We start from the raw sequence: 84,340 nt of genomic DNA, 5'->3' as shown, positions 1-84,340 counted from the left end.
GTACCCCCGGTGAGCCCGGTCAGCCCGGTCAGCCCAGCACCCCCGATAACAACAAGGGTGGTGGCGACTGGAACATCGGTGGCGGCGGCTACTACGAAGGTGACTTCAACCTCAACGGTCACTACCAAGGTGGCTGGGACTTTGGCGCAACCGTTCCCGGATGGGGCCAGTGGGACAACGGCGGTGACGACTGCTTCCAAGGCGGCGGTAATTTTTTTCAGGTAACTCCTGGGGAAAATAATGCCGTAACGCCCGCACCTAACGGTCACGGCGGTCTTGGTTGGGTAGGCGATAACGCTACTCCTAACACCCCAGGTAATGCTGGAAATACGCCCGCACCTAACGGTCACGGCGGTTTGGGTCAGACTGGCGATACCCCGCAGTCGGTAGCTCCTGACACCACTGGTCAGGGCGGTCTCGGTCAGGTTGGTGGCAACACCACCACCGAAACTGGACAGGCTACCGGAAGCGAAAGCCAGGGTGCACAGTTCGGTCAGCTGAGCGAGAGCTACACTCGCACTTCTGAAGGCGAAATCCTCCAGGAGCAGCAGCGTCATCAAGATCATGGCGGACTGGGCCTGACTGCTGATAACGATTCCGACAACGGTCGGGGTGGTTTGGGTCAGACCGGTGACAACCGGGCTCCCCAGCATCAGGGTACTGTGACCATCAGCAACGATGTCGATATTGACCTCAACGCTGGCGCGGTATCCCGCGGTAGCGAGGCCGTGAACACCAATGCTTCTGAAGATGTTAATGGTGGCGGCGCCGGTCTTGTTGGCAACGGTTCTGAGAATAACAATGGTGGCGGCGCCGGCCTCGTCGGCAATGCTCCCAATGTTAATGGCGGTGGTGCCGGTCTCGTTGGCGATAACGGCAACGGCGGTTCCGCACAGGTGAACGGCGGCGGCAACGCAGCTGTTAACCAGGCCACTCAGGCAGACAACGGTAGCTCCGCGAGCTCCCAGAAGTCAGGAAGCTTGGCACACACCGGTGTCAGTGGCGTTCTGTTCGCCGCTGGGCTGGGTCTGCTCTCCCTGATGACCGGACTTGTGGTTCTGTTGACTCGCCGCAACAAGGCCTAATTAACGACGAATTGTCGTTATAGAGGTTACAAATTCGGGGTGGGTATCTCTCTCATGAGGTATCCACCCCGTTTTTGTGCGTAAAGACGGTTATTGCCTAGATGGGGGCAGTGCACATACAGCTTTCGAAGTGGCGTAGCACGTATGAGAGATGTAGTATTAGAGCTTGATTAGAAAAATTTAGGCATCATTAGAAATACTTCAGGATGCCGTAACGGCGTTTCTTCAGAGGATACGCACATAAGATCTTCCGGCTTAGATATTGAGGGAACACCAGGAGAAAGCTGATGGCTGTGTGACACCCGCATATCTGGGAAGTTTCAGAATAGAGAGAAAACAATGGCACAAACTTCACAACAGTCTTCGTCAGCATCGGATGCGAGTGATGCTGCTGCAGATACTGATCTGAAACGCGGTCTTTCGGCACGTCATATGCAGATGATCGCCATCGGCGGCGCTATCGGCACCGGTCTGTTTGTTGCATCCGGCAAAACTATCTCTACCGCCGGGCCGGGCGGCGCTATCGTTGCTTACGGGCTGATCGGTATTATGGTGCTGTTCCTCATGCAGTCTCTGGGTGAGATGGCAGCGCATCTGCCCGTCCCAGGTTCGTTTCAAACCTACGCAACACGTTACGTTTCATCATCCTTCGGGTTTGCCATGGGGTGGAACTACTGGTTTAACTGGGCAATCACCGTCGCGGCCGAGCTTGTAGCGGTCGGGGAAGTGATGAAGTATTGGCTTCCTGAAACTCCCTCGTGGGTGTGGGCGGGCATCTTCTTAGTTCTCTTGACGGGGCTTAATGCTCTTTCTGCCAAAGCCTACGGTGAAGGCGAATTCTGGCTTGCCACTATTAAGGTGGTCACCGTTATCGTGTTCTTAATTGCGGGAATTGCGATGATCTTCGGGGTTCTCGGAGGCGCATCACCGGGTACTTCAAACTGGACCACGGGCGAAGCTCCTTTTGTAGGCGGGCCCGTCGCTATTTTCGCTATCTTCATGGTCGCCGGGTTCTCTTTCCAGGGTACCGAGATGATCGGTATTGCCGCCGGAGAATCCAAGAACCCCCGTCGCGATGTGCCGCGCGCACTCACCAGCGTATTCTGGCGCATCATGCTGTTCTATATCGGTGCCATGGTGGTTATAGGATTCCTTATTCCTTACACCGATCCGAATCTGCTCACCGCAGCCGAAGGCGATATTAACATTTCTCCCTTCACCCTTATCTTTGAACGCGCTGGTATTGCCTTCGCCGCTGCAGCGATGAACGCCGTGATTCTTACCGCCGTGCTCTCTGCAGGTAACTCGGGCCTCTATGTCTCGGCACGCATGTTGTTCTCACTCGCGCAGGAGGGTAAAGCCCCCAAGATTTTCACGAAGGTCAATAAGGGGGGCGTGCCAATGCCCGCCCTCATGGCAACTTCCGCCGTGGGAGCTATCGGATTTATCGCCTCCGTTATTTCGCCGGATGCGGCCTACCTGTGGCTAGTTAATGTTTCGGGTCTAGCCGGTTTCATTACCTGGGTTGGTATCGCGGTGGCACACTATAGGTTCCGCCGTGCATATATGCGGCAGGGGCATAACCTTAACGACCTTCCCTATACGGCGCCCTTCTTCCCGGTGGGGCCGATTATTGCCTTCATTATGTGTCTGCTGGTGATCGGTGGGCAGAACTACGAGGCGATCCTTGCGGGAGACTGGGTGGGCGTGATGAGCTCATATATAGGCCTGCCGGTCTTTGCGGCAGTTTGGGCTATTCACGCTATCGTAACCCGCGACCGTTTGATTCCGCTGGAACAGGTGGATGTCTCGGGTCTTGAGGTTAAAACGAGCAAGTAATTTCGGCGAACGAATTATCAATAAAAAGACCGCCGGAGGAATATCGTGAGGTATTCCCCGGCGGGTTTTATTGCTATAAAATCACATTTTGATAAAGAGTTTCACGGTAAACTATTATGCGGTAGTACCATTTTTTAACGGTATATATGTTTCAACTCCGTGGGTAAATATAAAGATATAATAAAGTTTGCCCGAAATGCTTTACCTCCGTGTTGTGAGCAGGGTATGTTTGTAAAGACATAGAACGTTCACTATTGTGAACCTTCTCTTATGTACGATATGAAGCTTCCTGACCTTTGGTTCGTGCATTCGTAGGTTTACGATCGGTTAAGCCTCATGTGAGCGCTCTATGAGAATACCCCGTAAGGTATCGTCGGGGATGTATAGATTCGTTTGAAGCACTCACTGTTTTCAGGGGATGTGCCCTCTGGGAAAAAGCACAGACATGAATGCTCAAGCTAGGATAAGACCCCCGTAGCGTGTTTAGGGTAGAGGCACGGCGGGGGTCTAAGCCTGCCCGTGCAGGAATTGATGTGAACGCACTAAAGCTGGGGATTTAGACGTGGCAGTATTTTCTTTTGATGATGAAAATTTTTATATATACTCCACAATAAAATTAGAAAATACTTTCGTCCGGAAAAATATCATATATATAGAGCATGTAGTCATACATCGATAATGTACATATCCTGGCGGGTCACCTATCTTAACGTTAGGTGTACCAGACAGATTCTCCGGCGTAGGATTGGCACTATGGATATAGTTATTAAGCGCATATATGAAGAGCCTTTCCCGGATGACGGATACCGGGTACTCGTTGATAGGCTTTGGCCGCGCGGAGTCTCAAAAGATAAGGCTCATCTTGATGAATGGGCGAAGGACTTAGCTCCTTCGACGGAGGCTCGCCGAGATTTTGGGCATAAACCAGAGAATTTTGAATCCTTCAAACAACGCTATCTGAACGAGCTTGACAGTAATTCAGAGGTGTACCCCGAGCTTGAGCGTATGGTTGCGGGTGCGCAGAAGCTCCAGTCCTCTCGCGTTACGCTTTTGTACGGCGCTAAGAGCCCTACCTGCAACCACGCGGTCATTCTGCGTGATTACCTCATAGACCGGCTGAAGAGCCTCTGAAATTTTGGCTGATACGCGCTGTACATAAGCTACTGTAGAAAGATGGTTGATGAACATTCAGCAATTGATACGGCACAGAGAATTGTGCATGTTTCTGCAGTGGTAATCCGCAATCACGCCGGGCACGTACTGACCGTGCGTAAAGCCGCCTCACATGGGTTTATGATGCCCGGAGGTAAACCCGATGCGGGGGAGAGCCCCTTGTATACGGCGGTGCGTGAGGTTACTGAAGAGCTGGGATTTGCGCCGGATCCTGCCCAGATGGTGTACCTTGGCAAGTTTGACGCCCCCGCCCTGAACGAAAGCGGATTCGTGGTACGTGCCGAAACTTTTGAATATATGCCGCATCCGCAAGAGGAAAAGATACTTGAGCAGCTGAGCCCGCATGCCGAAATTGCTGAATTACGTTGGGTAGACCCCGCAGCGGACTATACCGATCAGGCACCTCTGAACACTGAGTGTATATTCCCGCTTATCTGCAGCATAAGTCCTGGCGAAACGCCATCGGTGCCGCTGTGAATCCGCTGAAAATATGCGCGATATGAGCGATAAGGCTTGCGCTCGGCTGCGCGGAGGCGGTAGGGTGCATAGGGATAAATCACCCGTAAAAATTTTACGTTGACGCACGCGTTCCGCGCACCGTCGCGTGTATGAACGCATCCGATGAAAGAAGCAGAACATGAGAGATAGTTTTAACCTTGCCGTGTATTGCGGCGCTACTATGGGCAATGACCCCGATTTTGCCGCCTGCGCCCGTGAGTTGGGAACCCTATGCGCAAAACGTGGCGTGGGGGTAGTTTATGGAGGCGGCCGCACCGGTCTGATGGGAACCGTCGCGGGCGCGACCCTGGATGCGGGCGGCAAAGTCTACGGCGTGGTCACCCACCAGCTCGTGGAGTGGGAGGGCGTGTACCCCGGGCAGACAACCCTCGATATTGTCGATACCATGCATCAGCGTAAGATCGCCATGATTAATAAGGCCGACGCCTTCGTTGCGATGCCCGGTGGCCCCGGAACCTTGGAAGAATTTTTCGAGGTATTTAGCTGGCAATTCCTCAAGATTCACACGAAGCCTGTGGCGCTCCTGAATGTTAATGGGTACTGGGATAAGCTCGTTGAGGCGATGCAATATATGGCTAGCACTGAGCTTTTGCGCCCTTCATACCTGGAACGTTTGATTGTTGTTGACACTCCCGAAGAGCTTATGAAGGTGCTTGGGAAATAGCCCGGAAGCTCTGGAGAAACCAACTACTTACACGCCCGTGGCCTGAGCGCTGCGGGCGTTTTTGCATCACCCGTCGGTAGGGGGGGGCGTGGACGCGTCTAGTTTTTACCGCGCGCCCTGCTCAGAAGCGAAGAAAGTGGCAGAATATGCACAATAATCCATACGGGCGTGAGCGTCATCATAAGCATATAGAGAACCCGAATCAGGGACTCCATGTGAGGGTCTTCTGAGAGCATGCCCAGATAGACCGTCACTCCCAGTACCACGCCGGTGGAGAGTATCAAATAGAGTAATGCCCACAGCACTTCGGAGCGGCTGGCGTGCCCGCGACCGAGCGTGTAGAAGCGGTAAAACCGCCCCACCGCCTGAAGGAACGAAGCACCTTCTAACGCCTGCGCGGGTTCACGAACAGCGGCTAGCGCCTCCTGCTCATCATCAACGCCGATTTCGCGCAGGGCATCGGGGGTATCCTGGAGAAGAAAAACGGGTTCTTCTTTGTGACGGTGTGTGCGTGCCATACCTCTAGGGTACCCGACGACGTGTAAAGGACAATGATGACAAAGACCCTTCTCATCACCTATTTCGGCCCGTTTCCCGGCGTGAGCGTGAACCCGAGCGGGGTAACAGCGCTACAGGTAGCTGATTTACTCGCCGACGAATCTGCGGTACGGGTTATAACCCGTGAGATTCCGGTGAGCTATGCGGGGTCTTCAGAGGCTTTAGGAGAGATGCTGACCGATATTCGCCCGGATGCGGTGCTCAGCTTGGGTGTGGCAGTCGGACGGGATAAGGTGAGCTTTGAGAGGGTTGCTATCAACCTGGACTCCGCCGATATTGAGGATAATGACGGTGTGGTGCGTGTGGATGAGGCGATCGCCCCGGATGGACGCGAAGCGTATTTTTCGACCCTGCCGGTGCGGGCAAGCTATGAGCGTTTGCGCGGTGTGGGACTGCCGGTTGAGACTTCGTACACCGCCGGAACCTATGTGTGCAACCACGTATTTTATGAGGTACACCGTATTCTGGAACTCCAGGGGCGGCGGATTCCTGCGGGGTTTGTGCATATTCCCGCCACGCAAGTCGATCATGAGCCCTCTGACGCACAGACAACGTTTACTGCGCATGCCGATGCCGGGGGAGTAGAGAGCGACTCGGTGCCGACTCTGCCTGAGGCAGTGGTTGCGCGCATCGTGGCGGAGCTGGTGCGCGACACCCTCAAGGTTATGTAGGCTCATTCATGCCATAGAACTGGGAAGACGAACGAAAGCGGCGGTTAAAACGCGGTGCCCCCGATGAGAGATTCATCGGGGGCACCGCACATATTAGCCTAGGGCACTGCTACTTGCGGTGCTTAAGGTAGTAGTCGATCAGGGATGCGGTCGAAGAATCCTGGCGTGCCAGAACCTCGCGGTCTCCTTCGATAGCAGGCACCAAATCAAGCGCCAACTTCTTGCCGAGTTCGACGCCCCACTGGTCGAAGGAATCGATACCCCATACGATACCCTGCACAAAGGTGATGTGCTCATAGAGGGCAATCAGCTCGCCCAGCACCCGCGGAGTCAGGCGAGAAGCCATAATAGAGGTCGAAGGACGGTTGCCGCTGAAGATACGGGCGTTTACCACATGCTCGGCGGTACCTTCGGCACGTACCTCATCCTCGGTTTTGCCGAAGGCAAGCGCCTGAGTCTGCGCAAAGAAGTTTGCGAGGAAGAGCTCGTGCACATCCTGCTCGCCATCCTTGGTGGGGTGAGCCGGGTTGGCGAAGGCCAGGAAGTCCGCAGGGATAAGGCGGGTGCCCTGGTGGATCAGTTGGTAGAAAGCGTGCTGACCGTTGGTGCCGGGCTCGCCCCAGAAAACCTCGCCCGTGGAGTAGTCCACGAAAGAACCGTCGGCGCGCACGGATTTACCGTTGGACTCCATGGTGAGCTGCTGCAGATAGGCGGGGAAACGGTGCAGATATTGGTCGTAGGGTAGAACCGCGTGGGTTTCGGCACCCAAGAAGTTCACGTACCATACGTTAAGCAAGCCCATGAGTACGGGCACATTCTTTTCAAAGGGCGCGGTGCGGAAGTGCTCGTCCATGGCGTGGAAGCCCGCGAGGAATTCCTCGAAAACCTTCGGACCGAAGACGATGGCTAGCGAGGTGCCGATTGCAGAGTCTACGGAGTAGCGACCGCCTACCCAGTCCCAGAAGCCGAAGGCATTTTCGGGGTCAATGCCGAAGGCAGCAACTTTATCGAGTGCGGTTGAAACGGCGATAAAGTGCTTAGCCACGGCTTCTTCTGCGGTTTTTCCCTGCAGGGCGTTCGCCTCGCCAAGCGCGGTGAGCAGCCAATCGCGTGCCACACGAGCGTTGGTCAGGGTTTCTAGGGTGCCGAAGGTCTTCGAAGCAACGATGAACAGGGTAGTTTCGGGGTCAAGATCAGAAACTTTTTCGGCAACATCGGTCGGGTCGATATTTGAGATGAACCGTGCGGAAATCCCGGCATCGGCGTAAGGCTTAAGCGCCTCGTACACCATCACGGGACCAAGGTCGGAACCGCCAATACCAATATTCACCACGGTCTCGATGCGCTTGCCGCTCACGCCGGTCCACTCGCCCGAACGCACACGATCGGCAAAAGCGTAAATCTTGTTCAGAACGGCGTGAACATCGCTATCGACATCCTGCCCATCAACAACAAGAGCGGGGGAGTAGCCTTTGGGGCGGCGCAGCGCGGTGTGCAGAACCGCGCGGTCCTCGGTCACGTTAATGTGTTCGCCAGTGAACATAGCATCGCGGCGTTCGGCGAGGTTCACCTCTTCGGCGAGTTTGAGCAAAAGCTGCACGGTCTCTTCGGTGACGAGGTTCTTCGAGAGGTCTACGTGCAGGTCTGCGGCATCAAAACTAAATTTCTGGGCGCGGGAAGGATCCTGCTCAAACCAGGCTCGCAGATTCGGAGTGAGCGATACTTTGTGCTGGGTTAGTGCTGACCACGCGCTGGTGGTCGTCGGGTTCGTAATAGTCATGGTTCTTATTTTCTCTCTTTCAACCCGGTGATGTCACCTTCATACAGGCGTTTACCTGAAGGTTTTGCGCGTTCTTGCGCTTTTGGTGACCACAACGTTTGGGTGCGGCGCATAATTCCCGCCAGGCATTATCCAAAGAACTGCACGCGTTGGAGGGGAGCTTTTACGAATCCTCAGGGTGCCCTCAAGGGTTAGCAAACCGTCCTCTAAATGCACACGAAAATATGCATACATTTAGGAGAATACCGGTGGTAGACTGGGGACGTCTTTATAGACCTGCCTCAGTGTATCCGGTAATGCGGGCACGAGCGATGCCGACTTTCGTATAGCGTGCGTGGAAATTCTCGACGGCGCAGCGCATCATGAAAACTCACTCATAACTCACACATTCACTCCAGGATATTGTTTATGCCTATAAACCCGCTGCGGGGAATTCGTGTACCCGCTGCAGAGCATACCCCACCGTATGAATCGTTCCTAGATTCTCGCGGATTCCGCCCCGAAATTCAGGGTTTGCGCGCCTTCGCCGTGCTTCTCGTGGTGCTTTACCACGTGTGGATCGGCAAAGTCTCCGGTGGTGTGGATGTTTTCCTCTTCATCTCGGCTTTCTTGCTTTCGCTCTCGTTCATGCGGAAAATCAACGACGGCAAACCGCTGAACCTGCTGACCTACTGGACTCATGTGTTCGCGCGCCTGTTGCCTGCTGCATCCGTGGTGATTGTGCTGACTCTTGCGGCTTCCTTAGTTATATTGCCAGCGCTGTATTGGAACGCGCGCGCCGTTGATGCCCAGGCCTCGCTGTTTTACTACCAGAACTGGAACTTGGCGAACGGTGCGGTCAATTATTTTGCTCAGGGTATAAGCGATAAATCCCCCTTCCAGCATTTCTGGTCGCTCTCGATTCAGGGACAAATTTTCCTGCTCTGGCCGATACTTTTCGCGGTGGCTGCGTTTCTCGTGCATCGGGTACGCTTCAAGCCCGTACCTGCGGCGGTAACGGTGTTCGGCACTGTATTCATGGCCTCGTTTGCCTTCTCAATCTGGGAGACAAAGCAGATTTCCGCCTACGCATATTTTGATACCCGCACCCGCCTGTGGGAGTTTGCGATTGGTACCCTGCTTGCGGTGATGACGCTGAAATGGAAGCCTCGCCATGTGAGAACCCGCGTGGTAATGGGATGGGTGGGCGCCCTGGGATTAGTCACCTGCGGCGCTGTTTTACCGGTTGAACGAACCTTCCCCGGCTACCTGGCGCTGTGGCCCGTGCTCTCCGGCGCGCTGGTGATGATCGCCGGGCGTACCGACCATAAATTCGCGATCGACCGTCTGCTAGTCTCCACGCCGCTGCAAAGCTTGGGCAATATTTCTTACGCCCTGTACCTAGTGCACTGGCCCTTGCTCGTGCTCTACAGTGCTGCGGTCAATAAACCTCGCGTGAATTTTCTGGAAGGCACGGTGATTATTGCCGTTTCAATCGGTTTGGCATGGGTTTTGAGCACCTATATCGAGAAGCCGCTGCGCAGCCGATGCGGCGTATTTCTTGATAAAACGGTCTCGAAACTGCGCGTGACCACGATTTTTACCCCCACTCTCTGGGTGAATCAGCTCGCCTATGTATTCGTGATTCTGCTGGTGATAGGAGTCCCCGTTCTGAGCGTTCGCACCTGGGCGCAACAGCGCGATATAACCGTGATCCAGAATACTGAAGAGCTAGTGAAAAATGACGGGGCAACATATCCTGGCGCCCGAGCAGTCGGCACGGACCAAATGTCGCGTGTGTCAAAGCCTATTCCGCAGGATATCCCCATCTACGGGATGCTCGCTGACTGGGGAGAGGGATGCCCCGCACCCTTTACCCCCGTGCATGAGTCTCTGAATAAATCCTGCGCCGTCAAACAGAACGGGGACGATTCGGCACCGCTCACCATTGTTGTTGGCAGCTCGCACGCATTACAGATGACGGCTGCGTTCGAGCCTATCGCCCAGCGTACCGGCACCAATCAGATGAACCTTCTAGAGACAGGATGCCCCTACCCATTCGCAGCACCCGAGGGCTACCTCAACGACCGTAAGAAACGCTGCATCGCGTTCTCACAGAACGCCACGGAAGAAATTCTGCGCCTTAAGCCGACGACCGTAGTGATTATCGCAACTACGACCGATACAAGCGCTGATGCCGAGACCGCAGACCCCAACCTCGACGAAACCCTGCGCGTCTTCACCGATGCGGGTATCCAGGTGATCGGTCTGCGCGATAACCCGCGATTTGCTCAAGATATGTATGTGTGTGCGATTAGGGCTCAGGGGGATAAGAGCAGCTGTTCTGAACCCGTTGAGCAGAAATATGGTGATAATCCCGCCGCACCAATTTTCGAGAAATATGCAGACCGTGGAGCCTATCTGCTCGATTTGAAGGATATCTACTGCCCGGACGGTCTATGCCGCTCAGTGATTGGCAACGTATATGTGTACGCGGATACTAACCACCTCACCAAAGCTTTCGAACACACCCTCGCAGAGACAATATATGAGCGCGCACTCGCCGCAGGATGGAAGCCGGAAGGGCGCTCAGGGTCATAACTCTTAGGCCGCCGGGCTCGTAAATAGACCGCAGAAATACGCCCTCGCTTATGCCAGATGAGCGGGGCGATCACGTGCGCAGATTTCGGGCGGATTTTAGGCATATCAGGACGCATAGGCACAGGAGCGAAGACCGCATGCGGTAGAGTGGAAACTATGAGCGTGCAGCAGAATCTTTACCTGGTTATTTCTCGACGTGGAGAAACCCTTATGAACCATGACGGAACCGTTCATTACCTGCCTGAAGCGCCACAAAACACCATCATCGAAACCAGCCTGGACCCTAAATTTAGAAAGCCCTCCGACCGGGAAGGCACCGATTACCATGCAGCCTACCTGGAAGATGAAGAACTGCTCGCGCTCGCAGAAGATCTCTCCTGTGCTGACACGGATGCGCCCATCAACGCATCGCAGAACGGGTTCCGCTTCTACCCCGTGCACGAAGACCCTGCCGGGCGAGCCCGCTACGCCGCCGCCCTTGCCAAGCGCGACTACCTTCTTGAGATGGAGTACTCCGCGTATTCGGGAGATCCCGCCCTGATCGACGGGGAACGCCAGGTGCGACGCACCGCATCCGGCGAGCTCGTATTCCCGCGCATCGAACCGGCGGTTATGGCGCTCGTCCTCAGCCGAGACGGCGAACGGGTACTCTTGGCGAATAATCGGCTCTGGCACGAAAACCGCTTCGCCCTCATCGCCGGGTTCGTGGACCCCGGCGAGAACCTGGAGCAGGCAGTAGCCCGCGAAGTCTATGAAGAAACCGGGTTGCAGGCTCTCAACCTTGACTACCGCATGAGCGATGTGTGGCCCTTCCCGCGCTCGCTCATGATCTGCTACCGGGTGACGGTCGATGACACCCAACCCGTGGAACATCTAGACGGAGAAATCCGGGCCGCACGCTGGTTCACCGCGCCCGAGTTGGCGCAGGCTATCGCCGAATCTGAAGCTATACGCCAGAAACAGGGAGTGCCCAAACTGGAGCTGCCCGGCACGAATGCGGTTGCCCGCCGCATGCTGGACGACTGGCTGCACGAGAAAAATGCCGGGCGCTGAGTCGACGCCGACTAAAACCTGCGCTCAAGACAAACTAGGGCAAGTGGTACACTGGATAGGCAAGCCCGAGACAGAGGCGCGTTTTGGCGCGCCCGCATGAGAACGCTCGGGCATGCAGCACTGATATCCGCGTCGCGTATCTAAGCTCACGCACCTAACGCGGCGTGCCCCTAGTATTCCCTAGATTTAAGCGAGAAAAATTACGCATGTCTGAAAACACCGCTTCGCGCCCTGATTTGCGCAACGTGGCGATCGTGGCTCACGTTGACCACGGCAAAACCACCATCGTGGATGCGATGCTCAAGCAGACCCACGCGTTCTCGGCGCACGCAGACGTCGAAGACCGCGTGATGGACTCCGGCGACCTTGAAAAGGAAAAAGGCATTACCATCCTCGCGAAGAACACCACCGTGTTCTACGATGGACCCTCCGCGAACGGTGAAACCATCACCATTAACGTGATTGATACCCCCGGGCACGCCGACTTCGGCGGCGAAGTCGAACGCGGCTTGTCTATGGTCGATGGCGTGGTGCTGCTCGTGGACGCCTCCGAAGGTCCGCTGCCGCAGACCCGCTTCGTGCTGCGCAAGGCACTCGCCGCGAAGCTGCCCGTCATTTTGGTGGTGAACAAGGTGGACCGCCCGGATGCGCGCATCGACGAGGTCGTCAGCGAAACTATGGACCTGCTGCTCGGCTTGGCATCTGACCTGGCCGAGGAGGTACCCGACCTTGACCTCGACAGTGTGCTCGATGTGCCGGTCGTCTACGCCTCCGGCAAGGCTGGCGCCGCATCGCTGAACCAACCAGCCGACGGTGCCCTGCCCGATAATGACGACTTGGAACCGCTGTTTAAGACCATTATCGAGCACGTACCCGCCCCCACCTACAACCCCGATGAGGTGCTGCAGGCGCACGTGACCAACCTCGACTCTTCGCCGTTCCTGGGTCGTCTGGCGCTCGTGCGTATCTTCAACGGCACCCTCAAGAAAGGGCAGACCGTCGCTTGGGCACGTCAAGACGGCGATATTAAGAACGTGCGTATCTCTGGGCTGTTGGCAACCAAGGCGCTCGAACGTGTTCCCGCCGAAGAAGCAGGCCCCGGCGAAATCGTGGCGGTCGCCGGTATCGAAGACATTACCATTGGTGAAACCCTGACCGACGCCGAAAACCCCAAGCCGCTGCCACTTATTAAGGTGGACGACCCGGCGATCTCCATGACCATCGGCATTAACACCTCTCCGATGGCGGGCCGCGTCAAGGGCGCGAAGGTGACCGCACGCCAGGTCAAGGACCGTCTTGACCGCGAGCTTATCGGTAACGTCTCCATCAAGGTTCTGCCCACCCAGCGCCCGGATGCTTGGGAAGTTCAGGGCCGCGGCGAGCTCGCCCTCGCTATTTTGGTTGAGCAGATGCGCCGCGAAGGCTTCGAACTGACCGTGGGTAAACCGCAGGTAGTCACCAAAACCATCGACGGCAAACTGTACGAACCGATGGAACACATGATTATTGATGTGCCCGAAGAGCATCTGGGTGCCGTAACCCAGCTGATGGCGGCGCGTAAGGGGCGCATGGAGAACATGTCGAACCACGGCACCGGCTGGGTGCGCATGGAATTCGCTGTACCCGCGCGCGGCCTGATCGGCTTCCGCACCCAGTTCCTCACCGAAACCCGCGGCGCCGGTATCTCGTCGTCGTACTCGATCGACCCCGAACCCTGGGCTGGCGATATTGAGTACCGCACCAACGGTTCGATGATCGCCGACCGTGCCGGCGTGGTAACCCCTTACGCCATGATTAACCTGCAGGAACGCGGCACCTTCTTCGTGGAACCGACCTCCGAAGTATACGAGGGCATGGTCGTGGGCATGAACTCCCGTGCGGACGATATGGAAGTGAATATCACCAAGGAAAAGAAGCTGACCAATATGCGCTCCTCCACCGCAGATAGCTTCGAAAACCTGACCCCGCCCAAGAAGCTCACGCTGGAAGAATGCCTCGAATTCGCCCGCGAAGACGAATGTGTGGAGGTCACTCCCGAAGCTATTCGCATCCGCAAGGTTATTCTGGATGCGAACGAGCGCGTGCGTGAATTCCGCCGCCGTGCCCGCGCCAACTAGGGCACACAAGCATAGCTAACCGCCGGGAGCAGTACGGGCGTTTGTCGTCATGACAAGTAACGATAACCGTACCGCTCCCGGTTGTGGTTTAAGATATAGAAGAACTGTTCTTTGACAGAAGGTCACCTGACACTATGCCTGAAACTTCCGCGCCGCAGTACCCCGCCCAAGGGGAACACCTGATGAAAAACGCGAAACGCGACTTGCTACCGAGCGGCTACACGCCCTCCGAGGCAGTGATGTTGTTCGTACACGCGCATCCAGACGACGAGACCACGGCAACAGGCGCAACGATGGCGTACTACGCCAAGAAGGGTGCCAAGGTGTATTTGCTGACCCTCACCCGAGGCGAAATGGGAGAAGTCATTCCGCCGAAGCTGCAGCATCTTGAAGTGGGCAAACCCGGCAACAGTGACAACGGCGAGGCACTGGGGGAGTACCGCACCGTTGAACTCAACAATGCGACGGCAAAGCTGGGTGTGCGCAAGCGTTTCTTCCTGGGCGAGGAACCCGCCACGGCACCGGGCGCGCTCAATATCTACCGTGATTCCGGCATGGCGTGGGGCAAAGACGGCAAACCGGTGGCGAACCCGAAGGCGAGTGAAGATTCCTTAACCGCCCAGCCGATCGCCCCGCAGGCCGAGGCTATTGCTAATGCCATTCGCGATATTAAGCCCGATGTTCTGATTACCTATGACCTCGACGGTGGCTACGGGCACCCCGACCATGTGCGCACGCACCAGGCCGTGCTTGAAGCACTCAAAATCTTGGGCGATAGTAACGACCGCCCCATACTGACCTGGGGTATTGAAGGAGAATTCTCAGAGCAGGATGCGCGCCAACAATGCGCTATCACCGGCTCAGTCGAGGCCAAACGTGAAGCGATGAAAGCCCACGGAACGCAGATTGTAGTCACCGGGGACACCACCTTTGAATTCTCAAACAAGGTAGAGCAGAAAATTTCAGCGGTTGAAACCTACCGCCTGCTCGACGGTAACGCACAGCGCAAAATTCCCGAAACCCCCACGCAGGCAGGCATCGTATCGCTTCTGATAACTTGCATTCTTCTGGGAACCCTCGCAGGTATCGCGGGCTCAATCTACCACGCCTGGGTCATGTATACGGGTGAAACTCCGCTTCCAATCGGGCTCGTGTTCGGCTTCGCCACCGTATTTTTTGCATCACTGTGGGCTTCCCTCGCACTGCGTCGTGGCGGGGCAACGATTATCACCGGCGCCTTTGCATTCCTGGTGATATATGCGCTCGCCTTTATGCGCCCAGATTCGCCCTTCGTGCTGGTAAACCCGGACTACCCGCCGATTGGTTTATACGGCACGCTATGGCTTTTGGGCACGCCCGTTATCTCTCTGCTCGCCTTTTTCGTCTTCATCCGTACCAAAGAAGGAAACGCCTTCTATAACACCCCGCGGCAGGTTCATTTGCGCCATCGCAGGGCTGAAGAGAAAGCGCGCCGAGCTCAAACGCTTAATAATTCTTCGCGCACTGCACCATAAGCTGTGCTAAAGCTAAGGAATGACATAGAGGCGTCATGAAAAATGTTGTGATGAATATAACTTATTGGAGTTTATATTTTAATTTATTGGCTCTGACTAGGGTAAATAATATTTAGTCACAGGAAAGCCTAGCCTAAAAAATACCGGCGAAGGGCTGCATTATGGCTGTCTGCTACGACACGAAAATCTGCTTAAATGCCCCACTCAAGCTAGACTTATACACAGACTTCCACGAGGCATACCCCTCGTGATGACGTGCACCGGACGACGACCCTGCAGGATTACAGGGCAGGCGCACGCTGCTAGGTTTAGAAAGGCACCCATGACTTACGTAATTGCACTGCCCTGTGTAGACGTGAAAGATCGCGCCTGCGTTGAGGAATGCCCCGTTGACTGCATCTACGAGGGTGACCGCACACTGTATATCCACCCCGATGAATGCGTGGACTGCGGAGCCTGCGAACCCGTCTGCCCCGTCGAGGCTATCTACTATGAAGACGACGTGCCCGAAGAATGGTCAGAATATATTACCGCCAACGCCGAATTCTTCGACGACCTCGGCTCACCCGGTGGTGCCGCGAAGATGGGACCAACCGGTAAAGACGTACCCTTCATCGCCGCCCTACCACCGCAGGGGGAGTAGCTGGCGCATTCGGCGCACCCTTACGTTGAAAACTTAAGACAGGTTAAAGCCCCCGAATCTCGCACGCTGGGAACGGGGGCTTTGCCGTACCCTCAGCACTCAAACGCGCGATACAATGACTACGCACGAAAGAACAGCCGGTACTGCCGGTTTACAACGCCGCACAAGGAGAACCATGCGTGCCTACGGTCTAGATCTGCCCGAATACCCCTGGGAAACCCTTATTCCCTACCGCAAACTTGCTGCCGAACATCCGGGTGGAACCATAGACCTCTCCATCGGCACCCCGGTCGATGACACCCCGCAGCTGATTCAGGATGCGCTCACCGCCGCATCCGACGCCCCCGGATACCCGACCACGCACGGAACTGTTGAACTGCGCCAAGCGATCGTGGACTGGTTTGCACGCCGCCGCGGGGTTACCGGGCTAAGCACCGACCAGGTGATGCCCACGGTCGGTTCCAAAGAACTTGTGGCGTGGCTTCCGTTCCTATTGGGATTAGGTACCGACCCTAACACTCAAGAGCGCGATGTGGTGGTGTACCCGCGCGTGGCGTATCCAACCTACGATATGGGCGCGCGCTTCGCCGGCGCGCAGTCCGTGCCCGCAGATTCGCTCGATGAACTGCCTGAAGATGTGCGCAGGCGCGTGCGGTTGGTGTGGGTGAACTCGCCCGCCAACCCGAACGGTGTGGTGCGTGATGTTGCCGAGCTTCGCGAGATTGTGCGGCAGGCACGCGATATCGGTGCTGTGGTAGCCAGCGACGAATGCTATGCGGAACTCGGCTGGGGCGCGTGGGATGAAGCTCGCGGCGGTCAGCGGGTGCCCTCTATTCTTGATCCCCGCGTATGCGACGGCGACTTTACCGGACTTTTCGCCGCATATTCGCTCTCAAAACAGTCGAACCTAGCGGGGTACCGCGCCGCGTTTATTGCGGGTGATGCGCAGCTTATGCCTAACCTCATCAACTCCCGCAAGCACGCCGGGATGATTGTTCCCGCACCCGTGCAGCGTGCGCTGATTGCCGCCTTGGGAGATGAAGCCCATGTGGCGGCGCAGAAAGATAAGTACCGCGTGCGCCGGGAAGAGCTTCTCGCAGCTATTACCGCCGCAGGCGGGCGCGTCGAAAACTCTGAGGCTGGGCTGTATCTGTGGACCACTTTCGGCGAGGATACGTGGGCTTCTATCGAACGTTTGGCTAAGTTGGGAATCGTCGCGGGACCGGGGGTCTTCTACGGTGAAGACGGCGCCGGGTATGTGCGTATCGCGCTGACCGCATCCGATGAGGATATTGCGAAGGCGGCCGAGCGTCTGACGGCGAGCGGGGGATAGGAAATGCCGTATAGAGAATAAAACCACCTGAGAAATAAAGAAGCCCGGAACCTCCAATACAGGAAGTTCCGGGCATCTTCTATACCGGATGCGCACCCCCGATTATTTGCGCTTGCCGGGGAGCAAGAACATCTGGAGGGTGGGCGGATTCGGGTTATCGACCTCGCCGGGAACCAAGTCCACCTTGCGAACTTTCGAGGAAGTACGTGAGGCGAGGAACGAGGATAGCCAGGTTGCCAGCGCCGTGAGCGCGAAGTTCACGATGACGAAGAGCGCCGCCGCCAACAGAAGGGTCTGCAACACGTTGCCGTCACCCGAGCCGATGCGTCGTGCAGATGCCAGCAGCTCGGGGTAGGAAATAATGTACCCGAGCGCAGTGTCCTTGAGGATCACCACGAACTGGCTGAGCATCGAAGGCATCATGGAGTTGAAGGCCTGCGGCATAAGAATCGTGCGGAGGGTCTGACCGGGGGTCAGCCCGATTGCTAGACCCGCCTCGCCCTGGCCGCGCGGCAGCTGTTTGACACCCGAACGCAGCAGCTCTGCAATCACGGATCCGTTATAGAAGGTCAAACCGATTACGACCGCGAGGAACGGCAGCTGTGAGGGGTTAATCCAGCTGAATCGGCTGAGAAACAGCCAGAAGAAAATCATCATCATCAGCACCGGAACGGCACGGAAGAACTCAACTACAATGGTGCCGAACCAGCGAAGCACGCGGTTCTGCGCCAGGCGTGCCATGCCGAAGACAACACCGAAAGCGATAGAGGTAATTACCGAAATACCCGCCGCCTGCAAGGTTGAAACCAGACCGGGCAGGTAGTAGGAACCCCAAGCTTTTGCGGTGAAGAGGTCGGTCCATTTTTCTGCCTCAAGCTGGCCTTTAGCGCCCATCACGCTCAGCACATAGACAGCGAACGCGATAAAAACCAGAATCGCCGCTATATTGAAGACACGGGTGCGAGCCTTCGCACGGGGACCGGGGGCGTCGAAGAGGACAGTGGTGCTTGTGGTTACATCAGAATTAAAGAATTTCATCGCTTCACCGCCAATTTACGTGAGGACCAGGTGGTCAGGATGCCTAAAGGCACCACAATCGCCACGAATCCCAGTGCGAAGATCAGGAAGATCGCTAACACCATGTTCGCATCGAACTCAATCATGGACTTCATCATGCCGGAGGCTTCGGCAACGGATGCTACCGATGCGACCGTCGTGTTCTTCGCCAATGCAATGAGCGTATTACCCAGCGGAGTAATGGAGCCGCGCAACGCCTGCGGAAAAATAATCATGCGCGCAGTATCCATGAAGCCGAGGCCGATGGCACGAGCCGCCTCCGCCTGACCGGTGGGAACCGTGTTCACACCCGAACGGATTGCCTCACACACAAAAGATGCGTGATAGATCGACAGCACGATCACGGCGTACACGAAGAAGTTCGTCTCAAAATCGGTCGAGAACGACAGCTGAAACTGTGTCCACACGCCCAGCAACGCTAGAGTCATCAGAATCGTCAGCGGGGTGTTGCGGAATAAGTGCACATAGATAGTACCCGCCCAGCGCAGCGAGGGGACCGGGCTGATACGCATCAGTGCCAGGATTGCGCCGAGTACGAAAGACCCGATCGCAGCCCAGAACGTTAGCTGAATATTCACCCAGAACGCGCCCAACACATCGTATTTGGCGAAGAGAGCGCCGAGTTGGTCAAAGAATGACATCGTTTTCCTCTCTTCCGTGCCTAAGCGCAGGACGCCGAAGGCTTTGGCGGATTCTTTTCGGTGTTGTAGCTGTAGCCGGTGCCGTCCGTGTGCTTCTTCACCAGGTTCTCCCAGGTGCCGTCTTCTACCATCTCGTTAATAGCCTTATTGATGGCTTCACACTTATCGGTACCCTTGGGCAGGCCAACACCGTACTTCTCAGTGGTGAATGTTTTGCCAACCAGCTTGAGTTTGCCCTTATTTGCCTTGGTCGCGGCAAGACCCGCAAGAATAATATCGTCGGTCGTCACCGCATCTACCACGCCGCCGTTAAGTGCGACCACGCAGTCCGAGTAGCTATTCTGCTTCACCAGGTTCACGTTTTTGGCGTAGGTATCCTGAATCTTTTTGGCGCTGGTCGAACCGGTCACCGAGCATAGGTTCTTTCCGTTCAGGCTATCGGGCCCAGTAATGCTGGTTTCATCGGCGCGCACGAGCAAATCCTGCCCGGCAACGTAGTACGGACCAGCAAAATCAACGCTCTTCTTACGGCTGTCGCTAATGGAATAGGTTGCCAGAATCATATCGACCTGACCGTTGGAAAGCATATTCTCACGGTTAGCACTGGGGGACTCTACGAACTCGATCTGATCTTCCGAGTAGCCGAGCTTACCAGCAATGTAGCGTGCCACATCTACGTCAAAACCGGTGTAATCCTGACCGTCTTGGTAGCCCAAGCCAGGCTGATCGTACTTAATGCCGATGCGAATCTTAGGTTTAGAGTCCGAGGCGCTGGAGCACCCGGTCAGCGTGAAACCGAGGGCAAGCGCAGCTGCTGTACTCGCGGCGAAAAACTTGGTGGCGGCGCGGTTAAAGAATGATTTTTTCATGGCACACCCCCTAGTGGTCGATGATCTTAGAGAGGAAGTCGCGGGCGCGCTCGCTCTTAGGCTTGGTGAAGAATTCATCCGGAGTGGCTTCTTCAACAATCTCACCGTCCGCCAAGAAGACGATGCGGTCGGCGGCCTTACGGGCGAATCCCATCTCGTGGGTTACGACGATCATGGTCATGCCGTCGCGGGCGAGGGAGACCATGGTATCGAGCACTTCGTTCACCATCTCGGGGTCGAGTGCACTGGTGGGCTCGTCAAAAAGCATGACCTTGGGCTTCATAGCGAGAGCGCGGGCGATGGCGACGCGCTGCTGCTGACCGCCCGAAAGCTGGGCTGGCATTTTTTCTGCTTGGGAATCTACCCCGACCTTGGCGAGAAGTTCCATAGCTTCGGCTTCGGCCTGCTCTTTGGAGAGCTTGCGGATGCGGCGTGGGCCTAGCGTCACGTTGTCAAGGATGGTTTTGTGCGCAAAGAGGTTGAAGGACTGGAATACCATACCCACTTCTGCGCGCAGCTTGGCGAGCTCGCGGCCTTCTTTGGGCAGTTCTTTTCCGTCGATATGTATAGAGCCTGAGGAAGTAGTTTCGAGGCGGTTGATGGTTCGGCAGAGGGTTGATTTGCCGGAACCGGAAGGGCCGAGAAGGATAATAACTTCGCCTTTATTGACCGCTAAATTGATGTTCTTGAGCACATGGTTGGTGCCGTAATATTTATTGACCTCGTTGAGCTCTACGAGTGGTTTTTCTGCGGGTGCAGATGCCTGTGTCACGGTAATAACCCTTTCATGTGAGATGCATCTATGACGTGGGTTTCATAAAACGAATGAGATTCTAGCTTACGTCAGGTTTGTAACGGGTATGTAACAGCTGCCGGGTTTTCTGTAAAAATTATTGAAAAATTTATCTTCTGTGCATAGTTATAGTTTTGGTGACTCGAAATAGAAACCATATAAAAGCAATAAATACCATGTAAATATATGAAACTCACGCAATACCGTATGTTGTTTTTATTGTACTTCAGGTGCACTTACGTAGAGTTAAAAATATAAAAGTCGGGTGTCTTATGCATAAGTTTGCATAAGACACCCGACTTAGGAACCTCTCAGCGGGGCAGCTGGCTAGGTGTCGTACCCGTTCGGGTTATTTTTCTGCCAGTTCCAGTGATCGCGCACCATAGTGTCAATATCTCGGGATGCGCTCCACCCCAGATCAGCCAGTGCCGAGGAAGGATCGGCATAGGAAACAGCAACATCGCCGGGGCGGCGTGCCACGATCTTGTAGGGTAGCTCTTTACCGCAGGCTTTCTCGAAGGCATGCAGCACCTCAAGCACCGAGTAGCCGTTCCCGGTACCCAGGTTCCAGGTGTGCAGACCGCCGTGCTCGCTAATGTAATCCAGCGCCTTAAGGTGACCATCGGCAAGATCGACGACGTGAATGTAATCGCGCACACCGGTGCCATCGACGGTGGGGTAGTCGTTGCCGAACACGTTCAGATGCTCGCGGCGGCCGACTGCAACCTGAGCGATAAATGGCACCAAGTTGTTGGGAATACCCGAAGGATCCTCACCGATACGCCCGGATTCATGCGCACCCACGGGGTTGAAGTAGCGCAGCAGAGCGATATTCCAGCGGTCATCGGAAGCCGCCAAGTCTACGAGCATGTCTTCGATATGCTCCTTGGTGCGGCCGTAGCAGGACTGTGCATCCATATTCAGCTTCTCAATGAGCGGCATGGACTCGGGCTCGCCGTACACGGTTGCGGACGATGAGAACACGATAGAACGACACCCTGCGGCATCCATGGCGTAGAGCAAGTTCAGGGTACCGGCGACATTCGTCTGGTAATACCATAGCGGCTTCTCGGCGGATTCACCCACGGCCTTCAACCCCGCGAAGTGGATCACCGCATCCGGGCGGATATTGAGGAAGAGTTTCTTCATACCCTCAAAATCCAGCAGATCAACCTTATGGAACTCGGGTGCCCGACCGGCGAGCTCGGCAACACGCTGCAGGGAAGTTTCGGAAGAATTCGACAGGTTATCCATGACGACAACCTCGTGTCCGGCATTGAGGAGTTCAAGAACGGTGTGGGAACCGATGTAACCGGCGCCACCGGTGACGAGAACCTTCATCATTGTCCTTTCGCGGAAGGCGCGAGGCTTTGCCCGTGCTTCCTCATGGTGTGTGGGTGAGTGTTCACCCCGTGATAACGTCGCTTAATATAGTAGCCCGCCTTGGATGCGCCCGGCGGGTTTTCTGAGACCTGTGCGACTGTGTTGTGTATGTCTTAACGGTATGCTGACCTGGAGGTTTTTCGCGTATTTCACGTTTGAAAACCTTCTGTACCACTTAGCCCTGATCCGCGTGACTTTTGTGAATACTTTTTATACCGAAAAGCCGCCCACCGGTCGAACATATGAGACCAATAGGCGACTTTTCGTGTGAAAAATTTAGGGGAGCGGCATTAGTTCAGGTGCAGCGCATCGTTGAGTTCCACGGTGTTCTTAGCACGCGGCAGAACCTCGATTGCACCCGAGACCGAATTGCGGCGGAACAGCAGGTTTGAGACCCCCGAAAGCTCGGCGGCTTTGACCACGCGCGGTTCCTCGCCCGGAATGAGCACGCTCACGCGCGACCCAGCGGTCACGTACAGACCAGCTTCCACCACACAGTCGTCGCCGAGCGCGATGCCGATACCCGACTCCGCACCCAGCAGGGAACGTTCACCAATCGAGACGCGCTGCGTGCCGCCGCCGGAGAGCGTCCCCATCGTAGAAGCACCGCCGCCCACATCGGAGCCGTCGCCCACCACAACGCCCTGGGAAATACGCCCCTCAACCATCGACGTACCCAAGGTGCCAGCATTGAAATTCACAAAGCCCTCGTGCATGACCGTGGTGCCGGGGCTCAGATGCGCACCCAGACGCAGGCGGTCGCCGTCGCCCACACGCACCCCGGCGGGAACCACATAATCCACCAGGCGCGGGAACTTATCAATATGGCTCACGCTCAGGTGCCCGAGCTTACGAAGCCCCAGCGCAAGTTTCTGAAACTCGCTGGCGAGCACCGGCCCGTGATTCGTCCACGCCACGTTTGCCAGCTTGCCGAACAGTCCGTCCAGATTGATGCTGTTCGGGCGTACCAGCGTATGCGAAAGTAAGTGCAGGCGCAGGTAGGCATCGACTGCATCCTCGGGGGCCTCATCAAGGTTGATGGATGCGGTGCGCACCTCAGTACGGGCGTTACGTTCGGGGTGGTCGGCGACGAGCGCATCCAGCTCATCGGCGAGAGAAAGGTCGGGGGTCTGGGTTAGCGCGGGGGCGGGGAACCAAGCGTCGAGCACGGTCCCAGCCTCATTCCCGGCGGCCACGACATTCACCAGCGCGACGCCGGAAGCATAACGGGATTCGGAAGATAGGTTTTCAGACATGCCCACCATTATAGATGTGCTATCGGGCGCCGTATAGGGAAAACGCGCGGCCTCCCACGGGTTGAAATGCTAGGGTTGAACACGAAGACTGTTGCGCAACTACGGAAGACCCCTTGATGACCATTTCGCTTGATCTGAACGTTTCGATGCCCGAACTCACCCGCACGCTCCTTGATATTTATTCGGTCTCCGGGGAAGAAAAAACTATTGCAGACGCCGTTTATGAATCCCTCAGTGCATATCCGCATCTGCATCTCACCCGCGATGGTGACGCCATGATAGCCCGTACCGAATTTGGACCCCGCAATGGTGAGGAACGTACGCGCATTCTGCTGGCTGGTCACCTGGATACCGTGCCCCTACCCACGGTTGCGGGAGCGCTCGGAACCGTACCCGCACGCATTGTTGAAGATAACGGGGACTGGATTCTCTACGGGCGCGGTGCCACCGATATGAAGGGCGGCGTTGCGGTGCAGCTCAAATTGGCGGCAGAACTGGGTGAGCATGATACCGACTACAACCTCACCTATGTGTTTTACGACCATGAAGAAGTCGCCAGCGAACTTTCCGGCATGGCGCGGCTCATTCGCAACCACGGTGAGCTTCTGACTGACGCTGATTTTGGTGTGCTCTTGGAACCCACCGACGGCACTATTGAGGGCGGATGTAACGGCACGATGCGTTTCTACCTGCGCACCGCCGGGCTCGCGGCGCACTCCGGGCGTGCCTGGAAGGGTGAAAACGCGATCCACAAACTTGCTGGGGCGCTGCGTGTTCTGGAGGAATACGAACCGCAAACCTACGAGGTTGAGGGGCTTGAGTACCGTGAAGGGCTTAATGCCGTGCAGGTTTCCGGGGGAGTCGCCGGGAACGTTATTCCCGATGCTGCCGCCCTGCACATTAACTATCGGTTTGCCCCGAATAAGACCCTGGATGAGGCAAAAGCGCACGTCACTGAGCTTTTCGACGGCTATGAGCTCGACTTCGTAGATCTTTCTCCGGCGGCGCGGCCCGGATTAGATACCCCGCTGGCGGCATCGCTTATCGCGGCTGTCGGGCAGGAACCCAAACCCAAATACGGGTGGACAGACGTGGCACGACTCAGCGAGATCGGTATTCCCGCGGTGAATTTTGGTCCCGGCGATGCGCTCCTCGCTCACACCGACAACGAGCACGTGAGCTTCAGCGCGCTTACCCGCTGCTATACCGATCTGCTTTTTTGGCTGCATACCGAAGTCGACGAAGACTAGCCGATAAACCCCGCACCAATGCAAATACACACATTTTAATATCTGTGCCAGCCGGGTAGGTAGGCTAGACTGAACAGATAGAGTAAATCTATGAGCCGCGATGCGCCGCTTACCCGCTGGATGCGTTATTGTACGCAGGCAACGGCGGTCAGCAGCTACTTTGGGAACGCCTTAAGAAACGTCGTGTTTCCTAGGGCAGGCGTATCTGAGGGCTCATAGGACCCGTGAACCGAACCTGAACCGAAAAGGTATCCCATGAACATCCTGATCACGCTTCTGGCGGTGGTGGTTCTGATCCTCACCCTGCTGGGAACTTTTGGCCTCACCAGCCAGCGACTATACCCCGGCAAGAAGTTAGCGGCCTATATTGCTCGGGATGGACTAGACGTGTTCGCGGATAAAACGGCACCTCGGGAGTCCGTAAGCGACGAAAGTACCTTGACCTCATCACCGGTTCTACCTCAACATTCCCGATGAACAATCCCTCTGATAAAACTCCCCAGCAGCACACCACCGTGCCATCTATTCCCTGGAGCTCAGCGAACAAACCGGCGGCACAGGCTAAACCTGCCAGCGCATCCAGCCGAGATGAGGATAAAAACCCCTCGAAAACCTCTACCCTCAATGCCGATATCACATGGTTGTATATAGCATCGGGGGAGCGTTTGCGCCGCATGGGCGATGCCTTTCTAAGACTTCCCGCTTGGCTGCAAGTCATGCTCGTTTACGCTTTCAGCCGCGTCTGGGGATTCATTATTTTTTCTGTGGTTGGCAACCAACAGCTGCTCGGTCCCTGGGGTCAGCATCTGGGGTACCTTCCCTTCATTAGCACCTGGGATTCCAGCTGGTACGGGCAGATTGCGCAATCCGGGTACCCGAGTAAGCTGCCCTATGATTCCACCGGAGCGGTGGCGCAAAATCCCTGGGCCTTTTACCCGCTATTCCCCCTGATCGCTGGCGGTATTAACCGGATCACAGGGATCGGTTACTATCCGGTAGCGGCTACAGTGGCGCTCTTGGCTGGGTTCGCTGCCGCATGGGTTATCTACCTGCTCTTCACCACGAGCCTGAATATTGTAGGTTACCGAGACCAATCGCATGGCGAAAAGGTATCTGAGACAGCGTCGAGCACCGAAGACCCGAAGGATGTAAAAACCTCACGGCACAATCTTGCGCTCTGGGCGGTTGCGGCAGTAGCATTTCTGCCGGTTGCCCCGGTGCTGCAAGTGCCCTATGCCGAATCCTTAAACCTCGTATTCCTCGTTTGGGTTCTACTGCTGATGATGCGCAAGCAGTATCTGCTCATGATGCCCGTCGCGCTCCTGGCATGCCTGTCCCGCCCGGTTGGAGTACCCTTGGGTGCCACCGCCGGGCTATGGTGGTTCGCCTGCCTAATTACAGAGGCTAAGGCACAGCAGCAGCGCCGTCAGCGCGGCGAAGACCAAGAAAGGTTCGAGAGCGTTTTCTTACGAAGCCTGCCGCAGCTCGGCAGTGCCCTTTTCATCTGCTTCTGCGCGCTCATCTGGCCAATCTATGCCTGGCAAATAACCGGTCGTATTGATGCCTACACCGCCACCGAAACCGCCTGGCGCCAGGGCGATCTTGCACCCGTGGCACCCTGGATTTCTCAGGGTATAGCATACTTCGGGTACTTCACGATCCTCCTTTTCCCGCTCCTGATTGTGGGGTATGCAGCCTTTCTGGCAAGCCCGCTCGTGAAACGGGTTCTCGCAAGTCCTATCATCCTCTGGTGCGCATGTTATGGCGCCTATCTACTGATTTTCCTCAACCCACAGTCTTCAACTTTCCGGCTGCTTTTACCCCTCTTTCCACTCATGCTTCCCATCGTGGCGATATCCTCTTCGCGGGCCTACCGGTGGCTGCTGATTGGGTCCGGGGCCCTTCTGCAGCTTGTCTGGGTGGGCTGGCTGTGGCATTGGAAGCAACTACCGGGCGGCGGGGACTACCCGCCCTAAACCGAACGGTATACCCAGGCGCATCCCGGCGAGAACTTACGGCGGGATGCGCATCACATATAGACGATAAAACCGTGTAGCTCAGTGCGAAACACCTCATAAAAGCCTTCGTGGCAATTCCCGTCGCACTCAAGATGCTGGTACTCTATATCTTGTGTTTGGTATTAGTGGCACTGAGTTCGTCGTCTTAGCCGTTCTCACGTTCTTCGTGATCGGCCCCGAACGCATGCCCGAATACGTGCGCCAAATCAAGGAACTCATCAAAACAGTTCGTCGAATGGCCTTCGACGCCCGAGACGAGTTTAAAGATACGCTGGGGGATGCAACACTCAACGAAATCAACTGGCGTCAGTATGATCCCCGTCAGTATGACCCCCGCGTTATTGTGCGCGAAGCCTTCGCGGAAGACGATGCAGAACGAGCACGTGAAGCTAAAGAACGCTCCGAAGCGAACAAGCCCGCCGCATCAAATCTAAACCGGCTGCCGCGCGGTGCCTACGCTCCCTACGATACGGAAGCGACCTAAACAAGGCTTAGATTCTATGGAAGATCCCCTAGCCCTACGGCAGGGGATTTACTATGTGCGAAGCCCTAGCGACAGTCGCATAGATAAAGCCTTGAGAAACATAAAACTTCAGCAAAAATATCACCTAACTTCCGAGACACCGCACCGCCCAGGAGAATACGCCGATGAGCGAAAGCCTTGATAGCCCCACGTATGGTGAGGCGGAAAAACCACGGGACCCCATTTCGCCGCTAAACCCGCGCAGGGCAGAACGTTTTAATCCCACTCGTTTTACCTTACATACCGGCGGCTTCTCCTTTTTCGACTCCCTCGGTACTTCCGCGACTGCTGCTCTGCGCCGGGTGGCGCATCGTTTTGCTGCGTTACCGGCCTGGGCTCAGGTGCTGAGTATTTGGGCACCCAGCCGCCTATGGAGTTTTATCGTTTTCTGGGTCGTCGGTATGCAGCAGGTTGCCGGTCAGCAGAAAATGGGCGACGGCCATGTGCCCACCCTTCTTGAATATTTGGGGTGGTGGGACGCCGAATGGTACGAACGGATTTACAAGAACGGATACCCCATCCAACTACCCGTATACGATAACGGAGTTGTTGGGCATAATACGTGGGCTTTCCTTCCTGCGCAACCTACTATTGCGGGGTTCATAGCCGATACCACGGGTATTCCTTTTGCCCTCAGTACCGTGATGCTCAGCGTAGTGGTGAGCTTTGCCCTCGCATGGGTCATCTATCTGCTCTTCGTGGGGTGCCTCAACTGGCGTGAGCACGGGGTATTCGAGATTCGTGCGAGCCAGGAATCACCGCATCGTTCCCTGGCACTATGGTCGGTTGCCGCCTATGGTTTTTGCGGGCCAGCGGTTATTTTTGGAACCGGGTATGCGGAGTCTCTGACCATTTTCGCGATCGCCCTATTTATCCTACTTTTGGCATATGACCGGTACCTTTGGGCTATACCGGTGGCCTTCCTCGCCACGCAGTCCCGACCCGTCGGCGTGCCCCTCGGAGCGCTCGCGGGTATGTGGTGGCTGTATTGTGTGACCTCTGAATACCGTGTTCGCCGTGCGGCTGATGGGCCTTCGCCCCTCAGCACCGGGCAGGCCTTGATGAGTGCGTTCGCGGCACGATCCCTGCACCTTATCAGCGCCTTGATCGTGTGTTTCTTCGCGCTGGGGCATGCGCTTCACGCAGCAATTGCGACTGGGCGAATAGACGCTTATCTTGCCACTGAAATAGGCTGGAGCGGGCGTACCGTCGATGATGGGCAGCACTATGTGGTGCAATGGGTTACCAACCTGAATACCTATTTGCCACAGTGGAACATGTGGGCTGTTGCCCTGCTGGTTGCCGTAGGCTTCTTCACCTATTTTTGCTGGATTTTTTCGCGTAGCACCCGCTCTCTGCTGCATCCCGTCATGCTGATCTGGTGTGCTGTCTATATGGTTTATCTGGGTGTCTTTTGGCTTCCGCAGACCTCAACATTCCGTATTCTGCTGCCTCTTTTCCCACTTGCGCTCGTGCTCATGAACTATGGAAAAGACTCAAGGGCGTACCGCTGGCTTTTGGTGTTCTTCGGGCTTGTTTTACAGCTGATATGGGTAGGTTGGCTGTGGCATAGTCACGGTCCGGGGGACTTGAATATACCCTAATACTTTTACCCTCTGAGCGTTCGGGTGGGTGGACCCCGGGATGCTCTTGTCCTAAACCCTGAGGCGTTCGGTTGCGCATAAGTATGCTGGGCATCGAGAATACGAATCTCGACGCCCAGCATACTTATATTTTTGTGAGCTCTTCTGCGAGCTATCCGAGAAACTCTACACGATTAGCGACAGCGGCTTGCCCGCCAGGGAATCCTTGCGGTGCAAGAGCTGTGCAGCAATATTCTTAATTTCTACAGAAGTTGCTGACTCCGGGTGGCCCCACACCACGGGCATACCCTCATCACCGCCGGTACGCAGGGCAACATCAAGCGGAACCGAACCGAGCAGCGGCACCGAATAGTCCAGTGCCTTGGTCAGACGTTTCGCCAGATACTCGCCGCCGCCTGAACCGAACATCTCTAACACAGTACCGTCGGGTAGAGTCATCGCCGCCATATTCTCGATCACGCCCACCACCTTTTGCTGTGTCTGCAGGCTGAGGGTACCGGCACGTTCAGCAACATCCACCGCCGCATGCTGTGGGGTGGAGACCAGAATCAATTCGGCATTAGGAAGCAGCTGTGCCATTGAGATCGCAATATCGCCCGTACCCGGGGGAAGATCAAGCAGCAGAACATCGAGCGCGCCAAAGTGAACGTCAAGAATGAACTGTTCAAGCGCCCGGTGCAGCATCGGCCCGCGCCAGGCGACGGGCTGATTATCCTTGAGAAACATGCCAATTGAAATAACTTTCACAAAACCGCCGGATACTTCAGCCGCCAACTCGTGCCCGCCCACATCGTCGTTACCTCGTGCCGAGGCGGGAACGTCTACGGTCGGAGGAATAATGAGGTCATCCAGTCGGGTGGGGGTATCCGTAATGCCCATGAGCCCCGGGATCGAGAAGCCGTGCACATCCGCGTCGATAATGCCGACGGCAAGACCCCGCGAGGCAAACGCCGCCGCGAGATTGGCAGTCATAGAGGATTTCCCTACGCCTCCCTTACCGGAAACTACCCCGAAGATGCGGGTGAGTGATCCGGGCGCGGTAAAAGGATTGGTGCGTTCGGGCTTGAGCCGGGATTTGAGGGCGCCGCGCTGTTCGGAGTTCATGGCACCAAGCTCAAGCTGCACGCGGTCGATGCCGGTGACGGTGGCAGCCGCCTCGCGCACTTGGGTGTCGATTGTGTTTTTGAGCGGGCAGCCCTCAATGGTCAGCAGAACTTTCACCTGGGCATAGTGCCGCTGCGGGTCGTCTTCTTCGGCGAGAACCCGTGCATATTCCACCATGCCAAGTTCGGTGATAGGACGGCGCAGCTCGGGGTCTTCCACGCGCGCGAGCGCCGCCCAGAGCGCATCCTCCAGGGGATTATCGGGCGCCGGTTCGTTTTCACGGGAACGATCGTGCGGTGTGGCGTTAGGGCTACTCATGGTATCTCCTCAGCGCGTTCATGAGAGGGTGTATATCGTTGCGGTGACGATGCCGCACCGGGCGATAAAAACACCGCCGCTTAGATGGTTGGCTGCGGTGCTACTATCATGCGCGTTTGCGCATTATTTGTCTAGGCTGGTGTTCTGCGAGCTTAAGAGCTTAACCGGGTTGCAGAACACGCTTTAGGATGTGGGTCGTTCGCCTTTATGCGCCGTTGGTGCCTTGGCATCGGTAGAATTTTCGGTATTAGCAGTGTGACTCTCAGCCTCGGTGTTTTCTTCCCCGTCCGCATCTTCAAGTTCTTCGATATCGTCGCCAATATCCTGCAGCTGTTCGGCTTGGCGTTCCTGCTCCTCTTGAATAGATTTCAGCTCTTCCAAAATATCCCGAAGCTCGCTGCGCACGAAATCGCGGGTGGCAACCTCGCGCAGGGCAATGCGCAGCGAAGCGATCTCGCGCGTCAAATACTGTGTCTCCTCAAGGTTTTGCTGATCGCGTTTGCGGTCTTCGGAGGCGACCACGCGGTCGCGGTCATCCTGCCGGTTCTGCGCCAACAGCAGCAGGGGAGCGGCGTAGGATGCCTGCAATGAGAGCATCAGGGTGAGCAGAGTGAAGTTGAGGCTTCGCGGGTCGAACTGCAGCTCTTCGGGGGCGAGTGTATTCCAGCCCAGCCACACGCCACAGAAGACGGTCATCCACAGCAGAAATTGCGGCGTACCCATGTACCGGGCGAATGCCTCAGTCATACGTCCGAAAGCGTCCGGGTTTGGGTTGTATGCAAAAAGCTTGTTCTTGCGCTCTGCCGGGGTGCTCAGTTGCGACTCAGCGCGGTTACCGCTCCTGCTGGTCTCCCGGGTGTCGCGGCTGCGTTCGGCGTATTTCTTTTCGAGACGGTCTTTGAGGATGCGCGCTTTATCGATCCTCGGATTTTCCTCGTGCTTCAGGTTTTCGTTGCGGCGGTTCTGATCAGACAAAGCGTCGCCCTACCTTTCGTACGGGGGTTCCGTCGTCGAATGTGCGCCAGTCTTCAGGCAGGAGCGCATCGAGTACGTCGTCAATCGTGACCGCACCGACCAGTCGGTGAGATTCGTTCACGATGGGGATAATGGTCAAGTCGTAGGCGGCGAGTACGCGCGCTAATTCCGCAAGACTTGCCTGGTCAGAGACCGGTTCGGTGTCTGTGTCGAGAATGTGTCCGATCGATTCGCTCGGCGGCACCCGCAAAAGCTGCTGCATATGCACCAGCCCCAAATATTTGCCGGTCGGCGTTTCGAGGGGCGGCCGGGCCACCAAAACTGCGGCAGCCATCGCGGGCGAGATTTCTTCGGCACGAATATGCGCCAGCGCCTCGGCAACTGTGGCTTCGGGGGAGAGGATAATCGGTACCGGGTTCATGAGCGAACCGGCGGTGCCCTCGTCATATTCGAGCAGGCGGCGCACATCGTCTGCCTCATCCGGTTCCATGAGTTCGAGCAGCTTTTCACGCTGCACGTCGTCGAGCTCAATCAGCAGGTCGGCGGCGTCATCCGGTTCCATCTCTTCAAGAACCTGCGCGGCACGTTCGTCCGCTAAGTAGGAAAGAATTTGTACCTGGTCTTCTTCGGGCAGCTCTTGAAGCACGTCCGCCAGGCGCTCATCCTGCAGCTCCGCCGCGATTTCGACCATGCGTTTATCGTTCATCTCATGGATCGCATCGGCAAGGTCGGCAGGTTTAGAATTTTCGTGGTTCGCCACGAAAGCGGTCGCGGCCTGCGGCTCCAACTCGGTGGAGAGCATCGCCTGATCCCAGTCCACCACCAGGGTTTCTTTGGAGCGGCGGCGCCACCCGCTGGCATTGCTCACGCGGGATACGAAAAGTTCGGTGACCACCCAGTCGCCGTTGCGGCGTTGTTCAATGGCGACATCTTCAATGACGGCATCCCCGCTGCCGTCGAGCAGGCGCACGCGGCGGTCGAAAAGCTCGCCCACCACCAGAGTCTCGGAGTTGCGTTGTTCAAAGCGACGCAGATTTACGAGGCCGGTTGAAATAATTTGTGAGGCGTCGATGCTGCGCACACGAGTCATTGGCATGAAGACACGCTTTTTGCCGAGCACCTCAATAATGATGCCTACAACCACAGGCTCGCTGCCTTTGCGCAGGTGAGCACCAGCCGCCAGCGCCGCGCCAAAACCGCGCTTGAGTACGACCACATCACGCAGGCGACCGAGGCGATCACCGAAGGGGTCGAAGACATCAAGACCGAGCAGGCGGGCGATATAAATTTTGCTGGGGGCGCTGAATTTAGTATTGCTCACTCTATCTAGGGTACGCTGTGAACCCCGAATACGCACTTCACCAGTGCTTTAGGCACGCTACGAGTCATGACCGGTGTGGGCCGCAGACCCTAACCGATGCGCAAAATTTTTCTATGCGTAGGGAACTAAGCCCATCGCAAATATCCCGCCGTCTGCAGGTCCTCTCCCGGTAAAATATAGGGCATGACTCAGATGCCTCCCAATATGCCCCCGTCTTCTTATTTAGCGTCTCGCCTGGCGCAGGCTAACGGACAGCTTATGCCTCAGGGCGAACCCGTGGCAGCCTTTAGCCGCCGTGAAGAAGCCTTTGCCGCTTTTGATGTGCTTGCCGCCGCAAACTACCCCATCACCGCGCTTTACCTGGTGAACGAAGGACTCAAACAGGTCGAATACCCCACCCAGCAGGGGTATGGTCGTCCGCTTCTGGTTGCTCTTATCCAGGGTATTCTTGCGGGCCTGTTCTACTCAGCGTTGGTTTCTACCGCGGGTACAAACTTCTTATCCGCCGCCTCATCCGCCGTGCCGATCGCCGTTGCGGTCTTTGTAGTCTGGAAAATTTTTGAGCTTCGCCGCGGCGGTTCCGGTCGCTATCCGATGCGCGGTGAGGCAGTCCCGGAACGTACCATAGTCTACGCCCTGAGTGATTATTCTTCGGAGGCGCGGCGCATCCTCTCGGCAAACCCGCTGTTCCAGAAGGCGGTAGCTTCAGCATCCTCGGGAACACCGAGTGCAGGTACCGAGCAACCCCGCGTCGCTAGTCCCTACGTCTCTTATACACCAACGCCTGCCGGTGAATCTTCGCAGACCCCGAGCACTCCGTCGACTGTGACGGACCAGCAGGGCGGCTACCCTGAAAACCGCGGAAGTGCCGCTAAGAACCTAAGTCCCGAACACAAACCGGCGGATGCGGGCGGACAACAGGGCAGTGCGGCACAGGAGATTCCGTGGCAAAGCCCAGCCGGTGGGGATTCCCAAGCGTCACAAGCTGCTACATCACAAACTGCCGTGCAGCAAACCCAGCCCAACGACTCTTCTGAGCAGTCTTCGCCCGCCGCCGATGCCCGCGAACGCAAGCCTCAGGCACCAGCAGCACCGCGGTTCGGTCTGCGCATTGACGATCCGGAAGAATATGCCAAAACTATCCGGCAGGCCCCAACTCGTGAGACTCCCAAGCCTAAAGGCGTCAAGGAAGACTAGTTTCCAACGCCACAGAGGCATCTGACACAACGAAAAGTCCCCGCAACCAGTACAGTACTGGCTGCGGGGACTTTCGTCTGCGAAACTAGGAGACTACTGGGCGAGCTTCGCCATCCACGCTTCAATCTCTTCAACCGTGCGGGGCAGTGCCGCCGAGAGGTTCACATTGCCGTCCTCGGTGCACAGCACGTCATCTTCCAAGCGGATACCGATACCGCGGTACTCCTCAGGAACAGACAAATCCTCATCCTTGAAATATAATGCGGGCTCAATCGTGAAGACCATACCCGGCTCCAAAGTTGCGCCGGTGTACAGCTCCGCCTTAGCTTGCGCGCAGTCGTGCACATCCAAACCCAAATGGTGGCTGGTGCCGTGCGGCATCCACCGGCGATGCTGACCACCCTCAACCGTCAAAGAAACCTCAGCCGAAACGGGCAGCAGCCCCCACTCCTCCAGACGATGCGCCAGCACCTCCATCGCGGTATCGTGAATCTCATGGAACTTACGACCCGGCACAGCGACCTTGAACGCCGCATCCGCAGCATCCAGCACCGCGTTATAGACCTTCGCCTGAACCTCGGTGAACTTACCGTTCACCGGGAACGTGCGGGTTACATCGGCGGTGTACAGGGTATCGTCCTCAACACCGGCATCCAGCAGCAGCAGCTTGCCCTCATCCACGGTGCCGTTATTGCGAATCCAGTGCAGAATCGTCGCGTTATTCCCGCACGCCGCAATCGTGTCATAGCCCAGGTCGTTGCCGTCGGTACGTGCCACCGAGAAAAACGCTGTCTCCACCACGCGCTCACCACGATGATGCGCCACCGCCTTCGGAAGCTCACGCACGACCTCCTCGAAGCCTTTCACCGTCATATCAACCGAACGCTGCAGGTTCTCAACCTCGATTTCATCCTTAATCAGGCGGGCCTCAGAGAGCGCCACCGTCAGCTCGGAATCGAGCTTATCGGATTCCTCCAGTGCAACGCCCGTGTTATACCGGGAGGTATCAACCAGTGCATCAATGGAAGGATCAACCTCACGCACTAGTCGGATACGCACCCCGCCCAACGCCTGAGCCCCGGCGTTCTTCGTAATCGCAACTTCAAGCTCCGAAAGGTCCTTCGTCCGCACACCGTAACGCTCCGAAAACTCCTTGAGCGTGGGGCGCGGACCAACCCAGAACTCGCCGTAGCGCGCATCCGCGTAAAACTGCGTGGTGTCACGGCCAGCTAACGGGCGGAAATACAGGGTAACCTCATGGTTCGAGCCGTTATCGCCGGTACCTTCATCTACAGGCTCAAAGACCAGCACGGCGTCAGCCTCATGATCAACACCTAACCCGGTCTGATGTGCAAACGCCGAATGCGGGCGGAAACGGTAATCGCAATCGTTCGAGCGCACCTTCAGTGGTCCCGCAGGCAGAACCAGACGCTCACCCGGGAACTTTTGGGAAATCTTCTTACGACGTTGCGCCGCAAAATCGGCGACGCGTTCGCGGGTATAGCCATCATCAGCAGCGGGCTCCCAATTAGATGCGATGAACTCCTGAAAAGCTGATGCTTTGGGGGTATCGCGGTGATCTGTTGTTGGAGCTCCGGTGCTCTTCTTCGTATTTTCAGTCATAGTTGTATTCTATCCCACGCGCCGCGAGAAATCGCCGGTATACCACCGCTATTTTCCGCAGGAAATCGCCTTGAGTGAGGCGCTATCGCGGGTGGGGCAGACGTGGGGTGCGTTAGAGTTAGAACTATGACCGAACGTTACGATCTGCATATTCACTCTGCAATTTCTGATGGTACTCAGCCGCTCACCGAATTAATTCCGCTTATTCGTAAGGCGGGACTGACAGGATTCGCGCTTACCGACCATGACACCGCGTGCGGATGGTCGCAGGCGGCCGAGCTGGCGGGGGAGTACGGGCTGGATTTTCTGCCCGGTGCCGAGTTTTCGTGCCGTTATACATACCGCGATGAGCATGGGCGAAAGCGTACTAAGAGCGTGCATCTGCTGGCCTACGGGTATGACCCGCAATCCTCCGAGCTGGCGCGGCGGGTTGAGGAAATTCGGCGCTCGCGTGCGGGGCGGGCGCGGCGCATCGTTGAGCTGCTATCCGCCGACTACCCGCTCACCTGGGAGCATGTGCAGGAACAGACGGGTGAAGAGAATGCATCGGTGGGGCGACCCCATATTGCGGATGCGCTGATCGCCGCCGGAATCGTCGCCAGCCGTGAGGAGGCGTTTGGCCGTATTCTTTATGCGGGCTCACCCTACTATGTGCCGCAGGAGAGCATGGATCCGCTGGAGGCGACTCGGTTGGTGCGCGCGGCGGGCGGTGTGCCGGTGGTGGCGCATCCGATGAGTGAAAATCGTGGGCCTGCGTTGCCGCTTGAATACTTGGGGCAGATGGCGGATGCGGGCCTCACCGGGGTCGAGGTCTACCACCGCGAAAACTCTGAACCAAACCGTGCGCGTCTGCTGGAATTTGCGCGCGATCGCGAGCTTTTGGTGACCGGTTCCAGCGACTACCACGGTGCGGGCAAACCAAACCAGCTGGGGGAGAATACCACTGCCCGCGAAACTGTTGAGGCGATCCGCGCCCAGATTCGCGGCTAAAGCTCACAGCCGAACTAAAGTAATCAACATAAGTCGTACACTTTGCCGCATATCGTACGGTTAAACCCTACGAAGACGCAGCAAAGTGTACGACATATGTCGGCTCAGAGCCGCTATGAAGACGCCGCCTTCTCCTTGACCTGCTTCCGTTTCTTCGTCAGCTCTTGGCGTTTGCGGTCTTTACGCAGTTTTTCGCGGGCCTGGATGCGCAGCTCGCGTTCCAAAACATCGGTCGAAGGATGCCGCACAAACTGGCTATGCGCCCCGTCTATAGGCTTCACCCGCTCCCGAATCTTCTCACTCTGTTCTGCCAGTGCGCGCCGTGATGCCGCCGTGAGCGCATCCCGAGAGGTACCCCCGCGAACCCCCACGTGACGATGCGGAGTAAACAGCACCGCCGCACCGCGCGGCACACCGCGGTAGTCGGCAAACGATTCAGCATCCACGTTCAGGCGTTTCGCCATAACCTCAATCGCGGGCGGGTTCTGATCCACACACACAAACCTGCGCCCCAATGCCGCCGCAGCCGCACCGGTGGTACCGGAGCCAGCGAAGAAATCCAGTACCCAGTCACCCGGGCGTGATGAAGCAGCAATCATCCGCTTGAGCAGACCCAGCGGCTTTTGCGTGGGGTACCCGGTCTTTTCCTTACCCGTGGGCGAAACGATCGTATGCCACCACACATCGGTGGGGAGTTTGCCGCGCGCTGCTTTCTCTTCGGTCACCAGACCGGGTGCCATATAGGGTTCGCGGTCTACCGCATCCGCATTGAAGTAGTATTCCTGCGGGTTCTTGACGTACATCAAGATATTGTCGTGTTTAGTGGGCCAGCGCTTTGTCGATTTTGCGCCGTAGTCGTAGGCCCAAATAATCTCGTTGATAAAACAATCGCGCCCAAAAATCATGTCGCACATAACTTTGGCGTAGTGAACTTCACGCCAATCGAGGTGCAGGTAGAGGGTGCCATCCTCTGTGAGCAGACGGTGAGCCTGCCTAATACGCGGCTCTAAGAATGCCCAGTAGTCCTCAAAAGCATCGTGATAACTCGCAAGGGTTTGCAGGGCACTCGTGTAGCTTTTGCCCTGAAATCCGGTACGATTACCGTTGCCTTTACCCTGTTCTTCGCCGTTTGCAGCGGGGGCGGTTTTGAGGGTACGCCGAGTTTGAGTTTTGCCGGTATTAAACGGCGGATCAATGTAGATCACAGTGAACGAGGCACTTGGCAGCTCGCTCAGATACGCCAGATTATCGGCCTGAACCACCAGCGATGAACCATTCGGATCGAAAACTGGAACATCGCCGGTACCCGACCGTTTGGGCACAGATGCATCGGCGGAGGATACTGCTTCGCTCACTCGCTATTTACTCCTCACCCGATGCGGCGTCAGACTTCTTCCGCCCCTTTGTCTTGGCCGTGGTCGAGTCTGCCTTGCCCTTATTCCCGGAACGGCGACGGCTGCGGCGGCGCGACGAGCCTTTAGAATCTGTTTTTTCGACCGAGCCATCCTTGGCAGAGCCGGATTTCTTAGCCGATTTTTTCTCGGCGGATTTCCCTGCGGTTTTCTCGGTGCGCGTCTCAACAGCTTCACCCTCAACGCGTCGGGTACGACGACGCGGTCGGCGTTCACGCTTCGGTGCGGCGTCCTTCGAGGGCGAATCCTCCCCGCGCTTTTCGGACTTTGCCTTGCGGGAACCGCCGCGGGAGCCGCGGGATTTAGAACCGCGCGAACGCGAGCCCCGAGAGGAACGGGAACTGCCCCGCGAAGAGCGCGAGTCGCCATAATCATCAAGGTGCTCTGCATCCAAACCTTCGAGAGTCTGCTCGGAACGCGGCAGGCGGCCCTTGGTTCCCGGCGGAATATCCAGATCGTAGAACAGATGCTCAGAAGAAGAATAAGTTTCCACGGGGTCGGAAACGCCTAGATCGAGCGCATCATTAATGAGGCGCCACCGAGCAATATCCTCCCAATCCACGAAGGTTACGGCGGTACCCTCATGGCCTGCACGACCGGTACGTCCGGTGCGGTGCAGATAGGTTTTCTCGTCTTCGGGCACGCGGTGGTTAATCACATGGGTTACGTCTTCCACATCGATACCGCGAGCCGCAACATCGGTTGCCACCAGAATATCCACCTTGCCGTTGCGGAAAGCACGCAAAGCCTGCTCGCGAGCGCCCTGGTTGAGGTCGCCGTGCAGGGGAGCGGCGGCGAATCCGCGCGCGATAAGCTCATCGGCAACACGCGCGGCATCGCGCTTGGTCTTTGTGAAGATCACGGTGCGTCCGCGTCCATGAGCACGCAGGATGCGGCCGAGCATTTCGTCCTTATCCATATGGTGCACGCGGTAAACCACCTGACGAATCGAGGCCTTGGTCTTGGCGTGATCTTCCGGGTCTGCCGCGCTAATATGCATGGGCTTAGTCATGTATTTGCGCGCCATCGTGATCACCGGGCCAGGCATTGTCGCGGAGAACAGCATAGTCTGGCGGTCAGTGGGCAGGTACCCCATAATTTTTTCGACGGAAGGCAAAAAGCCTAGGTCAAGCATCTCATCGGCCTCATCCAACACCACCGTCCTAACCTGGGTGAGGGTGAGCGCACCATGCTGGTACAGGTCGATCAGGCGCCCGGGAGTGCCGACCACAACTTCCAGCCCCTTGGTGAGCTGCTCAACCTGAGGCTCGTAGGGAACACCGCCGTACAGGGTTGCCACGCGGGCGTTGCGCAGTTTAGAGGCTACCGCTAAATCGTTGCCCACCTGAATTGCAAGTTCGCGGGTGGGTACCAAGATAAGCGCCTGAGGTGCCCCTGGTTTCTGCAGCGAACCCCACTGATCGTCGTCACGGCCCACCACACGTTGAATCGTGGGGAGACCGAACCCGAGGGTTTTACCGGTACCGGTTTTTGCCTGCCCAATAATGTCGTGCCCGGCGAGTGCGACCGGCAGGGTCATTTCCTGAATGGGGAAGGGGCTCACAATGCCCACGGCGGCAAGCGCATCGCTAATATCTTGGCGGACCCCAAAGTCGGCAAAGGACTTGGGGGAAGACTGTGGTGTTGAGGAAGGCTGGGCCTCATCGGTCGTCGCGTTTTGAGCGTCGGTCATCTCATATCTTCCTGCCCTGATCGGGCGGTTTGCGCCGCACCCGTACCTGTGCGTGAGTGTGCACAGGTGTTATGCCGTGTAGCTGCCCGAGTACTGCGGGGAGCAGATGTGTTCACAACGCCGGGCTGGCGCGAGGTGAAGGAAGCCGATCGCGGGAAATTCATGTTCCGAAGCCGAGCTCTTGAAGATGTACCTGCTGTAAAAGAACTCAGGCTCTCGGAAAGACGCGGTGTCTGGTATATCAAGAACGACCGGGCATCCACTTAACCCTTAAATCTTAACCCGTCTTGGCGTCAGATGCACCCTTACAGGTCGATATGTCGAGTATGCGTACTGCCATAGGAATGCGCGAAGCCCGCATTCATACGGCAAAACCGTGAATGCGGGCTTCGTAAAAATTATTGGGTGTACCCCTGCTGTTAGGCGCCGACACCGAACCCAACGCGGCGCTTCTCTTCGGAGCCGAGTTCAACATAACCGATCTGCTCACCGGGTACGAGGGTGGTTGCTCCCTTATCGTCGGTGATCTCAAGGAGGGAACCGTTCGTAATGGCGTCGGCTACCTTGGTGCGGATAGTCTCGACGCTTTCCTTGGTTTCGAGCGTAACTTCGCGGCTAATGTGACGAATGCCAATTTTGATTTCCATGATGACCCTTCAAGCCGTCAGCGGTGTTTTCTTCTGGATTTAGTGTACCGTGCCTGCCAGGCGGATGCCGTAAGGATGCGCGCATGATTCGCCTGTGGCTTAGGGCTGCGGTGGAATAAAGTGCAGCGTGCAGAAGATTATCCCGCACTTAGCGGTCGTCGATGGTGATTCCGTAGAGCGTTTCGAGTGCCGCAATGTAGTCGGAGGTTCGCCCCTGGGTTGCGAGCTGTTTCGCACGTATCGTGGGGGTGTGCAAAAGGGACTTCACCATGCGGCGCATTGCGAGTTCGAGCTGCTCGGTGGCGGCGGTACAACCGAATTGGCTGCGTACCTTATCGAGCTCTTCGTCCAGCACCTCCATAGTATGAGAGCGAAGCGCCACGATTGCCGAATCAATATTGCGGGTCTTTTGCCGTGCAGCAAAGGCCTGAGTCTCAGACTCGACGATGCGCTCGGCGGTAGCGACCGCCTCCTCAGTTTCTTCGGGGGCGGCCAAACGCACGGACTCTAAGGTAATAAGTTCCACTTGCGGCAGATCCGCAATGGCGGGGTCAAAATCTCGGGAGAGCGCCAAGTCGAGGATCGTATGATGACCCGGTGGAATTTCGGCGGGGGAGAGCGGGTCAGATCCGCCCGAGCAGCCAACAATCACATCCGCCTGTTCCATGGCCTGATACGTTTCACCTTTGGGAACTGCCCGAACATCGCGTTTTGCGGCAAACTCTGGGGCGCGGCCCGAACGGGAGTTAACCCAAATGTCTTCGCATCCGCGTTCACGCAGGGCTGCAATAGTAGCGCCCGCGTAGGCACCCGTTCCAAAGACGAGAGCACGGCGGGTTTCCCAGTCTTTCTCGGCGACCGCATCCGCCAAATCCAGGGCGACCGAGACGATGGAACGCCCCTGTGACCCGATAGTGGTGTGTTGCCCAACCTGACGGGCGGTGTGTGCCGCATGCTCGAAAAGCTGTACAAGCTCCCCGGGAACCGTCCCTTCTTCTTGGGCGTAGGCAAGCGCACGGCGCACTTGCCCGGCGATTTCGCGCTCGCCGACCACGGCGGACTCTAGCCCGGATGCCACTGTAAAGAGATGTTTGGCGGCCTCAAGGTTCTCATAGATTTCAAAACTATCTGCAATAAGTTCTGCATCGAGTTCAGATTTTTGCGCAATCTCGGTGTAGAGCATATCGCTTACAGGGCCTAAATGCTCGGCCACCGAGAGCTGCACATAAATTTCGAGGCGGTTGCAGGTTGCCAGCACAATAGTGCCGGTAACGCCCAAGTTTTGCGCGGTTTCGGTACGAAAAAGCTCGGGTATGCCAGCTGCACCGTTGCTCAGTAGAGCGACGGTGGTGAGATCGATGATCCTGTGTGATGCAACAAATGAATACGTAGCCACTAGACAATAATCATAAACACATTTTTAGTCGGTGAGTGTAACCTAACGTGAGCTGGCTCCCAATAATGTGAGTTTGTGTGAAAAGGTCCGAAACTATGCCCAACAAGGCCCAGCAAAGGACCGGTGTATAGAAACTTAGGGTAAATAAATTTTGAGATAGCTAAAACAGCTTTAAAAATAAGGTAACCCTACACCAAAATTTATAAAGGTTACGAAGGGGTACTTTATGACACCGTGTCATAAAAACAGGCGCGAAAACCTGTCAAACTAGAGGGTATGACCGAAATCCAGCAGCCCCAGCGAGCCGCCAATGGTGCAGATTCTCAGCAGTCGCGCTCTATAGTGGGTAATCACCCGAGAGATCGCCAGCGTGATTTGCTGACCGAGGCGCAGCTGTCGCGCCTGAGCGCATCTCACCCGCTGCGTGCCGCTCAAGCCGTCGATTCTCCGATGCTGCAGGCGCTCACCGGGCGCGCATCTGAGCATCGTCCGGTCTGGTTTATGCGCCAAGCGGGGCGTTCCCTGCCCGAGTATCGCAAGGCGCGCGAGGGAATTCCCATGTTGGACGCCTGTTTGACACCCGAACTTGCCGCAGAGATTACCGTGCAGCCGGTGCGCCGTCACAAAGTCGATGCCGGTATTTTCTTTTCGGATATCGTTATCCCCATGAAACTCGCGGGCGTGAATGTCGATATTGTGCCCGGTCGCGGTCCCGTACTCGAACATCCCGTGCGCACGCTTGATGAAGTGCGTTCCCTGCCCGAACTGACCGATGCGGCACTTGACCCTATTCGTGAGGCAGTCGCAGCAACCGTCGACATGCTCGGTTCCACCCCTCTCATTGGTTTTGCGGGTGCACCTTTCACCGTTGCTGCCTATATGGTTGAGGGCGGTCCCTCCCGTGATCACCTGCGCCCCCGCACCATGATGCATGCTGACCCCGTTGCCTGGCGCGAGTTGGCGCAGTGGGCCGCGCGCACCTCGGGACAGTTTTTGCGGGCACAGATTGAGGCGGGCGCATCCGCCGTGCAGCTCTTCGACTCTTGGGCGGGCTCTTTAGGGGAAGCAGACTACCGCCGGTACGTGCAGGAACACTCTGCCACCGCCTTGAGCATGGTCGAAGAATTTGGGGTGCCGCGCATCCACTTTGGTACCGGAACCGCCGAACTGCTGCCCGCCATGCATGAGGCCGGTGCCGATGTGATCGGGGTGGACTACCGCCTGCCCCTTGATGAGGCAAACCGCAGGCTCAACGGTGCGGTGCCGCTTCAGGGGAATATCGATCCCGCGCTTTTAGCTGCAGGGCGTGAGACTCTATATGCTCACGCGGATGAGGTACTCGCCGCCGGGGCGAGCGCCCCCGCCCATATCGTGAACCTGGGGCACGGGGTGCCGCCCACAACGGACCCGCAGGTGCTCACCGATCTGGTGACATATCTTCACGAACGCACCCGACGCCCATAAAACGGATACTCTTAAGAGAGGCAGTTAGAACCGAAACATTAACGGGGATGAATATGGTACATCAGCACAAGAATCATCATGCACCAAGCGCCATCGTAGTCGGCGGCGGCATTTCTGGGTTGTTGGCGGCGCGTCGTCTTACCGATGCCGGAGTGAACGTGACCGTCCTAGACCAGAACGATTATCTGGGAGGCGCCCTCGGCGCGCATAAGGTCGCCGGTTTGGTGCTAGATTCCGGTGCGGAATCCTATGCGACCCGAACCCCAACCGTGACAAACCTCGTCAAAGAACTTGGTCTAGACGACCAGATTGTGCATCCCAACTCCCACGGTTCATGGCTATATCTGCCTCAGGGTGCCCGAAAGACCCCGAGCACTGGAATTATGGGCATTCCCGGTGATCTTTCCGATAAATCTTTGGCCGGCGTGCTCGGTAAAAGCGGTTTGCGCCGCGCTCGCATGGATAAGGTGCTGCCTGCTTCGGTTGGGGCAAACGCAAAGACGCTGGGCGAACTGGTACGTGCCCGTATGGGTAAAAAAGTACTCGACAACCTGGTAGCGCCCGTAGTCTCCGGAGTGTACTCGACCCACCCGGATATGCTCGATATTGATGCCGTTATCCCCGGCTTACGCGAAGGGCTGAAAAAACATAAGTCCCTAGCTGCCGCCTCCGCCGCGATACGCGCTCAAGCACCCGCGGGTTCGCAAGTCGCCGGACTTTCTGGGGGCATGCACCTGCTGATCGAACAGCTTATCGAGAAGATGCCCGCACCCGTGCGGTACATTCCCGAATGCGGCGTGATCGCGGTGGATCGTGACCCCATCACCAATGAATGGGTGGTAATTCGCCGCCGCAGTGACGGTGAGAAAGCTGCCTCGGTGGGTGCCGATTATTTGGTGATTGCTACCGATGGTTCCACCGCTGCGCGTCTGCTCGGACCGCATATTAAGGGAAGTTCTCTGCCTAATATTGATCCCGGCCCCGAGGTTGCTCTCGTAACGCTCGTCGTCGATCAGCCCGCGCTTAACTCGAACCCGCGTGGTACGGGTCTGCTGGTTTCCGAAGCTGTGACGAATGTGCGTGCTAAAGCGCTCACCCATGCCACCGCTAAATGGGCGTGGGTAGCTGAAGAGGCAGGCAAGAACCGCCACGTGGTGCGGCTTTCCTACGGCCGCGGGGGAGAACAGAGTACCTTCTCAGACGTTTCTCTTGACGAAGACCAGCTGATCACTCTCGCCCTGCGCGACGCCTCGAAACTGCTCGATGTGCCCATTACCGCCCAAAATCTGGTGGATGCAGATGTGGTTCGCTGGAACGGCGTGCTGCCTCTCTCAACGCCCGGATACCGCGAGCGGGTGCAGCTTTTCCGCGAACGCGCGGCAGAACTCGATACCGTCTGCACGGTTGGTTCATGGGCCGCAGGTTCCGGACTCGCCGCCGTGGTGCGCGATACCCAGGAGCAGCTGGATCAATTCATCGCACACATAACACAAAAACGCGCCTCGAAGTGACGAAGATACTTGCGGCTGCCCGCGCAGTGCAGGCACCGTGTTAACCAAAGAAAACAGAAGACAAAACCTCACGAGTGAGGAGCATAAACCGCAGGCAGACTAAGGTCTGTCTGGTCAAGGCTCGCAGGTGAATATGATGTATCCGGCGAATCTTGGGCGGTTTTCACCGAAAGGAAGAAAATGTCTCACGAAGAACATCAGAATGCGGCTCACGGCTCTCATGGAAGCGGGTACGGGGGCGCGCCCAAAGGATATGCCGTGCAGCATTCCCCAGCTGATGAGAACAAACGCGGCCGTGAAGAAGGCGAAACCCTGCACTATACCCTATACACCGTCTTCGCCCGTGCCGGGCAGCGTGCCGAGAGCGCATCCTCGGCGGAAGCTATCGCAGAGTTCGAGCAGCTCATCGAAGAGCTCAAAGCGGACGGCGTAACGCTGCGCGGACTCTACGATGTTTCCGCTATGCGCGATAACGCAGACGTTATGGTGTGGACCCACGGGCCGACCCCCGAAAAGCTGCAGGCAGCCGTGCGCAAGATTCGTCGTACCGCGCTCTTCAGCACGACCACCATCGTCTGGTCGACTATGGGCGTGCACCGCGAGGCAGAATTCACCCGCAACCATGCACCCGCCTATGCACGCCAGAAGGCACCCGAGGCATGGGTATGCGTGTACCCCTTCGTGCGTTCCTACGACTGGTACTACATGAACCCCGAACGCCGCGCCGAAATGCTCAAGAACCACGGCATGAAGGCTATCGACTTCCCGCAGGTGCTCGCGAACACCGTGGCAACCTTCGGTCTGAACGACTACGAATGGGTACTCGCCCTTGAGGCTCCCGAACTTGTCGATCTGGTCGATATGATGCGCCACTTCCGTAACACCGAGGCACGCCTGCACGTGCGTGAAGAAATCCCCTTCTACACCGGTCGTCGTGTCAATGCCGCCGATGTCGCCGAGGTGCTCGCGTGAGTGAGACCGTACGCGCAGGGTGCTGCGGGAACATCCCGGACGATGTTTGCCCGAACGCTACAGACCCCGCGAATACCGCCTCCAACGGGCCAGCAGCGCTCACCCCTGAGACGCTAAAGTCGTACCGGGGGGAGTGCGGTATTACGCGCTCTCGCACTGCCGTGCCCGCCCCCTATGACCTGGTGATTCTTTCTTCCTTCGGCGGGCCCGAAGGACAGGAAGACGTGATTCCCTTCCTGCGCAACGTTACGGCGGGGCGCGGCATACCCGATGAACGTCTGGAGGAAGTCGCCACCCACTACCGCGCAAACGGTGGTATCTCGCCCATTAACGAGCAGAATCGTGCGCTTTTGGTGGCACTTCGAGAAGCCATGCAGGAACGTGGGCCGCATATTCCGATCGTGTGGGCAAACCGCAACTGGAAACCCTATGTGACCGACGTAGTACAGCAGGCTTATGAGGAAGGGCACCGCAATATTCTGGTGCTCGCTACCAGTGCCTACCCCGGGTACTCCAGCTGCCGCCAATACCGTGAAGACTACGGCGTGGCGTTGGAGAAACTCGGTCTTCAAGACCGCATGCGCATCGATAAGATTCGCCAATTTTTCGATGCGCCCGGGTTCGTTGAGGCCTTTACTGAGGGCTTAGAGAACGGGCTGAAACAGGTTCGCAATACCGTGGCGGAGCGCATTGCTGACGGAACAGCGGCCGCCGGGAATGGGCGCATTCGCATTATGTTCTGCACCCACTCGGTGCCGACCTCTGCCGCTAATGAGGCGGGTCCGCGCGGAATCGACTACGAGGGGGGTTCCGCCTATGTGGAGAAACACTTGCAGGTGGCGCGCGCTATTCTTGCAAAGATCCGCGAACAGGACGAGAGCCTTCTGGATAACATCGACTGGGAGCTCGTCTATCAGTCGCGTTCCGGCTCACCCTCCACGCCCTGGCTAGAGCCCGATGTTAACGATGCCATCGATAAAATTGCCGGTGACGTAGACGGCATCATTATGGTTCCGCTGGGATTCGTCTCTGACCATATGGAAGTCCTCTGGGACCTCGATACCGAGGCGATGGAAACCTGCCGTAACCACGGTATCGTGGCGGTGCGCACCCCCACTCCCGGCGTGCATCCCGCCTATGTGGAATCGCTGCGCCGACTGATTGCCGAGCGTATGGCTGAGCCCGCAGAATCCGGCCACGACAGGCGCGAAAGCGTTTTCGGGGAGTCCATATCCGGCGAACTCGGTTGGTTCGACGAATGCGACCCCGACTGCTGTAAACCCCAGCGCGGTCAGGAAAAACCTGTGATTGCGGAGTATACCCCTAAGAAAACCTGTGCCTGCTGTCATGAGCACGTATAAGCGCCGCCGTATATGCGGGATCCCATCCGAGTGATGAACCCGCATATACGGTACCCATAAAACCTGAGGAGAACCATGAGCGACCCCTATATTCTCGGCACCCGAGGCTCAGCCTTGGCGCTCACCCAGAGCACCCTTGCCGCCGAACACATCGTTCAGGTGTTCAACGCTCACTCCCGCGAACACGGCGCCGAACGCACCCTATCCTTTGATATCACCACCGTCAAAACCGACGGGGATGTGCTCACCGGACCGCTCGCAACCCTCGGTGGCACCGGAGTCTTCGCCGCCGCACTGCGCCAGCGCCTTCTCGACGGTGATACCCCCGACGGAGTCGATGTTGCGGTGCACTCGCTCAAAGACTTACCTGCCGAGCCGTGCCCCGGGCTCGTCATCGCGGCAATTCTTGAACGCGAAGACCCGCGCGATGCCCTGGTAGCGCGCGATAACCTCACCCTCGATACCCTGCCTACGGGCGCCCGCGTCGGTACCGGATCACCGCGCCGCGCCGCACAGGTACGTGCCCTGCGCCCCGACCTTGAAATCGTTGATATTCGCGGCAACGTGGGCACTCGCATAGCCCGTGTGAAAGGGCTCGAAGAACACGGAAACCGCCAAGTCGTCGTGCGTGACAGCGCCGAAACCGACGAAGCTGCACACCGTGGAATCGGTACCGAAAACACCGGTGATTGCGATGCCGTCATCCTCGCCGTTTCGGGGCTCAAACGTCTCGGCAAAGAATCCGTTATTACCGAATACCTTGACCCCTCCCGCATGCTCCCGGCCCCCGGGCAGGGCGCCCTCGCCATTGAGGTGCGCGAAACCGAATTTGTTAACCCCGATACCGCGACTTTATTCGACTCTGAAATTTCCCAGCCTGTGCGCACCCTGGGGGAAGCGCTTATTGCTGCCGACCACTTTGAAACCCACCTTGAGGTCACTGCCGAACGTCGTCTTCTGCGCCGTCTTGAGGCCGGATGCGCCGCTCCTATCGGCGCCTATGCCACCGTCAAAGACGGCGATCTTGTGCTCACAGCAGTTGTCGCATCGCCTGACGGTACCGAAAGCTTGCGCCACACGTCCGCCACTGGTGAGCTTGATGTTCCCGGCGCTGAACGACTGGGTATTCGCGTTGCCGAAGACCTGCTTCAGATGGGCGCCGCGGCCCTTGCCGGTCTTGAGGTGAAATAGGGTCGTGGCTCGTGTTCTGCTGACCCGCACGGCGGCTCAAGGCGCGCCTTTTGAGCGTGCTTTGAACGATTTGGCGGCGGAGCGAGGCATTCCGAAGATTCAGGTGGATTTTGCGCCCATGCAGCTGCCCCGTACAGTTGCGCCCGAGTATTCGCTGTTTTCCTTGGTGAGCTTAGCGGCGGAGGGAGCCTTCCTCTGGGCTACTTTCACGAGTGCGAATGCGGTGCGTTCCTGCGCCGAGCTTTTTGGCACCTCCTTTGCGTGGGCGCTTCGTGATGGCGGAACCCGGATTGCCTGCGTGGGGTCTGCAACAGCACGGGCGCTACGTGAGATCGGCCTGGAACCCCACTTCACGCCTGAAAAACAGGATGCTCTGGGTATGCTCGCAGAATTTCCTACCGAGGGTGCCAACCCCGAGCTGGGCATCCCTGAGAGCCTGCGTAAACCGCAGAATACCCCGGAATCTGCCGCATTGGGCTGGGACGATATGCTTTCTGCGCAGGCGAGCGTGCTCGTCTTTGAAGGGGCAAACGCCCGCCCAACTCTGCGTGAAGGGCTAGTGGGATTAGGCTTCCGTGCTGTGCGTGCAGTGGTATATGAGATGGTGCCGGCGACCGCCTCCGTACTTGAGGCGGGAGAGATCTCCTGTGTGAACGCTCGTGAGCTTATTGCCGGTGCCGGTACTGGCTCGAATTCCGCCGCGGTAGACGTTATTGTTGCCACCGCTCCGTCAAGGCTCAAAGAGCTGGTGGGGGAGAACCCAAACCCTGAACGAATCCCTCCGGTGGCAGCTATCGGCCGCACGACCGCCCGCACATGCGAGGAGCTAGGACTGCGTCATAGGACGGCCGATTCTCCCACTCCGGAGGCCCTGGCTCTAGCAGCCGTTGAACTGCTGCATTCAGCCTAGGCGCTAAACATAGAAGTATTTTGTGAAAGGTTATGTCGATGAATCTTACCCGACGACCCCGCCGACTGCGCACCACTGCCGCCATGCGCGCCCTCACCGCCGAGACTGCGCTGCGTCCCGAGCAGCTGATTCAGGTGTTTTTCGTGCGCGACGGCATTAGCGAACCACAGCCGATTTCGTCCATGCCCGGGCAGTACCAGCACACTCTGGAGTCCCTAATTCCTGCTGTGCGCCAGGCTGCGGAGGCGGGCATTAAATGCATCGACCTCTTCGGTGTTCCGCTGGATGATGATAAGGACGAAGTAGGCTCGGCGGCTTGGGACGACAACGGTATTTTGAACCGCGCTATCGCTGCCTGCCGGGCCGAGCTTGGCGATGAGATTGTTATTATGGCCGATACCTGCCTGGACGAGTTCACCTCTCACGGGCACTGCGGCGTGCTTGTCGATGACGGACACGGCACCATGATTGTCGATAACGATGCAACCGTGGAACTGTACTGCAAGATGGCGGTTTCCCAGGCACGCGCCGGGGCGCACACGGTCTCTCCTTCAGGCATGATGGACGGGCAGATTGCCGCCATGCGCGCCGCGCTGGACGAGGCCGGATTCCAGAACGTCTCTATCATGGCGTATTCGGCGAAGTATGCCTCCGCGTTCTTTGGTCCGTTCCGCGATGCGGTGGAGTCTAGCTTTACCGGGAACCGCAAAACGTATCAGCAGGATCCGGCGAATCGCCGCGAATCTCTCCTAGAGGTGCAGACCGATATTGACGAGGGCGCCGATATGGTGATGGTCAAGCCTGCCGGAAGCTACCTCGATATTGTGCGTGAGGTCGCCGAGTTTTCACCTGTGCCGGTGGCGGCGTACCAGGTGTCGGGGGAGTACGCCATGATTGAGGCCGCCGCGGCAAACGGCTGGATCGACCGCCGCGCCGTGGCGTTAGAGGCTCTGCGTTCGATTCACCGTGCAGGTGCAGACATGATTCTCACCTACTATGCAACCGAAGCTGCCCGCTGGTTGCGTGAAGACTAACCTTAGGGAGTCCCGTACTGACGCTCGAACCCCGCACAGGTATACGTAACCCGAGTAACCTGTGCGGGTTTGTTGTGTTTAACCCTGCAGATGTGCCCCCGTTCCTGCTCAAACACGGACGAGCGTGCTTGCTCCTGCGCTGCCCGCTCAAAACCCGCGACGGACGATAATTATCGTATCCGTAATTTGTTGTGCGTTTTATGCATACCAATAGAGAAACATTAGGTTTTTACCTTTCTCACCGTGCACAATAGAAACGCTATATCACCACATCAATCAGGACTGGGCATCCAATGCAGACTTATTATGATCGCACCTATATTCAGGGTGAGCTCAGCCGTTTCACGCAGCAGTGGCGGCAGAAAATTGACAGCCATAGACGGTCATCCCGCAAAAACTTTGAAATTAGCGAGACCCAAACCTTCTGGAATTCTCTTCTTGCGTGTTTTGGTATTAAACCCGGCACCGTCGCCGAGTTCGAGCGCCCCGCACGCCGCGCCAGCACCGGTAATCATGGGCGAATTGATATGTTTTGGCCTTCTGTACTTTTGGTTGAGCAAAAGACCGAAGGCAAAAACCTTGAGGAAGCGCTCGACCAGGCTCGCGATTACATAGCTGGTGGGAGTATTCCCGAAGAGAACCTGCCGCGTTACCTTGCGGTTAGTGATTTTGAGCGTTTCATATTCGTGAACCGCCGCACTGGTGACCGGGAAGAATTCACACTCGAACAGTTACCGGATCGCTACGACACTTTGAAATTCCTAGCGGGCGAAGAAGCTATTAGCGCTGAGGAACAACAGGAACTCACGATAGCCGCATCGAAAATTATGGCGAACCTATATCAGGCGATGATGGGCGATACTGACACTCCTGTCGGTGAAGAAGCCGCGCAGAATGCTGAAGATGAAGACCTTCGCGTGCAGGAAACTTCAATGTTCCTCACCCGTATCCTTTTCCTGCTCTTTGGCGATGATGCCGGTATTTGGGAAATGCATCTCTTTACCCGGTTTCTGCGTAAGCACACCCGCGAAGACGGTTCAGACCTGGGCACACAGATTAATGCTCTCTTCGAGTATTTAGATACCCCAGAATCTAAACGTACCCGCATGCGTCATGTACCCGAGCTGATGGTCCGGTTCCCCTATGTGAATGGGTCTTTGTTCGCTGAGCGCACCCCGACCGAGTATTTTACGCGCGAGCTTCGCGAGCAGCTGTTGATTGCGTGCGGTTTTGACTGGTCGCAAATTTCAACCGCTATTTTCGGGTCTATGTTCCAGCTTGTGAAGTCACGTGAGGCGCGCCGCGCAGCAGGGGAACATTACACCTCAGAAGAGAATATTCTCAAGACCATAAACCCTCTCTTTCTAGATGATTTACGCGCTCGCGCGGAAAGCCTGATCGCTTCCACCAAGGGATCTAAGACTAAGCGAGCTGAGCTTGCGGCGTTTCTTGATGAGCTTGGGAGCATGCACTTTATGGATCCGGCCTGCGGTTCGGGGAACTTCTTGCAGGTTGCGTATATGCAACTGCGTGAGCTTGAGACTCGGGTACTGACTGAAATCCACCGGCTAGAGGACTCGGGCGGTTTTACACTGGATGCATCATTGAATACTCGCCTGTCGATTTCGCAATTTCACGGGATTGAGATTAACTGGTGGCCTTCAAAGATTGCGGAAGTCGCCATGTTCTTATCGGAGTTTCAGGCTGACCGCACCCTAGCACGTGCTCTGGGCCAGGTTCCCACACGTTTGCCGATTACCTCGGTAGCCCATATTGTCCATGCGGATGCGCTCGCCACCGACTGGTGTGAGATGATTCCGGCAGGAGCCGCCAAGGTTTTTGTATTTGGTAATCCACCGTTTTTGGGACAGTGGACGATGTCTAAAGCACAGACTTCCGCTATGAAAACGGTATGGGGTAAAGATTATGACGGTTACTTGGATTTTGTGACCGCCTGGTTTTGGAAAGCGGTACAGTTCTTTGATCGGGATTTTGAGGGCGAATTTGCTTTCGTATCGACTAACTCTATTGCGCAGGGACAGCCGGTTCCGGCACTCTTTGGCCCGATTTTTCGGGAAGGATGGCGCATTAAATTCGCGTATCATACGTTCCCGTGGGATTCTCAGGCACCCGGTCAGGCAGCGGTGCACTGTGTGATTACTGGGTTCACCCGGTCTGAGGACTATGAACCGCGCCTATTTGAGTATGACTGGAGCGCGAAGCAGACTCGTGAAGCGGCAGACGTCAAAAGTATTAATGCCTATCTTTTGGATGCCCCCAATATTCTGGTGAAGAAACGATCAAAGCCATTGTCACAGCAGATTCCTCCTGTACTTCGGGGTAGTCAGCCTACTGATGGAGGGAATCTCGTTGTAGAAGAAAAAGATTACGCCGAAGTTTCAAGCGATCCTATAGCAGCTAAATATTTACGGCCTTTCCGCATGGGAAAGGAACTCGTGCGCGGGCTTGATCGGTGGTGCCTTTGGCTTGAAGATGTTCTCCCCTCGGATATTGCAAAAAGCTCGGCCCTCAAGACTCGTCTTGAGGCTGTTCGAATTATGCGTGAGAAAAGCACTAAACAAGCAACGCGAGATTTTGCTTCTACACCCCACCTTTTTACAGAAATAAGACAACCAAATACAAGCTATGTTGGTATTCCCGCCGTAGTTTCAGAGACTCGCCCTTTTTATACGGTGGCGCATCTTCCCGCTGAAGTTATCGCTGGGAATAAACTCTATACAGCTCTAGATCCCGACGGCTTTCTCTTTGCCATTATTAGTTCTTCTATGTTCATTACCTGGCAGAAAGCAGTCGGTGGTCGCCTGAAATCTGATTTAAATTTCTCGAATACTATCGTTTGGAATAACCTTCCTCTTCCCGAAGTAGCTGAAGATTTGCGCTCCAAAATTATTACGGCGGGCCAGAAAATTCTGGAAGTTCGCAAGGCACTCGCGGAAAAGCACGGTGGCCGTGTTTCACTCGCAGATATGTACAATCCGCTAGCCATGAATACTGATCTGCTGAAAGCTCATAAGGAACTGGATCGCCACGTTGATAAGGCGTTCGGTGCCGCCAAGCTGTGTGCATCCAACAATAAACGCCTCGAAATCCTCTTCGCCCGCTACGCAGAACTCACAGCAGAATAACTGCTACTCACCAGTTCGGTGCAGAAACTCCATAGTGTCTGCACCGAACTTTTCTACACCATTTTTACGGTTATGGGTTAGTTCGCCGTAATCCATAAGATGATGTAGACAATAATATTAGTCGCGGCGTACACCACGAACAATACCGTATCCTACCAGGCATAGCACGCCAGCAAATCCAAAAAATTTTGCTGCGGGAGACACTACTCCAGTTGAAAATGCAAGTAAAACGGCTAAAACTAGAAGAATAATCCCGTAGCCTAAAAGCCCATCGCCCGGTTTGCGATTTTTGAAATTCTTCCGTTGTTCTTTCTGAGAGTGAGTCATATTTTGAAGATATACCTTGCGGATTTTATATACAAACCGCACCGTATTTATGTCTTTGAATATAAGTAATGTAAAGTCTATCGCCACGTCTTTTTCGGATAGGCACTTTAGCACGTTATTGTGCAACTAGGCACCGCATCTATATCGTCCGTCGTAAGTTTGGGTGGGTAGCGCAGGAACGAGCACACCCGCCCATGTCTGAATAGGGACGATTGTGGATGCAAGCCTAGTGAGCTCTTGCCGTACTTACGGTTTCTCCGAACTCCGTGTACTTATGCGCACCGAAGACAACTTATGTATCTGTAACCAACCTACAGTTTCGGTAAATCCCCGCCAGCGCATTCATCATGAATGTACTGGCGGGGATTAACACGGCTAGGAAAGCAAAATCTAAGAGTTATTTCTGGGCTTGCTTGCGGGTAATGCTGTCGATAATCCAACCTGTTTCTTCATAATGAACGGTAAGCGTGTAAAGATTATCGGCATAGTTGGTATTCCTGCTGCGCTTGTGCCGGCCATCTGCGCCTACGGTGATGATATAGGACCATCCCACGAAGAAATCCCAGGAATACACGCCGTTACCCTGGTGAACGGGGTCATTTCTGAAATCATAAGAGCGCTGCTCACCGCCAATAATCCAGCCACCGTCGTGGTACAGTTTTGCATCTGCGTTGTAAGCATTAATCTCTTCGACGAGGTTTTTAGACACAAACTTATATGCCTCGGTGTAATCACCTGTCTGCATGCCATAATTGCGCCATTGCGTCCATGCCTTCATGCTTTTCATCATGCCGTCAAGGGTGGGTTCGGTGTAGCCAGGTGGATTTGTGGGTTTAGGAACATTCTGCGCCGGACCGTAAATATCGGCCGCCCGGAACTCTCCCGCAGGAGCTTTAGACTTGCCGGAATACTTGGGACCGGATGAGCTGGGTGCGGCACTGGGTGAATCGGCAGGTTCTGGAGGCTCGGTCTCAGGCGCGGCGGCGCTGCTGGTTGTTGTGCTGGGCCGTGCCCCGGGCTTGTCCTCGTCGTCGCAGGCGGTCAAGAGCGCTACCAGAGACGATGCCCCTAGAAAACCGAACGCGGCTCGGCGTGTACAGGTGGTGAAGTTATTGCTGATGCTCATCGGTGAATTGGCTTTCTGAGTTGTAGTGGTTGGTGAATAGTCGGAAGTGATATGTACCCCCACAGAAGAACCTCAGTGTTGCACAGCAGGCGAGCTAACCGACGATGGTGTGACGCATACTCTCGGCCTGAATTAGCCGATCCGGAAGGTTCGCGCCCAGCCGCAGAACGTTGTGATCTTCTTTAGGGAAGGTCAAGGCAATCTTTGAGGATTCGCCGAGTACCTTGCGAGAGCCGCGTCTTATATCCGCATTTCATGGTGCGGATGCGCAAAACGGTACGCACAATACAGGGCAGAAGATCCTCAAAAGAGTACCTCTAGTGCAACTGTACGACGAATAAGTGCTTTGTGCGAACCAATCACAAAGTTTACGTAAAAAATATTTAATTTAATAGGATATTCTCAGAAAACCGTTGAAGAAATGTAGAAGATTTACTTTACTGTCATAACTTTTAGCGCTGGATTGAGAAGATATCGTCAAAAAGCGAAGAATATTCAAAGATAGGCTCTCCATAAAACGTAAAACCAGCATTTCTGCGATAGCGTCACGACATTAGAGAGCCCATCTTTGTGCCTGTGCAGCAGAGTGAGGAAAACTCTAATGTGTCTGCTTGAAGGAGGCGCGATCTGCCGCCTCCTGCGCGTGTTTACCGGCCGGAATATAGCCCTTAGTGATGCACACGAGGCGCGCATCCCGGCCATATTCTTCGAGCCGTTCTCGGTCGGCAGGGGAGTTATCGTCAGCCCAGCGTTCTTGCTCCACGCGGAAGGCAATCTGCCGAACCAAATACTCAAGATTGGGGTCGCGCAGCTCTTTCGTATATTTGTTGGCCCGAGGTACCTTAAATTCCAGATTCCACTGCGATAAATCTTTGGTATCAGGGTCAGTGGCATCTGGGTCTTGAGGCACCACGCGGTAACTCCTCAGCTGGCGGTATGGAATATCGCGCGGGTTGCGGAAAGGTCCCCGGCCGACCTGCAGAAGAGTGGGGGTGGAGACAAGGTACGAGTTCGTATACGAGACGAGCGCGACGATACCGGCAATATATCCGATTCCCAGAATAATAGCGTTATAGGGAACCGGCGGCGCGTATTCAAAATCGATATCGGTCAGCCGAAGCAAAAACAGGGCAGTGGATGCGAAAAAGATAAGGCTGCTTATCAGCGCGGTAGTGCTCAGGTCATGATCTAGCGTTAGTCCAGATTGATGACCCGTCGTACGCAGGGGCTTGCTGAGCTTACCCAGGGTAGCGCTGTAGATTTTGGGCATACCCACAGCGCGGTCGTCTGGAGAAGCGCCGTGGAAGATGCGGTAGTTGCGCCGCCCAATACGTGCCGCCGCATATACCATCAGGAACGGGAGAGATAGGGCTATGGGGCGGAGTATTTCATTAAACTCCCAGAACAGCATGAAAAGGGACGCGTTAACAATCCATGCCCAAAGGTACAGGAAAAAGTGTTTATACGACCAAAACCACTTAGCGTGCTCGGTTTTGAGCGCATACTTTTTACGCACCCGCACTGGATAGACCGCCTCAATGAGCAGGCATAGCCCCAAATATACGATGAATGCTATAAGCCAAATATCCCGAAAGTCCATAACAGCATTTTACGTTGTTCGCTTTTGCGATGCTCACAGTATGGATGAACATCTCAGAAAATACCCGCCGCCAGCAAAGCTGAGAAGCTGCTGCTGATGGCGGGCAGAGTCCGGGATTTGTACCGAGATCTTGTGGGAAAGCGCTGGGTCAGAGGATGTGCTACGCCTTAGCCGCTGCACGTGCCGCGTCCGGGAGCGCCTCAATGATGCGTTCCATCGCGGTATCGTCGTGTGCCCCGGAGAGGAACCACGCCTCAAAAGCACTCGGGGGAAGGTATACGCCAGCATCAAGCATGGCGTGGAAAAACGCCGTGTATTTGGCGGTAGCAGAACCCTTAATATCGGCGTAGTTGTGCACGCCGTGCTCGCCGGTACCAAAGGCAACCGAGAACAGGTTGCCCGCCGTCTGAATCGAATGATCCACCCCGGCATCGGTAAGTGCCTGCGTCAGCGCAGCCTGCAGCTGTTCCGAACGTGTATCGAGCGTGCGGTAAAGGGCATCATCGGCGAGTTTGAGGGTCGTAATGCCGGATGCAACCGAGAGCGGATTACCCGAGAGCGTACCCGCCTGGTAGACAGGGCCGGTCGGTGCCAGATGCTCCATCACCTCACGTTTACCGGCGAGTGCGGCGATCGGCATACCGCCGCCGATCACTTTACCGAAGGTGAAAATATCGGGAACCCAGCCGTTATCTTCGGGAGCAAATTTACCCCAGTACCCGGCAGACGAGACACGGAAACCGGTCAGCACCTCATCAAAAATCAACAGGGCATTATTGCTCTGCGTAATTTCGCGCAGGCCGCGGTTAAAGCCCGGTTCGGGAGTCACCACGCCCATATTGCAGGGGGCGGCTTCGGTAATGACGGCGGCAATTTCTCCCTGATGCGCGGCGAAAGCCTCGCGCACGGCGTCAAGATCGTTGTAGGGGAGCACGATAGTTTCGGATGCGGTTGCTGCGGTCACGCCAGCCGAGCCGGGTAGGGCGAGAGTCGCCACGCCGGAGCCTGCCTCGGAAAGCAGCGCATCCACATGCCCGTGATAGCAGCCCGAGAATTTGATAATTTTATCGCGCCCGGTGATGCCGCGTGCCAGGCGAATAGCGGTCATGGTGGCTTCGGTGCCGGTAGATACCATACGTACCTGCTCGATTGCGCCAGGGATCGCGGTGTTGATGCGATCGACTACAAGCTCTGCGAGCTCTGCCTCGGGCGCGGACGCAGCGCCGAATGACAGTCCGCGTGAGGCAGCCTCTTGAACCGCCGCAACAACCTGCGGATGCGCGTGCCCAAGAATCGCCGGACCCCACGAACAGACGAGGTCTACGTATTCGTTGCCGTCAGCATCATAGATGTAGGGGCCGGATGCGCGGTCCACAAAGGCGGGCGTGCCGCCCACGGAGTTGAAAGCACGCACGGGGGAGTTCACCCCGCCAGGAATGACGGAACGGGAGCGTTCAAAAAGCTCTTCGCTGTGCTGGTGTGCCAGGTGGTGTTCGGCTGATACGCTCATGGGTAACCTTTCGTGTGTGGGCGCCTGAAAGTCTCTTATCCCATGATAGGCGGTTATCGGTCATCGGACAGCGACGCTGCGTCAATACTCACGGACCTGGGTGAGTTGGCAACCGAATATAACGGGCAGTTTAGATTTGTTTTCACATGCCCGATCGCCCACACTTTGCTGCCGCCGATGGGTCAGCATTGTATACAGTCGCATGGCCGCCTAACACTTGTCCGAGGTTATCTCGTGCTTGCTCGCCATCATGTAACGGTAAATGTGCTCGAAGAAATCGTGCGAGACTTCGAAATGCCCGTACCGCAGCTGTTTCGCATAACTCCGCCATTCGGGGTGCTCGCGTGCTACCTCAATCGGACACGGATGCGGAGCATCCTGAAACACAACATCACGCCTGAACGGCTCAAAATTTTCAGCCATGCGGAACTGGTAGACTCGGTCGTCCACTATCTGCCCTACGGCGGTAAAAGCCTGAACTTTCTCACCAGAGTTCATGCCGGTTTTAGGACTGTAATACAGAATCCAATCGCCCTGTTTCATACGTGCCAGCGGTGCCTGTTTGCCGTGGCAAACCTGGCAGAATCCGCCCGCAACCCCGAGTAAAACATGATCGCGTGAGGCTACTCCAACCCAGTAGCGCATAAGAACCTCCTAAAACTGTGAAGAGTACCAAGAGTCCGGGGTTAACAGTACTAACAGCCCCGAACTACAAGGTCATTATATGTCAGTATACTGACATTAAAAGCATATGTCAGAATATTGACATGAGGCAAGAGGAATTTAACCAACTTATTGGATACCGACTCAAAGAAGTGCAATCACTGCTGCGCTCGCGCATGGAAGAGGTTCTGCGCCCACTTGGGATTACCGTTGCGCAATACGTGTGTCTGGAAATTCTAAAGTCTACCCCGGGTGCTTCTAATGCTGAGCTGGCGCGGCAGGCTTTCGTAACCCGCCAAACGATGAATACGCTTTTGCGAGGGCTTCAAGAACGCAGTTTGATTGAGCGAGCAGAGCAAGCCCCCCGAGGTCGCGCGTTACCGACCATGCTCACAGTGGAAGGGGAGCGTGTGCTCGATCAGGCGACCGGGCGCATCCGCGATGTTGAGCAGCACATGGTGGGTGGACTTAGCGATGCGAAACGGCAAGAATTATGGGATTTGCTGACGATCTGTATTGAAGGGCTGCACGCTGGAGGGTCAAAGACCTGATGCAAGGAGGAGCAAAATCTTCCCTCTAAGACTTAAATATCCCGTATTGGAGGAGATGTAATGCTAGCCTTGAAATGCCAATAAAGAACAGAATGGGGGACTCTAGCACCAGTTGTAAGAATCAGAATATTTAGACACTCACCAAAGAATTATTTAAATAATCTATAGAACGTCAAGGACCGTGGGAGGATGTACACCTGTGAATACATCAGTTTTTGTGAGTGCAGGTATTGCTGGTGGTGTGTTGCTTACCTGTGCAGCGTTACATATTACCTATTTGGGGATGAGAGCTAAACGTGAGAGCGAAGCGATGCTTCGGCGGGCACGATACCCGTGGTGGATTCTAGTGATTGTTGATATTTTTCTGGTGGGCTTTGGCAGTTTCTTTGCCTTTGTTCTTTCTGTCATTCTGACGCCAAGCGCAGGGACTCCTATAGTCATCGTACTTTTTGCTGTACCGATGTGCCTAATATTCGCATTCTTTATTTTTATTATTCTCCTTATACGTGGTCTCACGATTCGGTATATCGAGCTTGTTCCTTCGGGGTTTGTCTTTCGTAGTGGTTTTGGGCGAGTGCATAATATTCCTTTTTCTGATATCAAAGGGTACGATTATCGCCCAGCTCGATTTGATTTCGAAGGAACCCTTCGCGTGTCTATGGGAGATCGACACGCTGTGAATACTTCCCGCGGCGATAGGCTCCGCGTGATTAATCACGAAGGTAAAAAAATTCTTCAGACACAGGTACGTCATTCGGCCATGCCGGATTATGTGGGACAGTGCTTGATGTTTCGCGGTATGCAGGAACGATGGCCTCAGCTGGGGTACTCAGAGGATGAAAAAATTCTGGCGGAGTACACGAAAGATGTGGTTGTCAGGTATCTAACCGTTAATCGATGGCGACAGGATTTTTAAGCGAGGAACTGTGCATGAGACCTGGGTACCTCTCAGGGTATCCTGGTAGGGAAATATCACCGATGATATGGAGTTTCTATAATGGTTTTTGCCTGGATTGCCGTGGCAGTGCTATGTTCTATTCACCTTATTTTCTCGCTGGTACAATCTTGGGTGGAGTCTAAAAAACATCCGTACCGCGTACGGCGCTTTCATGGAGCTAACTATATTCTCTATATTTTAGTTATTGGATATCTGTATTTTGCTCCACTCATATTTTCAGGAGAATATGATGGGTCGCATACCATTAAGATAACAATCTTTGCATATGGTGGACCCATCCTGATATTAGGTTTATTTTTCCTCGTTGCTCAGCATGATATGAGTTATATCGATATAACCTCTGAAGGGTTCCTGACTCAGACCGTCTTCGGGAAAGAAAAATTTACTCCCTTTGCAGCTATTGACGGGTATATATACAGTCCCAAAAGGAAACGTCAAACCTTAGATGGGCAGCACTGGAAAATTACTCAAGACCTTAGCGATGATCTTTATCTGATAGATCCCTGGGGAAACACAGTTTTCTCGTGTATTCCGGCCAAACCTCAAGAAAGAATCTTTGGCGCCTTGCTGTATGCGCGGGCACGTTCTGGTCGTTGGCCTGACCTTGAGAACCCTGAAGATGAACTTGTGATCATGAAACTAGCAGACTCCAAATATGAAGTAACCGATTTCTTGATGGAATACCCTCAAGTAAATGGATTTATAACGCCCGAACAGACTGCTGCCCCGCAACAACCAATGCCGCCACAATACCCGCAGAACGCGTATCCTCAAGAGGGCTATCTAAATTCAGGCCAGCAGCCCTCGAATCAGCAGATGAACTCCTATGGATACCTGCAGCAGCCCCAAAACTATCAGCAGAATCAAAACCCACCGCAGGGGAGCGCATCGTAAAACCTGCAAGCCTCAGATAATTTCACCCGGAATATAGCCCGTGACAATAAACGGTGGGAGCAGAAACAGCCAAATAATTTCTGCTCCCACCGTTTACTGCGGAATTACTGAATGTCCTGCGGCATCAACAGGTTCTTACCGACCGGATGCTCATTCCAGAGGGCTCTTTCGGCGATACCGTTTGCTGCTTGAGTTTCGACAATGTGCTGATCGCTGCTGTTTCGCGGGTCAGGCCAGCGGGAGTTATACATCCTAAACGCCAAAACCGCGAGCACACGTTCCCCACGGTATATTTTGGGGCGGAAAGAAACTTGACGGCCGTCAGAGGAGAACAGCGTCAGCATTTTGTTGTTGTACTCATACCAATAGCTGTAAGCGCTTACCTCGCTGTAATAGATGCGGGTGACCCGGCCGAAAGCATTTCGTTGTTCTACATAGTCGCGCGCTGTTTCAACGTAGATATTTCTATAGTTGAGGTACGCCCAAACGGCTAAGCCATAAAAGATAACAACACACAGGATAAAAGATCCCAGGATTGAGAGTGATTGTTGGGGCGTTTGCGTTGTGTTTGGATGCAGCACCATATACACGATAAGAGCTGTGAGCAGAGTGCCCACCAAAGCCGAGATGAAGACCGAAATAAGGATCAAGGCCGGATGTCTGACGCGCAAAACACCATCTGGATTTATAGGGAACTTGGCGGCACGGCGTGCATAAAGTTTGTCAAAGACAGTATTCAGAGGGCGCTGGATAATACGATGTAGCATGACGGTGATCTTTCTCGTTCGGTAATTGGTTGAGAGGAAAATACGCCGTGCAAACGAGCGACACCGGAAGAGCAGTCGCTTGGTTGGTGAGTGTGAGCGGCACAAAACCCCTGGAACAATACAAACGTAGCACACGAGATAGGGCACAGGTTGGCTGACTCGTCACGGAAGCTTGCAGAATCCGCCACCTAAACGACCGCATTTATTGCAGAAGATCTACCGCATATGTGATGCGCTATCGAGTTTTTTCATCACCTGAGTATCCTGATCAAAGAGCCAGTTCTTATCGAAAAGAAGGCGCACAAACGCCAGCCCCAGCCCCAGGGCCAAGAAGGTGAGGAGCGACTGCACGAAACCGTTGGTAGCCGCGTATATATTCCCGCCCGAAAAATACGACATTGACAGATAAAACGGCACACCCGGAACCATCGTCACCACGGCAGGCACCGACAGGGATATACGCGAATATTTACGTCCGTGCAGCGGTGCCACGATCTCCGCCATAATGCCGACCCCGAACACCGCGACTGTCGCCGCCATATGGGGAGCCCAGCCCGCCTCCACAAGCCAGATACGCGCCGGATTAGCGACAGCGGCAATGACGCCGCCCCATACGCATGCCACGGGAGATGCGGCAAAGAGCATGGCGAACCCGGCGGCGGCAACTCCCGATGAGATAACCTGCAGCAGGATATATAACCCCACCGGAATATCCGGGCGAATATTTTGCAGAAGCGGAATCTCGAAGAGCGAGGCAAGAACCCACACCGCGAAAGACCCGCTCACCAAAAGCACTGCCACATAGGTTAGGCGTGAAACACCGGCCAGGAAATCCATACGGGAAATATCGAGCATCCCGGTCACCATAGGGAAACCCGGCACCAAGAACAGAATTGAGGAGATGAACCCCACCATATGGTCGCTTCCCACGAGGTTTAGAGCCACCAGAAGCCTAATAATTCCAATATAGGTTCCTGCCCCAAGAAATCCGCACGCCATCCAGATCGCCATATGGCTTGTGCCGCGCTTCATGAGAGTAGAACGCAAAAATTGACCGGCACCAGCGGCAATAAACACGACGAGGCATTCCACCAGACCGCCCCTGTTGAGGAAGGCGAACCCGGTACAGGCTATGGCGGAGGCGAGGGAGAGCATCCAGCGTTTGTAGAGATGCGGCATGGAATCGATGCGGGTAATCTCGGCGTCAGCCTCAGATGGAGATATGCGATCGGGAAGCTCAGAAATGAACTTACCCAGCAGGTCAATCTTGTAGGAGTTAATGCCCATCGTGCGCTGCTCGGCAACTTCAGTACGGAAATTACCGTCCGCATATGATGAGGTGGCGATCTCTGTGAAGGTCACTTGCGCGTGATGTTCCTGCAGCCCCACGGCCTTCGCTAAACGCGCCATTGATGCCTTGATACGGTAGGCACTTGCCCCCGATTTCATGAGGATTCTGCCGAGCTTGAGCACCACCTGCGATTGCGACACGATATATTTGTGCTGTTCGCGGGAGGAACCGAGGTAGATACTGTACGTGTTGGTGTCTTGATATTCCATGACAATTCTGAATGCTGATGTGATACGTAACCGGCGCGCTGCACTGCACCTTGGGGCGAGAACCCCTACCTCTTTAGCATAGGCGTTAGTGGCGCGCAGGTATAGTGCCAGACGCCTTGAAAACCGGCGAGATAACCTTCGCGATACTTAGTGAATAGGGGAGTTAAGCAGCCTCAACAGAGTCTGTTCAACGTGACGAAATCAACGAGGCTGATAGAGAATTAGCGGCGTATTGGCCACCGACCGTCGATAACCTCGTTCTCTTTACCTGGCTTGGTGCGCAGCCAGTCCTGGAAATCGCGTGCCTGATCAAGCGACCACTGAACCTGATGCGTGTGGAGGGCAGCGGCATCCGTGGCAATCTCGGGGAAACGCTCGGCGAGCTTAACGAGTAGTCGTTCGGCGGCGAGGGCATCCGCCTTGGATGTGTGGGCGTTCTCTAGAACCACACCGTGTTCGGCGGTGAGGGTTTCGAGCTTGCGGTTGCCGCGTTTGCGGGGAATAACGTGCTTATGAATCACGTACGGGTCAAGAATGTGCCCGGCGGGCAGCTCGCCGTGGGCGATGTTATAGCGGAGCATCTCATGATGAAGCACCGAAAAATCGTAGGCGGCGTTAAACGCGATGACGGGTATGCCGTCTAGGAAGAGCGAACCGATCGCACCCGCGACCTCCCAGATCACCTGCTGGGCAGGTTGCCCGTGGGAGCGCGCATATTCGGTTGTGATACCGTGCACGGATGCGGCACCTTCGGGAATCTCAATGCCGGGGTTAGCCAGCCACTCGCCAGCTCGCTGCACGCTCCCATCTGGGTTCAGCAGAAGCAGCGAAGCGGTCACGATGCGGGCGGTCGTTACATCGACACCGGTGGTCTCTAAATCGAAGGTTGCGCGAGGGGCATCTATCCAGCTCATAGCTCAAGCCTAGCGGAGTTCGCGTGTAAATGCCCGATGCTTCGTGACGTTCTCAGGCAGAGGACACATCTGCGTAGCGCCGAGAAACCCCGATAAACTTAAAGCCATGACGGCTACACTCATCCTGGGGGCGCCCGGTACGGGCAAGACTGAGCGCGTGATTACGGCGGCGGTAGATTTTCTGAACGCCGGGGGCGATCCCGCGCGGCTTTTGGTGCTGACCCCTACCCGCGCGGGTGCTACTCGTGTGCGCGATGAGCTGGCACGGCGTATTGACCGCAGCATGTCTACCGCGCCCACTCGCGCGTGGGCTGCGTATGCCTTCGACCTGTTGCGTCGCGCGCATGTGTCGGGACTTCTGCCCGGGGTGGAGTTCGCCCCGAAGCTGCTTTCCGGGCCCGAGCAGGATGTAATGATCGGCGAAATCCTGGCGGGGCACCGCGAAGGCAAAGGCGCGGCGGTGCGCTGGCCCGCCGATTTGCATGAGGCTTTGGGTACGCGCGGTTTCCGCCAGGAGATTCGTGACTTTTTTGACCGTATTGCCGAATATGCGCTGACCGCCGAAGAGCTTGAAAACCTGGCGCAAACTCTGGACCGCCCGGCCTGGCATTCGGTGGCGCAGCTCTATACCGAGTACCAGCAGATTCGCCGTCTGCGTGCCCCAAACGCTTACGATCCCGCCGCGTTAATCCATGAAGCATGCGCCTTCCTGCTGGCAAACCCCGAATATTTGCGGGAAGAACGCGCGCGCTTCGACCTGATCCTGATTGACGATGCGCAGGAACTTAGCCCCTCCGTGTACCGGCTGATGCGCATCCTAGTAGGGCGCGAGCCGGGGCAGGTTCTTGCCACATACACGGGCGATCAGCGCGAGGCGCTGGAGGCCGCGTTTGCCCCGTTCGCACGGGTGCTAATTACCTGCTGCACCGAAACCGTGGTGCAGGGGTTCCGCGGTGCGCGCCCCGACCTAGCGGCGACTTTACCCCAGATTTTCCCGGAATTGCAGCGAGAAGAACTGAAGACTTCGTACTGCATGAATGCGCCCATCACCCTGGCCTGGAGAAATATCGCGCGTCGGCTCCCCGTTATTGCGAATGCACCTACGCCGCGTGAACCGCAGACCGCACCGAGTAAATATGAGGAATCTGCGCTCCTGCGCCTCAGCGATGATGGTGACCTGCTTGACCCGCGGCACTCTGATGAACTTCCCGAGGGGGTTTTCGGGTACCTTCTGGGTTCACCTCAGGATGAGGCGAACCAGGTAGCACAACTCCTTCTTGAGGACTATCTGTACCGGGGAGCGGCGTATGCGCGTTCGGCGATTATCGTGCGAAGCGGCACCGAAGTTTCGCGGTTCCGGCGTGTCTTGGCGGCATCCGGCATCCCCACCGTGACGGGTGCAGCACTGGTTCCGGTGCGTGATGAACCCGCTGTACGTCCTTTCCTGGATGCGCTTTCTCTGCTGGTTTATGCCCGTCAGCAAAGCGCCGACTACCTGAAACTGCCGGATCATAACGATTTCGACGGGAGCCTCACGGAGAATATAACCCCCGAAGCTGTCACGGAGGAGGGCACACGTTCTGCCGATGACGAGGCCGAAAAACTTGCGCGGCAAAGCCTAGCCGATGTTCTCGCCGAAGAAAATCGCACAAACCCCGGCAGCGGCGCTCACAACGCGATTACCTTGCTGACTTCGCGGCTTGGGGGCGCATCCAGCATGGAAGTGCGCCGTCTACGTCAGCAGCTTCGCGCCGCAGAACTGCGAGCGGGCGGGCACCGTTGTAGCGACGATCTTCTGCTGGGCGCCCTCTTGAACCCGCAGGCACTTCCGGCGCAAGGTATCGGTGCGGCGGTACGCCGCGTGGCACGTGTACTTGCCGCCGGGCATAAGGCTCTCACCGAACGCGGTGCCAACGCCGAAACCGTACTTTGGGCGCTGTGGCAGGCAAGCGGACTCGAAAAAATTTGGGTGACCGAAAGCGCGCAGACCGGGCCGGAAGCCGAGCGGGCGCATCGAAATCTTGACGCCATGATAGGGCTTTTTGAGGCGGCTACTCGTTTCGTCGACCAGATGCCCGGTTCCTCCGCTGAGCTGTTCCTCGACTATATCGATGCCCAAGACCTTCCCATGGATACTCTCGCGGCGCGCGGCAAACGCTACGATGCGGTTGAAATCCTCACCCCGGCACTCGCGGCGGGCAGGCACTGGCAGACCGTCTACGTCTGTGGGCTACAGGATGGAACCTGGCCGAATACGACGGTGCGCGGCTCGCTCCTCAAAGCTGGTGAGCTGACCGACATCTGCGATATGGGTGTTGCCGCAGCTCAGCAGGTGCGCATGAGCGACCGTGTGCGGGCGGTGCGGCACGACGAATTACGCATGTTCTCCACGGCAATATCGCGGGCGAACGAAAGGCTCGTTGTTACCGCCGTGAGCTCAACGGAAGACGCACCCAGCGAATTTTTCGATATTCTCGTGCCGGATGCGCGCACCGCCGACATCACCCACGTGCGCCGCCCCATGACCTTGCGCGCCCTCGTCGCGGAACTGAGGCGGTATGCGCAGGCTCAAGACACAGACCCCACCTTAGCAAATGCTGCGGCAGCACAGCTCAACAGGCTAGCGCAGGCCGGGGCACCGGGGGCAGCCCCGGAACAGTGGTGGGGACTTTTGCCTCTCTCGACCGAGCAGAATGCGTTTACACCGCATCCACGCCGCGACAGCTTGTCGACTGACTCTGGTGACCCCGAAAAACTCACAGTTCCGGTATCGCCCTCGCGTATCGAGACGATTCATAAATCGCCCCTGGACTGGTTCGTATCGGCGGCTCGTGCCGAGGCGCAGACCGACACCTCGCGCTCGCTGGGAACGCTCATTCACGCGATCGCAGAAGAGTACCCGGACGCCGACTATATGACCCTGCGCGGTCAGCTTGAAGAGCGCCTGAGTACGCTTGCGCTGCCTGATACTTGGGAGGGGCAGCAGATACGTGAACGTGCCGAGAAAATGGTGGATAAACTCGCGGTGTATATCAATGAGATTATGCCGGGTGATCACCGCGAACTTGTGGGCGTGGAGGGATCCTTCCGGGTTTTGGTTCCCGGCGATGCCGTGAACGCCCAGATTTCTGGGCGAGTCGATAGGCTGGAGAAAACCGAGGACGGCCGATACGTCATCGTCGATTTGAAGACGGGTAAGACCAAACCCAATAAAAACCAGATCGCCGAGCACGCCCAGCTTGCTGCCTATCAGGTAGCGGTAGAGGCGGGCGCCGGGGATGCCATGAGCCGTGATTTCGGCGTTGAGCATGACGGTCTTGATATGCCTGCCGGGCTTGAGCGTCGCGAGGCGGCGCCCCAGCGTTTCGAGGTTCTCACGCGCAAATCCGGGGGAGCCGCGCTCGTGCAGCTGGGCGACGGCACCGCAGCAACCTCCCGAAACCGCCCGCAAGAGCAAGATGCGCTCGACCCCGAAACCGGTATCTGGGCGGTTCAGCTGGTCCAGCGTGCGGCGGAGCTAATCGCCGGTGCCGTCATGCAGGCACGGCACCGGCCCGGAGAAACCTGCCGACTGCCGGAAATTTGCCCTCTATGCCCGCAGGGACGCCAGATCACTCAGGATTAGCCCGGAAACGGGGCTTTTGCTTGCCGGACACCGAGCGACAACCCCGGCAGAAACGACAGGCTCCCACAGGACACTAGTTAGTGGTGCCTAGAGGGTTGACGTGCGGCCTCTATTCTGAACTGCGTCGGTGGTAAACTGCATCCTGTGGCTGTATCACATCTGATACAGCTGACACTATCACCCCGTCAGGAATGGATACGTACCGTATGACTACCTCTGAACCGGATCAGCCGCACAAGCATGACGGCGACCGTGGCGCATCCGGAGTATCCGGGGGAACAGCACACCAACCTGCTCGACTTAGCGCCCGCGAGATCGCGCATGCGCTGGGGCTGAACCCACCCACCGATGAACAGGTTCGCATTATTGAGTCGCCGCTTGAACCGCGGTTGGTGATCGCTGGCGCGGGCTCGGGAAAGACCGCGACGATGGTCGATCGTGTGGTGTGGCTTGTGGCCAATAAAATCGTGCGCGCCGATGAAGTTCTGGGCGTTACCTTTACCCGCAAGGCCGCAGGAGAGCTGCGCGATCGCATGCGCACCCGCCTAAATATTCTGCGCGAGCGTAACCTGATTGAGCTGAGCGAAGAAGAACTTCTTGCTGGCTCTTCCGAGCCCACCGTCTCTACCTACCACTCATACGCGAATAATCTCGTCAAAGAATACGGTCTGCGCCTGGGCGTTGAGCAGGATGCGCAAATGCTTGGCGATGCTCAAGCCTGGCAGCTCGCCGCGCAGATCGTGCAGTACTGGGACGGTGACTTGCCCGCCGCCGGCTCAGCCTCGGGAGTCGCCTCAAAAAGTACGATTGTGCAGAGCCTTTTGCAGCTGTCGGGGGAGTGTGCCGAACATCTGGTAAGTCCGCAGCAGGTTATCGAATTTTGCTCCGCACACCTGGCGGCGTACGAATCACTCAGCTCGCCCGGTCCCAGCGCTAACGCAAAAAAGGTCATAGAGAGGCTGAAAGCCAAAATTATTTTGGCGAAGCTTGTGCAGCGGTATGCGCGAGTGAAAGCACGTATGCAGGTGCTCGATTACGGCGACTTGATCGCGTTGGCGGCGCGGATCGCCCGTGAGGTGCCAGCCGCCGCACAGCTGGAGCGGGAACGCTATAAGGTTGTGCTTCTTGACGAGTTTCAGGATACATCGCACGCCCAGCTGCGACTCTTTGCCGATTTATACGGAGCTCGCGACGGGCATGATGGGCGTCCCGGTCAGCCTGAGCATCCGGTCATGGCGGTGGGGGACCCGAAACAGTCTATTTATGGGTTCCGCGGTGCCTCCGACGGTCAGCTGTTTAGTTTTTATCAATACTTCCCAACACGCGATGAAACGCCTCTTTATTTGACAGTCGCGTGGCGTAATGATGTCGCTATCTTGGATGCCGCAAACCTGATCGCCGCTAAACTCAAGAATATTCCCGAATGGGTGCGTGCCCCTGCTCCGCCTCACGTGCCCGATCTGCGGCCTCGCTCGGTGATCCTCAACCCCGATGAGGCCGGTTACCGCGCTATGCTCGGCTCAGTGCAGTTGGCACGCTACGGGTCTGAGACCGAGGAAGCGCAGGGTATTGCCGAACGCATCGCCGCCGAACGCGCCCGCTACGCCGATACTCCGGAACAGATGCCCACGATGGCGGTGCTCACCCGCACCCGCGCGCAGATGGAACCCATTCGCCAGGCTTGCGAGAGCCTGGGTGTTCCCGTACAGGTGGTTGGTCTGGGTGGGCTTCTGGAACGCCCCGAAATTATTGATATGGTCTCGATGCTGCGGGTCTTAGCAGACCCGAACCGTTCAGATGCCTTGATGCGTCTGCTCGCTGGCGCACGTTGGCGGTTGGGCACAGCGGATCTGCTTGCGCTGGGGGATTGGTCGAATTACCTGACGACCACGCGCGAGAAAAATATGGGACGAACCTTTGGCGAGCAGCCCTCTGAGGAGACGAGCGGAGATATACCTTCGAGCCCTCAAACTGATACCGATGCCAATCTGCGTGCCGCCCACGAAGAATTTAAGCGAGTCCGTAAAAACGCTGTAGAAGACCTCGCCGAATACGGTTCGCTTATTGAAGCGATCGAGCATCTTCCCGCAGCAGATGAGTCCGGTAACCCCATCTACCCTGCGGATTACCCCGAATCCCGGCGCCGTCTGAGCGTTGAAGGTTTGCGCCGTCTGCACGCTTTCACCGCCGAGGTTGAGTATCTGCGCCAGTTCACCACCGAGGATATCGGCACCCTGCTCTATGAGATTGAGCGGGTGATGCTCCTGGATATCGAGCTTGCCGCCCGCCCCGGCGGGGACGCCTACGGATCGCGCGCACATCTGGATGCCTTTCATGAGGTCGCCGCAAGTTACGCTGCGAGCTCGCCGCGCATCAATGCGATGCTCTATGCTGGCGCAGACGGAACCGAGGTCGATGAGGACGCCCCCACCGCCCGGCGGTTTGTGCTCTCTGCCAACGGTATTAGCTATCTGCTGGGTTTCCTCTCCTGGCTGGAACAGGCCCAAAACCACGAGCGGGGGCTAACCCCCGCCGAAGAGGAACCCCGGCGAGATGCGGTGCAAATCCTTACGATGCACGCGTCGAAAGGTCTGGAATGGGATCACGTATATCTGCCGCGTATGTGCGATAAATATCCCACACGTCCACACACCTGGCACCGCCTGGAACCTGGAAGCTTGCCCTGGCCTCTACGAGGTGACCGCGACTATCTGCCGTCCGCTTTGGAACGGGCTGAAGAGGTGAGCGCCCTAGAGAACTATAAAGAGCTCAATGCGCGTCTTGAAGACGGCGAAGATATGGCGAATGACTATGTGGGCTTTGAGGGACGAAGGCTGGTTTATGTGGCCATGACCCGCGCCCGCTCGCTGCTGCACATCAGTAATTGCCGATGGGTGGGTCCGAATGTAAACCCCTATCAGCCCGAGCCCTATTGGAACGAGCTGGTGCAATTCGCGCAGGGTGATGCTGAGGAACCTTACGAAGGTATTCAGGTGGCACCCTGGCTGTATCCGGGCTATCTGGGCACCGGTTTTTACACCTCTGGGTGGGCGATTGAGCATCGTGACGCCAGCATTGAGGTACTTTTTGGGCGCTGCTTGTGGCTTGAGAATTACAGTATTCCCCAGGGCATACGCCTGGAAAATGGTACGTCTGTACCGGTTATTCCCGCTCCTGATGACCCCAAAGATACGGCAGCTTCTCAGCGCTATACAAGCGCGGTCTATGAACAGATTGCGCATGCGCTTGTGCACGATGGCGGAAACCCGATCACAAATGCCGAAGTACTGAATCTGCCTGAGGTGCACCGGGTGAAGCAGGCGCTGATGGGCGGCGTGCAGGAGCCCGACCTGCCCGAAACGCAGGAGCCCAAAGGGGCATACGACGAAAATCTGGAACAGCTCAAAAAGCGTTACGGGCTGGATGTGATCGAGAATTTCCGCTACGCCCGCGAACCTTTAGCGCAGCTTGCTCAGGGAAAACAAGGCCCTGAGCAGCCAGGGGTCCGGCCGCAGATTGTGCACCGTTTCTTGGAACCGGCGGCGTGGGTGAAAGATAACCCGCAGCAGGGCTCCGTGCTGACCGCCGACTGGCCCTTTGACCCCTTTGACGGCGCTCAGGTGATCCGCTGGGCATCCGAGAAAGACCTCGCCGAACGCACCGAGAATCGTGACATTATTGCGGTACCCGGTCAGCGGCGTGCACGGGTGGAGCGTGCCGCTCTTAATGTGGAACGCGGGTCGTTAAGCCTTGACGAGCTCGATAAACTTACTAGCCCCACCAAAGCGGAAGCTCAGCAGATTCAAGATTGGGAGCATGAGGTCGACCTGCTTCTTGCCTTGGCACAGCGCGCCGTTACCCCAGCGGTTCCCACGAAACCCGAGCATATGTCGGCATCCACCCTCATTGCTTTGTCGGAGGATAAAGAGACGGTTCTGAGTCGCCTGGTGCGCCCGGTACCGATGCAGCCATCTGCGGCGGCGCGGCAGGGTACACTTTTCCACGCATGGGTTGAGGAGTACTTCGGGGACGAACCTATGCTCGATATACAGGACGAACTTTATAGCGATGATGATCTTGACGGCAGTTTCGACCTTGATAAACTGCGCGCGACATTCCTTGAGAGTGAATGGGCTTCCCGCACCATATGGCGCGCCGAATACCCGGTCGAAACTCACGTAGCGGGCGTGAACATCCGCGGGCGTATTGATGCGGTCTTCCGCCGCACCGAACAGGTCACTAACGCCGACGGCACCCTCCAAGAGCAGGAACACTGGGATCTCGTGGACTGGAAAACTGGGCGTAAACCCTCCGCACACGCGATGCGGCATAAGCGCATCCAGCTGGCGCTATACCGGCTTGCCTTCGCCAAAATACAGGGGATAGACCCTGAACGTGTACACGCGGCGTTCTACTATGTTGGCTCCGACCAGACCGTGTGGGACACCGATATTGCCGGCGGTCTGCAGAACGAACAGCAGCTTGAACGCATTATCTCCCGCGCCGGATGGGGCGAAGAACTTCCGGGGCAGCCGCGGTAGCCTGGTCCATGCATCATAGTAGAGGTAGATAGCGCAACCGGAATATATTCTTAGTCGCAACAGAATAAAGGCTGAGACGCTACCCAACAGGGTGGCGTCTCAGCCTTTAAATCTATCGTTTTCTACTCTAGTCTTCGTCGTCAATAACCTGCGGAATTTCTTCTTCCTCTTCTTGCCCGAGTAACCCACCGGTCGCGCGCAGACCATCCTGCACATCCAAAAGCATGGCGACGGCATGCTGCACAATATCGTCATCGCCGATCTCAGCACCGTGCGCCAACCACTGGGCAATCGCAAATTCCGCATAGAAGTGCGCCCGCTGAATCAAATGCTCATCCGGTTCGGGACGCATCTGCCGCTGGTAAGCATCCAATACACTGTCGGTAAAGCCCTGATCGGAACAAGAGAACAGCCACGCAAAATCTTGGGCAGGATCTCCCACCTGAACATCAGACCAACCGGTCACCTCAACAATTTTCGCGCCATCAAGCACCAAATTATCGGAGTTCATATCACCATGAATCACGTGAGCCTGGAACTGCCACGTGGGGCCGGGGGAGAGCACCGAACGCCAATGTGCTAACAGATCCGCAGGAATCTTGCCGGTTTGCGCCACACGCTCAAGCTCAACACTGCGGCGGCGGCGAATCTCCTCAGAATTATACGAGGGCAGGCCCGCCTCAAACACCAGATCGTGCGGCATCGTGTGCAGAGTCGCCAAAATTTTACCGAGAGAAACAGCCAGGTTATCTTGACCATCTGCCGTATGCCCGTTCTGCGCCGCAAGATCATCAACCTCGTAAGAGGTACCGGGAATATGCGTGTAAATGAAAACACTGCCGTCCTGATAGGGCACGGTACCCACCACAGTCGGCACTTGGAAAGGCAGTCGGGCACGCAGACCGGGGGTAAAAGACTGAAGAATAAGGTGCTCCGCCTCAAGCCGCATGCTGGCATCGGGGCGACGAGGAGCACGTACACGCCAGCGACGATTGGTCGAATCCACAATAATAGCTGAGTCAAAATCGGCGGTGTCGTCAAGAACGGCGGATGCGCCCACAGGGTAAATTCCCGGCACACCCGCTGACACAATGGCGGCAAGCTGAAGAGGCGTTAAAGTCACCCTCTTAGGGTATCAAATGAGTCTCATGAGGTTCGGCACGTTCGCCCCTCGCACACATTCTCGCGTGTAATCCCTTGAAAACTCGGGTCACGCAGCAATAAACACGGAATAAAGATACTCCTACCTTGGGCTTGATTATACTAACCGCCGCAGACAGACCCCACCTAAGGTAAAGGTACAATGGTAACCAGCGTGTGAACACCCGCAGAGCACCAGGAGAGGGGCGTTATGCCAACACAGGGCGCCGGAGCATCCAAACAGCAAGCTCTCTTCGGCATACCCGCCCAAAAATCGTCCCCGGCTCACACCCGGACTCCACAGGCACCGGCACGATCGGTCCCCTCACCAGCCGCTCCGCAACAAAATCACGCTGCGCCCCAGCTTTCCCCCGAAGACATCCTCGCGGGTCTCGACGAAGACCAACGCCGGGTCGCCTCCGAACTCAACGGCGCGATGCGCGTACTTGCAGGCGCCGGAACCGGCAAAACCCGCGCTATCACCCACCGCATCGCCTACGGAATCGCCTGCGGAAAATACGTTCCCCAACGCGTTATGGCTCTCACCTTCACCACCCGCGCGGCAGAAGAAATGCGCCTTCGGCTGCGTTCCCTCGGTGCTGTAGGAGTCCAAACCCGAACCTTTCACTCCGCAGCGCTGCGTCAACTCAGGTATTTTTGGCCCAGCGCTATCGGCGGTTCATTCCCCGATATCGTCAAACATAAAGCCGGTTTAATCACCGAAGCCGCCCAGCGCCTGCGCATGAGCGTCGACCGGGCACTTGTACGCGACATTGCGGCAGAAATCGAGTGGGCAAAAGTCAGCCTGTTCACCCCCGACACCCTCACGCCGCACCTGCACCAGCGCAACCTGCCCTCCGGAATAACCCCGCAGAACATGGTGCGGCTCTTCCGCGCCTACGAAGATCTCAAAGACGAAAGGAACCTCATCGACTTTGAGGACGTTCTGCTTCTGACCGTCGGCATTATCGAAGATGACGATGCGCTCGCTGCCACCATCCGCGAACAATACCGTCATTTCGTGGTAGACGAATATCAGGATGTCTCGCCCCTCCAACAGCGCCTTCTCGACGCCTGGCTGGGGGAGCGCGACGATTTATGCGTCGTGGGCGATGCCTCGCAGACCATATACTCGTTTACCGGCGCCACCAGTCGGCACCTCCTGGAATTTCCGCGACGGTACCGGGGTGCACACACGGTACGGCTCACCCGAGACTACCGCTCGCACAGCCAAGTGGTCGAACTGGCAAACCGACTCCTAGCGGCACGGTGTCCACGCCCAGACTCCACCGAATTTTCCTGGGCACCCCCGCTCAAACTCGTTTCCCAGCGCGGACCGGGAGTTGAAAGCCAATGGTTCGGGTATACGGATGACGAACGTGAAGCCGAAGGCATTGCCGAACAAATCCAAGATCTCCTCGAAAAAGATGGCGTTCCGGCATCAGAAATCGCGGTGCTTTTCCGCACTAACGGGCAGTCCGGGCTTCTGGAGGCGGCGCTCGCCGATCGCGGTATTCCGTATCAGTTACGCGGAGCTGAGCAATTCTTCGATCGTCCCGAGATCAAGCAAGCGATGCTTGCCCTGCGCGCGTCGGCAAAATCAACGGATGGTTCCGAGAACGTACCCCGTTACGTGCGCGAAGTGCTGGAACCTTTGGGATACACCGAAAAAGCGCCCCAGTCCGCTGGCGCTGTACGCCAAAAATGGGAGTCTCTTGCCGCGATCGTCTCGATGGTTGATCATCTGGAAGATACCCGCATCGAAGACATCGCTCAAGCGGAGGCCGCAGGGGCTCCGGTTCCGCATCGGCTTACCGTACACGATGTCGTTGCAACGCTTGCGCACCGTCTTGCCACCCAGGACGCTCCCGTCATGGAAGGCGTCACGTTAGCCTCTTTGCACTCTGCGAAGGGCTTGGAATGGGATGCGGTCTTCCTCTGCGGTTTAAACGAGGGACTTATGCCCATTACCTTCGCTCAAACTTCCGACGAGATTGATGAAGAACGCCGCCTGCTTTATGTGGGGATTACACGTGCCCGCAAATACCTGTGGTTCACATGGTCGGATTCACGGACCGCCGGTGGGCGGGGAAAACGCCGCCGTTCCCGCTTCCTGGATGATATTGACCCGTCCCGTCAATCCGCCCGACACAGCTAAATAATACCTGCGCACTCGCGGAGAATTACGATCATAAGACACCGTACCTAACGCTCAGATAGGGCAACATATGATGGCACGACAGAAAGTCCGACAGCACCACGAAGTTATTCCGGCGACCGCATCCACCCCGGAAATCCTGGTGGTGCGTTCGTCTCGCCGCCGCAGAACCGTCAGTGCCCAGCCGCAGGAAGATGGAAGTATTCGCCTGTTGGTACCCGGGGCGAGTACGGATGTGCAAATTCGCGAATATCTGGAAAGCCTGATTCCCCGTGTGCAACGGAAACAGCGGGAGACTTCTCGGCGGCGCCGCATTTTTGCCTCTGATGATTACTTAACGGAGCGTGCTCGTGCTCTGGCTGCAAGGCATCTGTCCGAGCTCGTGCCCGAGAAATTTCCCAATTCTATCCGTTGGGTCTCGAATCAGCGTAAACGGTGGGGATCCGCCACACCGACTCAGGGTACCATCCGTATTTCCGATGATCTTCAGGGAGCCCCCGAATACGTGGTGGACTCCGTGATCTACCACGAACTTTGTCACTTCGTGGAACTTCACCATAACGCCCGTTTTCGCACTCTAGAAGCCCGGTTCCCTGACTTTGATAAGGCACGGGCATTCCTGGCGGGTATGGAATTTATACGCGCGCAAGCCACCAACTAAGAACCGCGATGATCCACGACAAATGTGGGTCCCGAAGGCAGAAAACCTTCGGAACCCACAGAGCATTTCATCGGCTGGTATCACGCATGAGATGCGGTGCGCATCCCTCAATCGCCCACAGCGTCTAACGCGCGATTACGAAATGTGATGCAATTATTTTTTAGGTTCGTCACCGGGGGAAGATTCACCGCCGTCGGACTCGCCTTCATCAAAACCACCGTCCAGAAGTTTCTGCAGCTCGGTGTCAAAGTCAATATCCTCAACCTTGAACTCATCCTGGCGTGCTTCATAGGCATCGGGGTCTTCAAGCTCAGCGGCGGTCGGCAGAGTCTCCGGCGCTGCCCACAGTTCATCGCGGGCCTCATATCCGTGCTTCTCTTCATAGGTGCGCCAGAAATTCTGCGCCTCACGCACTAGACGAGGGCGAATCTCCAAGCCGACCAGAGTCTCGAACACGCGCTCGGTCGGGCCGCCTTCGATACGACGCCGCACTAGAGTTTCCGCCAGCTGCGGGGCTGTGGGCAGGTTTTGGGTTGCCTGCTCAGCTACCAGCGATACCCAGCCCTCTACTAGGGCAAGAAGAGCTTCCAGACGCTCAACTGCAAGTTCTTGGTCTTCGGTGCGCTGCGGGTTGAACAAGCCGCCGTCAAATGCATCCTGTACGGCCTCGGGGTTGCTCAAATCTACCTGGGATGCGGCATCCTGAATACGATTCATATCCACACGGATACCGCGAGCATAACGGCTTACCAGCTCCAAAATATCTTCACGCAGCCACGGGTTTGTGCGGTGCAGACGAATCAGCGCTGCCTCACGCACCGCCAGATACAGCAGAATTTCCTGCGCGGGTACCTCAATATCTTCAGCAAGCTGAGTGTAACCGGCGGGCAAGAGCGCACTGCGCCCTGGCGCGAGGGGGAATCCAATATCGGTAGAAGAATATACCTCACCGGCAAGCTCGGTCAGCGCCTGCGCCATCTGAGCCCCAAAAATCATGGAACCAATATTGTTCAAGAATCCGGTGCCGCCCAAAAGCTGGGCCAGCTCTTCGGGAACATCTTCGGTGGAGGGGAGCACCATCGCCTGAGTTACCTCAGCCGCTACGGGCTGTACCATATCACGCCAAGATTCGAAGGAAGAATCGAGCCATTCAGCCTTGGACCAGGCCTCAACAGGAATATTGTGACGCTCAAAAATGGTGACGCTGTCCAACCACAGATCGGCGAGGTTAGAGGCATCGCGCGTGGCCGCCCTCAAGGACTCGGTGATGGCAGGATCCTCCCCGGTGGTCGCCAAAAGTTGACGAGCCTGGTCTTTCACACCCTGCCAGTTAATCCCGTTTTCACTAGCCCCAGCAGTAAACATTGATTGCACCTGCGCAAAAATACCTTGGAGCATAGAGGGGTCAAAAGACATACCCATAGCGTTCATATCTTCAGGGTTTATATTTCCGTTCAGAAAAGCAAACGGGTTATCCGTTGTGCCGTTGCCGTTCTGCTCGGCGTTAGGATCAAAACCCTGTTCCTGCATCTTTTTCAGGAACTCCTCAAGGGGATCGCGGTCATTTGAATTATCGTTGGTGGGGTTCTCAGCCATGTCACATACCTTTCAGTATTGAGGGCGGGCACAGTCTGCCCCTACCCGTCTAGTAAAGGGTACCTGGTAAACCTGTGAGTTTGCCGTGATTTCGCGGTATTCGCTCTAGGCACAGCCCATATTATGACCTCGGCGTCGTACAATGCTGACGCCGCAGTGTACCCCGACCCATCATGTGGTGTTCCCAACAAAAATATCGGGTACTCTAAGAAGCATGGCTAAGCGTGCATTTTTCTTGAGAAAATCCCATCAGCAGAGCGATGAATCTCTTCCATTATCAGAACGACGTTCCCTGAATCTGCGCTTTCTAACTGCTTCTGCAACCTGTTTGCTGATGCTCGGTGCTTTTGTGCTGCCCAGCTCATATAGCAAAGAAGGGCCCGGACCTCTCTTCGATATTCTCGGGCAGTACCAGGATCAAGATATTATCCAGATCAACGGCACGCAGACCTATCCCACCACTGGGAAATTGAATATGACCACAGTATCTGTCTCCGGCGGACCCTACACCGTTCTCCCCGGGGCGGATGCGTTCTACAGCTGGCTGGCTACGGACGGCAACCGTTACCTTGTGGTTCCCTCCGAAATTACCTATCCGCATGTTACCCATCAGCAAGCTAACCAGGTCAGCAGCGCACAAATGGCGGATTCTCAAACCCAGGCAAAAGTTGCTGCGGCGCGTTATCTTAAAATGCCGGTGACCGAGAAGATCAGCGTTCTCCAAACCGCCTCCGGATCCCCCGCTGAGGGGCAGGTGCAGGGTGGGGACCGCATCCTCAAAGTGGGGGATAAGCAGATCAATACCCTCAAAGATGTTACCGAAACCGTGCAGGCCTCAGAAGGACGACCCGTCACCTTCGAAATCAGCCGGAACGGCGAGAACCAGAATATTACTCTCACACCGCGGCGTGACGATAAATCGGGGCGCTGGCTTGTCGGAATTGTGCTCAAACAGGACTTTGATCTTCCCTTTGACGTAACCTACAACCTTGACGGTGTTGGCGGCCCCAGCGCGGGCCTCATGCTTACCCTCGGTACCATCGATAAGCTCACCGAGCAAAGCCTGCTTGCCCCCGAAGGCGCAGGAAACGAAGATTCAGCCCGAAGCTATGTCGCCGGAACTGGCACCATAGATGCCAGTGGTAAAGTCGGTGCCATCGGCGGCATTAAATATAAGATTATCGCCTCCGGACACCACGGTGCCCACTACTTTTTGGCACCGCGCGAAAACTGTGGCGATCTTCAAGAAATCCGCAGAACCGACCCCGATGTTTTCAAATACTATCGTGGGGAAACACCGGCAGGTGATATGCAGGTAATCCCGGTCGATAACGTTGATGAGGCCGTGGATGCCCTCACCAAGATCAAGAACGGAGCCGCCCCCGAGCAGTTCCCCACCTGCGGGTAAAAGGTTTTCGGCAATCTAGACGTGCACGTCGGGTGATGGGCAAACATACGGTATTTCTCCGCGTGTTTGCCCACGCTCCTGTCTGTGTCAGAGTGCCACATTTGAGATAATGTTTATTAACTATGTTCCAGCCACCAACGAAGTGAGGAATCCGTGACGGCATCTGATAACGAACATCAACCTCCTCAGCCTCCCCGTCGCGCGGGAGCAGACCAGAAAAAGAAAAAGCGGCGCTATCCGGGTCCTTTGGGTATTACCATCGCGGTGGTCATAGTCTTGATTATGGCGTTTGTGTATGCCACACAGGTGTATACGGATTGGCTATGGTTCAATCAGCTTGGTTTTGGCAGCGTCTTCACCACCGAAATCTTGCTTCAGAGCTCTATCTTTGTGGTAACCGCGCTCGTCGTAGCGGTACCGTTCTGGGCTTCGATGTCTTATGCCATCAAACATGCTGACCACGATGATTCTCAGGCGAAGAAAGACGCCAAAAACGCGGATAAATCTGAGGAACAGGCTCGTCACGAGACCTCTAAAGCTGGTCCGCATGAGCGCCATACGACTGAGCATGAGCATACGGAAGCCGAAGACCTTCTGCGTGACATGTTTGGCGGGCGTGATTTCACCGATAGTATGGCGCGGTACCGCCGGGGTATGGAGCGCATCCGCAAGATTCTCTTGGTGATTCTTCCAATTGCTTTAGGCTTCTTCATTGGGAGTGCCGGAATTAGCCAGTGGCAAACCGTGGCGCTTTTCTTGAACCGCCAGGACTTCGGCGTTCAAGACCCCGAATTTGGGTTGGATGTTGGATTCTTCGTTTTCACTCTTCCGTTCCTCAATCTGGTGGTTAATCTTTTGACCGCTGTTATCGTGCTCTGCGCTATTGGCGGTGCTATTATGCACTACTTCTACGGTGGTATTAAGGTTCGCCCGGGCGGTGTAGGAACTTCCGCCGCGTTCCGCCGTCATGCTGCGGTTTTGGCATGCGCCTTCCTTCTGGTGCGCGGTGCTGCATTCTGGCTGGAGCGGTACACCGCAGTTCAGCAGCAGTCGGGGCGCTGGGCCGGTGCTATGTACACCGATACGAACGCTATTATTCCTGTACGCTCTATTTTGGCGATTTCCGCAGTTCTGGTGGCTGTGTTGTTCTTGGCTACGGCTTCCGCGCATCGTTGGCGTTTGCCTCTAGTGGGAACTGCGATGCTGGTGGTTGTAGCTCTCGTCGCTGGCGGGCTGTACCCCTGGATCGTACAGCGTTTCCAGGTTGTGCCGAATGAACAGGCTGCACAGTCGCAGTTTATCCAACGCAATATTGACGCCACACGGTATGCTTATGGCCTTGATAAAGTAGAGACTACTCCTTATGACGCCACGATCGATACTCGTCAAGGCGCTTTGGGGAACTCTAGTGAGACTATTGCGAACATCCGTCTTTTGGACCCGAACGTGGTAAGCTCAGCATTCGCGCAGATGCAGCAGTTCCGTCCATACTATCGGTTCGACTCGAATCTCTCGGTGGACCGCTATTCCGTAGACAATAAGACTCAGGACACAGTGATTGCCGCCCGTGAGCTGAATCCTTCCCAGACTTCGGATGATTCCTGGTATAACCGCCACGTGGTGTACACCCACGGGTACGGCGTGATTGCGGCTTACGGTAACCAGGTTGATGGTGCGGGTAACCCCAAATTCATGCAGTCCGGTATTAAGGCGAACGGTGTTATTTCTGAAAACTATGAGCCTCGTATTTACTTCGGTATGAGCTCTCCGCAGTATTCCATTGTGGGTGGCAGCGGCGATCAGCTGGAACTCGACCGTCCGCAGTCCGCCGATGAAACGAATTCTTCGGATGCAAAATACACGTTCAACGGCAACGGTGGTCCCCGGTTGGATTCCACGCTGAACCGTCTCTCTTATGCGATTAAGTTCCAGTCATCCGATATTTTGCTTTCGGATGCGGTTCGTGATGGTTCGCAGATCCTGTACGAACGTAACCCGGTAGATCGCGTCCAGAAGGCTGCGCCGTACTTGAAGGTGGATTCCAAGGCATACCCCGCTATTATCAATAACCGGGTGCAGTGGATTGTGGATGCTTATACGACCACAAACCAGTTCCCGTATGCGCAGGGTGTAAGCCAGGAGAATAATCAGAATCCGCGCACGAACTCGATGAACTACATTCGCAACTCGGTGAAAGCCACCGTGGATGCCTATGATGGTTCGGTCACCCTTTATGCATGGGATGAAAATGATCCTATTTTGAAGGCATGGCAGGGCGTATTCCCCGGAACCGTGAAGAGCTATAAAGAGATGAGCGCCGAGCTTCTTAACCATGTGCGCTACCCCTCGGATATGTTTACTATTCAGCGCTCGATGCTGAATAAGTATCATGTGACGAACTCGAACAGCCTCTACGCGGGCGATGACGTATGGTCGATTCCAAACGATCCTACGAATGATAGCGGTCGCCAGATTCCACCTTATTACCTCTCGCTTCAGATGCCTGGGGATAGGAAGGCTCATTTCTCGCTGACGTCAACCTTTATTCCGCAGCAGAGTGATTCAAACTCGCGTAACGTGATGTACGGATTCCTCGCTGCAAATGGTGACGCCGGTACCGGCAAGGACGGCGAACGCAGCGCGGATTACGGTAAGCTGCGATTGCTCGAACTGCCGCGTTCATCGGTGGTTCCGGGACCTGGCCAGGCACAGAATATCTTCAACTCTGATGCTGAGGTCTCAAACCAGCTGAACCTCCTGCGGCGCGGGTCCTCCGAGGTCATTAACGGCAATATGCTTACTCTGCCGGTGGCGGGCGGCATCCTGTATGTTCAGCCGGTCTACGTGCAGTCTAGCGGCGACGCACGGTATCCGCGTTTGCAGCGCGTGTTGGTTAGCTTCGGTGACAAAGTTGGGTTTGCTCCCACGCTGGAAGAAGCACTCAACCAGGTCTTCAACGGTTCTTCCGGTGCCAAGATAGATGCTCAGTCGGGACCGTCAGGAGCCGGCACTGAAGGCAATGGGGAGAAGACGTCTGGATCATCGTCCAGCTCTTCTGGAGCCTCTGGCTCAGACCAGTCCGCTAGCCTGAAACAGCATCTGGCGGATGCATCCAAGGCTATGCAGGATTCGGATGCCGCTCTCAAGAAGGGCGATTGGGCAGCGTACGGCGAGGCTCAGAAGCGTCTGAATGATTCTCTACAGAAGGCTATTGAAGCCGAAAATAAACAGCAGCAGGATCAGAAACAGGGCGGCGATCAACAGGGAAATGAGCAACAGCCGAGTGGTTCATCCTCAGCATCGCAGAGTCCTTCTGGGGAATCTACCTCTAAATAAGATGTAGTAGTACTTGCGGTCTGACGGTCATAGCGGGGCGTCATCACATCCGGGTGGCGCCCCGCTTCGTCATCTTAAATTATTGATTCGGGCCGTCTATGAGAGCAGTAAGGGGTGTTCAGACATCCAGTTTTGAGTTTTTCTGTGGTGTTTATCTCAGCAGATAGCTTCAAGTTGAGATGTTGCAGAGCGGTATGTATAGTTGTATGAGTCGCCGCGGGGTGGAGCAGTTCGGTAGCTCGCCGGGCTCATAACCCGGAGGTCGCAGGTTCAAATCCTGCCCCCGCAACGGAATACTCCCGAAGTCATAACTATGACTTCGGGAGTTTTTTCACATCATTGATTTAATGTGCTGTGCCTAGCTATAGCTGTAACTACCAGAAGAAACGTGCGAACCAAATGATGATTTCTGAGCTTCCACAACCAAAATGACTCATGGGTGTATTGCGAGAATACTCATGCAGCTCAAAGCTCCGTATAGTTTCCAGCGGACTATAAATTAAAGTGCGTGAGCAACCCCTCCACATGTTCAACCTTACGAGGATCAAAGATCAATGACTGATCGGTATTTAGCGTTTTAACTGAAGCTATATCTTCGGCGCTCAACTCAAAATCGAAGATATCAAAATTTTGCTCCATACGTTCCCGTCGCACACTTTTCGGAATAGCAACTATCCCTTCCTGCATCTGCCATCGCAGAATTACTTGGGCAGGAGACTTACCGTATTTTTCTCCAATTTCTACAAGTATTGGGTTATTGAAAATATCATTAGCACCTTCGGCAAAGGGTGCCCATGCCTGTGGCTGAATACTTTTCCCCTTCATATAGGAGATTTCATCAACACGCTGGTGGAACGGGTTAATCTCAATCTGATTAACGGCCGGTGTGACCTCGCTGAAGTGTGAAATATCGGCTATACGCACCGAATCGAAATTGCTCACACCAATTGCGCGCACGTGACCTGCCTGATAGAGCTCTTCTAGTGCTCGCCATGCGCCGAAATAGTTATTCAAAGGTAGATGGATAAGATACAGGTCGAGATAGTCTACTCCTAGCCTCTGGCGCGACTCATCAAACCCTCGCTTGGCGCCCTCATAAGAGTAATCTGGCACCCACAGTTTAGAGGTTACGAAGATATCCTCACGATCAAGACCACTTGCCTTGATAGCTGCTCCGACTGCCTGCTCGTTTTGGTAGCCAGCAGCCGTATCAATCAGACGGTATCCTACCTCCAATGCCTCGGACACAACGCGCTCGCATTCAGTGGGATCATCAATGTATAAAACGCCGAGCCCAAGCTGAGGCATCTTCACGCCATTATTGAGAGTTACGTACTGCATGTATCCTCCTCAGGTAGTTGAAATATAGATGGCATCACAGCTGGTTAGTCCTTAATGTTACGAACCTCCTGCTAGCAAGTTGCGACAGCTGTGAAGTGCTATCTGTAGTGTCACTCTAAGCCTTCGAGTAGACTCTAAAGCAATACCTCCACAGAATGAGATAGCTTACATTTCCGAAACCGGATACAGCGCTGAGATAAAAGGCATACTTGTCCATATCTAAGTTTGGGATTAGTGTAAAGCCTTTCTACCCTATTTCCATTTCATGTAGTCGCGGGCGTACCTGGTATTCCGTCGCTTTAGAACGCCCTGTAGCAACAGGGGGGAGGCAGCATGAACCCTAGAACTTTTCTTTATACAAGAACAGAACGTAGGCGGATGCCGTTTAAAGGTGAAGCTGATACTTTTCTTTCTTTAATCGCATAAGATAAACATGCCGAGGCTATTTATTAATAT

62 protein-coding genes, 1 tRNA gene and 1 pseudogene are annotated in these 84,340 nt (G+C 56.0%); 37 read left to right on the top strand and 27 right to left on the bottom strand.

Features of this window, described 5'->3' with window-relative positions; all coding sequences use genetic code 11:
• The 5 genes and pseudogenes from HMPREF2958_RS11010 to HMPREF2958_RS06425 all read left to right on the top strand — a co-directional run.
• Positions 1 to 1,085: pseudogene (locus tag HMPREF2958_RS11010) on the top strand (hypothetical protein); the annotation flags it as partial.
• Between the two features lie 339 nt (positions 1,086 to 1,424).
• Positions 1,425 to 2,924: an amino acid permease gene (locus HMPREF2958_RS06440; RefSeq protein ID WP_070697387.1), complete on the top strand. Its 1,500-nt coding sequence runs from the start codon at positions 1,425 to 1,427 to the stop codon at positions 2,922 to 2,924.
• A 753-nt stretch (positions 2,925 to 3,677) separates the two neighbouring features.
• A complete protein-coding gene (locus HMPREF2958_RS06435; protein WP_070697386.1) occupies positions 3,678 to 4,055 on the top strand; it encodes a DUF488 domain-containing protein in 378 nt (125 codons plus the stop codon).
• Positions 4,056 to 4,097: 42 nt separating this feature from the next.
• On the top strand, positions 4,098 to 4,574 hold the full coding sequence (locus HMPREF2958_RS06430) for an NUDIX hydrolase (protein ID WP_070697384.1): 477 nt from the start codon (positions 4,098 to 4,100) through the stop codon (positions 4,572 to 4,574).
• A 160-nt stretch (positions 4,575 to 4,734) separates the two neighbouring features.
• Entirely contained in the window at positions 4,735 to 5,280 is a 546-nt protein-coding gene (locus HMPREF2958_RS06425) for an LOG family protein (RefSeq protein ID WP_004005139.1), read from the top strand.
• 98 nt (positions 5,281 to 5,378) lie between these two features.
• Here the strand turns inward: HMPREF2958_RS06425 and HMPREF2958_RS06420 are convergent, their stop codons facing one another.
• Positions 5,379 to 5,798, bottom strand: a complete 420-nt coding sequence (locus tag HMPREF2958_RS06420; RefSeq protein WP_070697382.1) for a hypothetical protein — start codon at positions 5,796 to 5,798, stop codon at positions 5,379 to 5,381.
• A gap of 36 nt (positions 5,799 to 5,834) precedes the next feature.
• Here HMPREF2958_RS06420 and HMPREF2958_RS06415 point away from each other — a divergent pair, with 36 nt between their 5' ends.
• Positions 5,835 to 6,509 (top strand): pyroglutamyl-peptidase I, encoded by a 675-nt coding sequence (locus tag HMPREF2958_RS06415; RefSeq protein ID WP_070697381.1) that lies wholly within the window; start codon positions 5,835 to 5,837, stop codon positions 6,507 to 6,509.
• 109 nt (positions 6,510 to 6,618) lie between these two features.
• Here the strand turns inward: HMPREF2958_RS06415 and pgi are convergent, their stop codons facing one another.
• Positions 6,619 to 8,289: a glucose-6-phosphate isomerase gene (gene pgi, locus HMPREF2958_RS06410; protein ID WP_070697379.1), complete on the bottom strand. Its 1,671-nt coding sequence runs from the start codon at positions 8,287 to 8,289 to the stop codon at positions 6,619 to 6,621.
• A 408-nt stretch (positions 8,290 to 8,697) separates the two neighbouring features.
• Here pgi and HMPREF2958_RS06405 point away from each other — a divergent pair, with 408 nt between their 5' ends.
• The 6 genes from HMPREF2958_RS06405 to dapC all read left to right on the top strand — a co-directional run bounded on the left by HMPREF2958_RS06405 (position 8,698) and on the right by dapC (position 17,529).
• Positions 8,698 to 10,869, top strand: coding sequence for an acyltransferase family protein (locus tag HMPREF2958_RS06405; protein WP_070697377.1), 2,172 nt, complete (start codon positions 8,698 to 8,700; stop codon positions 10,867 to 10,869).
• A gap of 156 nt (positions 10,870 to 11,025) precedes the next feature.
• Complete coding sequence (locus tag HMPREF2958_RS06400; protein ID WP_070697418.1) at positions 11,026 to 11,922, top strand: NAD(+) diphosphatase; 897 nt, start codon at positions 11,026 to 11,028, stop codon at positions 11,920 to 11,922.
• A 206-nt stretch (positions 11,923 to 12,128) separates the two neighbouring features.
• Positions 12,129 to 14,039 carry a translational GTPase TypA gene (gene typA, locus HMPREF2958_RS06395; RefSeq protein WP_070697375.1) on the top strand — a complete coding sequence of 637 codons (1,911 nt, stop codon included), beginning with the start codon at positions 12,129 to 12,131 and terminating at the stop codon, positions 14,037 to 14,039.
• A gap of 134 nt (positions 14,040 to 14,173) precedes the next feature.
• A complete protein-coding gene (locus HMPREF2958_RS06390) occupies positions 14,174 to 15,553 on the top strand; it encodes a PIG-L family deacetylase (protein ID WP_070697374.1) in 1,380 nt (459 codons plus the stop codon).
• A gap of 322 nt (positions 15,554 to 15,875) precedes the next feature.
• Positions 15,876 to 16,196 carry a ferredoxin gene (gene fdxA / locus HMPREF2958_RS06385; protein WP_004005129.1) on the top strand — a complete coding sequence of 107 codons (321 nt, stop codon included), beginning with the start codon at positions 15,876 to 15,878 and terminating at the stop codon, positions 16,194 to 16,196.
• Between the two features lie 175 nt (positions 16,197 to 16,371).
• On the top strand, positions 16,372 to 17,529 hold the full coding sequence (gene dapC / locus HMPREF2958_RS06380; RefSeq protein ID WP_070697372.1) for a succinyldiaminopimelate transaminase: 1,158 nt from the start codon (positions 16,372 to 16,374) through the stop codon (positions 17,527 to 17,529).
• Positions 17,530 to 17,631: 102 nt separating this feature from the next.
• Here the strand turns inward: dapC and HMPREF2958_RS06375 are convergent, their stop codons facing one another.
• The 6 genes from HMPREF2958_RS06375 to dapD all read right to left on the bottom strand — a co-directional run bounded on the left by HMPREF2958_RS06375 (position 17,632) and on the right by dapD (position 23,557).
• Complete coding sequence (locus HMPREF2958_RS06375; RefSeq protein ID WP_070620999.1) at positions 17,632 to 18,567, bottom strand: amino acid ABC transporter permease; 936 nt, start codon at positions 18,565 to 18,567, stop codon at positions 17,632 to 17,634.
• On the bottom strand, positions 18,564 to 19,247 hold the full coding sequence (locus tag HMPREF2958_RS06370; protein ID WP_004005126.1) for an amino acid ABC transporter permease: 684 nt from the start codon (positions 19,245 to 19,247) through the stop codon (positions 18,564 to 18,566). Before HMPREF2958_RS06370 ends, HMPREF2958_RS06375 begins: the two co-directional genes overlap by 4 nt.
• Before the next feature lie 20 nt (positions 19,248 to 19,267).
• Positions 19,268 to 20,116, bottom strand: a complete 849-nt coding sequence (locus HMPREF2958_RS06365; protein WP_004005124.1) for a glutamate ABC transporter substrate-binding protein — start codon at positions 20,114 to 20,116, stop codon at positions 19,268 to 19,270.
• A gap of 10 nt (positions 20,117 to 20,126) precedes the next feature.
• Complete coding sequence (locus tag HMPREF2958_RS06360; protein WP_004005123.1) at positions 20,127 to 20,888, bottom strand: amino acid ABC transporter ATP-binding protein; 762 nt, start codon at positions 20,886 to 20,888, stop codon at positions 20,127 to 20,129.
• 348 nt (positions 20,889 to 21,236) lie between these two features.
• Positions 21,237 to 22,250 (bottom strand): UDP-glucose 4-epimerase GalE, encoded by a 1,014-nt coding sequence (gene galE / locus HMPREF2958_RS06355; RefSeq protein WP_070697370.1) that lies wholly within the window; start codon positions 22,248 to 22,250, stop codon positions 21,237 to 21,239.
• 332 nt (positions 22,251 to 22,582) lie between these two features.
• Positions 22,583 to 23,557 (bottom strand): 2,3,4,5-tetrahydropyridine-2,6-dicarboxylate N-succinyltransferase, encoded by a 975-nt coding sequence (gene dapD / locus HMPREF2958_RS06350; protein ID WP_013397486.1) that lies wholly within the window; start codon positions 23,555 to 23,557, stop codon positions 22,583 to 22,585.
• Positions 23,558 to 23,664: 107 nt separating this feature from the next.
• Here dapD and dapE point away from each other — a divergent pair, with 107 nt between their 5' ends.
• The 5 genes from dapE to HMPREF2958_RS06325 all read left to right on the top strand — a co-directional run bounded on the left by dapE (position 23,665) and on the right by HMPREF2958_RS06325 (position 28,943).
• Positions 23,665 to 24,798 carry a succinyl-diaminopimelate desuccinylase gene (gene dapE / locus HMPREF2958_RS06345; RefSeq protein WP_070697369.1) on the top strand — a complete coding sequence of 378 codons (1,134 nt, stop codon included), beginning with the start codon at positions 23,665 to 23,667 and terminating at the stop codon, positions 24,796 to 24,798.
• A 255-nt stretch (positions 24,799 to 25,053) separates the two neighbouring features.
• Positions 25,054 to 25,275 carry a hypothetical protein gene (locus HMPREF2958_RS06340; protein ID WP_013397484.1) on the top strand — a complete coding sequence of 74 codons (222 nt, stop codon included), beginning with the start codon at positions 25,054 to 25,056 and terminating at the stop codon, positions 25,273 to 25,275.
• Positions 25,272 to 26,774 carry a hypothetical protein gene (locus HMPREF2958_RS06335; protein ID WP_070697367.1) on the top strand — a complete coding sequence of 501 codons (1,503 nt, stop codon included), beginning with the start codon at positions 25,272 to 25,274 and terminating at the stop codon, positions 26,772 to 26,774. The genes HMPREF2958_RS06340 and HMPREF2958_RS06335 overlap by 4 nt, the downstream gene beginning before the upstream one ends.
• A gap of 154 nt (positions 26,775 to 26,928) precedes the next feature.
• Positions 26,929 to 27,300: a twin-arginine translocase TatA/TatE family subunit gene (locus HMPREF2958_RS06330; protein ID WP_004005117.1), complete on the top strand. Its 372-nt coding sequence runs from the start codon at positions 26,929 to 26,931 to the stop codon at positions 27,298 to 27,300.
• A gap of 164 nt (positions 27,301 to 27,464) precedes the next feature.
• Positions 27,465 to 28,943 carry a hypothetical protein gene (locus tag HMPREF2958_RS06325; protein ID WP_070697365.1) on the top strand — a complete coding sequence of 493 codons (1,479 nt, stop codon included), beginning with the start codon at positions 27,465 to 27,467 and terminating at the stop codon, positions 28,941 to 28,943.
• A 165-nt stretch (positions 28,944 to 29,108) separates the two neighbouring features.
• Here HMPREF2958_RS06325 and HMPREF2958_RS06320 read toward each other — a convergent pair whose 3' ends face one another.
• From HMPREF2958_RS06320 to HMPREF2958_RS06310, 3 genes are all read right to left on the bottom strand, one after another.
• Positions 29,109 to 30,365 (bottom strand): P-loop NTPase, encoded by a 1,257-nt coding sequence (locus HMPREF2958_RS06320; protein ID WP_070697363.1) that lies wholly within the window; start codon positions 30,363 to 30,365, stop codon positions 29,109 to 29,111.
• Positions 30,366 to 30,548: 183 nt separating this feature from the next.
• Positions 30,549 to 31,340 carry a DUF1003 domain-containing protein gene (locus HMPREF2958_RS06315; RefSeq protein ID WP_070697361.1) on the bottom strand — a complete coding sequence of 264 codons (792 nt, stop codon included), beginning with the start codon at positions 31,338 to 31,340 and terminating at the stop codon, positions 30,549 to 30,551.
• Positions 31,333 to 32,661 carry a magnesium transporter MgtE N-terminal domain-containing protein gene (locus HMPREF2958_RS06310; RefSeq protein WP_070697360.1) on the bottom strand — a complete coding sequence of 443 codons (1,329 nt, stop codon included), beginning with the start codon at positions 32,659 to 32,661 and terminating at the stop codon, positions 31,333 to 31,335. Before HMPREF2958_RS06310 ends, HMPREF2958_RS06315 begins: the two co-directional genes overlap by 8 nt.
• A 183-nt stretch (positions 32,662 to 32,844) precedes the next feature.
• On the opposite strand from HMPREF2958_RS06310, the gene HMPREF2958_RS06305 reads away from it, so the two are divergent.
• Positions 32,845 to 33,858: a hypothetical protein gene (locus tag HMPREF2958_RS06305; protein WP_070697358.1), complete on the top strand. Its 1,014-nt coding sequence runs from the start codon at positions 32,845 to 32,847 to the stop codon at positions 33,856 to 33,858.
• 93 nt (positions 33,859 to 33,951) lie between these two features.
• On the opposite strand, the gene HMPREF2958_RS06300 is transcribed toward HMPREF2958_RS06305, so the two are convergent.
• The gene (locus HMPREF2958_RS06300; RefSeq protein ID WP_070697356.1) at positions 33,952 to 35,481 is read right to left on the bottom strand and encodes an aminopeptidase P family protein; all 1,530 of its coding nucleotides are present in this window, start codon (positions 35,479 to 35,481) and stop codon (positions 33,952 to 33,954) included.
• 126 nt (positions 35,482 to 35,607) lie between these two features.
• On the opposite strand from HMPREF2958_RS06300, the gene HMPREF2958_RS06295 reads away from it, so the two are divergent.
• Positions 35,608 to 36,471: a PHP domain-containing protein gene (locus HMPREF2958_RS06295; protein WP_070697354.1), complete on the top strand. Its 864-nt coding sequence runs from the start codon at positions 35,608 to 35,610 to the stop codon at positions 36,469 to 36,471.
• Positions 36,472 to 36,584: 113 nt separating this feature from the next.
• Here the strand turns inward: HMPREF2958_RS06295 and HMPREF2958_RS06290 are convergent, their stop codons facing one another.
• From HMPREF2958_RS06290 to HMPREF2958_RS06275, 4 genes are all read right to left on the bottom strand, one after another.
• The gene (locus HMPREF2958_RS06290; protein ID WP_246828062.1) at positions 36,585 to 37,826 is read right to left on the bottom strand and encodes a DNA-methyltransferase; all 1,242 of its coding nucleotides are present in this window, start codon (positions 37,824 to 37,826) and stop codon (positions 36,585 to 36,587) included.
• Positions 37,827 to 37,833: 7 nt separating this feature from the next.
• A complete protein-coding gene (locus tag HMPREF2958_RS06285; RefSeq protein WP_070697352.1) occupies positions 37,834 to 39,576 on the bottom strand; it encodes a DEAD/DEAH box helicase in 1,743 nt (580 codons plus the stop codon).
• Positions 39,577 to 39,995: 419 nt separating this feature from the next.
• A complete protein-coding gene (locus HMPREF2958_RS06280; RefSeq protein WP_004005102.1) occupies positions 39,996 to 40,223 on the bottom strand; it encodes a DUF3107 domain-containing protein in 228 nt (75 codons plus the stop codon).
• A gap of 148 nt (positions 40,224 to 40,371) precedes the next feature.
• Positions 40,372 to 41,619, bottom strand: coding sequence for a glutamyl-tRNA reductase (locus tag HMPREF2958_RS06275; RefSeq protein WP_070697350.1), 1,248 nt, complete (start codon positions 41,617 to 41,619; stop codon positions 40,372 to 40,374).
• 276 nt (positions 41,620 to 41,895) lie between these two features.
• On the opposite strand from HMPREF2958_RS06275, the gene hemE reads away from it, so the two are divergent.
• The 8 genes from hemE to HMPREF2958_RS06235 all read left to right on the top strand — a co-directional run bounded on the left by hemE (position 41,896) and on the right by HMPREF2958_RS06235 (position 53,208).
• Positions 41,896 to 43,083 (top strand): uroporphyrinogen decarboxylase, encoded by a 1,188-nt coding sequence (gene hemE / locus HMPREF2958_RS06270; protein ID WP_070697348.1) that lies wholly within the window; start codon positions 41,896 to 41,898, stop codon positions 43,081 to 43,083.
• 47 nt (positions 43,084 to 43,130) lie between these two features.
• Positions 43,131 to 44,594: a protoporphyrinogen oxidase gene (gene hemG, locus HMPREF2958_RS06265; protein WP_013397469.1), complete on the top strand. Its 1,464-nt coding sequence runs from the start codon at positions 43,131 to 43,133 to the stop codon at positions 44,592 to 44,594.
• 180 nt (positions 44,595 to 44,774) lie between these two features.
• Positions 44,775 to 45,566 (top strand): hydrogen peroxide-dependent heme synthase, encoded by a 792-nt coding sequence (gene hemQ, locus HMPREF2958_RS06260; protein ID WP_083313709.1) that lies wholly within the window; start codon positions 44,775 to 44,777, stop codon positions 45,564 to 45,566.
• Positions 45,563 to 46,927, top strand: coding sequence for a ferrochelatase (locus HMPREF2958_RS06255; protein ID WP_070697347.1), 1,365 nt, complete (start codon positions 45,563 to 45,565; stop codon positions 46,925 to 46,927). Before hemQ ends, HMPREF2958_RS06255 begins: the two co-directional genes overlap by 4 nt.
• A gap of 75 nt (positions 46,928 to 47,002) precedes the next feature.
• On the top strand, positions 47,003 to 48,118 hold the full coding sequence (gene hemC / locus HMPREF2958_RS06250) for a hydroxymethylbilane synthase (protein ID WP_070697345.1): 1,116 nt from the start codon (positions 47,003 to 47,005) through the stop codon (positions 48,116 to 48,118).
• A 4-nt stretch (positions 48,119 to 48,122) separates the two neighbouring features.
• The gene (locus tag HMPREF2958_RS06245) at positions 48,123 to 49,028 is read left to right on the top strand and encodes a uroporphyrinogen-III synthase (protein ID WP_070697343.1); all 906 of its coding nucleotides are present in this window, start codon (positions 48,123 to 48,125) and stop codon (positions 49,026 to 49,028) included.
• A gap of 38 nt (positions 49,029 to 49,066) precedes the next feature.
• Positions 49,067 to 50,062 (top strand): porphobilinogen synthase, encoded by a 996-nt coding sequence (gene hemB / locus HMPREF2958_RS06240; protein WP_070697340.1) that lies wholly within the window; start codon positions 49,067 to 49,069, stop codon positions 50,060 to 50,062.
• Between the two features lie 293 nt (positions 50,063 to 50,355).
• Entirely contained in the window at positions 50,356 to 53,208 is a 2,853-nt protein-coding gene (locus HMPREF2958_RS06235) for a class I SAM-dependent DNA methyltransferase (protein ID WP_070697339.1), read from the top strand.
• A 117-nt stretch (positions 53,209 to 53,325) separates the two neighbouring features.
• Here HMPREF2958_RS06235 and HMPREF2958_RS06230 read toward each other — a convergent pair whose 3' ends face one another.
• From HMPREF2958_RS06230 to HMPREF2958_RS06210, 5 genes are all read right to left on the bottom strand, one after another.
• Complete coding sequence (locus HMPREF2958_RS06230) at positions 53,326 to 53,622, bottom strand: hypothetical protein (RefSeq protein WP_141755798.1); 297 nt, start codon at positions 53,620 to 53,622, stop codon at positions 53,326 to 53,328.
• Between the two features lie 310 nt (positions 53,623 to 53,932).
• Positions 53,933 to 54,661 carry a DUF6318 family protein gene (locus HMPREF2958_RS06225; protein ID WP_037231075.1) on the bottom strand — a complete coding sequence of 243 codons (729 nt, stop codon included), beginning with the start codon at positions 54,659 to 54,661 and terminating at the stop codon, positions 53,933 to 53,935.
• 598 nt (positions 54,662 to 55,259) lie between these two features.
• A complete protein-coding gene (locus HMPREF2958_RS06220; protein WP_070450446.1) occupies positions 55,260 to 56,261 on the bottom strand; it encodes a hypothetical protein in 1,002 nt (333 codons plus the stop codon).
• Positions 56,262 to 56,421: 160 nt separating this feature from the next.
• Positions 56,422 to 57,771 (bottom strand): glutamate-1-semialdehyde 2,1-aminomutase, encoded by a 1,350-nt coding sequence (hemL, locus tag HMPREF2958_RS06215; protein ID WP_070697336.1) that lies wholly within the window; start codon positions 57,769 to 57,771, stop codon positions 56,422 to 56,424.
• A gap of 210 nt (positions 57,772 to 57,981) precedes the next feature.
• On the bottom strand, positions 57,982 to 58,416 hold the full coding sequence (locus HMPREF2958_RS06210; protein ID WP_070697334.1) for an EVE domain-containing protein: 435 nt from the start codon (positions 58,414 to 58,416) through the stop codon (positions 57,982 to 57,984).
• A 122-nt stretch (positions 58,417 to 58,538) separates the two neighbouring features.
• Here HMPREF2958_RS06210 and HMPREF2958_RS06205 point away from each other — a divergent pair, with 122 nt between their 5' ends.
• From HMPREF2958_RS06205 to HMPREF2958_RS06195, 3 genes are all read left to right on the top strand, one after another.
• A complete protein-coding gene (locus HMPREF2958_RS06205) occupies positions 58,539 to 58,985 on the top strand; it encodes a MarR family winged helix-turn-helix transcriptional regulator (protein ID WP_070535882.1) in 447 nt (148 codons plus the stop codon).
• A 199-nt stretch (positions 58,986 to 59,184) separates the two neighbouring features.
• On the top strand, positions 59,185 to 59,901 hold the full coding sequence (locus HMPREF2958_RS06200; protein WP_004005085.1) for a hypothetical protein: 717 nt from the start codon (positions 59,185 to 59,187) through the stop codon (positions 59,899 to 59,901).
• Between the two features lie 360 nt (positions 59,902 to 60,261).
• Positions 60,262 to 60,837 carry a hypothetical protein gene (locus tag HMPREF2958_RS06195; protein ID WP_246828061.1) on the top strand — a complete coding sequence of 192 codons (576 nt, stop codon included), beginning with the start codon at positions 60,262 to 60,264 and terminating at the stop codon, positions 60,835 to 60,837.
• Positions 60,838 to 60,941: 104 nt separating this feature from the next.
• Here the strand turns inward: HMPREF2958_RS06195 and HMPREF2958_RS06190 are convergent, their stop codons facing one another.
• The 3 genes from HMPREF2958_RS06190 to HMPREF2958_RS06180 form a co-directional block, all read right to left on the bottom strand.
• A complete protein-coding gene (locus HMPREF2958_RS06190) occupies positions 60,942 to 61,604 on the bottom strand; it encodes a G protein-coupled receptor family protein (RefSeq protein ID WP_070697330.1) in 663 nt (220 codons plus the stop codon).
• Positions 61,605 to 61,820: 216 nt separating this feature from the next.
• Positions 61,821 to 63,164: a threonine/serine exporter family protein gene (locus HMPREF2958_RS06185; RefSeq protein ID WP_070697328.1), complete on the bottom strand. Its 1,344-nt coding sequence runs from the start codon at positions 63,162 to 63,164 to the stop codon at positions 61,821 to 61,823.
• Between the two features lie 221 nt (positions 63,165 to 63,385).
• Positions 63,386 to 64,078, bottom strand: coding sequence for an exonuclease domain-containing protein (locus HMPREF2958_RS06180; protein WP_070697327.1), 693 nt, complete (start codon positions 64,076 to 64,078; stop codon positions 63,386 to 63,388).
• Between the two features lie 106 nt (positions 64,079 to 64,184).
• Between HMPREF2958_RS06180 and HMPREF2958_RS06175 the strand changes: the two genes are divergently transcribed.
• The gene (locus HMPREF2958_RS06175; RefSeq protein WP_070697325.1) at positions 64,185 to 67,703 is read left to right on the top strand and encodes a UrvD/REP family ATP-dependent DNA helicase; all 3,519 of its coding nucleotides are present in this window, start codon (positions 64,185 to 64,187) and stop codon (positions 67,701 to 67,703) included.
• Between the two features lie 206 nt (positions 67,704 to 67,909).
• Positions 67,910 to 72,244 (top strand): ATP-dependent DNA helicase, encoded by a 4,335-nt coding sequence (locus HMPREF2958_RS06170; RefSeq protein ID WP_246828060.1) that lies wholly within the window; start codon positions 67,910 to 67,912, stop codon positions 72,242 to 72,244.
• A gap of 127 nt (positions 72,245 to 72,371) precedes the next feature.
• Here the strand turns inward: HMPREF2958_RS06170 and HMPREF2958_RS06165 are convergent, their stop codons facing one another.
• Positions 72,372 to 73,367 carry a macrolide 2'-phosphotransferase gene (locus HMPREF2958_RS06165; RefSeq protein ID WP_070697322.1) on the bottom strand — a complete coding sequence of 332 codons (996 nt, stop codon included), beginning with the start codon at positions 73,365 to 73,367 and terminating at the stop codon, positions 72,372 to 72,374.
• 228 nt (positions 73,368 to 73,595) lie between these two features.
• On the opposite strand from HMPREF2958_RS06165, the gene HMPREF2958_RS06160 reads away from it, so the two are divergent.
• On the top strand, positions 73,596 to 75,542 hold the full coding sequence (locus HMPREF2958_RS06160) for an ATP-dependent helicase (protein ID WP_070697320.1): 1,947 nt from the start codon (positions 73,596 to 73,598) through the stop codon (positions 75,540 to 75,542).
• Positions 75,543 to 75,612: 70 nt separating this feature from the next.
• Entirely contained in the window at positions 75,613 to 76,203 is a 591-nt protein-coding gene (locus HMPREF2958_RS06155; RefSeq protein WP_070697319.1) for a M48 metallopeptidase family protein, read from the top strand.
• Positions 76,204 to 76,356: 153 nt separating this feature from the next.
• On the opposite strand, the gene HMPREF2958_RS06150 is transcribed toward HMPREF2958_RS06155, so the two are convergent.
• Positions 76,357 to 77,799, bottom strand: a complete 1,443-nt coding sequence (locus tag HMPREF2958_RS06150) for a zinc-dependent metalloprotease (protein WP_070697317.1) — start codon at positions 77,797 to 77,799, stop codon at positions 76,357 to 76,359.
• A 214-nt stretch (positions 77,800 to 78,013) separates the two neighbouring features.
• On the opposite strand from HMPREF2958_RS06150, the gene HMPREF2958_RS06145 reads away from it, so the two are divergent.
• The 3 genes from HMPREF2958_RS06145 to HMPREF2958_RS06135 all read left to right on the top strand — a co-directional run bounded on the left by HMPREF2958_RS06145 (position 78,014) and on the right by HMPREF2958_RS06135 (position 82,832).
• Positions 78,014 to 79,207, top strand: a complete 1,194-nt coding sequence (locus HMPREF2958_RS06145; RefSeq protein ID WP_070697315.1) for a YlbL family protein — start codon at positions 78,014 to 78,016, stop codon at positions 79,205 to 79,207.
• A gap of 153 nt (positions 79,208 to 79,360) precedes the next feature.
• Entirely contained in the window at positions 79,361 to 82,543 is a 3,183-nt protein-coding gene (locus HMPREF2958_RS06140) for a UPF0182 family membrane protein (RefSeq protein WP_070697314.1), read from the top strand.
• 215 nt (positions 82,544 to 82,758) lie between these two features.
• A tRNA-Met gene (locus HMPREF2958_RS06135) sits at positions 82,759 to 82,832 on the top strand.
• A 203-nt stretch (positions 82,833 to 83,035) separates the two neighbouring features.
• Here HMPREF2958_RS06135 and HMPREF2958_RS06130 read toward each other — a convergent pair.
• Positions 83,036 to 83,884 (bottom strand): aldo/keto reductase, encoded by an 849-nt coding sequence (locus HMPREF2958_RS06130; RefSeq protein WP_070697312.1) that lies wholly within the window; start codon positions 83,882 to 83,884, stop codon positions 83,036 to 83,038.
• Positions 83,885 to 84,340 lie beyond the last annotated feature (456 nt).

Source organism: Rothia sp. HMSC036D11 (assembly GCF_001814205.1).
In the GTDB taxonomy this organism is placed as follows: Bacteria; Actinomycetota; Actinomycetes; order Actinomycetales; family Micrococcaceae; genus Rothia; species Rothia dentocariosa.
Note: the sequence above shows the minus strand (reverse complement) of the source record. Positions and strands in the feature narration are given on the sequence as shown.

What these genes read in the sequence shown, in the direction of transcription:
- HMPREF2958_RS06375 (WP_070620999.1), bottom strand. Translation starts at nt 18,567, where the DNA reads ATGAAATTCTTTAATTCTGATGTAACCACAAGCACCACTGTCCTCTTC.
- HMPREF2958_RS06235 (WP_070697339.1), top strand. Translation starts at nt 50,356, where the DNA reads ATGCAGACTTATTATGATCGCACCTATATTCAGGGTGAGCTCAGCCGT.
- HMPREF2958_RS06175 (WP_070697325.1), top strand. Translation starts at nt 64,185, where the DNA reads ATGACGGCTACACTCATCCTGGGGGCGCCCGGTACGGGCAAGACTGAG.
- HMPREF2958_RS06430 (WP_070697384.1), top strand. Translation starts at nt 4,098, where the DNA reads ATGGTTGATGAACATTCAGCAATTGATACGGCACAGAGAATTGTGCAT.
- HMPREF2958_RS06435 (WP_070697386.1), top strand. Translation starts at nt 3,678, where the DNA reads ATGGATATAGTTATTAAGCGCATATATGAAGAGCCTTTCCCGGATGAC.
- HMPREF2958_RS06440 (WP_070697387.1), top strand. Translation starts at nt 1,425, where the DNA reads ATGGCACAAACTTCACAACAGTCTTCGTCAGCATCGGATGCGAGTGAT.
- HMPREF2958_RS06210 (WP_070697334.1), bottom strand. Translation starts at nt 58,416, where the DNA reads ATGCGCTACTGGGTTGGAGTAGCCTCACGCGATCATGTTTTACTCGGG.
- HMPREF2958_RS06205 (WP_070535882.1), top strand. Translation starts at nt 58,539, where the DNA reads ATGAGGCAAGAGGAATTTAACCAACTTATTGGATACCGACTCAAAGAA.
- HMPREF2958_RS06190 (WP_070697330.1), bottom strand. Translation starts at nt 61,604, where the DNA reads ATGCTACATCGTATTATCCAGCGCCCTCTGAATACTGTCTTTGACAAA.
- HMPREF2958_RS06300 (WP_070697356.1), bottom strand. Translation starts at nt 35,481, where the DNA reads ATGACTGAAAATACGAAGAAGAGCACCGGAGCTCCAACAACAGATCAC.
- HMPREF2958_RS06370 (WP_004005126.1), bottom strand. Translation starts at nt 19,247, where the DNA reads ATGTCATTCTTTGACCAACTCGGCGCTCTCTTCGCCAAATACGATGTG.
- HMPREF2958_RS06280 (WP_004005102.1), bottom strand. Translation starts at nt 40,223, where the DNA reads ATGGAAATCAAAATTGGCATTCGTCACATTAGCCGCGAAGTTACGCTC.
- HMPREF2958_RS06195 (WP_246828061.1), top strand. Translation starts at nt 60,262, where the DNA reads ATGAGTTATATCGATATAACCTCTGAAGGGTTCCTGACTCAGACCGTC.
- HMPREF2958_RS06145 (WP_070697315.1), top strand. Translation starts at nt 78,014, where the DNA reads ATGGCTAAGCGTGCATTTTTCTTGAGAAAATCCCATCAGCAGAGCGAT.
- dapE (WP_070697369.1), top strand. Translation starts at nt 23,665, where the DNA reads ATGACCATTTCGCTTGATCTGAACGTTTCGATGCCCGAACTCACCCGC.
- pgi (WP_070697379.1), bottom strand. Translation starts at nt 8,289, where the DNA reads ATGACTATTACGAACCCGACGACCACCAGCGCGTGGTCAGCACTAACC.
- HMPREF2958_RS06150 (WP_070697317.1), bottom strand. Translation starts at nt 77,799, where the DNA reads ATGGCTGAGAACCCCACCAACGATAATTCAAATGACCGCGATCCCCTT.
- HMPREF2958_RS06320 (WP_070697363.1), bottom strand. Translation starts at nt 30,365, where the DNA reads ATGAGTAGCCCTAACGCCACACCGCACGATCGTTCCCGTGAAAACGAA.
- HMPREF2958_RS06130 (WP_070697312.1), bottom strand. Translation starts at nt 83,884, where the DNA reads ATGCAGTACGTAACTCTCAATAATGGCGTGAAGATGCCTCAGCTTGGG.
- HMPREF2958_RS06390 (WP_070697374.1), top strand. Translation starts at nt 14,174, where the DNA reads ATGCCTGAAACTTCCGCGCCGCAGTACCCCGCCCAAGGGGAACACCTG.
- HMPREF2958_RS06420 (WP_070697382.1), bottom strand. Translation starts at nt 5,798, where the DNA reads ATGGCACGCACACACCGTCACAAAGAAGAACCCGTTTTTCTTCTCCAG.
- hemG (WP_013397469.1), top strand. Translation starts at nt 43,131, where the DNA reads ATGAATATGGTACATCAGCACAAGAATCATCATGCACCAAGCGCCATC.
- HMPREF2958_RS06305 (WP_070697358.1), top strand. Translation starts at nt 32,845, where the DNA reads ATGACTCAGATGCCTCCCAATATGCCCCCGTCTTCTTATTTAGCGTCT.
- HMPREF2958_RS06405 (WP_070697377.1), top strand. Translation starts at nt 8,698, where the DNA reads ATGCCTATAAACCCGCTGCGGGGAATTCGTGTACCCGCTGCAGAGCAT.
- HMPREF2958_RS06425 (WP_004005139.1), top strand. Translation starts at nt 4,735, where the DNA reads ATGAGAGATAGTTTTAACCTTGCCGTGTATTGCGGCGCTACTATGGGC.
- hemE (WP_070697348.1), top strand. Translation starts at nt 41,896, where the DNA reads ATGACCGAAATCCAGCAGCCCCAGCGAGCCGCCAATGGTGCAGATTCT.
- hemC (WP_070697345.1), top strand. Translation starts at nt 47,003, where the DNA reads ATGAGCGACCCCTATATTCTCGGCACCCGAGGCTCAGCCTTGGCGCTC.
- HMPREF2958_RS06340 (WP_013397484.1), top strand. Translation starts at nt 25,054, where the DNA reads ATGAACATCCTGATCACGCTTCTGGCGGTGGTGGTTCTGATCCTCACC.
- HMPREF2958_RS06155 (WP_070697319.1), top strand. Translation starts at nt 75,613, where the DNA reads ATGATGGCACGACAGAAAGTCCGACAGCACCACGAAGTTATTCCGGCG.
- galE (WP_070697370.1), bottom strand. Translation starts at nt 22,250, where the DNA reads ATGAAGGTTCTCGTCACCGGTGGCGCCGGTTACATCGGTTCCCACACC.
- typA (WP_070697375.1), top strand. Translation starts at nt 12,129, where the DNA reads ATGTCTGAAAACACCGCTTCGCGCCCTGATTTGCGCAACGTGGCGATC.
- hemL (WP_070697336.1), bottom strand. Translation starts at nt 57,771, where the DNA reads ATGAGCGTATCAGCCGAACACCACCTGGCACACCAGCACAGCGAAGAG.
- HMPREF2958_RS06400 (WP_070697418.1), top strand. Translation starts at nt 11,026, where the DNA reads ATGAGCGTGCAGCAGAATCTTTACCTGGTTATTTCTCGACGTGGAGAA.
- HMPREF2958_RS06295 (WP_070697354.1), top strand. Translation starts at nt 35,608, where the DNA reads ATGACCGAACGTTACGATCTGCATATTCACTCTGCAATTTCTGATGGT.
- hemB (WP_070697340.1), top strand. Translation starts at nt 49,067, where the DNA reads ATGAATCTTACCCGACGACCCCGCCGACTGCGCACCACTGCCGCCATG.
- dapC (WP_070697372.1), top strand. Translation starts at nt 16,372, where the DNA reads ATGCGTGCCTACGGTCTAGATCTGCCCGAATACCCCTGGGAAACCCTT.
- HMPREF2958_RS06170 (WP_246828060.1), top strand. Translation starts at nt 67,910, where the DNA reads ATGACTACCTCTGAACCGGATCAGCCGCACAAGCATGACGGCGACCGT.
- HMPREF2958_RS06285 (WP_070697352.1), bottom strand. Translation starts at nt 39,576, where the DNA reads ATGACCGACGCTCAAAACGCGACGACCGATGAGGCCCAGCCTTCCTCA.
- HMPREF2958_RS06335 (WP_070697367.1), top strand. Translation starts at nt 25,272, where the DNA reads ATGAACAATCCCTCTGATAAAACTCCCCAGCAGCACACCACCGTGCCA.
- fdxA (WP_004005129.1), top strand. Translation starts at nt 15,876, where the DNA reads ATGACTTACGTAATTGCACTGCCCTGTGTAGACGTGAAAGATCGCGCC.
- dapD (WP_013397486.1), bottom strand. Translation starts at nt 23,557, where the DNA reads ATGGTGGGCATGTCTGAAAACCTATCTTCCGAATCCCGTTATGCTTCC.
- HMPREF2958_RS06225 (WP_037231075.1), bottom strand. Translation starts at nt 54,661, where the DNA reads ATGAGCATCAGCAATAACTTCACCACCTGTACACGCCGAGCCGCGTTC.
- HMPREF2958_RS06365 (WP_004005124.1), bottom strand. Translation starts at nt 20,116, where the DNA reads ATGAAAAAATCATTCTTTAACCGCGCCGCCACCAAGTTTTTCGCCGCG.
- HMPREF2958_RS06160 (WP_070697320.1), top strand. Translation starts at nt 73,596, where the DNA reads ATGCCAACACAGGGCGCCGGAGCATCCAAACAGCAAGCTCTCTTCGGC.
- HMPREF2958_RS06220 (WP_070450446.1), bottom strand. Translation starts at nt 56,261, where the DNA reads ATGGACTTTCGGGATATTTGGCTTATAGCATTCATCGTATATTTGGGG.
- HMPREF2958_RS06415 (WP_070697381.1), top strand. Translation starts at nt 5,835, where the DNA reads ATGACAAAGACCCTTCTCATCACCTATTTCGGCCCGTTTCCCGGCGTG.
- HMPREF2958_RS06180 (WP_070697327.1), bottom strand. Translation starts at nt 64,078, where the DNA reads ATGAGCTGGATAGATGCCCCTCGCGCAACCTTCGATTTAGAGACCACC.
- HMPREF2958_RS06185 (WP_070697328.1), bottom strand. Translation starts at nt 63,164, where the DNA reads ATGGAATATCAAGACACCAACACGTACAGTATCTACCTCGGTTCCTCC.
- HMPREF2958_RS06325 (WP_070697365.1), top strand. Translation starts at nt 27,465, where the DNA reads ATGAGCGAAAGCCTTGATAGCCCCACGTATGGTGAGGCGGAAAAACCA.
- hemQ (WP_083313709.1), top strand. Translation starts at nt 44,775, where the DNA reads ATGTCTCACGAAGAACATCAGAATGCGGCTCACGGCTCTCATGGAAGC.